This window comes from Tunturibacter empetritectus, from assembly GCF_040358985.1.
Taxonomy (GTDB): Bacteria; Acidobacteriota; Terriglobia; order Terriglobales; family Acidobacteriaceae; genus Edaphobacter; species Edaphobacter empetritectus.
The window spans coordinates 3,848,222-3,963,564 of sequence record NZ_CP132932.1 but is presented as its reverse complement, the minus strand read 5'-3'; the positions used below and the strand labels follow the sequence as shown (position 1 = coordinate 3,963,564).

Here is a 115,343-nt window from a genome sequence, read left to right as displayed (position 1 = left end):
CATCCCCTTCCCCCACTCCCTCAACGCCATCCTCGGCGTCATCGGAGCACCCGTCGCCTGGCTCATCGGCGTCCCCTGGCACGACGCCCACACCATCGGCAACCTCCTCGGCACCCGCACCATGATCAACGAGTTCGTCGCCTTCACCCAACTCGGCGCCATCAAATCCACCCTCGCCCCGCGTACCTTCTCCATCGCCACCTTCGCCCTCTGCGGCTTCGCCAACGTAGGCAGCATCGGCATGCAGATCGGCGGCATCGGCGCACTCGTCCCCAACCGCCGCAACGACCTCGCCCAGCTAGGCCTCCGCGCCATGCTCGCCGGAACCATGGCCAACCTCATGTCCGCCAGCATCGTCTCCATGCTTATCAAATAAACTTCGGACCAACCACCCTTTGCACTAAAATTCTCCGCAATCCTGCTTCTCTCCCAACGGATCGCGTTACGAAGAGAATGCAGTAACTGCGCGTCACAACGGGAGAGACAGGAGAGCTCAGCACGATGGCATTCCTCAGAAGCAGTAAAAACACTGCCGAGTACAAACAACAAGTTCAAACCGAAGAAATAAAGACCACTGGGCTGCTCAACCTGGTCGTCGTCCTCGCTGTGGTCTCCGTCGCCTACACGGACTGGATCGTCGTAGCCAACATCTCCCTCGGCTATCTTTACGTCCTTCCCATCGCCCTCAGCGCCTTCATCAACCCTCTTCCCATCACCATCGGACTCGCGGTCCTGGGTTCCATCTTGCAAGAGTTCTTCGGCCCCATCGGCGACAACACTCACGTCAGAATCGTCCGCTTCATCATTAGCCTTGCCGGCTTTCTCATCGTTGGGTTTCTTGTCAGCCTTATCGCAAAACAACGCGGCCGCCTTGCCGCCGAGGTGCGCCGCCAACGCGACGAATACGAAGACGATCTCCTCCTCGCCGCACAAGTCCAGCGCCAGGTGCTATCCAAAGCTCCTATCGTTCCGGGGCTCGAGCTCGCTGCCTTCATGCAGACCGCCCGGCTCCTCGGTGGCGACTATTACGACTTCTTCCAGATCTCCGACGAAATAGTCGATGTCGTCATAGCCGACGTCTCCGGCAAAGGCGCCGCCGCCTCTCTGCTCATGCCCTCTCTCGCCGTTGCCCTGCGTCTTCGTGCGCACGAGCTGAGCGGCCCAGCCGCAATCCTCAAAGATCTCGACGAGTGCCTCAAACAAATCACCCGTCCCGCTACCTTCGTCACCATGTTCTACGCCCGGTTCAATACGAAACTCCGCATACTGGAGTACGCCAGCGGAGGCCACAACCCACCTCTGCTCCTGCGAACCAGCAACTCCCAATCCATGCTTCTCGAGGAAGCCGGCCCCATCATGGGCATCCTGCCCGACACCCAGTTCTCGAACACGATCATCACCCTCGAACCCGGCGACATCCTCGCCCTCTACACCGACGGCGTCACCGAGCAGGAGAACGAAAGCGAAGAAGAGTTCTCGTTCGAGCGTCTTACAAAACTCATCCAGGACAAAAGTTCAGAGCCAGCCACCACCCTGGTAACCGACATCGCTGACGCCGTCTCCACCTTCGCCGGCCCCAAAGAGCAAACCGACGACCTAACCCTAGTCATCGCCAAACTCCTCTAGACCTGGCTGCCTTCCTCACGAGTACCGCTCTCTGTGCAATTGGTTTCATTCCCGGCATCGCCGTCAGCTCCTTCTCGAAACAAAGAATTCATCGACGTTGCGGAGGCTTCGCGATAGACTTTGACGACCGAAGCTATCTAGCACTACCGGCAGTTAATCGGCAACGACAAGTTTGGTTGGAGGGCGGAGCTTGGGCTGCGTCGCTAACCCGCCTCACCTTAAAGGACTTGATGCAAGAATTGACGACTTCCGGCTCCTCTGTAGGACGCCTGCACCATCTGGACGCCTTGAGAGGATTAGCCGCGACTGTGGTGGTCTTCAATCATGTCCGCGTAATCATGACGTGGGCTACTCTTCCATTTATCTTCGGTCCTCTCTTCGCTGGCGGGAAGTGCGTTGTGCTCTTCTTTGTCCTGAGTGGCTATGTCCTTTCGCTTCCTTTTTGGGTTGGAAAGCAGCTGCCGTATGGACGATATCTGACCCGCCGTCTATGCCGGATTTATCTGCCATATCTCGGCGTAGCTCTGTTGGCAGCGTACTTCGCCTCAAAGTTTGGCGGAGCCAAACTCCCTCTGACACAGACGTACTACGATACCTGGCATGAACCGATCACACGAAAACTCGTTCTGCATCAACTTGTGTTTGGCAGTGGTGGAGTAACTCCGCAGCCACTTAGCATGGGTTTTTGGTCTCTAAAATTTGAATTGGCCATTTCGTTCTTCTTTCCTTTACTGTGCTGGGCCTTACGTGGCCCAACACTGATCGGCTTAGCGGCTGCACTTGCTCTGGGCTTCGAAGGAGCACGGCTCCCCGGTGACTTTGGTGGGCTTGTGATGTACACAGGAGCCTTCATGATAGGCGCCCTGGCCGCGAAGGAGAGAGAACGGATCTACTTGTGGTTTCGTGGAATCGGCACACCCATGCGCTATCTGCTGCTTGGCCTGGTGGTCGTAGGATTTTATGCGGGCGAAAGTAAGAACTTCATCAACGTTCTGGCAGCCTGTGGCGTCATTGTTATCGCGGATTGCAGCCGCGTTCGCGGTTGGCTCTCCCGGTTTTTCTTCGTCTACCTTGGCAAGATCTCCTACAGCCTCTACCTGCTGCATGGAACGGCCCTGTTTCTCTGTTTCACTCTGCTCTACACCAAAGTTCCTTCGGCCATCGTGATCTCCGCATATCTTGTCAGCGCATTCACAGCGGCGCACTTCTACGCCAAATATGTAGAGGAAGGCTCGATTGCGCTTGGCCGAAGGCTAACTCGTGGTAAGCAGAGGAAGCTGAAGCCTGAAGATCTCACCCAACCAGCCGCAGATAATCCGGTTCATCCGCAATCGTCCGATACCGAAACTGCCGCACAATCTTAGGCCCCTTCAAAAAGAAGAGCCCTTGCATCTGATGGCCGTCTTCTTTGATCGCCCCGATCCCATGCTTGAAGATCGCACCCTTCAACCACCCAATCCACACCGAAGGTTGCAACAACGTCAGCGCCGGATGCATCCTCGGCAGCGCAAACACAGGCAGTTGATAAACCACCGCCTCCGGATCGCTCACCCGCTCCACATCCCCCAGACCGTAATACTCGAAGAACGGCTTCGCACGCTCCGGCGTCCCCAGATGCACAAACACCGGTCTCACCCCGCGCCGCGCCAACTCACCACGAAGATCTGCAACATCACTGATCGCCTGACGACAAAAAGAGCACCCAAAGTGTCGCAAAAAAACCAGCAACATAGGCGAAGCCTCCGCCAGCGCCAGCAGGCTCGCGCCCGACTCCGCATGAATCGAAGCCAGCACCCCCGCCACCTCGTCCGCAGAGCTCATACCCCTCCAACCATCAGCCTTGCCCGATCATTCCTTCGTTGGATCGAACGTTCATGCTGAAACTTCGCTCTTCTCATCGTCTCCAGAACACTACACCCAAGGCCCCGCCTCCCGCTTTCCTGTCAAGCAGTCTGAGTCCTAACACGAAAGAGTTAGCAGAGTCCCCCACAACTTCGAATAACGTTGGTCCTGTTCGCATACGTACTTCTCTCTCTGTGCAACTAACCTCTGAACTTCATGACTCGTAAACCTCTACCGCGCCTCACTCTCCTGTTGACTCTGCTTACCGTGGGCTGCGCGCAGCAGGTAGTGGCACCGCCTCCCCCTCCGCCGCCCCCACCAGTAGTGATATTGAAAGTCACAGCCGCCAAGAAGATCTTTCTTTCTAATGGAGGTGTTGACCACGGGTTCAACCAATTCATACCTGGAGGACCGAACGTCACCTACGATGAGCTGTATGCGTCCCTCAAGCAGTGGGGCTACTTCCAGTTAGTCGACTCTCCGAGCCAGGCCGATCTTATCTTTGACATCAGCTCAAGCACCATCGTCCATGAATCCATAATAAAACCCGGTGGGAACGTGAACATAGCCAGTGACACGACGGAGGCCTATATCCCGACCTTCACGCTGTCCATCTACTCCGCTTCGAAGAATGATCAGTTTTATTATTCGATCGTCATGCCTGCCAACCTCGGAAGCAACAAAGCAAAGACCGCGATTGCCTTCACGCAATCCATCGGTGTACTGACCGACAAGGTCAAGGCTCTGGTAGCCGTTCCTGCACCACCGCAAAATCCTTAGCGTCATCCTCCCGCCACCGTCTCTCACCACGTACCCGCCTCTCTCGACTAGTGTTTTTCCTGTCAAGCCCCCTGCACACCCAAAAAACAAAATAAATCCGCCCTCACCTCCACAAAACCACCGTCAATCCAGCCTTTCCGCACTCTCAACACGCAAAAAATAAATCCCCAAACCGTGGCGCATTTACCCACTCCAACTCGGTAGACTTATAACAGGTATGAATTTTTGCCGAAACCGGATCGAGCCAGCTTTGTGCAGGAGCCTCTAAGTCCTTTGACTGGACGAATTTAGCCGTAACCCTTTTGTTATGACGATTTTGCAGGGAGAGATAGCCAGCAAGTCTATGATTCTGAATAAGTTACACGCCGGTAATGAGGGGGGGTACCCCCCCTCGGAACTATAACCAGGAGTTGCAAGGACTGCAATGAGCGAGACCAGCCAGACGACCGACCTCTACACCAGGGCCCAGGCCGCCGCCGCCTGCATCCGCAGCAAGACCCCGCTCCAGCCCGCCATCGGCATCATCCTCGGCTCCGGTATCGGCAACTTCGCCACCCACGTCAAGTCCGCCACGCGCATCCCCTACGCCGACATCCCTCACTTCCCCCAATCCACCGTCCAGGGCCACTCCGGCCACCTCGTCCTCGGCCTGATCGCAGGCGTCCCCGTAGCCGTCATGCAGGGCCGCGTCCACGCCTACGAGGGCTACAGCATGGAGCAGGTCACCTTCCCCACCCGCGTCCTCGGCCTCCTCGGATGTAAAACTCTCATCGTCACCAACGCCGCCGGAGGCATCCGCACCACCCTCGCCCAGGGCTCCATCGTCGCCATCTCCGACCACATCAACCTCACCGGAACCAACGCCGCCCTCGGCCCCAACGAACCCCGCTTCACCGTCCTCGAAACCCCAGCCCAGCGCTTCTTCGATATGTCCACTGCCTACTCGCTCCGCCTCCGCACCCTCGCCATCGAAGAGGCTGCCCGCCAGGAGTTCCTCCTCACCGAAGGCGTCTACCTCGCTGTCCTCGGCCCCAGCTTCGAGACCCCCGCCGAGATCCGCGCCTTCCGCACCCTGGGAGCCGACCTCGTCGGCATGTCCACCGTCCACGAGGTCATCGTCGCCCGCCACATGGGCATCGAAGTCCTCGGTCTCTCCCTCGTCACCAACATGGCCGCCGGAGTCCCCGCCTATGGACGCGAGACCGCTGACACCATCGACCACGAGGACGTCATGGAGACAGGCAAGCGCGTAGAAAGACAGTTCACCAACCTCCTCAACGCCCTAATCCCCCAGATCGCCGTCGAATAGTGAGTAGCAGATAGGACTAGGAAACGCATGATCAAGTTCTATTTTGAAAGGGCGGGACTTTAGTCCCGCCACAAAATCGAACCGAGCAATGCGACTTTAGTCGCTGAGGGAATGCTATGTACTTAATCAGAGCTTGCCTTAGTCGTAATGACATCTGGTCCCGTCATTGCATAAGAGAGTTCTGTTAGGAACCAGATGCGAGTCGAACGGAAAAGCTTGTCATTCTGAGCGCAGCGAAGAACCCCCGCATTCGCCTTTGTTCTTGCTGTTGCACGTTTGGTTTCACTAACTAACTCTCAACCGCCTAAAGCGCTCCTACCAACTCGGAGTCATGCTCCCACACACTCACCCCAACCTCCAGCCCCTCATACATCTCCGCCACCACCCCCTGCGCCGCCTCTGACAGCACAAACCGGTCCGCCCGCTCGACAATCTCCTCCCCAAACCTGATCTTCGCCCGCAGCCCCCTCAACCCAAGAAACCGGAACATGTGCGGCGTAAACTTCATGTCCCCCCACCAGCACACATCCTCACCCACCGTCGCGCTTCCATTCACTACATGAGAATCAAGCGAATACCGCAGCGCCGAAACCCGCAGCGCAACCCCACCATTCAACACCGAGTGAAACAGCCCCCGCCGAAACGGCAGTACCTCTGCACCATCGGTCGTCGTCCCCTCCGGAAAGAACAGCACCGGCAAGCCGCTCCGATAAGCCTCCGCCATCGCCCGATTCACACCCGGATACGTCTTCGGCCCACCGCCCCGCTCCACATACACCGTCCCCGCCTGCGCCGTCAGCCAGCCCAGCAGCGGCCATCCACGCACCTCCGTCTTCGCCACCATCACGAACGGCTGCACCGAACTGTACAGCAAAATATCCAGGTAACTCAGGTGATTCGACACCACCGCCCCGCTCGACGGCACCGTCCCCTCCACCATGCACTCGAACCCCAGCACCCTCACAATCCGCCGGCACCACCCATGAATCCAGACCGCACCCTCAGCCCCCACCCTCGGGTGCCGGATCCAGCAATCCACCACCGCCGCCGCCAACAGTCCCACAAACAAGACGCCACGCAGCACCGAACGCAAAAATCGCCACACAGCGACCGCCACCCTCACCTCAGCACCCCTCAAGAAATCTCTTCGCCACCCTCGGATGCAGCGTCTGCAGATCCAACAGCGTCAGAAAATCGATCGTCTTGAAGTCTCGATCGATCGCCGGCTCACTGCAGATCTTCGCACCAATCGTCAGGTAAGCCCGCAGCAGCTTCGGAGCGCGAACCTCCGTCATCTCAACCTTCGCAGCCGGCAATCGAAACGAAGCGGCAGCAACCGTCAACAGTGAAGGCTCCACCATGCAGCCGCGCAGCGACTCATACACAGCATGGCCCATCTCCGCATCCTGCGACGTCAGCGAGCAGCACCCCATCATGTACCGCCCACCATTCACCAGCGCATACCGCGCAATCCCCCTCCACAGCAGATGCAGCACCTCCGACGACCGATGCTCCCGGTGGATGCACGCCCGGCCCAGTTCCACAATCTGTGCCCGCATCGCCTCATAAGGCTTGAAGCAGAACTCCTGTTCGCTGTAGTACCCAAAGTACTTTCCCGCCACATCCCCCATCTGCATCCGGTATGTCCCGACAATCGCGCCCGTGCTGCGCTCCTGCACAATCATGTGGTCGCACACATCATCAAAGTGATCTTTGTCGTACCCATCGGCATAGGCCGACTCCAACCCTTCATTCATCTCCAGGTTGAACACCAGAAAGCGCAGCCTGTACGCCGCGGCCCGCTCCCCCTCACTCAACGCCAGCCGCACTACATAATCTCCTGCCTCCAGTCGAATATCCTTCTTCGACGGCAGCTCCGGAGACACAGCCTTATTCGGAAGAAGTGCGATAGACCGAGACTCAGTGACTGTAAGCATCGACTCTCCTTGCAAGCCAGGATTGTGGTGCGTTCGATGTCAGTCTGCGTCCTCTTCTGTTACAGAATGTTCACGTCAAATGAACATTCGTTGAATCAAAAATGGTGCATCTCCCCCGCCACCTGCTCCCCTTCCCCAAAGGTGTTAGTTCTCAACGCAGCCACCGCCGCCCTGGCCTCCACAGCCGCCTGCTTCCGGTGCAGCGCATCGCTCGAAAACTCCATCGGCCTTTCTGCGAACCGCACCTTCGCGCTCACCCCATGCAGCCCAAGAAAGGTGAAGACATGCCCCAGCATATTCCGGTCGCCCCAGTAGCAGACGTCATCCGCAACGCTCACACCCGGTCCGTTGTCTTCCCCAAGTTCATAGCGAAGACAAGCTGCAGTAACCGGAGCACCACCATCAATCGCCTGCGCCAGCAGCCCGCTATGAAACTTCAACAGTCCGCTTCCATTGCTCGTCGTCCCCTCAGGAAAAAACACCACCGGCAATCCCGCGTCCACCGCCGCCTGCATCCCCGCCCGCGCTCTCATGGCCGACCCGCCATGCCCGCGCTCCACATAAACCGTTCCCGACATCGTCGTCATCCACCCCACCACCGGCCATTTTTTAATCTCCGCCTTCGACACAAACACGCAAGGGTGCACCGCCGCAAACACCACAATGTCCAGATAGCTCAAGTGATTCGAGATCACCGCCCCGCGCTCAGGAAAACTCCCCGCAACACTGATCTCAATCCCCAGCCCCCGCATCGCACTCGCACAAAAGCGATGCAGCCAAGCAGCCCGCGCCTCTCGTGTCGACGGCCGCGTCAGCGCCAACTCCGCACCGAACCTCACGAACATCCCCACCATCCAAACACTCCGCCAGGCAGCCCGAAAAAAGTTCACCAGATCCAATCCTCACTCGCATTGAAGCTGCACTTGTTGAACGAAGCCTCATCGCGCAGTCTATCCTGTCAGCAGTGCAGCCAAGCGAATCCAATCTCAAAGTCAACCGCGAAGTCCCCGTACCCGTCCATCACAACTGGCTCTATCGCCGCGTCGCCCTTCCTGTCCTCGCGCTTCTTCGCATGGGAGCATCGCCGGAAAAACTAGCCTGGAGCCTCGCCGTAGGCCTCCTCATCGGCATTAACCCCATCCTCGGCAGCACCACCGTCCTCTGCCTCGCTGTAGCTTTCGTCCTGCGCCTCAACATAGCCGCGTCACAGCTGGGCAACCACGTCGTCTATCCGCTCGAAATCGTCCTCGTCATCCCGTTCATCCGTCTCGCCAGCCGCGTCTTCCACACCGCCCCCATGCCTCTCTCGGCAAACGAGCTGCTTCACGCCGCACGCGAGCGTCCCCTCGCCCTCTCCCGCCAGCTCTGGTTATGGGAGTGGCACGCCTTCATCCTCTGGGCTATCTTCGCCGCAATCGCAATCCCAATCATCGCGCTCGCGCTCACCCCACTCCTGCGAAGACTCCTCAAGCGCGTCGAGCACCACCAGTACCCCCTGCTCTCAACCGCGACGAACTCAGAAGAGTAACTCGTCTAGTCCGCATACTTCGATGGCGGCAACGGCTCAGTGCTCTTCACCCACGCGGAATAGATCATGTCCCGCAACTCCGTAGCGCCAGCCGCCAGCCTCTCCTCAGCAAATGCCTTCCCCTCCGGTGTTCCCGCGCCAGCAAACGCACCAGTCTTCTCCAGCTGATACGTCCTCTCTACCAGTGAGTTCGTATGCCGCAGATAGGCCATGTAGTCGGTAAACACATCCCCCAGCACCACCGGCTTCTCCGCAATCAAAGGAGCAACCTCACCCGGCTTCACATTGGCAGACACAAAAGCAGACTCGAACAGCGCATGAATCTTGTGCTCGGTCGTATACCCATTCGGATTCGGCCCCGTCCACCCGTTGTACTGAATCGTCGTATGCAGCGGCTGCGACCCATCCGCGACATAGTGCCCCAGCCATCCCGCCAGAAACACAATCTCGCACTCTGAAGGTTTTGTATCTTTGTGGTCTTCCTTCAGCTTCCGATAATCCCGCATAGCGCTCTTCAACCGCTCCCACACTTCAGCGGTTACATAAGGCTGCAGCCCAACCTTCTCCGGCGTCAGCGCCAGATCCAGATGCGACTTCTGCGCAAACTCAAGCGCACGCACATAGTCATACCGTTTCCGCGGCAGCTCCCCAATCAGGTCCGCCCACTCCAGATCGATGTAGTGTTCCGGAAAACCCGCCGCATTCAACTCAGGCTCCAGCGGCGACTTCCACCGATCCGGCTCGGGCCCGTAGTATTCCAGCGCATCCAGCCCTTGCTTCGATCGCAAAAACTCCGGCACGTCCGACGGCAGCGCAGCCCCTGCCAATCGGTTGATCATCATGTGCCCCTCCCTGCCCCACGCCAAACTCTGCTGAACTGTCATCACCGGCAGCAAAGCCATTGCAGCCGCAATCCTCACCAAACCCATACCTCTCATCATGCAAAAAGTATACGTGCCTCGCATCAACCAAAAGTAAACCGACGAGCAACGCGAGGCCCACAGCACTCACATCACCAAAACAAGGTATACAAGTCACGAAGTGACCGCCCCGCGCGGAGCGGGCCCGGCCGGCCACATCTTCTAAACTCAAAAAATTAAACCGTAACCAAAGCCCCCATCACCGCCACACTCCCAAACACCCGCCGATACCGAGCAATCTCCTCTACCGGCCCAGTAGACTTCCGCGCATTATCCGACAGCTTCACCGCCGGCCGCCCCCCCACCGTCATCAGCTTGCACACCAGGCTAATCGGCTCCAGCCCAGTCTCTCCCCGCGGATGACATCCACGAAAATCATTCGTCAGCAACGTCCCCCAACCAGCGCTAAAACGTATCCGTCCATGAAAGTACTCATGCAGCCGCAGAATATCCTCCACATCCAACCCATCGGACGCGATCAGCCGTTTCTTCTTCGCATCCCTGCCCCGCTCCGTCAGCCACGCAACATACTCATCCCCAGCAACAAAAGGGTCCTTACTATCGCACCGCTGCCCCGTCCAGTCCGCCACCCAATCCGGAGCTCCAGCCAAGAACTGCGTCGTCCCAAACGTATCCGGCAGCATAATCAGCAACTCGCCGCCATAGCTCTTCTGCCAAAGCTCCAACACGCGATACTGCGACGCATGCAACTCCTCATCATCGTTCGCCAACGCCGCCATCGCCATCGGCAGCTCATGCGCGTTGGTCCCCATCGCCTCCAGGTCATGCTTGTAAGCAAGAAAAGTATTCGACGTACCCGACAGACTCGGCCCCAGCGCCATCCGCATCACCTCAACCACATACTCCTGCCACAAAAAACTATGCCGGCGCCGCGTCCCAAACTCCGAGATCCTTACCTCCGGCACCTGCCGCAACCGTTCCATCTTCTCCCAGAGCTTCGTCTTCGCCTGCGCATACAAAACATCCAGCTCCAGCTCGCTCAGCGTACTCAACGCCGCCCGAGTCTTCATCTCACTCACCAGCGCCAGCCCATAGACCTCCCACATCGTCACCTCGGTCCACAGCCCCTCAAACCGCACCACAATCTGGCCATCGTGCTCCGTCACCGTGTACTCCGACAGCCGAAAGTCCCTCTCCAGCCACTCCAGAAACGCCGGCTCAAAGATCGACCGCGTCCCATAGAACGTATTTCCCGCCAGCCAGATGATCTCCGACCGCCGAAACCGCAGCCCGCGCACATGCTCCATCTGGTCCACCAGCATAGCCATCGCGATATGGTCCGACAGCCGCACCGACACCGTCCTGTTTGTAACCTCCGAAGTCACATGGATCTTCGGAAAGTTCTTCCAGATAAACTGCAGCATCAGCAGCTTGTAGAAGTCCGTATCCAGCAGCGACCGCACAATCGGGTCCAGCTTCCAGTTATGGTTATGGGCCCGCTCCGCAAAGTTAACATTCATCCCAACAGTCTCGTCTCCAATTCACTTCAAAGCAACTCCCTCCCCTTGGCCCATCCGTTGAGTCCAAGTGGCCCTGTACATCGAATCGGCAAAGGGTTGATGATGATCTCGCAACTCCAGCAATCGCCCAGCCGCAGCGGAAAAACCGCACACCTTCGCAAAGGGAGCAACCACGTGAAGCCCGAACCCCAGGCAACCTCTTCCCCCCGCATCTTCGCCGAACCAGCCGAGCGCGAGTGTCCAGAGTGCCCCTACCTGCGCATCTTCAAATCCACCGTCTACGTCCGCAACCACGACAAAAGCCTTAAGTTCTACGTCGACCAGCTCGGCTTCAGCATCGTTGCAGACGCCCACTTCGACTTCGACGGCCGCTGGGTCGCCGTCGCTCCTCCCGACGGCTCCGCAGTCCTAGCCCTCATGGCGCCCAGGCCCGGCACAGAGAACTACAAACTCATCGGTCGCAACACCCAGATCGGCTTCATCTCCGAGGACATCAACACCACATACGAACTTTGGCGCAACCGCGGCGTCCGCTTCCATCACCCGCCCCAGCAGACCATCTTCGGCGCCACCGTAGCCGGCTTTTACGACATCGACGGCAACTCCTTCGAACTCCTCGCCTCCAGCCAGATCAGCCGCGAGATCGAGCGCCAGCGCAACAACGCCATCGAAAAGATTGAGGCCGAGCGCCGCGCCGCGCAGGAGTTCGAGATCGCCCGCCAGGTTCAGGCCCGCCTCTTCCCCCAAACCCTCCCCCCGCTCGAGACCCTCGACTACGCCGGCGTCTGCATCCAGGCCCGTCACGTCGGCGGCGACTACTACGACTTCCTCTCCCTCGGTCACGGACGCCTCGGTCTCGTCATCGGCGACATCGCCGGCAAAGGCATCGCCGGCGCTCTCCTCATGGCAAACCTCCAGGCCAATCTCCGCAGCCAGTTCACCCTCGCCCGCGACGAGCCCCACACCTTCCTCCAATCCGTCAACCGCCTCTTCTACCAGAACACCACCGACAGCGCCTACGCCACCGTCTTCTTCGCCGACTACGACGACACCGCCCGCCTCCTCCGCTACGCCAACTGCGGCCACCTCTGCGCCATCATCCTCCGCCACAACGGCGACGTCGAGCGTCTCCACTCCACCGCAACCGTCCTCGGTCTCTTCGAAGAGTGGCACTCCCCCATCGTCGAATGCCAGCTCGCCCCAGGAGACATCTTCACCCTCTATACCGACGGCGTCACCGAATCCTTCAACGACTCCGAAGAGGAGTTCGGCGAAGACCGCCTCATCGCCGCTCTCGGCCGGCACTCCAAACTCGCACCCCAGGCCCTCCTCTCTGCCATCATCGACGAGATCAAGACCTTCAGCACCCACGAGCAACACGACGACATCACCCTCATCGTCGCAAAGTGCACCCCTTCAAAACTCTCCTTCGCGCCGAACACAACTGGAGCCAGGCCGATCTAGCCGGAACGACTCGAAGTCTCCCGGCAATCAAAGCGATCGTCCTGCCCATGACATCTGTCACCTCACTTCAGTGACGTGAGCCACTAACAACCAGGCAACAAACCCGGCACACTGAAATCGTTCGAAGGAGCTCAGCCATGACCACATCCCGCACAACCTGCCGCCTCGTCATCCTCATGCTGATCCTGGCTGGCATCCTATTGTTGAAAAAGCCAGTCTTCGGCCAGGCCATCACCGCCGCGCCCACCCGCTTCTCCGTCGTCATCGAAGGCGTCGCCCCGGGCAAAGGCCCCGACGTCCTCCTTATCCCCGGCCTCGCCAGCTCCCGCGACGTCTACGCCGCCGAAGCAAAACTTCTCACCGCAACCTATCGCCTTCACCTTATACAGATCGCAGGCTTCGCTGGCGAACCCTCCGGCCCCAACGCAAACGGTCCTATCCTTACCCCCGTGGTCGAGCAGCTCCACCAGTACATCCTCATCAACCACCTCCAGCCAATCCCAGTCATCGGCCACTCCATGGGCGGCCTCTTAGCCCTCATGCTCGCCCAGGCCCATCCCGAAGACGTCAGCAAGCTCCTCATCGTTGACACCCTCCCCTTCTACGGACTCGTCTTCGATCCAGCCGCCACCGTAGAAAGCGTCGCACCCCAGGCCAAGGCTGCCCACGACCAGTTCGTCGCCATGCCCAACGACCAGTTCGCCGCATCCAGCCCCCTCTATACCAACCGGCTCGTCAAAGATCCCGAAGGCCAGCGCCTGGTCTCAGCCTCCTCCATCGCCTCCGACCGCACCGTCTTCGCCAACGCCATGCTCGAAGACCTCGGCACCGACCTCCGTCCTCAGCTAGCCACAATCAAAACTCCGATGACGCTTCTCTATCCCTATGAAACCGCGGAAGGCCCAGCCAACCAGGTCACCGCTCTCTACACCACCGCCTACGCCGCCAAGCCCAACCTGAAGATCCTCCGCATCGATGACTCCCGCCACTTCATCATGTACGACCAACCCGCCGCCTTCGACAAAGCCGTCCAGACCTTCCTCAAGCCCTGAAGAAGTCCCGCGCCGACCAAAGGGAGGACCCAGGCAGCCGACCCACCAAGACCGGTATACGCGTCACGAAGTGACCGCCCCACGCGCAGTGGGCCCGTCCGGCAGGACACAAGCCCCTCGTATGAAATTCACATGAAATCCCGCACTGTTACTAGCCAAAATTGATATCCTGTAGGAGCCATGCCTACAAAAAAAGAACTTCTAGCCCGCCCCATTCAGCATCTCGACCTCAAGCAGCACAACGTCGTTCCCCTGGTCGACGCGATGTCCCAGATGGCCTACTCCGCGCGTGACACCGCCCGCGCCGCCAACATCTACGACATGATGCTCCGCGACAGCGACTGCGGCGTCATCCTCTGCCTCGCCGGCTCCCTCATATCCGCCGGCCTTCAAAAGATATTTGTCGACCTCATCCGCAACAACATGGTCGATGCCATCGTCTCCACTGGCGCCAACATCGTCGATCAGGACTTCTTCGAGGCCCTCGGCTTCAACCACTACGTCGCCGGCGACGAGTACAAGTACGGTGCAGGCGATGCCGAGCTCCGCGAACTCATGATCGACCGCATCTACGACACCTTCATCGACGAAGAAGAGCTTCGCCAGTGCGACGAGATCACCCACCAGATCACCAACTCCCTCGAGCCCAGGCCGCACAGCTCCCGCGAGTTCATCCGCGAGATGGGCGCCTACCTCAGCAAAAACGGCAAGACCCCGCAAGCTGGCGGCCGCGACTCCATCGTCCTCGCCGCCTACGAGAAGAACGTCCCCATCTTCTGTCCCGCCTTCTCCGACTGCTCCGCAGGCTTCGGTCTCGTCGCACATCAGCACGCCCGTCAGGGCAAGCCTATGGTTTCCATCGACTCTGCAAAAGACTTCTACGAGATCACCCAACTGAAGATCGCCAACCCCACCACCGGCCTCCTCATGGTCGGCGGCGGCGTCCCCAAGAACTTCGCCCAGGACATCGTCGTAGCCGCCGACATCCTCGGTGTCGAAGCCTCCATGCACAAGTACGCCATCCAGATCACCGTAGCCGACGCCCGCGACGGCGCCCTCTCCGGCTCCACCCTCAAAGAAGCCTCCAGCTGGGGCAAAGTCGACCTCACCTACGAGCAGATGGTCTTCTCCGAAGCCACACTCGCTCTACCCTTGATTACCGGTTATGCCTTCCACAAGAACGCCCAGGCGTCCCGAAAAGGGAAAAAATGGACCACCATTCTTGACCAGGTTCCCGTAACCGCATAAACCCTATAAAACCCCATAAAGGCCGCCTTTTCCCGCGAAAAGACGGCCTTTTTTATGCCAATCTTCGGCTTAAGTGCTTTGCCTCCAATGTTGTCATCTCTGATAACCCACTGAGGTGTTATTCCCACTGCAACTATTTTTCTGGCATCCTCACCCTTAATTCAGAATATCTCCGCAGAACGCATCGGGTTCGGGAGGAGTATCTACCGGGATCTAATCCAAGCTGCGTTTTAACACGTACGTGCTATAAAGCTTCCAACGGTTACCGAATACAGTTACCAACTAGTGGCATTAGAGTTACCATAGGTCACCGGCAAAAATGCATATCTTTCCTCTACTTGGCTACCTCTCGCTCCTCACCACCTCCGCAGTCTTGCTCGTCGCTTTCCTGCGCGTCCAACGCACCAACCGCGACCTCACCGACCAACTGACGCAAGCTCGAGAGCAGCAGCACCAGCACACCCTTCAACTCACCCACCGCTCCGAGCTCGACACCCTCAAAGACGAGTTCATCTCCACCGTCTCGCATGAGCTCCGCACCCCACTCACCAGCATCCGCGGCGCCCTCGGCCTGCTCTCCTCCGGCATCATCGGCGACGTAGACGCCAAAGCCCTCAACCTCCTCCGCATCGCCGTCACCAACACCGACCGCCTCATCCGCCTCATCAACGACATCCTCGATCTCGAGCGCATGGAATCCGGCCGCGCTCCCCTGCAAATTCGCCGCTGCTCCCTGCGCGATCTCGCCCAGCAGGCCATCGACACCATGACACCCATGGCCGACGCCAACACCGTTCATCTCGCGCTCGAACCTTCCACCGTAGCCCAGGCCGCCTATCCCGAAGCCCTCTTCTTCGACGGCGACGCCGACCGCATCCTCCAAGTCCTCACCAATCTCCTCTCGAACGCAATCAAGTTCTCACCCGCAGCCTCCACAGTGCGCATCCACACCGAAGCCGCCTCCGACTCCATCCTCCTCAAGGTCGTCGACGAAGGCCGCGGCATCCCCTCCGACAAGCTCGACAGCATCTTCGACCGCTTCCAGCAGATCGAACCCTCCGACGCCCGCCAGAAGGGGGGCACCGGCCTCGGCCTCGCCATCTGCCGCAGCATCGTCCAGCAACACAGCGGCTCCATCTGGGCGCAACGCAACCTCGGCCCCGGCACCACGCTCTACATGATGCTGCCCCGCACCACCCGCGCCACCGACGTCGCCGTCCCCGCTCAGCTCCCCCCACGCGGCGAGGGCGCCATCCTGGTCTGCGACGACGACGCCGGCATCCGCACCGTAGTCGCCGAGCACCTCACCCGCCAGGGCTACACCGTCGTCGAAGCCAGCTCCGGCGAACAGGCCCTTATCCTCGCCGCCGAGCACCACGTCGAAGCCATCCTTCTCGATCTCTACATGCCCGGCCTCAGCGGATGGGAGACCCTACAGCGTCTCCGCAACAACCCCATCACCGCCAACATCCCTGTCGTCGTGCTCAGCGTTCTCTCCTCTACCCTCCGTCCCCAACTCACCGGCGACGCACAGGGCTGGGTCCAGAAACCCTTCAACGAAAATCTCCTCTTCGCCGAGCTAGGCCGCGTTCTGCACCAGGGCGAAGGCCCCGCCTACGTCCTCCTCGTCGAAGACGACGAAGACCTCGCCAGCGTCCTCACCGCCAGCTTCCAGGATGCAGCCGTCCACGTCGATCACGCCGCCACCCGCCAGCAGGCCATCCGCCAGTGCATCACGCGCCCGCCCGACCTCCTCATCCTCGACCTCACCCTCCCCGACGGCGACGGCTTCTCCCTCGTCGAGTGGCTCCGCCAGCAACCCACCCTGCGCACCATGCCGCTGGTCGTCTACTCCGGCCGCGAGATGTCCGAAGGAGAGATGGCCAAGCTCCGCCTCGGTCCCACCGAGTTCCTCACCAAGGCCAAAGTCCAGCCCCAGGAGGTCGAAGAGCTGGTCCTCTCCATGGTCCACCGCCTCCGCACCAAGTTCGCCGACCTCGCCACCGCAGGCCCCGCCGCCTAGCAACTAACACCCACACGCGAAGCCACGTAGACAACTCCACGAACTCTTGTCGCATGAGAGAATAGACTCGCTCATGCGACGCATTCTCATAATCGACGACGAAGATGACATTCGCGAGGTAGCCGCGCTGTCCCTCGAAGCAACCGCAGGCTGGCAGATCCTCACCGCAAGCTCTGGTGCCGAAGGCATCGACATCGCCTCTGCCGAACAGCCCGACGCCATCCTCATGGACGTCATGATGCCCGGCGTCGACGGCCCCACCACCTTCGCCAGAATGCAACAGACTCCAGCCATCGCCCACATCCCCGTGCTCCTGCTCACCGCCAAGGTCCAAGGTGTAGACCAGCGACGCTTTGCCGGACTAGGCCTTGCCGGAATCCTCTTCAAACCCTTCGATCCCCTCACCCTTGCCGATCAGATCTCCACGGCTCTCGGCTGGGCAAACTAACACTCTGTCGCTAAAGAAGCACTGCAAACTGCCCCGTCACGCCGCATGGAGCATTTTGTTGTCATCTGCACGGAGCATTTTGCCATTCGCACACAAGCTTTGCTGTCATCCTGAGCGCAGCGAAGGATCCCGACGAATCCTGACCCTGCCCTAACCGCTTGTCCCTTTCAAACCACATTACCTACGTATCAAGGCATGACATCCAGGCCATGACATTCGTTCCACCTATCCGCCAATCCGCAGTAAACTACCCGCATGCTTTGGCAGCCAACTGGGTTCGATCTTCCACCGGCACGCCGAGCTAAGCCACTTCACTATGAAGAAAGCTGATCAGATCGACAACGTCCTCGCCAGTCTCTGGAAGAAAAACCTTCCAACCCTGCGCGAACGTCTCGACCTGCTCGACCGCACTGCCTCCCTCGCAGCCTCCGGCACCCTCCCCGAAGAACCCCGTCTCGAGGCCTACAGCATCGCCCACAAGCTCACCGGCTCTCTCGGCATGTTCGGCTATCAGCAAGGCACCGACATCGCCCGCCAGATCGAGCACATCCTGAAAGCCCCCACCCCCGCCCAGCTCACCACCCTCCCCGCACTGGCAAAAGACCTCCGCACCTCTCTCTCCGAAGGCCTGTAATGGCCGGCACAAGATCTTTCTTCGCGACCAGCGGGAGCGCCACCCGAAGGGGTACACAAGTCACGAAGTGACCGCCCTCCGCGCAGGAGGCCCGTCCGGCAGGACACATCAGTTACAAGCCAGTGCCATCCACATCCCAGTAGCCGTCCCACTCGCACCCGTCACCGTAAAGTCCACAAAGTTCCCCGCCGCCACTGTCACATTGCCCTCCTGAATACACGACGCACCCGGAGCAACCGTACAAACCAGCGAAGTATTCGCCATACTCCCCGGCGTCCCCTGTCGCAGAATCACATTCACCGTGTTTATCGTCTCACGCGAAAACACACTCAACTGCGTCGCCGTACATCCCGCCGGAACCCAGGTCAAAACAGCGTCGGTCTCCGTCGAAGCGTCCACGGCACTATTCACCGAATGAAACAGCAGATTGAACGACACCGAGTGATACACCGAAGCAAACGGTATCCCACTCGTCCCCGCCCCGCCCCCCCCGCCCGTCCCATTCGCCCCCGCCGCGCCCTGCGGAATCGTGAAGTTCAACACCGCAGCACTTCCACTCCCGACATTGGTCACGCTCGCCTGCGTCCCCGCAGCACCCGTCGTCACCGTCCCCACGCTCACAGAAGCCGCAGCCCCAGCCGGTCCTGTGGCTCCCGCGCTTCCATTCTGCGCCAGCACAGCCCACACCGCCGGCGAAATATCTGGCTCCGAACCAACCGACCCGGTCGTCGCCAGATAAGTCGAACCCCCATAACTGACCACATCATTCGCGTGATAAGAAACCGCAGAACTCCACGGCCCGCGAAACGTCACGCCTACCGCCCCCGCCGGCCCAGCAGGACCGGCCACTCCCGGTGGACCCTGCACTCCCGTCTGACCCTGCGCCCCCGCTGGCCCAGTCGAACCCGCTGGCCCTGCGACACCCGCCGGTCCAGCAACTCCCTCTGCTGCCAGCACCGCCCACTGCGAAGGACTCAGCGAAGGGGTATTCCCAACATTCCCCGCCACCAGCGAAACATAAGTCGATCCATTGAAGCTCACAGCATCATGCAGCGCATAGTTCGTCGATGAGGCATAATTCCCCGTATAGTTTGCCACCGGAGGCCCCTGCGGCCCCGTAGCGCCCGTAGCCCCCTGAGTCCCTGCCGCTCCAGCAAACCCAGCCGGACCCTGCAATCCCTGCGGACCCGCCGGACCCTGCGCCCCGGTAGCTCCCGTAGCCCCAGTAGCGAACACCGACCACTGCGCCGGACTCAAGCTCGGAGTACTTCCAATATTCCCCGCCACCAGCGAGACATAAGCTGACCCGCCAAACAGCACCCCATCCCCCAGCCCATAGTTCACCGCAGACGAGTACGTCCCTCGAAACGCCATCCCCACCGGCCCCGCAGGCCCCTGCGGACCCATCGGCCCACTCAGCCCCTGCGCCCCTGTAACTCCCGTCAAACCCTGCGCCCCAGCCTGCCCCACAATCCCCTGCAGACCCTGTGGACCCGAAGGTCCATTCGGCCCCACCGAACCCGGCAATCCCTGCGCCCCCGCAATCCCCTGCGAACCCTGCGCTCCCGTAGGCCCCGCCGGTCCCTGCGCCGTCAACACTCCCCATTGCCCTGGACTCGCACTCGGCGCATTCCCGTGATTCCCATTCAGCAGCGAAGCATAGCTCGCTCCCTGCCACAGCACCACATCTCCCAGCGCATAGTTCGTCGTCGAAACATAAGCGCCCTGATAAACCAACCCCGGCAGCCCCGGAGCACCCGCCCCTCCCGTAGCCCCCGTAGGCCCAGCAGCCCCGGCCGGTCCAGTTGGTCCGGTCAACCCCTCCAACCCCGGCGCCCCCGCAGGACCCGCTGGCCCCTGAATCCCCACCGCCCCCAGCGCCAGCACACCCCACTGCCCCGGACTCATCCCCGGAGTATTTCCACGGTTCGCCGCAATCAGTGAAACATAGCTCGACCCCTGATAGGTCACCACAGCATTCAGCACGTAACTCGTAGTCGCGGCATAGGTCCCCACGTAAGCCAGCCCAGCCGTTCCCCCACCACCGGAACCAGTCCCCGCCTGCGCCAGCACCGCCCACTGCGCCGTAAGCCCCGGCGTATTACCCTTGTTCCCCCCGGTCAACGAAATAAAACTCGACCCCGAGTAAGTCACCACATCATCGAGCGCATAGGTCGAACCCGCAGCATACGCCCCCTGAAAGCTCAGCCCCGGCGAACCAACTGGCCCAGCCTGTCCAGTAGCTCCCGTAGCTCCCGTCGGTCCCGCAGGCCCGGCCGGCCCCGTTGCCCCGGTCGCCCCCGTCGCTCCACCCCAGGCCAGCGCTACATCGAGCACCGCGGCATGCCCCGTCAGGTCGTTCTCTTTGCTGTCGAACTGCACCACCGCCGTCCCCGCCGTCAGAGCCACCCCATTATTGGTCGTCGGAGCACTCACCCATCCCTGCACCAGCCCCGTCACATCCACCACCACATAAACCCCGGCCTGCCCCACCGGCACCGTCTTCACCGCACTCCCCAGCAACGGCAGCGTCGCATACGTCACGCTGTACTCCCCCCAGCTCCCGTTCACCGGCTGCACGCTCACCGAACCCGTCGTATCCATCCGATTGCAATAAAGCCGCAGCGTCGCCCGCGACACCTGAGAAGCTGTAGTCCCCGCCGGCAGCATCGAAAGATCAAACTGCAGCAGCGCCGTATATCCGCCGCCCACATTCAGATTCGAGATTGTCCCGCTATTCACCGCTGGCCGCGCACTGTTCACATGGGCGTCCGCCACCAGCGTCGCCTCCACCGCAGACGCCGGCAGAGCCGCCGCCCACAACCCCGCAACCCCTAGCCCGTGTAGCAGAATCCGTCGTACCTGACCCATCCAACCCCTCATGGACAGGCCCCGCGACGCACCCTTGCGCCAAACCAGACCAGCCATCGTTTCCACGATCAATACTCAACAGCGCACGTCGAAGCCGGCTAGAAAGCGGCCCAGCAGCGTTACAAAACAAACAACCCGGATCATTCCCGTTTTAGGCTAAGACCACCCAAAACACAAGCACCTTCAACTGCGACTTCCGTGTCAATCCCGGCTCTCCCCCGCAAACCCGCGCCATACATCTTCCACACACCCGCATCCCATATAGTGTCAATGGGTCAGATAGAGCCAAAGGGTCAAAGCAAAGGTCACAACAATCAACCAGCACACCAAGAAGGACAAGACGGTATGAGCAATCCAACTCAGACTCCCAACCAGCCCGGCCAGCTTCCCCTCCCGGCCAACCTGGTCAATCTCTCCCGCCTCATCACCGCCTACTACACCCTTCATCCCGACCCCGCCATCCCCGTCCAGCGCGTAGCCTTCGGGACCTCCGGCCACCGCGGCAGCGCCTTCAAAACCGCCTTCAACGAAGACCACATCGCCGCCATCACCCAGGCCATCGTCGACTATCGCCACAGTCCTGAGAACGCCCAAAAAGCCACCGGCCCCCTCTTCCTGGCGCAGGACACCCACGCCCTCTCCGAACCCGCCTTCGCCACCGCCCTCGAGGTCCTCGCCGCCAACAACATCGACGTCATGGTCGACACCGACCTCGCCTACACCCCCACCCCCGCTCTCTCCCACGCCGTCCTCACCTACAACGCGAAGCACAAAGATCATCAATCTGACGGCATCGTCATCACCCCCTCCCACAACCCACCAGAGGACGGCGGCTTCAAGTACAACCCACCCAACGGCGGCCCCGCCGACACCACCGCCACCAAGTGGATCGAGAACCGTGCCAACGACATCATCGCTGCAGGCCTCACCGCCGTAAAAAAAATCCCCTACACCCAGGCCCTCAACGCCCCCACCACCCACCGCCACGACTACATCACCTCCTACGTCGACGATCTCGCCAACGTCATCGACTTCGAAGTCCTCGCCGGCACCACCCTCAAGCTGGCCGTCGACCCGCTAGGAGGAGCCGGCGTCCACTACTGGCCCCGCATCGCCGATAAGTATCACCTGCCGTTACAAATCCTCAACCCCAACGTTGACGCCACCTTCCGCTTCATGACCACCGACTGGGACGGCCGTATCCGCATGGACTGCTCCTCCCCCTACGCGATGGCCAGCATGATCGCCAACAAGCAAAAGTACGACGTAGCCTTCGCCGCCGACACCGACCACGACCGCCACGGCATCGTCACCCGCACCACCGGCCTCCTCAATCCCAACCACTACCTTGCTGTGTGTATTCAATACCTCTTCACCCACCGTCCTCAGTGGTCCGCGCAGGTCGGCATCGGCAAGACCCTCGTCTCCTCCAGCATCATCGACCGCGTAGCCAAAGGCCTCAACCGCCCGATGCTCGAAGTTCCTGTAGGCTTCAAGTGGTTTGTAGACGGCCTCATCGACGGCACCCTCGGCTTCGTCGGCGAAGAGTCCGCCGGCTCTACCTTCCTCCGCCGTAATGGCCAGGTCTGGACCACCGACAAGGACGGCCTCATCCCCGGCCTCCTCGCCGCCGAGATGACCGCCCGCACCGGCAAAGACCCCGGCCAGCTCTACATCGAACTAACGGAAAGATACGGCAACCCCGTCTACGAGCGCATCGACGCCGCAGCCACCAAAGAACAAAAAGCCAAACTAGCCAAACTGTCGCCGCAACAAGTCACCGCAAAACAGCTGGCTGGCGAGCCCATCACCGCCATCCTCACTGAAGCTCCCGGCAACCACGCCGCAATAGGCGGACTCAAGGTGACGACTGAGAATGGTTGGTTCGCCGCACGCCCCTCCGGCACCGAAGACGTCTACAAGATCTACGCCGAATCCTTCAAAGGCCTCGACCACCTCAAACAAATACAAACCGAAGCTCAGGCCCTGGTCACCGCCGCCATCTCCTAAGTCGTTGTAGACCAACTAATCCGCGCAATAGAGCAACAAGCTGTAAAAAACAGTTGTTTATAAGACTCAAAGAGGTACGAAATCCAGCTTGTCCTTCGTCTAACCTCTGCTATAAAAAGAGCTGAGTAGACGGCTCACGGTGAAACATATGATATGAAACTGCGTCCATTCATACTCAAGCGTTAAAAACTGGAAGCGCAGTCTACACCCAGAAAATAGCGTACGAAGCAATGTTGAAGATTTTCTGGGAGACACAATTTGGTAGTTTTATCCGTTGACTCAGCAGCCTACGAAACCGCACCGGCTACTCTCGACCGCTCCAGCAACAATGTAAGAAATAGAGTCATCCCCCTCACGGCTCTCGCCTCAGCCACCTTCCTGCTCCACGGCTATCATCCCTACTCGCAGGATGGAGCCATCTACGTCGCAGGACTCGAGCGAACCATCAACCCCTCGCTCTTTCAAGCCGACGCTATATTCGTCGACGGCCACAGCAGGCTCTCCCTCTTCTCCCATCTCCTGGCCTGGATCTCCATCCACGCCCACCTTCCCTTCAATATCCTTTTGTTGTTCCTCTACAGCCTCTCCATCTTTGCCTTCCTCTTCGCCTCTCATCTCCTTGCCATGCGGCTCTTCCGTTCGGAGTACGCCCGATGGAGTGGCACCCTCCTCGCCGCCGTCTGCCTCACCATGCCCGCCGCAGCCACGTCTTTGCTGGTGGCAGATCCCTATCTCACCGCCCGCTCGCTCTCCACCCCGCTCACTCTGCTCGCCATCGTCGCCTGCCTCGATCGCTCCTGGACCCGCATGGCCGTCTTCACCCTTCTCGCCTGTGCACTTCATCCGCTCATGGGCATCTACCTGGTCGGCTTCCTCTGCACGCTGATGCTGCTCAACCAACGTCGTGCACTCGCCGCCACAGCTCTCTGCGGAGCCGCCTTCCTCCTCTGCGGCCTCATCGCCTGGATCACCTGGCACGACCCCATCTCCCCCTACTACCGCGAAGCCGCGCTCAGCCGTAGCTACTACTTCCTCTCCCGCTGGCAAGACGAGGAGATCCTCGGCCTCATCGCCCCGCTTCTCCTCATGGCCTTCGTCGCCATAAAGTCCGGCCTCCGCTCCAACACCGGCAAGCTCTGTCTGGCCTGCGTCTTCACCGGAGCCACAAGCTGCCTGGCCTCCCTCTGCTTCGTCCACCCCAGCCACCCCGGCCTGCTCATGCGCCTTCAGGTGCTGCGAAGCTTTCACACCATTTACGTCCTCGGCCTCGTCATGCTCGGCGGCTTCATCGGCCGGCACATCCTCCGGCGAAGGGTCCTGCCAGGAATCGCCGTTCTCATCATTGCCATCGCAGGAATGGCCTATGGCGATAACCAGTCCTATCCCGTCTCCTCGCACATCGAATGGCCCTGGGAGCGTCCATCCAGCCCCGAGGAGCAAGCCTTACTCTGGGTCCGCACCCACACGCCCCCGCAGGCCCTCTTCGCCTCCGACTCCACTACAACCCATAGCTCCGACGACGAACCCGGATTCCGCGCCATGGCGGAACGAAGCACCCTCAACGACAGCAAAGACGAGGGAGTCTCCTCTCTCTTTCCTGCACTGGCTGCCGTATGGGGTCCCTATCGCGACGCGCAACTAGGTCTGAATCACCTCACCGACGTCGAAAGGACGGAGCGGCTGCGCCCCTACGGAGTCACCTGGCTCCTCCTCTCCCCCCAGGCAGCTACCGCCTTCTCCTGCCCCTACCGCAACTCCGCCGTAGCCGTATGCCAACTCAACACGGTACCCGCAACCCTCGCAAAAAAATAATAGACCCGCTTCTCGGTTTGCCGGTGCACTCTTTTGCTGCACAACCCATATCGTCTTTTTAATCAAAAAGTCGAACTGAGCTTCGCGATCCAGGGCCGCTTAGGACTACTATTATGGCCTGCTTCGGAGGGCAGACCCTATGGCATTGGATATGGAAAAACTCAATGCATTTGTTGGGCGCTTTGTCGGCGATCTCGGAGCAACAGCACACGCAGGCATGGTGGTTATCGGGGAAAAACTCGGTCTCTACAAGGCACTCTCCAGTCAGCCGATGACCTCCGCCGAGCTTTCGGCCAAGACCTCAACCGATGAGCGTTATGTCCGTGAATGGCTCGCCTCGCAAGCCGCCGGCGGATACGTCACCTACGACGAGAAGGCAGGCAAGTTCAGCCTGTCTGAGGAACAGGCCTTCACCCTGGCGAACGAAGACAGCCCGGCCTATCTCCCCGGTGCCTTTGAACTTGCACTCGGCTCTCTTGCAGCGGTTCCACGAATCACCGAGTCGTTTCGCACAGGTGCCGGAATGGGTTGGCATGAGCACGACGAGGGTGTCTTTCACGGATGTGAAAAATTCTTCCGGCCTGGCTACGCAGCCAATCTCGTGAGCTCCTGGATTCCTTCGCTCGACGGCATCCAGCAAAAGCTCGAATCAGGGGCTCGGGTCGCCGACGTGGGCTGCGGAAAAGGTGCCTCCTCAATTTTGATGGCGCAGGCATTTCCTAACTCCCACTTCTTCGGATTCGATTATCACGACCAATCCATTGCTGGAGCTCGCGACTCTGCGAAGCGGCAAGGACTCGCTGACCGTCTTACGTTCGAAGTCGCCAAAGCCAAAGAGTACCCTGGAACGGACTACGACTTCGTCACGGTCTTCGACTCTCTGCACGACATGGGTGATCCCGTCGGAGCCGCAACCCATGTCCTGCAGTCTCTCCGCAGCGACGGCACCTGGATGATCGTTGAACCCTTCGCCAATGATGATTTAAAGGACAATCTAAATCCTGTAGGCCGGGTCTACTACTCGTTCTCAACCCTCTTGTGTACGCCTTGTTCCCGATCGCAGGAGGTCGGACTTTGCCTTGGCGCGCAATCCGGAGAAGCCCGCATCCGCGACGTCGTAACCAAAGCAGGCTTCCGTCGATTCCGGCGAGCTGCGGAGACCCCCTTCAACATAGTCTATGAAGCTCGTCCCTGATCGAAGTACCTGATTGACAATCAAAAAGTTTTGCACAACTTGCTAACCTCGCAGCCTCAAAAACCCAGCCACTTCTTGCGAACTCAATGCGTCTAACCTCGCATGTAAGTGAGAAGGAGTTTAACGAATGCAGATTCAGATCAGCAGCGATAAAAACATCTCCATGCATAAAAAACTCTCCAACCTGATCGATTCCGACCTTCATCGGATCCTCAACCGATTCAAAGACGAAATCACCCGCGTTGAAGTCCACCTCAGCGACGAAAACGGAGACAAGTCAGGAGCTCAAGACAAGCGCTGCCGCCTGGAAGTCCGTCCTAAACGCCATCAGTCGCTGGCCGTCACCAACGACTCCTCCGACATTCCCACCGCCGTCACCGGTGCCGCCGCCAAGATGCAACGGCTTCTGGTCAGCACCTTCGGCCGCATCGAAGACAAAAACCGCGGCCTCACCACCAGAACCAGCGGCGAGGGCCAGAACCTCGTCCTGAAACCAGAAGCCATCTAAAACCTCCCAAGGGGGGAGTCATCCCCCCAACGGGACCAGCGACACCAACAAATGTGCTGTCGCATTACTCTGCCGTCACCTGCTCCCGACGTCCAAACCTTCCCCCCTCAAACAAAAGTCTTCACCTCGACAGAAGCTGTACACAGTCTCATCGTTGCGGGTGCCCCATCCTTTCGCAGTCTCATCGCGATAGGGTGGGGTATTCGCGCAAAAGCGCGAACCGCAGTTCGTCTTCGCCTGCCTGTTCTCCCCAATCCAAAAAGCCGCATCATCTCGACCAAAGCTGTTCACACTCTCACCGCGAACAACGCAGCGGAAAGCCCCCGCATCTCGCCGTCAGCCCAACCCGTTGTGGGTGCCCCATCCTTTCGCAGTCTCATCGCGATAGGGTGGGGTATTCGCGCGAAAGCGCGAACCGCAGTTCGTCTTCGCCTGCACCTGTTCTCTCCAATCCAAAAAACTCCGTCATTTCGACCAAAGCTGTTCACACTCTCACCGCGAACAACGCAGCGGAAAGCCCCGCATCTCGCCGTTAGCCCTTCTCAAAAACCCAACCCGTTGCCGCCCAGCATTACGCAGAAAAACCGTCCCCAAAAAACTTGTCAACCCCCAAACCGCAGATCCCCCTTCACCACAAAGCTTTACGCGTGGCGCATTAGTTTCCATCCACAAGCTAAAATAGAAGCAGGAACAAAATCGCCACCGGCACACGCTCGGCATTTTTATGGAAGGCTGGAGCAAACTATTTAACCAAAAAACGAGGAATCTCCCCTAACCCGCTCATTCCAGATATTTTGCGCACAACCAATTTAGGATCAATATTTTACAGACACCACCCCACTGTAACCCATTGATTAGAAGCACGTTCCGTCCAAGATACCCCGTGGGGAGAGGGGTGTACCCGGACAAACCAGAACCCGTGGTACTCTTTCCGCCGAAGAGGCTCAAACCCCCATGGCCGTCACCCGCCGCACCTTCTGCTCCCAAGCCGCGACCCTCCTCCTCTCCCCGCATCTCCTCCACACCCAAACCCAGACCCAGACCCAACCCACCGCCCGCCCCGACGTAGCCGCTATCGACCACGACCGCATCCTCGCCCAGGCCAACCGCTACCTCACGCAGCCTCCTGTGCCCCTCACCACCCTTTCCTGCCCCCGTAGCCCCGGCACCCCCCACGACTTCTACTCCGAACCCGAAGATTTCTTCCCCGACCCCGCCAACCCCACCGCACCGTGGACGCAACAGACCCAACACACGAACCCGAGCCCAGACCTCAATCCCGACGCCTTCACCGCCCACCGCGACGCCCTGCTTAACCTCAGCCTCACCGTCCCCGCCCTCACCGCCGCCTACCTCCTCACCACCGACCTCCGCTACGCCCAGCAAGCCGCCGCCCACCTCCGCGCCTGGTTCCTCACCCCCGCAACCAGCATGACCCCCACCCTCCAAAACGCCCAAACCATCCCCCCCGCAAAAAATGGTCGCCTCGAAGGAGTCGTCGAGGCAGTCCACCTCGCAGAAGTAGTCCAATCGCTCCCCTTCCTACTCAACTCCGAAGCCCTAACCTCCGAAGAACTAGCCGGGCTGACCAGATGGTTCACCGCCTACTTAGACTGGCTCAACACCTCACGCACAGCCGGCCTCGCCCGCGACAACAAGAGCCATCACGGAACCTCATGGCTCCTCCAGGCCTCCGCCATCGCCCGCCTCACCGAGCCAGCCGACGATCGACCACTCACCACACTCCGCCACCAGTTCAGAACCTCCACCCTCCGCGCCCAGATCGTCTCCGACGGCACCTTCCCCCACGAACTCACCACCCCCAACCCCTACCGCAACACCCTCTTCAACCTCGACATGCTCGCCGCCATCTGCCTCCTCCTCTCCACCCGCTTCGAGAGCGCCTGGGAGTACGAGCTGCAGGACGGCCCCGGCATGCACACCGTCATCGCCCGCCTCTACCCCTACCTCCTCAACCGCGGCACCTGGCCCTACCGAGCCGACGCTACCTACTTCACCTCGCTCCCCCTCCGATCCCCAGGCCTCCTCTTCGCCGCCCGAGCCTACGACCGCCCCGAGTACGCCGCCCTCTGGAAGACCCTTCCCCCCGACCCACCCAACGCCGAACTCCAGCGCACCTTCCCCATCCGCCAGCCCCTCCTCTGGACCACCCGCCCAAAGCCTTGGCTCCCCTCTGGCACCCACGCAAAAAACTAAATCGGGTGCCTCGAACGAAACGCCTTCACAATCTCGAGGTATCTCCGCGCAATATCGGTGATCGCCTCAGGTCGCCCGTCCGCAATCATCTTCTTGTCCACCAGATCCGAGCCAACTCCAAGCGCAAACGCACCCGCCTCCAGGAACTCCGCCGCCGTCCCCAACACCACGCCGCCAGTAGGAATCATCTCGATATGCGGCAACGGCCCCTTAAGAGAAGTAAGGTACTTCGGCCCACCCATCGCACTCGCCGGAAACACCTTCACCACATCCGCCCCAGCCTGCCACGCCGTTACAATCTCCGTCGGAGTCAGCGCACCCGGCAGCACCGTAACCGAATACCGATGACACATCTCGATCGTCGCCACATTCAGCGCCGGACTCACCACAAACTGAGCCCCCTCGAGGATGCACATCCGAGCCGTCTCCGCATCCAGCACCGTCCCCGCCCCAATCAGGATCTCCGGCCGTTGCTCTGCCAGCCGACGCATCACCTCAATCGCCCCCGGCACCGTCATCGTCACCTCAAGCACGGTCACCCCACCCGCCGCAATCGCATCCGCCAGCGCCAGCGCCTGCTCCACCGAATCCGCCCGCAAAACCGGCACCAGTCCAATCTCCCGCAACTCCCGCAATACCGCAGTCTTCTCCATTGCTCTCCCTAATCTCAACTCTACCGCTGCACTCCAGCCGACCCACCCGCCATAACCCGCTCCACCTCACTCAGCGTCGCCATCGAACTATCCCCCGGCGTCGTCATCGCTAACGCCCCATGCGCCACGCCGCAATCAAGCGCCCACTGCAAGCCCTTCGCCTCCATCAACCCATAGATCAAACCTGCCGCAAATGAATCCCCACCACCCACACGGTCCAGCACCTCAAGATCATCGAATCGAATACTTTCGCAGACCCTTCCCCCCGCATACCCAAACGCCCCCCAGTCGTTTCTGTTCGCCGTCTTCGGCCTCCGCGTCGTCGTAGCAATCACCTTGATATTCCCGAACTCCTGGCACACCCGCGTGGCCATCTCCCCATAGCTCTCGTAACTATGCCATGGCGCACCATGCGAAGCGTCACACAAGACCGCCGCCAAATCCCCCACATGCCCAAACATCACATCCACAAAGGGAGCTAGCATCCGATTCACATCGCTCGCTCCCTGCCGCCCACCGGCACTCTTCCACAGTGACGGCCGATAGTTACAGTCATATGACACAACCACCCCGTGCCGCTGCGCCGCCACCATCGCCTCTCGAGCCACCGCAGGCGCCTCCGCCGACAGCGCACACATCACCCCACCCGTATGAAACCAGCGCACTCCCTCTCCGGCAAAAATCCCATCCCAATCGACCTGCCCCGGCTTCATCTGTGAGATCGGCGTATGCCCCCGATCCATCATCCCCATAGCGCCGCGCAATCCAAATCCACGCTCCAGAAAGTAGATTCCGTTGCGCGCCTCCCGCCCTATTCCGTCATACTCGACCCACTGCAGATGCGACAGATCAACACCGCCCTCCCGCATCAGATCTTCGAGCAATCGACCCACCGGATTATCCGCGAGCACCGTAACAACTGATGTTCGTCTCCCGAAACACCGGCGCAGCCCGCGCGCCACGTTGTACTCGCCACCGCCCTCCCACACGCGGAAGTGCCGCGCTCCCGCAATCCGCTCTTCGCCAGGATCAAACCGCAGCATCACCTCACCGAGACTCACCAGGTCCCACCTGCAAGCGTCCGCCGCATGAATCGTCAACCCAGCCGAGGCATCGCTCATCTCAAGTCCGCAATCGATACAGGGTCCATGTCGTCGTAAGCTTGATTCTCGCCACCCATCCCCCAACAAAAAGCATAGTTCTTCGTCCCAACTCCAGCGTGGATCGACCAGCCCGGCGATACCACTACCTCCTTATCCGCCACTACGAGGTGACTCGTAGCATCGGGCGGTCCCATCAAATGCAGTACACGGTGCGCAGGATCCACATCGAAGTAAAAATAAACCTCACTCCGTCTCTTATGTGTATGCGGAGGCATAGTATTCCAGTTACTTCCGGACTCCAGCAAAGTAAATCCCATCACTAACTGGCAGCTCTTAATTCCATCCTTGTAGATAGCTTTATAAATAGTCCGCTTGTTACAAGTCTCGGCAGATCCTAACTGCAATCCCTGCAAATCAGCAAACTTCACCATCACAGTCGGATACTCCGCATGAGCTGGATAACTCAAGAGATAAAAGTAAGCCGGATCCTTCGCGCTCTCACTCGAAAAAGTAACTGCCTTACTTCCACGACCTGCATAGAGACAGTCCAGCTTACCCATCTCAAAGCTCTTTCCATCTACCACCACCGAACCAGCCCCACCTACATTTAAAACCCCAAGCTCACGCCTCTCCAGAAAATACTCCGAGCGCAACTCCGGCTCAGTCTCAAGTGTCAGCTCCTCGCTAACAGGAACTGCCGAGCCAATCACCGTTCGATCGAGGTCCACATAGGCAAATTCGATCTCCCCCACTTCAAACATCCCCTCCAGCAGAAAGGTCTCCCGCAACTCCTCGGTGTTCATCAACCCGTAGCGCACCGCATCTGCCATCTGACAAAGCCGCATTCCCTATCTCCGATCCAATCCAGTATAAGAGCCCCCGCGCTATTAGCATCCGCGGGCCGACCTGGCTATTTCGCAGCGACGCTTCCTTCAACCGCCGGCTTCTCAACTTTGATGACAAAGATCGTGATCGTCTGCCCTGGCCCTTCAATCGCCTGGTGCGGCGTCCCCGCCGTAATGTGAAGAATATCTCCCCTATGCAGCACATGAGCTGTAGCACCCTCCAGGCGCGACCCACGCGTCTCCCCATTCTCGCCTTCCTTTGCATCGACCACCGTGCCACCCGTTAGTTCTGTCCCTTCTCCGTCCACCACAATCAGAAAGTCGGAGTAGTAGGCATGCACCTCGGCCCCACCGCTCTTCGCCCTCGCAGTAATCATCGTGTAGTGGCCCGGATACTTCTCGAGCGTCGCACCGGAGCTCCCGTTCGCACTCGCCTTCGCCTTCTCAAGCTGCTCGGCGCCGCGGGTCGCAACATCACTCGGCGTCAGCAGATCCACTAACCCAACCCGTGCCTGCGTAACCGCTCCAGGCGTCGTTGCCTGCGACCACCCCGCCGATACCGCCAATATCCCGGCCCCCAAAACAGCCGTCAGCCTCGTCAACCACCACATATAGTTTTCTCCTCAAACAATACCCAACCATACGGACCCCCCGCTTCGTCGTCAACCTCTCCTTCCGTTTGCTCCTCAACTCTGATCCCAGTACATTGGCCTAGATGCCCACCAAGCCCTTCAACATTCTCGAAAGCTTCCGCCTCGACAACAAAGTAGCCCTTGTCACCGGCTCCGCCAGCGGCCTCGGCGCAGCCATCGCCATCGCTCTCTCGCAAGCAGGAGCCACGGTAGCCTGCCACGGCAACCGCCGCGCCGCCACAGAGACCGCCGCAGCCATCGGCGAAAATGCCGCAGCCTTTCACGCCGATCTCGCCTCCCCTACTGGCGCCGAAGATCTATTCACCCAGGTCAAAGAAAGATTCGGCCGCGTCGATATCCTCATCAACAACGCAGGAACCATCCTCCGCGCCGCCGCCGAAGAGGTCACCCTCGAAGACTGGCAGCAGGTCCTTCAGGTCAATCTCACCAGCGTCTTCCAACTCTCCCAACTCGCCGCTCGCGACATGATCCCGCGCGGCGGCCTTGGCACAAACTGCGGAAAAATCGTCAACATCGCCTCCCTCCTCAGCTTTCAGGGCGGCATTCGCGTCCCTGCCTACGCCGCCAGCAAAGGCGGAGTCGCCCAACTCACCAAGGCCCTCGCCAACGAGTGGGCCCCCAAAGGCATCCAGGTCAACGCCATCGCACCCGGCTACTTCGCCACCACCAACACCGAAGCCCTCCAGGCCGACGAGACCCGCAACCGCCAGATCCTCGACCGCATCCCCGCCGCTCGCTGGGGCCAACCCGAAGACCTCGCAGGCGCTGCCCTCTACCTCAGCTCTCCCGCCAGCAACTACGTCACCGGGACCGTCCTCACCGTCGACGGCGGCTGGATGGGCAGATAAAAGATGGGCAGATAGAAGATAGGCAGACAGAATCTGCTCCCACTTTAGCCTGAACAAGCATCCAAGAAGCCAAGGAGTACATCATGCCGCAGAGCCCGCACGACCGCGCCGCCGAGTATCACAACAAAGCCGCCCACGCCCACCAGGCCGCAGCCACAGCGCACGGCAAAGGCGATCACCTCACCGCCCACGAGCTCTCCCAACAAGCCCACGAGCACTCCACGAAAGCCTTTGAGCATTCAAAGGAGGCGAATGATCGCACCGCATCCAGCAAGAACTAACCGCTCTGCATCCGCGCATGAACTATATCGACTTAGACAAGTTCGACAGCCTCTAAACTGAAACCATGCTTCGAGTCCCCTTCGACCAACTCCACGCGGCCCTCCTCCGCGCCATGCAGCAACTCGGCCTCACCCACGACCGCGCCGACTTCTGCGCCCGCCTCTTCGCAGAAACCACCCGCGACGGCATCTACACCCACGGCCTCAATCGATTCCCTCGCTTCGTCGAAACCATTCGCAACGGCAGCATCGACATACACGCCGAACCCACCAAATCCGCCGGCGTCGGAGCCATCGAGCGATGGGACGGCCATAGCGGCATCGGCAATCTCAACGCCCACGCCTCCATGCAGCGAGCCATCGCCCTCGCCCAACAACACGGCATAGGCGCAGTCGCTCTCGCCAACACCAACCACTGGATGCGCGGCGGAACCTACGGCTGGCAGGCCGCCGAGCAAGGCCTCTTCGCCCTTTGCTGGACCAACACCCTCGCCAACCTCCCTCCCTGGGGAGCCACCACGCCCGCCCTCGGCAACAATCCCCTCGTCATCGCCGTCCCCCGTCCCGGCGGCCACGTCGTACTGGACATGGCAATGTCGCAGTTCTCCTACGGCACACTCGCCGCCTACAGCAAACGAGAGCAACCTCTCCCCGTCGACGGCGGCTTCGACACCGCAGGCAATCTCACCCGCGATCCAGCAGCCATCGAGTCGTCCCAGCGCGCCCTCCCCGTCGGTTACTGGAAGGGCTCAGGACTCTCCCTCGTCCTCGACATGCTCGCCGCGATGCTCTCTGGCGGCCTCGCAACCCACCAGATTCCCAGCGATCCACTCCGCGAGTCCGGCCTCTCCCAGGTCTTCCTCGCCATTAGCCCAACCGCCATCGCCGATCCCGACGAACTCACCCGCATCGCCGAAGGCATCCTCGACTCCCTCCACCACGCAACCCCAGCCGACCCCAACAGACCCATCCGCTACCCAGGCGAACAGACCCTGCAGCTTCGAGAAGAGAACATGCGCCTCGGCGTCCCCGTCGACCCCGAAATCTGGCAGCAGCTAACCCTCTCCACAACTCAATGACCGCAAACCGCAAGAGCCAATCCGCCGCCCACGAACTATCCAACACCTGATAGCTTTACTGCATCCATTAAGTGCAGCCATAACTTCTATGTGACTCGTCCTTTCTCTTTTGCAGTCTCACTTTAGGAGCGATTTGAAAGACCCTGTGAAAGCTGAGAGTCCATGGCGCGATCGAATCAGCGCCCTCAAAAACATGCCCGCTGTCCTGCGCATCCTCTGGGAGTCAGGCCGCGCTGTCGTCACATGGGGGCTCTTCCTTCGACTGATCGTCGCCACCCTTCCCTTCGGCATCGCGAAGATCGCCGCATACATCCTCAACGACATCGCAGAAGTCATTCGCGGCCACGCCCTTGCCCCCAACTTCTGGAAGCTCGTCATCGCCGAGGTGGTCCTCAACGTCTCCCTCGGCCTCATCACTCGAGCCATCGACTACTCCGACTCCCTCCTCGCCAATCGCTATACCCAGTACGTTAGCGTACGCGTCATGGAGCAGGCCGCGCGTCTCGACCTCACCACCTATGAAGATCCCGTCTTCTACGACCGCCTCGAACGCGCCCGCGTGCAGGCCACCGACCGCCTCGCCATGATCCAGCAGCTAGGCCGTCTGGTCACGCAGATCATCACCACCCTCTCGTTCTCTGCCGCTCTCGCGCTCGCCTCTCCCTGGCTGGTCCTCCTCCTCGCACTTGGCGTCCTCCCCTCCTTCCTCGGCGAGACCCACTATGCCTTCCTCGGCTACGCAAAAAACTTCCGCCAGACCCCCGCCAAGCGTCAGATGGACTACCTCCGGCAGGTCGCCGGAAGCCGCGAAGGCGCGAAAGAAGTAAAGCTCTTCGGCTTGAACAAATTCTTCACAGATAGATTTCAAACACTCGCCAATCAGATCTACCTCGAAGACGTCACTCTCTCCAGATCGAAACTCATCGTCGGCGGTCTGCTCGGCGTCATCGGCACGCTCGGCTACTACGGAGCCTACGTCTACGTCATCTGGCGCACCCTGCACGGCGCCTACAACATCGGCCAGTTCGGATTTCTCACCACTGCCATCCAGCAAGCCAGCTCCAACCTCCAGCAGGTCTTCTCCACCGCCTCCGGCATCGCTGATCAAGCCCTCTTCCTCACCGACCTCATCGCCTTCTTCGACATGAAGCCAACCGTTATCTCCAACCCCGACGGGCATCCCGCCCCCGCGAAGATCCAACGCGGCTTCGAGTTCCGCAACGTCTCCTTCACCTATCCCGGCACCGACCGAACCGTCCTCAAAAACTTCAACCTCACCCTCTCCCCCGGAGAAAGAATCGCGCTCATCGGCGAAAACGGCCAGGGCAAGACCACCGTCGTCAAACTCATAACCCGTCTCTACGACCCCACCGAAGGGCAAATTCTCCTCGACGGCATCGACCTCCGCGAGTACAACCTCGAAGATCTCCACCGCAACATCGGAGTCATCTTTCAGGACTTCATGCGCTTCGAGATGACCGCCCGCGAAAACATCGCCGTGGGCCGCATTGATCAGCCCTATCAGGAGAGCGATATCGAACTCGCCGCCCACAAGAGCCTCGCCGACACCGTCGTCACGAAGCTCGCCGGCGGCTACGATCAGATGCTTGGCCGCCGCTTTGAAGGCGGCGTCGAACTCTCCGGTGGAGAGTGGCAGAAGATAGCCCTCGCCCGCGCCTATCTCCGCGATGCCCAGCTCCTCATCCTCGATGAGCCCACCGCAGCCCTCGACGCCCGCAGCGAACTCGAGGTCTTCGAGCGCTTCGCGGAACTGACCCTGGGAAAGATGGCCTTGCTCATCTCCCACCGCTTCTCCACCGTACGCATGGCCGACCGTATCGTCGTCCTCTCCGGCGGCCGGCTCCTCGAAGAAGGTAATCATCAACAACTCATAGAAAAAAATGGACTCTATGCGAGCATGTTTGAGATGCAGGCCGCAAGCTACAGGTAAGCTCACCCTCGCATCTCATCCAGTCAGCACCGGCAGAGTCGGCATCAGCAGATAATCGCAGTCAGCACCCGCCGCGGCGGGAGAATGGATTGAGAAAAGCTACATGGCACCATCTTCACAGAATCCTGTCACCACAGAACACGCTCTGCCGCTCACTGCTCCGGAGATGCCGACTGCGGGCCTCCCTGAAAAACCCTCCGTCTCTGACGAAGAGTTGAGAGCACGCGCCGATGCCATGAGCCGCCAGTGGGAGATGGTGCCGGCCAGCGTAAAATCCGACGGACTCTCAAAACGCCTCGAAAGCCTCAAACAACGCCTCACCGAAATCCTTCGCACCTGCAAAAAGACCGCCTCCATCCACGACCTCACCCCGGAGCTAGAACTCCTCGAGAGCACCCGCATGCTCGAGTCCGCGCTCGTCGCAGGAGACAACACCGCCGAAACCTTCGCCGCCCTCCCTCACGTCCGCGTAGACAAAGACAGCGATCTGCCGCGAGCCATCAATCTCACCGAAGGGTACCTCGTCGCAGCCCGCGGCATCTGGTCCGCTGAGTCCCTCACCGTCTACGTCCAGCAGGCCCAGCAACGCGACGCGCTTCTGCTCGAAGAGATCACAGTCCTCCCGCAAGCCCTCAAGCTCGCGCAGCTCGAATACATCCTTGACCGTGCCGAAGAAGCCTTCGCCGCCGGCCCCCTCCCGCCCATCGAGCAGTCGCCCTTCTCCGCAATCCTCCACAGCATGCGCCGCCTCAACCAGTTCGAGTGGCGCAACGTCCTCGAGCCTCTCATCGCCTTCGACTCCGTCCTGCGCGAAGACCCCGCAGCCGTCTTCGCTCGCATGGAGGACGAAACCCGCCACAACTACCACATGCGCGTAGCAGAGCTAGCCCACTACGCCGACGCCAGCGAGGTCCAAACCGCCCAGATCGCCCTCAACCTCGCACGCAACGCCGCTACAACCTCTGACCCCGATCCCCGCCTCGCTCTGCGCATCCGCCACATCGGTTACTACCTCTTCGCCGAAGGTCTCCCCGAACTTCACCGCCGCATCGGATACCACCCTCCCCCCATCGAACGAATCCGCGCCTTCCTCCGCCGCTTCAACGAAGACTTCTACATCCTGGGCATCTTCACGCTGTCCTGTCTCCTCATCGTCGCCATCATCGCCCCCCTGGTTCCGCATCACGCCTTCTGGCCGGTCATGGTAGCGCTCCTGCTCGCGCTTCTTCCCACAACCCAGGGCGGCGTCGACCTCATTAACAATACCGTCACCGCGCTCATGCACGCAGAGTCTCTCCCTAAGATCGATCTCTCCAAGAGCGTCCCCAGCGACGCCATCACCCTCGTCGTCGTCCCCACACTCCTGCTCAACGAGATCCAGGTTCGCGAGCTCTTCGACGAACTCGAAGCCCGCTACCTCTCCAACCAGGACCCAAACATCCACTTCGGCCTCCTCACCGATCTGCCCGACACCAAGGCCCGTCCCTTGGACGAAGACTCCAATCTCCTCGCCAAACTCGCAGCAGACTGCGTCGATCATCTCAACGCAAAATACCCTCGCACCAAGGGCGGAGCCTTCTTCCTCTTCCACCGCTACCGTGTCTTCAACTCCCGCCAGGGCGTCTGGATGGGATGGGAGCGCAAACGCGGCAAGCTCCTCGACCTCAACAAATTTCTCCTCAACGAGGAGGACAGCTTCCCTCTGAAAGCCGGGCCGCTCGAAATCCTGCAACACGTCCGGTACGTCATCACCCTCGACTCCGACACCCAACTCCCTCGCGGCACCGCGGCCCGCATGGTCGGCACCATGGCCCACCCGCTCAACCAGGCCATCGTCAACCCGCGCCTCCGCATCGTTACTCAAGGCTACGGCATCCTCCAGCCGCGCGTCGGTGTCAGCGTCGCCTCCGCCTCGCGCTCCCGCCTAGCCTCCCTCTACTCCGGCGAAACCGGCTTCGACATCTATACCCGCGCCGTATCCGACGTCTATCAGGATCTCTTCGGCGAAGGCATCTTCGCCGGCAAGGGCATCTACGAAGTCGCCATCCTCCACGAGGTCCTCGACCGCCGCTTCCCCCGCAACGCTCTCCTCTCGCACGACCTCATCGAAGGCTCTTACGCCCGCGCCGGTCTCGTCACCGACATCGAGATCATCGACGACTATCCCTCCCACTACTCCGCCCACACCCGCCGCAAGCACCGCTGGGTCCGCGGCGACTGGCAGATCGCGCGCTGGCTCTTCGCTCTCGTCCCCGACGAATCTGGCAAGTCCGTCCCCAACCCCATCAACACCGTCTCCCGCTGGAAGATCTTCGACAACCTCCGCCGCAGCCTCGTCGAACCCGTCACCTTCCTCCTCTTTCTCCTTGGCTGGTTTGTCCTCCCCGGCGGCGCACTCTACTGGACCATAGCCGGCTTGGTCCTTCTCCTCCTCCCAGTCCTTGTGCAACTTGGCTTCAACCTCGGCCGAGCTCTGCTCAAACTCAGCTTCGTCGGCGCACGCGAGGGTGTCCTCACCTTCGCCACCTCCTTCGGCTTCACCATGCTGAACCTCACCTTCCTCCCGCACCACATGTTCCTTGCCATCGACGCCATCGTCCGCTCTCTAAGCCGGACCTTGGTCTCCGGCAAACACATGCTCGAGTGGGAGACAGCCGCCCAGGCAGAATCCGGCAAGTCCCGAACCCCCCTCGACATCTACCTTCAGCTCTCCCCCGTCGCGGCCGTACTCATAGCCCTCGCCCTCGCCTTTCACAACATCTGGTCCCTCGTAGCCGCCTCTCCAGTCCTTCTTCTATGGGCCATCGCACCTCTGGTAGCCATCTGGCTCAACTCCCCGCCCCGCCGCGAAGAAGGCCCCCTCACCGCCGACGACACCAACTTCCTGCAGCAACAGGCGCTCTATATCTGGCGCTACTTTCACGACTTCGGCGACGAGAAAAATCACTGGCTCATCCCCGACAACGTCGAAGAGCAGAACACCCTCCAGATCAAAAAACTCTCCCCCACCAACCTCGGCATGCTCTTCAACGCCCGTCAGGCCGCGTACGAGTTCGGCTTCCTCACTCTGCCCGAGTTCGCCCAGGCCACGCTCGGAACCCTCACCACCTACGACCGCCTCGAAAAGCAACGCGGCCACATCTACAACTGGTACGACATCGAAACCCTCCGTCCCATCCTGCCCCACATCGTCTCTGCAGTCGACAGCGGCAATCTTGCCGCCTCCCTCTACACCCTGCGCACCGGTGCACTCGATCTCCTCAAGCGCCCCATCCTCGCGCCAGAAACCTTCGCCGGCCTGAAACAAATGCAGCAGCAACCCGTCAAGACCACCATCACTCTAGCGCCGGCCGAACCCCCGGCAACCGCGATCCGATCGCATCTCCGCTCCATCGCGCAACAATTCAAGACCGCGAGCGACGCTCCATCCAGTCAGGACAACAAGCAATGGTCGGCCAACGAGATCTCCAACTACCTCGCGGCGTTATCTCTCTTCGCCGAACGGTATACTCCCTGGCTTCTCCCCCGCTTCGAATCTCTCTTCGTCCCACCTCAACTCTACGGCTCCGAACACAAATCGATTCCAACCCTCCTCGACGCAGCCGAATATGTAACAGAATTAGAATCAAAACTCTCCGGCGCCTCACGCGACCTGCCAACAGACTCTCCCCTCGCCACCGCCGCCGCCGAGCTGTTAGCCCTCCTCCCAGCCACCCGGCAACGCCTCGCCCAACTCAAATCCGACATCACCTCCATCGCCAGCGAAGCAGAGCGCCACGCCGACGCCATGGAGTACGGCTTCCTCCTCGTCGAAGCCCGTCAGCTCCTCTCCATCGGCTACGACGGCAACACGCACGAGCTCTACTCCTCCTGCTACGACCTCCTTGCCTCCGAGGCCCGCATCGCCTCCTTCATCGCCGTAGCCAAAGGCGACATCCCCCAGCAATCATGGTTTCGCCTCGACCGCTCCCACGTCCTGGTCAACGGACGCGCCGCTCTCCTCTCCTGGACCGGAACCATGTTCGAGTACCTGATGCCGTCCCTCTGGATGCGCACCTTTCCCGACACCCTCATCGCTCGCTCCCTCGAGTCAGCCGTTCGCATTCAAAAGGATCACGTCCGCAACATCCCCTGGGGCATCTCCGAATCCGGCTTCGCCAAAAAAGATCCTCAAGGCCGCTACAGCTACCAGGCTTGGGGCATTCCCAAACTCGCACTGAAGTACGGCGCCGAAGATGGCCCCGTCATCTCGCCCTACTCCAGCTTCCTCGCCCTCCCTCTTCTTCGCAAAGACTCCATCGCGAATCTTCGTCGCATGGCAGCGATGGATTGGATGGGAGCCTATGGCTTCTACGAAGCAGCCGACTACACTGAAGGCCATCAACCCCAACTCGTGCGCTCCTGGATGGCCCACCACCAGGGCATGTGCCTTCTCGCCGTAACCAACCTGCTCAAGAACAACATCGTGCAGGACTGGTTCCACGGCACTCCTCGCGTCCGCGCCGCAGAGCTCCTCCTCCACGAAAAAGCCCTGAGCAAAGAGACACTCAAGGATCTGGAGAAGATCTCGAAGTTACAGGCAACCGAATAACAACCCACATCGCAACAAAAAGATGGGCAGTGGATTCAATCCCACCGCCCATCTTTCTTTGCTCCGCGCTACTGTTAGAAGTGGAACCCAAGCTCCGCCGTCAAGGCACGCGGCGTCACATAGTGCGTCCCGCTGAACGTCGAGAGAAAGTTGTAGAGCGCATACTTGTTCGTGATGTTCACACCCGTCAGACGTAGACTCCACTTGTTCTTATCGCCGTTGAACAGATTATCCTGCCCAATCGAAGCATCGAACAGACTGCGCTCAGCGATACGCGGCGGATGCTTATCGTCATTCTCCGTTCCAGGCGCAGGAATCGACACCAGCTTCGAAGTAAGCTCCGAAGCCAGGCACTGATTGCCCGGAATGCCAACATACGGAGTCGCCTTCACTCCATTGCACGTAAGCCCAGCCTGAAACTGCTGATCCGGCGTCAATCCACTCAGATCGATTCCCGGTTGCCCGTTGATCGTGATTGACGGACCTCCGTTCGCTGGATTACACAGGCTGTTCGGATCGGTCACGTTGTAGCACGGCACAGATCCCGCCGTCAGTCCACTATCGAACCGCCAGTTGAATCCAACCCACGGGCTATGCTTTCCCGGAATCTGATATTGTGCGTGCGTGTTTTCATTGAATCGTTCATCATGGTCGATCCGGAACGGAAACCCGCTGCCGCCCACCGTCGCTCCAGCCCCCGCAACCTGCGGAGGAAAGAACCGGGCTGCTACAGACGACATAACTACAAACGCTGAGAAGTTGTGAATGTTCGGAACGTCGGCCCGCAAAGCAAATCCTGGAATCTTCGAATTATGCCAGTCGATCGGAAAGGTGATCGGAGTATTCCCCAGCACGCTGAAGTCGAAAGCATTGTGGGTGTACTTCCAGATGTAGTCGCCGCTTACGACAAAGTTCTTGCCAAACGCCTGTTGCAGACCTGCATGAAACTCATTCTTAAATCCAGGCTGCAGTGTTCCCGAGACCCCAGGCGTACACGAAAGCAACGGCGAAAGAACCGCATTCTCACAGCCTTGACTGGACAGCACGAGATTTTCATTGAACGGCGACTCCAGCGTCCGTGCATATGAGAGACGCAACACCGTGTTCGTCTGCTTCACGGTATAAGCGATACCAACGCGAGGCTCAGCCTGACGAGCAACCGTCAAGCCGTTATAGAAATCACCACGGATACCAAGATTGAAGAGCCAGTTCCCTGCCTTGATCTGATCCTGGGCATACAGAGCCAACTCCTTCACATCCGTGTGCCCGATAAAGTTGAACTGCCCGCCGCCGCGAGTCAAATCGAATGGCAGCAGCACCGGGTTGAAGGGAGTGGTAGCAGATCCAAGCTGGCCGGCCAGAACGCCATCATTCGGAAACAGCCCCGCGGCCGCACACTGCGATGGATCACTGAACCCGTTCACAGGATTCGCCGCGCCATCGGTGCACGGCGAGTTGAAGGTATTCGAAACCACACCGAGCGTGTCGCTCTCTCGCAAAAACGTCTGCGAGTAATTGGCTCCGACCTTAATATTGTTATTCCCCCTCACATAAGAAATATCGGTGTGCACGCCGGCGTTCGTCAGCGAGCGAGTCTGCGCGATCGTCTGATTCTGCAGATTCGGCGGACCAAGATCAGCCAGAGGATTCCCGCTCGGATAGTAGTCATACTGATCCTTGCGAATATACGGACCAAAATTAAAGACCGAGTTCGCCCCAATCGTTCGCGTATACGTCGGCGCAATATCAAAGGTCCCAATCTTCGAACGTTGATCCGTATTTCCCACATTCGCGAAGACAGGATTCGCTCCCGCTCCTCCGATAATCACGTTCTGCACATTCAGATTGTCGAAGGAGTTCGGCGTCTGAAACCATGAACGGCTGTAGTTCAGGTTCAGGTGAACCGAGTCCACCGCCGAAAGCTGACGGTCGATACGGTCAAACACATTAACCTCATTGCCCTTGTCGTGAAAGACCGTGAACTCTGGAGGATCGAGGAAGCGGCCAGTATTCAGTCCATCCACCTCAACGAAGTTCCCCCACTTCTCCCCGCCATAGCTCAGATCGATCCCGCCAGTCGACGAACCGAAGCTTCCATACGAGGTGGTCACACTCCCGGTTGGCTTCTTCACTCCAAGTCCCGACCGCGTCGTCACCTGGATGACAAGGCTCGTCTTGCCCCCAAACTCCGCCGGCGGCGCGCCCGAGATCACCTCAATCGACTGAATCGAGTTCGAAGGAATCTGGTTCGAAAAAACCTTGCTCTGCTGATCCGTAATCGGCTGGCCATCAATCGAGAAGGAGTTCGAAGCATGGTCACCCAACCCATGAAACAGCCCATTCGAATCAGCAGCGACACCCGGCGACGACAGAGTCACCAGCGAGCTGAGCGAAGAAGACTGGCTCTCGAGCGGCAGCTTGTCGAACAGGCCGCGATCCACATCCGTATGGAACGTCGAATCGCTCTCCACCAGATCGCTCCCCGTCACATTCACAACCGTCGAAGTTGCGCCGATAGTCAGACTGGTCTTCACCACGATTGGCACAAACGACCTGACCTGAACATCCTGAGTCGAAGACGCAAACCCCGTCAACGAAACCACAACGTGATAAGGATTCAGCGGCAGGTTCGTAAACTGATAGTGCCCCGAGCTATCCGTCGTAGTCACGCGGCTATACCCGCTCACCGGATTCTCAATCGACACCGTGGCCCCCGGCACAATAGCACCCGTCGCGTCCGTTACCGTACCAACCACAGTGCCGGCATTTCCAGCAGACTGCGACCAAAAAACCGCACTACTGAAAACAAAGAAAACTACAAATAATGCGAAGATGACGCGTCGTTTCGACGTGTGCATACACAACCCCCTTGAGTTTAAACCTGATCTTTGACGTCGTTTCTAAGCGAGAACGAAGTCAACAGGCGGAGGTCGGGTATAGAGTGCGAACGTGAAAAAAGTCTTCGTCCGCGTCGACGGATCGAAGACCTCTACTGCAGATACGACGGAGGCAACCACCAGCGCAACCGGCGGCTGGGCAACTTCTACCGCAACGTGAGCCGTAACGCAGAGTGCGCAATCCGCATGCGAGATGTCGCCAACCGGGTGGGAGTGAACAGCCTGAATCGTCCCGGTCGCCAGAACCAGCAACACACAAAGCAGCGCGAAGAAGACTCTCCACGAACCCTGCGCATTCGGTTTTGGCCTCAGGCTGAACACAATAAATCTAATATAGCGCAGTATCTCAGCCACAAAAGCGCCGCAGAACCGAGCCTGAATCAACCCAAACCCCTCGGCTGCCCGCAGCACATTGAAAACTAAGGGCAATCCCTAATCTCACTACTGCGAATTTATTCTTGATAATCTTTCAGACCAGCTGAACTTCCACCTTCTTCGCCTCGCGATCCAGCAGCGTAATCCGAAAGCTACGAATCTGCCCCGCGCGAACCGGCTCCGCCTTCGCCTCAGCCGCACTCGGCCCATTCTTCCATCGCGACGCCAGCATCGACCCCAACGACGAAAGATCCACCGCCCCCGGCTTCGCCTCTTCCTTCGCCGCAGCCTCCGCCATCAGCCACGCGCGCACGCGAATCCCTTCACCCAACTCCACCGTCCCCTGCTCGCCCGCAACCTCAATCAACCGCCCCGTCACCACATCCCCTTCGTTGTGCTCAGCGATGTACTCCTCCAACCCCGTCGGCACCAACTGCTTCATACTCAGCCTGATCTGCCTCTTCTCCCTGTCGAAATCGAGCACCTTCGCCTTCACCACCTGCCCCGCTCGCAGCACATCCTGCGGCCGCTCCACCCGCTTCTCCGCGCTGATCTCGCTGACATGAATCATCCCCTCAACACCCTCCGTCAACTGCACAAACGCGCCGAACTTCGTAAAGCTCACCACCGGCCCCTCCACCTGCGAGCCCACCATAAACCTCTCCGCCGCATCCACCCACGGATCGCCCAGCGTCTGCTTCAGCCCCAGCGACATCCTTCGCTCCGGCACACTCACGCCGAGAATCATCACCTCCACCACATCGCCCGGCTTCACCAGGTCACCCGGCTTCCTCACCTTCTTCACCCACGACATCTCCGAGACGTGCACCATCCCCTCAACGCCTGGCTCCAACTCCACAAACGCACCAAAGTCCGTCACCCGCGTCACCGCACCCCGCACCCGCTCTCCCGCAACATACCTCCCCGCCACCGCATCCCAAGGATGCGCCATCAACTGCTTCATCCCCAGCGCGATCCTCTTCCCCGCTGCCTCCACCTTCAATACCTTCGCCTCAATCTGCTGCCCCACCGTCAACACATCCGCTGGCTTCTCCACCCGAGCCCACGCAATGTCGCTGATGTGCAACAACCCATCCACTCCACCGATGTCGACAAACGCGCCATAGTCCGTCAAACTGCGCACCGTCCCCGAAACCACGTCGCCCTCGTTGATCTCCCCAAACCGCCGCTCTTTGGTCGAACGATCTTCCTCCTCCGCCACCGTCCGCCGATCCACAACCAGATCCTCCGCCACATCCAGCTTGATGATCCGGCAGCGAATCTCCTGCCCCACCAGCTTCTCCATCTCCGCCGCATCGCGCGCCCCACTTCGCGACCCCGGCATAAACGCCCTCACCCCAACATCCACCGTCAGGCCGCCCTTCACCACGCCTGTCACCGTCCCCGCAATCACCGTCTTCTCCGCAAACGCCTGCTCCAGCGCGCTCCAGTCCTTCGGCAGCTCCACCCGCATCCGCGACAGCTCGTAGTACCCCTCTTCGTTGCGCCCCTTCACCGAAACCAGCAGCTTGCCGCCCGGCTCCACCGTCTCTCCCGCACTCTCAAACAGAGACAGCGGCAACACACCCTCCGTCTTGTACCCAATATCCACAAACACCGAATCAGCCGACACCGCAACCACCGTTCCCGCTATCTGCTTGCCACCCTCACCCGAGCGGCGCGAGTGCGTCTGTTCATACTCCGACAGAATCGCGTCGAAAGATTCGATAGACTCAACGGCTTCAATAGGTTCAACGGACGGATCGAACTTCGGAGTGCTCTGGGGAGTGTTCTGGTTTGACATGAAAAACTGAGGCCTCATTCCTACTGATTTTGGCTAGAATATCACCGCGCTGGTCCTCGCCTTCGCCAGTCGCAAACCCTCTAAGGAAGTCTGATGAGATTGTCCTCTTGAAAGTTCGAAAAACAGCTTTTGCTTCTAGGTAAGCCAAGGCTTTAGCCTCGGCAATCAGACCCGCCAACGACGCGGGGTTTAGCCCCTTGGGTTTGCTTTCGTAGCATCCGCCTCGCAGGCTTTTACCTATCAGGCATATGATGAGGGAGACATGAGGAATCCCTCTTCGTTTTTCAGCAGACCTCGTACAGTGCTTCTCTTGCTGTCTGCCATCCTCTACCTCTGTTTCACACCGTCCTCCCCTGCCCAGACTGCAGATCCGGCACCCGCCGTGCAGGGTCAAGAGAAGGGTAAAACTTTCTCCTACCGAGGCTACCGTTTCGATATCCAGGAGATCGAGGCTATCCCGGAGAAGCCGGCGCTGTTGGCCGCTATCCAGCAACAGACCGACCTGGTTGAGTCGACCCCGCTGACCGAACCGACCAAGCAGTTTCTTCGCGGCTTCACCGTGCACGTCTCCGTAGGAGAAGGCGAGCACGGCGGTGGAGGCCACTTCGGCCAGAAAGGTGTCTTCGTCTCGCTGCGTCCGCAACAGGATAACCGCCCCATCCTGCTGCACGAGTTCATGCACGCCTTTCAGAATGACCGCCTGCCCAAGGGCCGCCAGAATCCAGATGTTCTGAGGTTCTACGAGCGGGCGAAGACCGCGGACCTCTGGCCTCCTCAGGCCTACATGCTCAAAAATGTCGGTGAGTTCTTCGCCATGACTGCAAGTACCTATCTCTGCGGCCATGCCGACCGTCCTCCGTTCAATCGCGCCAACATCGAACAAAAGCAGCCGCGCTACGCAGAGTGGCTTGCAAGCAACGTCCGCTGAAGCCGTGGCACCGGCACCTGTTTCCGTCAGACACTCTGTCCTCATGCCCTCTCTCACGAACAGAACTCTCCTGCGAGCCTTTCTACTCACCGCAGTAGCTTTCTTCGCAGCGCATCCCGCGCGATGCAGCCTCACACTCGATGACTCCATCCTCATCGCCCCCTCACAACTCAGCAACGGCTCACCCTTCCTCATCACCGTCTCCCTGCCGAACCCGGCCCTCTCCGTCACCGGCAACTGGCAGTCTCACCAGATCTCCTTCTTCCCAAACTCCGATCGCCACACCTGGTACGCACTAGCCGGTGTCGATGTAGAACTCACCCCCGGCAACTACCCACTCACCATCGAGGCAGACCTCAAAGATAAAACCCATCAGACCCTGCACCAGCAACTCACCATCGAGACCGCACCCTACCTGCAGGTTCCCCTCACCGTCCCCGACAAGTTCGTTCAACCCGACCCCAAATCACTCCGCCAGATCGCCGCCGACAAGATCGTCAAAGACAAAGCCTTCGCCACCTCAGCCGCGAAGCCGCTATGGACCGGCAACTTCCTCCCACCCCTCCGCCTCGCGCCCCAGTCCGACTCCTTCGGCAATCAGCGCCTCTTCAACGGCAAGGTCGCCAGCGTCCACCGCGGCCTCGACTATCACGCCAAACTCCACACCCCCGTAGCCGCCATCAACTCCGGCCGCGTCGTTCTCGCACGTCCTCTCTACTTTGAAGGAGGCTGCGTCATCATCGACCATGGCCTCGGCCTCATGAGCGTCTACATGCATCTCTCAAAGATTGAAGTTTCCGCAGGCCGCCGCGTCCGCCGAGGCCAGATCATCGCCCTCAGCGGCGCCTCCGGACGCGCCACCGGCCCCCACCTTCACCTGGGCGTCCGTTGGCAAGGCAGCTATCTCGACCCCGCCAAACTCTACGAAATCCAGTTGCCCACCACTACGCCGCTCAGGGCACGCTAGCAGCTCAATGTCTGAAATGCCGGTAATTCCGCGAGGAACCGGCAGCCTAGCCCGTGAATCGCCCCCGCTATGCGGCCGCGCAGCACCGGGCTGCCTTGCAGGCTACGGGACAAGCTTCAAAGTAATCTCTCGGAGGATTGTCTTTGTCGTTTCTGATCCACACTGCGTGAGCTCACGATCTGTGCAAGTGCGAACTCTAAGTACGACAGGGTTGTGTATCGCCGCTGATACTATCCGGCCATCACGGGTGTCCACAACGAGTCTCACGTCAAAGGTCTCCGTGCCGGTCTCTGCGCTGAATCCTTCACTCTCTCTGGAGACCTGGACGAAGTTGTTCGGCTTAGCCGACGTTGGCGCTTGCATCCACTTCCCAGGTTGCTGAACGTGAAGTTCAGGGGGAGGTACGTGCTGGATAAGCAAAGTCTTAGTATGCCCGGCTGCGTCTGAGGATTCCACGGAAAGGGAAAAATCAACCACGTCTTGGCCGAGTAGGACACGCTGTCCGTCGGCCCAGGAATTGGGAGTGGTGCGCGAAACATAGGCCGTCTGTCCGGGCCGCGCCAGCTTCGCTCTGATGGCTAATAGAAGATCGCTATAGAAGGTCAGGGTATCGGTGATGGGCCCAATCAGGAGCGGTTGAACGTTCGCAAGGTTCGGCACCTTCAGGTATGTAGCGGCGTCATCCAGAGAAATGGTTTGCCGCATCGCCAGGCTTGCAGGTGTGAGCGTCTGCTGCGTATTCGAGGTGAGGTCCGACCAACCGATCTCCTCATAGAAGCGACCGTTTGTATCGCGCTTCACGCTGTCGGCGGCTCGAATGGTGTACTTCCAGCCATCGTTGTCACCCGTCATCAAATAATGGGAAACCATTCCATCTGCGTAGTGGCGCTGAAGGCCTCCAGCGTCTGGCGAAACCTGCTGGGCGGGAACCATAGTTGTTGCTGGAATTGACGCGGCAAAAATCATCAGCAGTACAAAGCTCAACGCGGTGTCCCTCAAACTTTACGAAATGTTATCAAGTGGAAAGGTAGCGCGAAACGCTCTTTCCGTCCTCAATCTCCTGACAAACGCAAGGCGAGCCGCAGGAAAACCTCGCTAGAAAAAGGCAAAATAACCTGTCAAGCCCCTAAACTACCCAAACCATTCATTCGGAAAGACATACGTGTGGCGTACAAGTTAGCCCCGGCGCGCTATACTAGAAATAGAGCAAAGAAAACCCCAGCCAAAAGCTGGGTTTTTCACTTTAAGCCGCATAACCCGTTTGTTTGCACGTATCTGGACGCAACCCTTTTGGAATGACATATTTACAGGTCTATATCAGCCGTAAAACCATGATAATAAGGAATTTACGCGCGGGCAATAGGGGGGGTACCCCCCATCTAGGGCAGCCGCTCAGCCGGACTCCTAACTTCTTCCAGATCAGTACCGAACAGACGCCGTAGTGGTCTTTGGATCGCTCGCAGTAACGCCCTGGCAGCCAGCAGAGCCGCTACCAGCAGGACCACCGCGATCGAAGCAGCAATCAACGGGTGATGCGTCGCAAACCACGTCAGCCCCACCGCCGCTACATCCTCGGTCGAGCTCAACGCGATATTCGATACCGGCTCCGGACTAGGCGTCACCGCAGCCCGCAGAGCCGTCTTCGATCCATGCGCCGCCAGCGCGACCGCAGCTCCAATCGCCGTAGCCAGCACCTGCATCTGCGGAGACAACTGCGAACTCGCGTGATACGCCACCAGCGCAGCGATAGGAATTCGCACCACCGTATGCAACGCGTTCCAGATCATATCGAAAGCAGGAATCTTGTCCGCCACAAACTCGATCGCGAACATAATCCCGCACACCACCAGCACCCAGGTGTGCCCCAGCGAGTCCAGACCAGGAGGCAGCGCCACCCAGTGCGTACGCGCAAGAATCCCAAGCGTCAGCACGGTGGCATAGATATTCAGGCCAGCCGCAAAGCTGGCAGCAATCACAAGCGCCGTAATATTGGCTGGGCTGAAGCTCATTTGGCTGAAAGTGTACAGCCTCGCGAATGCGGCTGTTCACTTTTATTCAGTCATCGACGAGCAATCAGTATCATTTGCCCGACGAGCATTCCGAATCGTTCGCCCGCTACTCTATCGGCGAACAGCCCGTTTGATCTGCGCATACTGCAGCAAGATGAAGCTGTCCGTCATCCCGGCGATGTAATCCGCCACCACGCGAGCCAGACCCTGGTTCTCCACCGACTCGAAGTGGTTCACCGGCAGCTCCTCCGGATCGTTGATCCAGTAGTCGAACAGCGCCGTCACCACCTCTTCCGCCTTGTCGTGCTCATGCTCGAGCTCCGGGCAGGTATAAAGTGCGTCATAGAGATACCGCTTCTCCTGCAGACGCTCCGCCTCCACCTTCGGCGAAAACAGCGCCAGCCGGCTCGGATGTCTCCGCACATCGGCCAGCGACTCAGCACCGATGGCCATCGTGTTCCGCGCCGTATTTTCAATCAGGTCGTCGGTCAGAACGTTCTGCATCAACTGCAGCGCCTCGTTGAACAGAAACTTCTCATCGACCCCGGCATGTTCGCGTTCCACTGTCTTGTAGCAACGCGCAACAATCTCCACATGCTCACAAATATGGCTCACCTCAAGCAGACCGGACTCGACCCCATCGTCAAGATCCGCCGTAAGATAGGCGATCTCGTCGGCGAGATCGATCAGCTGCGCCTCCAGCGGCGGTCGCTGATCCAGCAGCAGGCCGGTCAGATCCGGATGCTTCTCGATACTGTAGTCCCGCGAGTGCTTGATGATCCCCTCGCGAACTCCCAGCGTAAGGTTCAGCCCGCGATGCGCCGCGTAGCGCTGCTCGAAGTGGTCGACGATGCGCAGAGCGTGGATGTTGTGATCAAAGCCGCGTCCATGCCTCTTCAGGCACTGATCCAGCGCCCGCTCCCCGGCGTGCCCAAACGGCGGATGTCCAATGTCATGAACCAGCGCCAGCGTCTCGGCCAGATCCTCCTGCAGACCAAGCGCCGCAGCCGCCGCCCGCGCAATCTGCGCCACCTCGATGGTGTGGGTCAACCGGCTGCGAAAGTGGTCCGAGGCGCGGCTGGTAAAGACCTGCGTCTTCCCCGCCAGGCGCCGGAAGGCGCGGGCCTGCACAATCCGCTCCCGGTCCCGCTGAAACGGAGTCCGGGAAGGCCGAAACGGTGCCGGGTACACACGCGTCAGCAGCAGATCGCCCGGATCGGCGACGACCGCGCAACTGTGAAGATCGATTGCCATAGTCAGCTCTAGTGTAAACGGCAGAGGCTCCTCAAAATTACTCGAGGAGCCTCAAACCCTTACCGCTGTGTGACGATCTTGCTATTTGACCAAGACGTTTCCGACCTTCGCCAGCTTCACCCGCGCGTTCTCAAGCTTGTGCTGAACCTTCGCAACATCCGCAGGATCGGCATCCGCTGACAGCGAACGAGCATACTCGGTCATCGAGCGCTCCCACTGCGCCACCGCCATCTTCAGGTTCCCGGTCTTCTCATAGACCTCGCCAAGATGATCGTGAACCGTGGGATCGGTGTTGATCCGCTCGTTCGCCTTGCGCAGATTTTCTTCTGCCAGAGCATATTGACCGGATTTGTAGTAAGCCCAACCGAGAGAATCCAAGAACGCGCCATTCTGAGGATCGAGCTCAACCGCCTTGCGGATCAGCGTCAGCGCCTCCGGAAGTCGAACGCCGCGATCAGCCAGCATGTAACCAAGATAGTTGAGAACGGTCGCGTTCTGCGGATCAATCGCAAGCGCCTTGCGAAACTCCGCTTCGGCCAGATCGTACTGTTTCTGCCGGTCATAAAGCGCGCCGCGCAGAAACGCCACGTAGAGCCTCTCGTCAGGCTTTGTAGCGAGCGCGTCAGAGCTCGTAAGCTCTGCAGAAGCCTCCTGATAGCGCTTCAGCCGAGTGTAAATCTGCGCCAAAGCCAGATGAGAGTCACGCTCGTCCGGAGTTCCCTTCGTCGCCGCCAACTGCGCATTCGCCAGCGCAATCCCCTGATCGACTGCGCCTGTATCGGCGAGCTGACCAGCATACATCAGCTGAATCCCATGATCGTTCGGCATCAGCTTCGCGATCTCAGCGGCAGTCGCAGTAGCTTCCTTCCACTGATGAGCATCGCGATAGGCATCGATCTGGCCTTGATAGCCACTCTTGACGTAGTCACCGCCAAGCGACGCCATCTGCTTGTAAGCAGCAACTGCATCTGCAGTCTTGTTCTCCTCGCGATAGATGATCGCGAGCCGATCCAGGAAGATCGAGCGATTGGCCTTCTCTCCATCGGTGTACTTTCCATCCGGATGAGCAGAGTCAGCCACCAGCTTGGTCAACACACCAATCGCATCGTCGTAACGACCCAGCGAGTCGTAGATAAGAGCCTCATTGTAAGTAAGCTCCAGCGATTCAGGAGCCAGCGGCTTCGCCTTATCCAGCGTCTTCAGCGCTTCGTCGTAATGCCCTTGTCTCCGCTCAATCTCGGAGATATGGATCTGAGACTGAGCATCTTGCGGCTCAGCCGCAACAATGCCATTCAATACCTTCAGCGCCTCATCCAGTTGACCATCGCCAAGCAAGGCATTGGCAAGACCGCGCTCTGTATCCAGGTTATCGGGCTCAGCATCCAGAGCCCGATGATAAGCAGCGATCGCGTCCCTATTCCTCTTCAGTTGCTCGTAGCTCGCACCTAACGCGAACTCGACGCGCGGCGATCGATCGTCGACCGGAATGGCGCTGAGAACCTCGGCCGCGCGCTTCGGATCTCCCTGTTCGCTGTAGAGCCGCGCCATATTGAGCGCGACCTCCTCCGAATTGGCGTCTATCCCCTGAGCGGCCTTGAACTGAGCCTCTGCCTTCCCCGAGTCGTGATTCAGTCCATACAGCTGGCCCAGTAAAAGATGCGTCTCCACGTCATTCGGCTTCAGTTGTGCAAGCTTTTCGTACTCTGTAATCGCGAGTTGAAGCATCTGTCCGGACTGAGAGCTTTGCATGTCTCCAAGCGAACGCAGATAGACCTTTCCCAGCAAGGTATGGGCTTCAATATCATCAGGGTTCTTGGTCACCTGGTCCTGCGCAGCCGTCACTGCCTCACGAATGCGGCCGATCTTGAAGTAAAGGTCGGCCAGACCATCCTGCAGAAGGCGCGAGTTCGGGTCGGCATCCAAAGCCAGCTTGTATTGCTCCACCGCCTGGGTTGCATAGTCCGACCGCCCCGCGTTCACCGCCATATCTTCGTAAAGCCGCGCCAACCCATAGTGGTAGTACGAAGACGCGCGATCAGGTTGAACCGAAGCTGCTACCAAACCCTTCGCAGCGCCTGGAGCCTGAGCAATCATCGTGTGTGCAACAAAAAAAAGCGCCGCAGCGGGAATCAGCCGGAGATGGCGAAGAGAAGAGGCACGTAAAAGAAGTGTCATGTTGTAGTTTCCTGTGCCGACGGAATGGAAGTCGATGCTATGCTCCTGGACACTGGTTAGACGATGGCGCCTGCGGATTGGATGCAGGTGGCCCAGACCAGCCGTTTGCGCAGCATGGCCGTGATTATATCCGTCATTGGCGCAAATCCGGAAGATTATCCGTGCCGGAAGTGCCTGACGCCTGTAAATGCCATCGCCACGCCCAGCCGGTCCGCAGCCTCGATCACCTCGGCATCCCGCACCGACCCCCCAGGCTGAATCACCGCTGTAGCACCAGCTTGCGCTACAACTTCCAGGCCATCCGCGAAGGGGAAAAATGCGTCGGAGGCTGCAACAATGCCCTTTAGCGGCAGTACGGCTTTCATTGCGCCGAAGCGTGCCGCATCCACCCGGCTCATCTGGCCCGCCCCGATGCCTACCGTCTGGCCATGTCCCCCGCTGAAACGAGCGTAGACGATCGCGTTCGATTTGACGTGTTTGCATACTCCCCAGGCAAAGAGCAGAGCACGCAGCTCCTCCGCAGTGGGCGTTCGTTTGGACACGATCTGGAGCTCCCCCTCGCTGATCCGCAACCGGTCGGCATCCTGCACCAGCATCCCACCTGAAACCTGCTTCAAGACGCGTGGAATATCGACAGGCGAAATCTCGAGGAGCCTGAGATTCTTTTTCGTCCCAAAACGTTCCAGCGCCTCACTGGTGAACGAGGGCGCGACGATAGCCTCGACGAATAGCTTCGCAATCTCCTCAGCCGCTGCGGCATCCACCTCGCGGTTGATCCCAATCACTCCGCCAAAGGCCGACACCGGATCGGCCTCGAGTGCTCGCCGATAGGCCTCGGCGACCGTGGCTCCGGTCGAAGCACCACAAGGGTTGGTGTGTTTGATGATGACCACAGCCGGCTCATCGAACTCGCTTACCAACTCCCAGCAGGCGTCCAGATCCACAATGTTGTTGTAGCTGAGTTCCTTCCCCTGAAGCTGCCTGGCGTTCGCCACACCCTTTTCGCTGCCGTCTGTATAGAGCGCAGCCTTCTGGTGCGGATTCTCTCCATAGCGAAGCGATTTGAGAAGCGGATCATTGACCCGAACAGTTGAAGGCAACTGCTCCTGCAAAAAAATAGCCTTCCCGCTCGGAGTTTCGATGTTCTCCAGCGCCGTCGCTATACCTGCATCGTATGCTGCGGTGACCGCAAAGGCCGTCTTGGCGAGCCTCCAGCGTGTCGCGTGACTCAGACCGCCCGAGTTCGCCGCCATCTCATCCGCCAATCGAGAGTAGTCCGCAACAGAGGTCACAATCGCGACGTCCGCAAAGTTTTTCGCCGCCGACCGAACCATCGAAGGTCCACCGATATCGATATTTTCGATCACGTCCGCGAAAGCAACACCCGGACGATTCGCCGTGTTCCCGAATGCGTACAAGTTCACCACCACCATATCGATCGGTTCTATCTGGTGCTCAGCAACCGAAGCCATATGTTCCGCGTTATCACGAATATGCAGGATTCCGCCATGCACCTTCGGGTGAAGAGTCTTCACACGGCCATCGAGCATCTCGGGAAATCCGGTCAGGTCGCTAATATCGCGCACAGGGAGACCGGCCTCTCGCAGCGCGCGGGCGGTCCCCCCTGTTGAAACTAGGTCCACGCCGAACGATGCAAGAACTCGAGCAAAATCAACAAGTCCTGTCTTGTCGGTTACAGAGAGTAGAGCGCGGCGGATCTGCCGAAGATCGGTCGGAGCAGTTGAGGAGGCAACGTCGTGTTCAATCATCACCTGACTATTCTAAAGCCAGCAAGCGACAACACTTCGTCACAACAGAGCCGAACCAGTCAGCGAGCTTACGTGCGGAACCTGGTGCGTGACACACCAGCGCTTCAACCCATTCGCAACATTCTCGACGGCGCGCGGATCGGCGTAGCTTGCCGTCCCAACCTGCACGGCAGTCGCCCCCGCCATCATGAACTCCACCGCGTCCTCGGCCCGAACAACCCCTCCCATGCCAACGATAGGGATCGTCACATTCCTCGAAACCTCATGCACCATCCGCACTGCAATGGGCTTGATCGCGGGGCCGGAGAGTCCTCCGGTAATGTTGGCGATACGAGGCCGGCGCGTCTCCACATCAATCGCCAAAGAGACGAAGGTGTTGACCAGTGAGACCGCGTCAGCGCCACCGTCCGCTGCAACGCGCGCCATCAATCCAATATCAGTAACATTAGGTGAAAGCTTAACCATCAGAGGCCTGCGAGCCGCCGCCTTGCATCGGGCCACCAACTCCCAAAGCTGCGGCGGATCGGTCCCGAAGACCATTCCCCCATGGCTGGTATTGGGGCAACTCGCATTCAGCTCATACATCGCTACACCGGGGGCATCGTTCAAAGCTTGAATCACCTCGACGCAATCCTCAATGGTGAACCCGAAGACGTTCGCGATAATGACCGTGCCAGTGATCTTCCTCAGTTTGGGAAGTTTTTCGGCGATAAAAGCGCGAACCCCCATGTTCTGCAGCCCAATCGCATTCATCATCCCGGCGGCGGTCTCTATGATTCTCGGAGCCGGGTTGCCAGCCATCGGCTCGCGCGAGAGCCCTTTCGTGACGAACCCTCCGATGCGATCCAGAGAAACAATATCTTCAAACTCGATCCCATAACCGAACGTTCCGCTTGCCGCAATCACCGGCGAGCTAAACTCAACACCGGCGACGGTCACCCGCATGTCCGGACCTTTGGCTCGTGCAGTCGCGCTCACTGTCCCGATTCCATTCCCATACCTAACTAGTGTAGCGGTAACTTATTGCTCGCCATCGATCCAAAGAAATGGAGGTATCGGTGATATCGCAAGTTTGCATGGCGGGAAGACGCTAAAATGTGAGGTGATGATTGACCTTGCATTTGTGCGGGCTAATTTGGCCCTAGTAGAAGAAAAGTTGCGTAACCGGGAGATAGATCCCGCAATTGCACTCCGTAACTTTGTTGAAATCGACCGCGAGCGCCGCGAGGCTATCACTCGAGTGGAGACGCTGAAGGCCCAGCGAAACAAGCTAACGGAAGAGATTGCGAAGCTCAGACGTGAAGGCGCAGATACGACCGCACAGACCGAACAGACTCGCACCCTGAAGTCTGAAGCGGAGTCGCTCGAGTCCGCCGCAGCGGCCTCCGACGAGCGTTTGAAAGAGATACTGCAGGCCCTACCCAACTTATCCCAGGATGGCGTTCCCATTGGGCGATCCGCCGACGACAACCGACAAGAGAAGGTCTGGGGCGAGAAAACAACCTTCGATTTTATGGCGAAACCTCACTGGGATCTAGGCGAAACGCTAGGCATTCTCGACTTTGGCCGCGCTGCCAAAATCTCAGGCTCCCGTTTTGTTGTCCAATTCGGCCAGGGAGCCCGGCTTGAACGCGCCCTCGCCAACTTTATGATCGACCTTCATACAGGCGAGCACGGCTATACAGAAGTCCTGCCACCGTACATGGTCAACTCTAAGTCGCTCTTTGGCACGGGCCAACTGCCCAAGTTTGACGAAGATCTCTTCCATTGCGACGACAAAGGTACCTACCAGCCCGGGGTTTACCAGGAGAACGATCATTGGCTCATTCCCACCGCTGAGGTCCCGGTCACGAACCTATTTCGCGAAGAGACGCTCGACGAATCGCAGCTTCCAATATCTTTCTGCGCCTATACCCCTTGTTTCCGCTCCGAAGCAGGCTCCTACGGCAAAGATGTTCGTGGCATGATCCGCCAGCATCAGTTCCAGAAGGTCGAGTTGGTGAAGTTCGTACGTCCAGAAGACTCCAACTCCGAGCACGAACGACTCACACGCCATGCTGAGACAGTGCTTGAGCGCCTCGGCCTCCCTTACCGGCGAATGCTGCTCTGCACAGGCGATATGGGCTTTTCTGCTGCTAAGACCTATGACCTCGAGGTGTGGTTGCCCGGCCAGCAACTCTATCGCGAGATATCCTCGTGCTCGAACTTCGAGACCTTCCAAGCCCGCAGGGCGAATATTCGCTACCGCCCGGCCAAAGCAAAGAAGAGCGAGTTCCTTCATACCCTCAACGGCAGCGGACTCGCTGTAGGACGCACCTACCTTGCGATTCTGGAGAACTATCAGCAATCGGACGGCACCGTAAGAGTCCCGGACGTGTTGATACCCTATATGAACGGCGATACGGTGATCGGCAAGCAGCAAGGCTGGAGCTAAGACATGTTCAAACTGATTCGTAACTACATCTTCTGGGCCTACGAACGGGGTAGCTTTCACTATGACGTCATGGTGACTGCCATTCTCGTCTTCATGTTTGTCTCACCCCACTTGATCGACTTCAAAGACAAACCTGTTGAGACCGTCGCTCTCCACGCCAGCGAGGTGCTGGTGCGGGAAGCTGGAACCGCCGGCGGGAGCAGCCGCTTTATCTATCAGGTTCGAGCTGAGGATATGGGCGGCGCCAGTACGGACGCCGAGCGCCAGGCCGCCATTTTACGGTTGATCGAACCGATCTCAGGCGAGGTGTCGATCCAGCGGTACGAACCCGTTCGCGACGTACAGGGCAAGATCATCGCCTACAACGCGTGGGTTCTCCGTTAGCTTCTGGCGCAGAAAGCATCCAACTTTCGGGAGTACCTGACTTATGACCACATTTCGTCGTACTGTTGCATCACTTATCCTGTCATCCGTTGTTTCCGTCATCGCTCCAGCTTCTGCGGTTGCGCAGCCGAAGCCTGGACATCTGGATGAAGTTCTTCGGCAGATGGATGCGGCGAGCTTGAGGTTTCAGTCGGCCGAAGCCACTTTTCAGTGGGACCTTTACGAGAAGGTTGTGCAGCAGACGACGACACAGAAGGGCACCATTTATTTCAAGAAAGACGGGGCTAAGACCGTGATGGGGGCGAAGGTCACCTCTCCCTCCATCAAGATTCTGGAGTATCGGAACGGAGTTTTGACTCTGTTTGACCCTGGCACGGATCATGAGACGGTCATCACTCCTAAGGGCAACCAGGCTCAGATGGAGAGCTTTCTGACGCTTGGGTTTGGCGGTAGCGGCAGAGAGATGGCCAAGGCTTGGACGATCTCGGATCTGGGTGATGAAGTGGTGAGTGGGGTGCAAACGGCGAAGCTGGATCTTGTGCCAAAGGACCCCGCTGTCCGCAACAACTGCACGCATATGACGATCTGGGTAGACCCTGTCCGTGGCATTACTGTGAAACAGAGCTTCTACATGCCGTCGGAGGACTATCGAACGGCTGTCTACTCCGACATCAAGTACAACCAGAGCGTCGATACCAAGCCTTATCAGATCAAGACGGACAGCAAGACAACAACTGATTCCCATTGAGCTGTTACTGAAGCTTTCGTCCGAGGGATCAGGCTTGTCGGTCGGTTGGGCTATGTTCTGTCTAGCTTAGGCGTCGAGTAAAAACTGGCCGTCGCGCATGATCTGCTCTTCACCCTGGGCGTCGCCTAGCCAGATGCTGAATTCGAGGCCGACTACGTCGATGTGCGTGGAAGACTTCCAGGGCGCTCCGGTGTGGGCGCCGTAGGGGTCTCCGAAGGCGATGTGGATGCCGGGGAACTTTTCATCCTGAAGGATGTTGCCGATGACGCGGTCGACTCCGATGTTGGTGCCGATGGCGAACTCCCCTACGCGGTCGGAGTTTTCGTCGGTGTGGGTGTATGCCCAGAAATCGCGCTCGAGGGCTTTGTTTTCGCTTGAAACGCGGGTGATGCGGTTGCCTTCGATGTTGATGGTGAGGGGATGGGCGCGGAGGATGCCGTAGCGGGCGCAGAGGAAGTCGCCTACGACGCCATCGACGACGAAGACGCCATTGACTTCGCCGGGCGCGGTGAAGCACTCGCCACCGGGGAGGTTGCCCCACTTCTCGGTGCTGATGATGCCGGAGGTCTTAAACCAGCGATAGTCGGGGTTGAGCTGGGCGTGGATGTCGGTGCCGGCCGGGGTGGTGGCGCGAACGTAGGTGGCGGCGCGGACCTTGTCGAGGACTGCCTGCGAGAGGCGGTCGATAGCGAGGAAGTCGGCGCGCATCCCCTGGGTCATGATCTCGGGGGTGATATTGACCATGTGGGCATGGCGCATGCGGCGGCGATTGACGACGTCGGTCATCTGCATGCGGCTATGAAGCTCGTTGGGCTGGACTTCGACGGCGAAGATGCTGACCTGCGAGGACTCCATGTCTTCGAGGATGGCTGAGGGGAGATCGATGAGAGGACGTGGGGCGAGGGCTTCGAGGACGAAGGCGTTCCAGGTGCAGCCGATCTGGTCCAGCTCCGCGACGAGCGAGGCGGCGATGGTGAGGCAGCGCTCATCCGTGATAAGAGTGACCTTCTCGTTGGGCTGGATGCGGAGGCAGGTGGTGGCGGCGTTGCGAGCACCTGGGGTGAACTCAGGGGGGAAGGCGGTGGTGCGGAGGTCTGGTGCTGCCTGCGTTGCTTGATCAACCATGGGTTGGGCCTTCCGAATAAAACTTCTTTCTAAGATAGCTTGTTGTTACTGCTGAGTTACAGGAGAAAAAGGAGTTTAAAGGGGTACCTCCCCCCTCCCCCCGGGGGGTATCTTGGGCGTAAAGTCTTTTAATTCTTTGGCTTAGAGACGACCTGCACCTGCAAAATATTGCAGCCAAAGGAGTTACGCGCAAAATATTTATTATCAACGAGATAGCAATATCACCCCTTGTGCTTGTCTCTCTTTGTGTCCGCCTGTATCAAGTATAGCTATTTGAGGTTATCTAATGTGCCACGCGAATCTCCTTATCTGGCGCGGGGATTTGCGTTTAAGGGGCTTGACAGGATTCTTGGAGCGCCGAACGAACCTCAATCGGCTTTACTGTCGAGCATACGCAAGATCAGCTTTTGAAACCGGGGGTCCGACCGCAGCGGCTCCCACTTCGGCTCCGACAGGAGCGAGATCATGAAGGTCGAGCGCGCCTCGAACGCTTTATCCAGCCAGGCGAAGGCTTCCTCGCGGTCGTTCATCGACGCATAGATGATCGCCACAAAGTATGGGTCGATAAAACTATGCTTGCCTCGCTCTGCCAGCTCCTGCACGACTGCCAGCGCATCGTGCCGTCTGCCGGAGCTTCCCAGGGCATAGCCCCGTTCGGCCGTCAGCAACGGCGGTTCGAACCCATTCTTTTGCTTGAATGTCGTCAATACAGTGATTGCCTCGGCGTAGTTATGCTGTGCCACCAGCGTCTTGCCGATTCCCCAGTAGGGCACGGGCGAGCGAGGGTCCGCAGCAAGCGCCTGCCGGTAGTGCCGCAGCGCGGCGCTGTAGTCGCCCCGGTAGTAGTTGACGCAACCCAGCTCCGCGATCAGCGATGCCGAACCTGGATCGTAGGTCAACATGCGGGATAACAGCTCTTCGGCCGCCCGGGGCTTTCCTGCGCCCTCGATCAGGTGCGCGGTGCAGGAGAGCGTGCTCATCGCGGCCTCCTCGGCTCCTGCCGCGGTCATCTCCGCCTCTGCCGCTGCGGGCTTCCAGTCATACACCAGGTGAATGAGGCCAAGGCTTCCGTGAGCCTCTCCCAGCGAGGGATTGATCTTCAGCGCTCGCTCCGCGTAGAGCCGCGCCTGCGGAATATGGTCCCGAGGAGCCTCAAAGTAGAGCCCCAGCAACAGATGTTCGCCTGCTATCGCGGACCACGCGAGGTCGAACTGCGGGTCCAGCGATACGGCGCGCTCAAAGTGCGACAGTGCCTGGTGCAGGTCCCCCGGCTCTCCGCTGCGTGCCAGAGAGTCCCCCTCTAGAAATTCCTGGTAGGCCTGCGGGCTTGCGGTGACGCTTCGCAGACTGCGCCCTGGGTCCAACGCTGAGCTTTCCAGATGCAGCTTTCCGATCAGGTCGCGCTGGAGCTCCGCCTGCGCCGAGCGCAGGTCTTGATCTTCGACGATGTACTCGCGGTCGAGCAGCACTGTTCCATCGGCTAGATCGCTCAGCTCCGCGACGAGCGAGAGGTGGTCCGTGGTGCGCCGCAGTTCGCCCGTCATGACGGCTCCGACCTTGAGCGCCCTGCCTGCTTCGAGCGCCTTACCCGCTTCCAGAGGGTTCGCGGTTGGCTGTCGGTAACGAAAGGCCGCGGTGCGGGCGATCATCTTCAGCGAAGGAATCTGCGAGAGCTGCCGGATGAGGTCGTCGGTAAGGCCATCGCAGAGGTAGTCCAGTTTTGGGTCTCCAGTGCGGTTGACGATCGGCAAGATGGCGAGCGACAAGGTTGCCGGCTTGATCGCGCCCTGCTGCTTGCGTCCGCGAGAGGCACGTACGCCCAGGGCTACCCCGGCCAGCACCAGGAGGAGTCCACAGGCGGCGATCCAGAGCCTTCGCCGGGGCCCGACTTCCCTGGCGGCCGTAATCGCTTCAGGCGTCGGCGCGCGAGGATCTTCCTGACCTTGGTTCGCTGAGACGGACTGGCTGGCAGCAGCGGGTTGCCCGGGTAGCGCCGGACTGGCCGTCTGCCGAGTACGCAGGACCGCTGTGTAGCCGCCCTTTGGCACCTCGATGATGAGGGTCTCGTCTCGACCCTCGTCGTCGTAGTATTCGCGGAGCCTGGCTCGGAGACGGCTGGCCTCCACTCGCACGGTGGCATCGATCGAGGGGTCGTAGCTTGCATCGCGATCGAAGACATCCATCGCGATGGTGAACTCCTTGACCGTGACGGGCGGCTGCGAGAGGGCGGCGTCCATCAAGTAGCGCAAGAATCGCCGGCTCCGCTCCGCCCTGGTGAATACGCGTGAGGATAAAACGCGCTCCAAGGCCAGCTTGACTTCCGTATGGTCGACCGTCGCGTTGAACGCCAGCATCCAGAACCCCTGCAACCACCACAATCCATTGCGCGAGCACGTAAGTTACGAGAAGGAACTTCAGTGTAGCGCGGTTCTCGGAGCAGAGTCGACAAAGTTCGCGGCCAACGCCGTCAAGGAGATTCCATTGAAACACTCTGTTCTAATCCAGACCCACTTCGTTGCTGCCTTCGCGGCGGTCGCTCTCCTCTCTCCCGCAGTCCAGGCCCAGCTTCCGGTCGATGCCTCCAAGGCGACAGCCTGGGTGTCCGGTCTTGAAGGGCCGCGTGGTCTCGCCTTCGGTCCTGACGGCGAGCTCTACATTGCCGAGGCGGGCACCGGCGGTTCCAACTCGACTGTCGGTGTCTGCGCGCAGCCCGCTGCCCCCATCGGTCCTTACAAAGGTGGAACCACGGCCCGTATCTCCAAGGTCGATTCGCATGGGACTCGCTCGACGCTGGCGACCGGACTTCCTTCCGCACTCGACGGCACCGGTGCGGTAGAGGGTGTCGCCGATGTCGCCTTCCTCGACGGCAAACTGTATGCTGTGCTCGCGGGCGGCGGCTGCGCCCATGCCAATCCGGACCTGCCCAATGGCATCGTCAAGGTGGACTATCGAAGCGGCAAATGGAGTTATGTAACCGACCTCACGGCCTTCTATCAGGAGCATCCGGCGGCTTACGTTGCCAGCGACTTCGACACCGCAGGCGTGCCTTATGCCATGATCGCGCATAACGACAAGCTCTTTGTCGTCGAGGCCAACCACGGCGTGATCACGGCCACGACACCGGAGGGCGCTACCCATCAGGTACTCGACACCTCCCTGGCCTACGGACACGTTGTGCCCACCTCGATTGCCAGCAACGGCTTCAACCTTTATGTCGGCAGCCTCGGCGTCTTTCCCATCTCACCTACCGCTGCAAGCATCGTTACGCTCTCCAAGGAGCTGTTCTTCATCGACACGACGCCCGGCCTGGAGACCAAGCCGTCAGAGCTTGGCAAGTTCCGCATCGCGAACTCGCGCGCAGGCTTCACGACCATTGTCAGCCTGAAGTTCGGCCATGATGGGCTGCTCTACGCGCTTGAACTGTCCGATGCGCCAGGAGGTCCCGCTCCCGGCAACGGCAAGGTCGTTAGACTGGATGCCGACGGCAAGATCGTCGACGTGGTCACCGGCCTCAACGTACCTACCGGCATGGCGTTCGGTCCCGATCACGACCTGTACATCTCCAACTGGGGGGCAGGGGGCCCGGGTGCGATTCTCCGCATTAGAATTCCATAGGCGACGTTCAGAAGATTGCGTGCAGGCCCGGTGTCCGGAGTGATCGGACTCCGGGCTTTTTATCGATTGGACCGGAACGTCATAGGCCGGCGCGGGTTTCGGCGGCCATGTAGTCGACGACGGCGCGGAGGCTGCCGGTCTCGCGGAAGACTTTGAGTTGGCGGTCGGCTCCGGTGCCCTGGGCGAGCATGGTGTGGATGTAAGAGATCTCGCGGCGGCTGCCTAGTTCGTCGACGACGTCGTCGATGAAGGCGAGGTACTCGAGGATGAGGTCGCGGACGGGGACCTCGGTCTGTTTACCGAAGTCGATCATCTTGCCATCGATGCCGTAGCGGACGGCGCGGAACTTGTTCTCCATGAGGAGAGCGCGGGCGTACTGACGATAATCGACGTTGCGGGAGTGGAGATGCCAGAGCTTGCAGGCGGTGGCCTGGATGAGCGCTGCGATGGCGATGGACTCCTGGGCGCGGAGTGGGATGTCGCAGATGCGGACCTCAACGGTGTCGAAGAAGGGATGGGGGCGGACGTCCCACCAGATCTTTTTGGCGTTGTCGATGGAGTTGGTCTTGATGAGGAGGTTGACGTAGCTCTCGAACTCGGAGTAGCTGGCAAAGGCGTCGGGGAGATTGGTGCGGGGGAAGTTTTCGAAGACTTTGGCGCGGTAGCTCTTGTAGCCGGTTTCCATGCCAAGCCAGAAGGGGGAGTTGGTGGAGAGAGCGAGGATGTGGGGGAGAAAGTAGCGAAGCGAGTTCATTATGCGAATGGCGGCTTCGCGGTCTTCAATGCCGACGTGGACGTGGAGGCCGAAGATAAGGTTGGCGCGGGCGACGAGTTGGAGGTCTTCGACGACCTGGGCGTAGCGGGGGTCGGGGTAGATCTCCTGGACGCGCCAATCGGCGAAGGGGTGGGTGGCGCCGGCGATGAGGAGGAGGTTGTGCTCTTCAGCCAGGGCGATCATGTTGCGGCGGAGGTCGAAGAGGTCCTCTTGGGCGACCTGGATGTTGCTGCAGATGCGGGTGCCGACTTCGATGACGGACTGATGCATCTCGGCCTTGACGCGCTCTTCGAGGCGGAGTTTGCCTTTGGCCAGCATCTCGGTCGCGATGTGGGAGCGCAGGTCGCGGGTCTCGGGGTCGACTGTCTGGTACTCCTCTTCAATGCCTAGCGTGAAGGATGGCCGCATATGCTCTCCGTCTTTGGGGTGAACCAGAAGCGTACCACTTGAGGGTGTTTTGCCGGACGGGCGGAATCATCTTCCCTCGCGACCAACGGGAGCGCCAACCGAAGGGGTATACAAGTCACGAAGTGACCGCCCTCTGCGCAAGAGGCTCGTCCGGCAGGACAGTTCCTTAGATCTTTTCTTTCTTTGCTGCACTCTTGCCGGCAGGTTTTTTCGCGATCGCTTTTTTCTCTACAGACTTTTCTTTCGGATTCAGCATTGCGGCCCAGCGAAGTTCGGGTTTGGTTGGCTTCTGAGCTTTCTTTACGGCGAGCTTTGCTACTTTGTCGACGATCCAGTCGAAGCTCTCTTTGCCGACGGAGTGGAGGTCGGCGTCGGGTGCGGGATTCATGAAGTCGATGGCGTAGGGGATGCCGTCTTCTACGGCAAACTCTACGGTGTTGAGGTCGTAGCCGAGGGCCTTGCAGAGGGTGAGGGCGTCTTCTTCGACGCGCTTGAGGAGCTTTTTGTCGTACTCCGGGGGATCGAGCACATAGCGGTGCTCGTGGGGACGGCGCGGGTCGTAGGGCATGATGCGGACGTCGGTCTGGCCTACGACGTAGCAGCGGAAGTACTCCTTGAAGTTGACCGCGGCCTGCAGGGTCATGCAGAGGTCGCGGGTCTGGTCGTAGGCGTGGAAGAACTCGTCGCGGTTGTGGACATGGAAGACGTCGCGCCAGCCGCCGCCGTCGTGGGGTTTGAGGAAGGCGGGAAAACCCACGTAGTCGAAGATGCCGTCCCAGTCGAGGGGAAATTGCAGGTTGCGGAGGGAGCGCTCGTTGATCTGCGGCGGGAACTTTTTGTGGGGGAGGAGAACGGTTTTGGGGACGGCTACGCCTAGTTTGGAGGCGAGGGCGTAGTTGAAGAACTTGTCGTCGGCGGACCACCAGAAGGGGTTGTTGATGATCTGGGTGCCGGTGAGGGCCGCGTTCTTCAGGAAGGCGCGGTAGAAGGGCATGTCGTGCGAGATGCGGTCGATGATGACCGCGTAGCCTGACGGTGCGGCCATCTGCACGCCGCCGACACAGAGGAACTCGGCCTGAATGCTTTCGATCTCCATCGCGTTGATGCGATCGACCAAGGCGCCGGGAAAGGTATTTTCCATTCCAAACAGAACACCGATTTTTTTCACTGAATCCTCCTTGCGGGTTGTGGTATTTCGACAGCGTGTGTCCTGCCGGACGGGCTCCCTACGCGGGAAGCGGTCACTTCGTGACTTGTATACCGGTCTTGGTTGGTGAGGTGCTTGGGTCCTCCCGTTGGTCGGGTCGAGGCTTTGGGTTAGAGATAAGTTTGCAGCATTCTTTGCCACCAGGGCCAGTCGTGGCCTGTGTTGTCGCCCCATACATCGAGACGGACGGGGATGTTTTTATTGCGAAAGATCTGGGCCATGCGTTCGTTATCGTTCCAGCACTGGTCGTGGACGCCTGTGGCGAGGACGTAGGTATTACGGCGGTAACGGTCGAGATACCACGAGTCGGTGATGTTGGGGAGATAGTGCATTGGGATGTTGAAGTAGCAGTCGTCGTCGTAGTAGCCGCGGAGAAAGTTGGAGGGGTCGTAGGCTCCGCTCATGGAGAGCATGCCAGTGAAGATGTCGGGGTGGCGGAGGGCGATGTTCATGGCGTGATAGCCGCCGAAGCTGGTGCCGATGGTGCCGATGCCGGAGTACTGGTTCATCTGGCGGATGAGGGGAACGACCTCGTTGATGATGTAGTTGCCGTACTGCACCTGGCGGGCTATGCGCCAGCGGGGCGGGACGTCGCGGTTGTACCAGCTTTCGCCATCGACCGAGTCGACGCAGTAGAGCTGGAGATGACCATGTTCGAGCTTGTCCTGTAGAGTGCTGACCATCTGACGGTCTTCAAACTCGTAGAAGCGGCCGCAGGAGGTGGGGAAGACGACGGCGGGATAACCTGCGTGTCCAAAGACGAGCAGCTCCATATCGCGCCCGAGGGAGGGTGAGAACCATTTGTGGTATTCGCGTTTCATCGGGCTCCCTCTGCTAGAGTGTTTCTCCTGTCACTGTAAACTGGACAAATCCTGCGAGTGCCGTTTTTGTTGAGTAAAAACGGCGTCCAGATCTGTGGCTTCGGTGTACACCCACAGGAGAAATACTTTAGTCTGATGCAACCGTAGTTTATTTGGAGCAGCTTCTTTCGCATTGAAACAATCATCGCCATCTCATTCCATTCCTGCGCTTAAGCCTCTTGAGGGCGAGACAGCGTCCGTCAGTTTGCCCGAAGAGGCGATTACAGAGCATACCCCGAACGAACTGGAGTCTAATCCGAGATACATCGTCAGCGAATTTCATTCGGAGATTCTGCCGGACGACCGGGTGGTTTCGGTTTATCTGCCGCCACAGTATCTGGAGCAGGAGAAGCGGCGCTTCCCTGTCTTCTATTTGAACGATGGGCAGAATCTGTTCGACGGGAGAACGTCGTATCTTGCAGGGCGAACGTGGAGGGCGCATACGACGGCAGACGAGCTGACCCTGAACGGTGAGATTGAGCCGGTCATCCTGGTTGGTGTGGCGAATGCGGGCATTCGGCGGATGGCAGAGTACACGCCAACACGAGACTTCAAGCTCGGTGGGGGCGAGGGGCGGAGTTACGGGCGGTTGCTGGTTGAGGAGTTGAAGCCGCTGATCGATGGCTCCTACCGGACTTTGACTGATGCCAAGAATACGGGGCTGGGAGGGTCGTCGCTGGGCGGATTGATCTCGCTGTATCTAGGTTTTATGTATCCGGAGGTGTTCGGCAAGCTGGCGGTGATGTCGCCTTCGCTGTGGTGGGATCAGCGGAGCATCTTTAATGTGGTCGATCAGACACGGCCGAGGCCCGTGCTAAGCATCTGGCTGGACATCGGCACGGCAGAGGGGGTGCGACATGTGCGGGATACGGACCATTTGGAAAGGCAGTTGATCAAGCGGGGTTGGCAGACGGGAAAAGACCTTCTTTATGAGAAGGTTGATGGGGCGGTTCACGATGAAAACTCGTGGGCGGAGCGGTTTGGCGACGTGTTGCGGTTTCATTTTCCCCGGGAGTGAGGGAGTTTGCGGCTCTTGGCGCTTCTTCGTTGCGAAAAGAGGCATTTTCGGCCATACTTAGATGTTGGGTAATGTATCTTAGGTCCCTGTCCGATAGATCGGCAGCGTGGCTATGTCACCCAAACCAAAAATGTTCTGAAAGGCATTGCCCGTGTTGATGATTCGTTTGGCGCGCGTTGGAGCGCGTAAGCAGCCACATTACCGCATCGTTGTTATTGAGAAGGACCGCGCCCGCAACGGCCGTTCGGTCGAAGTAGTGGGAACGTACAATCCGCGCACCAACCCTGCAACAGTTGATTTGAAGCGCGACCGCATCGACTACTGGACTGGGAATGGAGCACAGTTGTCGGAGCGTGTGGGGAAGCTGATGGCTCAGAAGCCGGCAGAGACAGCAGTCGCGGTTGCCTAGGAGTTACTAGTCGATGCTATCTTTGGGCATGAAGTAATGGTTCCCAAAGATAGCTGACACAATAGGTTCTCTGAAGCATCTCCTGGCACCGTTTCACGTAGACTCCTTGGTATTGCACAGTCGAAATGCAGTGGCCTTGCAAAGCAGAGGGCCCGGGGTTTATAACCCTGGACTTGCTGCGACCGGTGTCTCGCTCGTTGTAGCACCTCCTGGAAGATCTCGCAGTAGACGAGACAAAGGGAAAGGGCTTGAGCGTTGCACCGTGACTCCCAGACCCAGAAGGTGTGTGATGAACCAGGCAACCCAGTTTCCTGCAGGGGACAACCCTGTAAAGAACATGACAGACCTTGTAGCAGAGATAGCCCGTGCCTTGGTAGACGACCAGGACAGCGTCTCGGTTGAGGCTATAGAAGACGGCGAATGTACAGCGATTCGTTTGCGGGTTGCTGCCAGCGACGTTGGTAAGGTGATCGGAAAGCAAGGCCGTACGGCGCGTTCCATGCGTACGATTCTCAGCGCAGCCAGCATGAAGCTGAAGCACCGCTTTTCGCTAGATATTGTGGAAGAGGACCACCCCACTGCACCGTAACGTTCCGAGTAGCTCGCAGGATCCGGGCTCTCGTATCTGCCCGGATTCTGACCTATGACGAAAGCCACTACAGCCTGGATTGTGTTGGCACATCTGCTTCGGCCGCAGGGTCGCAAGGGTGAGGTGCTGGCAGAGCTGTTTACCGACTTCCCCGAGCGCTTCGAAGAGCAGACGAGAGTTTTTCTTGCTGCCTCGGGGTTTGCAGGAGAGGAGTCAGAAGCGCGAGCTGCGGAGGTAGTGGCGTTCTGGCTGCCGGTGGGTAAGAACGAGGGACGCATCGTGCTGCAGTTTGCGGGCATCGACACAATCTCAGATGCGGAGGTGGTCGCGGGGCTGGATGTGATCGTCCCACGAGAGGAACGGCGTCCGCTGGATGACGATTCGGTTTACATCAGCGAATTGATCGGTTGCACAGTGTATGACGGAGCGATTGCGGTGGGTGTCGTTGAAGATGTTCAGTTTGCTACGACCGCGGATGGAGCACGCCGGCTTACCGACGCTGCGCCTCTGCTGGAGATCACTTCGCTTGCCGGGGATGAGATTCTTATCCCGTTTGTAAAGGCGTTTTTAGTGGCGGTGGATACCGCGGCGAAGCGCATCGAGATGAAGCTGCCTGACGGTTTGATTGAGGTCAATCGAAGCTCGGGCGACAAGAGTTAAGCAAACGCTTGTGGCAAAATCCAAAGCCAGAACTAGAAGTGGTAGGCCACTCCTAACGAGAGGATTGGATAGACGGGCACCCTCTTCAGGTCTTCGTTTATTTTTTTAATCTCCTGCGTGAGACTGGCCTGGGCTTCGGAGTTACTGGCGAAGCTGGTACACCCGTCGTTAGTGCAGGCGGTTCCGGTGAGATTGATATTGATGGTGGCCGCGCCGGTGTAGGCAGCCCCGAACTCCAGGGGGACGGAGAGGCGGCGGCTGGTGCGAGGAAGAATGTTGCCGAAGCCCACGAGAAGCAGAGGGGATAGATTGCGGGGATACGCGAGCGACATGTTGCCATGGACTGGATCGACGACGCTGTTGACGAAGTCCTGATCGCCCAGGGAGAAGTTCTGCCCCGCTGGCACTGTCGCGGTGGATGAGACGGTGTTTTTGGAGTAGAGAATACCGGGGCTAATGTGGAAGCTGTGCCCCAAGGGGAACCAGTCGAGGGTGCTCTGCGAGGACCTGAAGTGGAGATTCGCGTTGTAGTTCACGCCGTCAATGCCGAAGGGGTAGGCAAAGGCCAGGAAGTTGACTCCGGAACGGAGATTGAAATGGCGGAAGAGCGGTGTCGCCAGCTCTGCGCTGGCTCCTAATGTATTGGCCTTGATGCCGAAGGCTGCCGTACGGAACGGTCTTTGGGACGGAAGTTTTTTTGCTCTCAGGGGTGCAGGGGCGATACGGATGACGCCTTCTGCGCTGGAGGATTCGGCGGCTGGCTTATGCAGCCCTTCGGTCGATAGGCTCGCTGTTGCCGGGAGGGCCAGCGCGAGTTGCAAGGGTGCCCCAAGATTCGCGGGCGTCTGCTGCTGTGCTGTCATTGTGATGCTGAGAGATGCCGACAGGAACATTGGAAGAACAGCGAGTTTCGGATAAAGCATCGGGACGCTCTTTCGGCTCGCCAGAATGACCTGAAGGACCGAAGTCGAGGCGCAGGTCATCCTAATGAGATCCTGGAATGAGATCAGTCGCGAGTTTCACAACATCCGAGTGATATGGTGCAATCTGGGAGTCAAGAAACGAGCGGCTGTAACGCACTTATCGTCTATGCGCTTTGACATCATTACGATCTTTCCCGATTTCTTTGCCGGGCCCTTCGACTACGGGATTCTGAAGCGTGCCCGCACGACGGGTTTGGTGGAGATTGCGACGCATGATCTGCGCAGCTTCACGCACGATCGCCATCGGACAGTGGACGACCGGCCGTTTGGCGGCGGCGAGGGGATGGTACTGAAGGCGCAACCGATCTATGACGCGGTGCAGTCGCTGCACATCTCTCCGAAGGCGGAGCGGGACACGAGCAGAGAGACGGTGATTCTGCTGTCGGCACAGGGGCAGCCGTTCAGCCAATCGCTGGCGCAGGAGCTTTCGACGACGGAGCGAGTGGTCATTCTGTGCGGGAGATATGAGGGCGTGGATGAGCGTGTGAACCAACTGCTCTGCGACCGGGAGATTTCGATTGGCGATTATGTTTTGTCGGGCGGAGAGCTGGCGGCTGCTGTGATCGTCGATGCTGTGGTTCGGCTGCTGCCGGGGGCTTTGGGGAATCCTGACTCATCGCGATTTGAGAGCTTCGGCGCTGATGAGGTTGCGAACCTTCCTGATTCGGCGGATGGGCCTCCGCGGTCTACTTATGGGTCGGGTGGGTTGCTGGATTATCCACACTACACTCGACCAGCGGACTTCATGGGCCTGATGATCCCGGAGGCTCTGTCGGGAGGCAATCATGAGGTGATCCGGCAGTGGCGGAGGCGGATGGCGTTGAAGAAGACGTTGGAGAATCGTCCGGACTTGTTGGAGAGGATCGAGATCTCGGATGAGGACCGGGAGATTCTGGCAGAGCTTCGGGGATTTGATTGAGGATATGGCCTGCCGGCCGGGCCCACTGCGCGTGGAGCGGTCACTTCGTGACTTGTGTACCTTGTTCGTATGGAGTGGAGCGCGACGGTCCTCCCTTAGGTCGGAGGGGGATGATTCCAGAGGCGTTTTGCGATGATTTCGTGTACACTAAAGGTCGAGTCCAACATAGGAAAGTTGTGTCATGTCCATTCATCCGATTATGCAGAAGCTGGCCGCGAAGTTCGAGCGGACCGATTTACCCGCGTTCGCCCCTGGCGACACAGTTCGAGTTCAAGTAAAGATTCGTGAAGGCGAAAAAGAGCGTCTGCAGGCGTTTGAGGGCATGGTGATTGCCTGCCGTAAGGGCGCGCAGGGATCCTTTACCGTTCGCAAGATGAGCTTCGGCCAGGGCGTCGAGCGCATCTTCCCGTACAACTCTAAGGTCGTCGACAAGGTCGAGAAGGTTCGCTCGTACGAGGTTCGCCGTTCGAAGCTGTTCTATCTGCGCGGTCTTCGCGGCAAAGCTGCTCGTCTGCGCGAGGTTGAGCGCGCGGCCAAGTAACGATTCGGTTCCCTGTTTTCCACTGAGCTTTCACTGAGCCACGACTTCGGTCGTGGCTTCGCTTTGCGCGGTGGTTATACACTCGAACGTGAAGAGCATGGCCTCGATTCCCTCCACTCGCACTCTCCGAAAGGTGACGGCAGCCACCGCCAAACAGCGCATGCTGAAGCAGCTGGTGTGCAGCGATGCACCGGAACAGGCTCTGCGGTATTACGGCTTTCAGCGCATCGCCGGTGTCGATGAGGTGGGGCGTGGGGCGCTGTTTGGCCCGGTGGTGGCCGCGGCGGTGATTTTGCCGGAGTGCCTCGACGAGTTGGCAAATGCAGGGCTGAAGGACTCCAAACAGATGACACGGGAGGAGCGCGAGTCGCTTGATCAGCAGATACGCGAGATGGCTCTTGCGGTTTGCGTGGCGGAGGTCGATGCGGAGACGATCGACCGGGTGAATATCTACCAGGCGACGCGGATGGCAATGCTGGCGGCGGTTCAGGGACTGATGATGGCTCCGGATCATCTACTGATCGATGCGATGCGACTCGATCATCCTTGCCAACAAACGAAGCTTATCTATGGCGATGCGCTGAGCCTTTCGATTGCTGCGGCTTCAGTGATCGCGAAGGTGCATCGTGACGCGTTGATGCGTGAACTGGACGCGGTGCATCCAGGATATGGGCTGGCTTCGCACAAGGGATATGGGACGCCGGAGCATCGGCGGGCGTTGGCTGAGATTGGCCCTTGCGCTTTACACAGGAGGAGCTTCGCGCCGGTGCGAGGGGTCGATCCTGATGCGGAGCTGGAGGAAGCGGTATCGACCGAACTTCTTTTTGAGGACGCTGATCTGGATGCGGGGCTGGAGGGTGAGTGGGCTTGAAGTTGATGTGCGTAACGGCGCATCCAGACGATGAGTGCTATGCCTTTGGTGGGGCGCTGGCGTTAGCGGCGGATCGAGGAGTTGAGACGTACGTGGTCTGCCTGACGGATGGGCAAGCGGCTACAAACCGAGGCAACGCCTCGGACGGAGAGGCGCTGGGGAGTATGCGGCAGGAGGAGTTTCGCGCCTCTTGTGAGGTGCTGGGCGTTACGCATTGCGAGCTTATGGACTACATGGATGCGCAGTTGGAGTTTGTAGATCTGTCACAGGCCTCCGAAGAGCTGGTGGTGAGGATGCGAAGATTCAAGCCGGACGTTGTGATTACCTTTGGCGGAGACGGCGGACAGAATACTCACCCTGATCATATGATCACTTCGATGGTGACGACCGCGGCGTTTCACTGGTCGGGACAGCCGAACCGATATCCGGGGGCGGGAGATCTGCACAAAGCGCAACGGCTGTATTATGTGACGTCAAACTTTGTGATGCGTGACCGGCAACTAGCGATGATGATGCCTTGGAGTGTGGCCCTGGATATCCGGGCTGTGCGCGAGCGAAAGAACGAGGCATTTCGAAGACACGTGTCGCAGGCACCGTTGATGGAAAAGACGAAGGAGATCTTCGCCCGATATGGAGCTGAGGAGTTCTATGCACTTGCGGCTACCACTAAGCCTCAGATCTGCAAATTGCAAACGGATCTCTTCGAAGGTCTGAGCTAGTTCGGTCTCTGCACATTCGAAGACTCCAGCAGCCACGCTGTTGCAGTTCGATGGACAGTTGGGGTTAGCGTTATTTTTCTGTGTGTTCTAGCGAGGTTGTGATGAGTGAGACCGATGTTGAACGTGCGATGGACCCTATCGCGTTATTCGGCTTGTGGATGAGTGATGCAGAGGCTGCCGAGTTGAACGATGCGAATGCGGTAGCGTTGGCTACGGCTACACGAGAGGGGGTGCCCAGTGTGCGGATGGTGCTGATGAAGCGGGTGGATGAGCGGGGGTTCTGTTTCTATACGAATGCGGGGAGTCAGAAGGGTTCGGAGTTGGCAGAGAATCCGCGGGCGGCGATGTGCTTTCACTGGAAGTCGCTGCGACGGCAGGTGAGAATCTCGGGATCGGTGGCCGAGCTGCCGAGTGAGGATGCGGATGCGTACTTTCATAGCCGGTCGCGGCTAAGCCAGCTTGGTGCGGCGGCTTCCGAACAAAGTCGCGTGCTGGCTTCGCGGGAGGCGCTGGTGGAGCGGGTGAAGGAGTTGGAGCAGGAGTTTCCGGGGGAGATTCCGCGACCGGATTACTGGCGAGGGTACGTGTTGCGGCCGGAGCGGATTGAGTTCTGGAAGGACGGAGAGGGGCGGCTGCACGACCGATTTCTGTTTACGCTAAGTGGGGAGGGGTGGCAAAAGGAGCGACTGTTTCCTTAGATCGATGATGACAGATCAGATCCAGAGTTTTGGAAGAGCGCCTGAAGAACCGGTTAGCGGATCGGAGTGGGGAAAGCGGACCTTGCGCATGCTTACGAGTGTCTCAGGGCTGGGGGCGGTGCGGCAGATGTCCCAGTGCTCGTTCTCTGGGTAGGCGCCGATCACAAGGAAGTCGTCGGACGCCGAGATGCGGCAATGGCCGGTACCGGTGGGCAGAACGAGGACGTCGCCGGAGTGTACCGAGAGTGGTTCGCCGCCTTCTCCGCCAAGGACGAGGTCGGCGTGACCAGCTGCAAAGCCAAGGACCTCGTGTGCGGTAGAGTGGTAGTGGTGGAAGGGATAGACGCCGTTGCGCCACTGTGGCGGCCATCCGTTGGTGGTGAAGATACGTTCCATGGCAGAGGCAAGGTCTCCTGTTGATGGGAGAGCGTTGCGATAGAGCAGAACGGGCCATGGACTGTTCGGCATCCAGCCGTTGGGCTTGAGATGAAGCTGTTCGGGCGTTGCAGTCTGCGGACTTTCGTTTGCAGACGCTGAATTTTTAGTGGTGGCCAGACTGGCTACGAAACCCGTCGCGAATTGTCTGCGGTCGATTGGCGTCATGCTCAATGAGATGGCCTAGCGGTTAGCGGAGTTGGAACTCGGGGCTGCCCATGACGAGGGCGGTCAGCAGGTTGAGGGTGTCGGTGGAGTTAGCCGTTGGAATTTCGCCGATCTGTTTGTGGATGAGCTGGTTGGTTTGGCTGGAGACGGCGTTGCCGATGAGAGTGTCCTCAAGGACGTGGAGGGCTATGTCCTGGCCGGCTGTATCTGGTGGAGGCTGGTTCGCGGTGCCGTTGTGGATGTCGGCGGTGAGGAGGGCTTCAGAGAATTTGGCTCGGTTCGATTTTTCTGTCTCGGAGATCTGTGGAGCGGGTGAGCTAGCAGGTTGGGACATGAGGCCGAGTGCGAGGACGTGGGCTGAGTCGAACTTCTGGTTTGCGAACTTGTTGCCGGTGAGGGCGTAGGCGAAGTTGAGGCGGTCGACGAGAGCGGTGGAGTTCATCCACAGGTCGGCGGTGATGTAGTAGCCGGTGGGGGGAAGCGCGTAGTAGAGGGGCATGCCCATCGTCTTGAGGGTGTTGATCAGCGCGCCGGGGTTTACCGGGTCGGTGGCGGTGGTGCGGAAGGCGGAGGCGACGAACTCCATCGGTGTCTTGACCTTGTTGCGGAAGTACTTCTTCGAGTTGAACTCGGGGGATTGGACGAGGGTGCGGAGGATGGCTTTGATGTCGCCGTCGGTGGCGAGGTAGGTGGCGGCCATGCGGTCGACGAGGGCAGGTGGTGGGTCGTCGGCGACGAAGCGCTGGGCCAATTTGTAACTGACGAAGTGCGCGGTGTGCGGATCACCTGCAAGGATGGTGAGAGCTTCGATTCCCTCTTTCATGCCGGCTTGCGTCGCCGCTTGAGATGCATTTGGGAAGACGGGCTCTGAGGAGATGGTGCGGCGCAGCCACTGTTTGGGGCCGGGTTCGTGTTTTTTGTAGTCGTATTGGAAGGGGCCACCCTGGTTGGGGCGATCGACGGTCCAGCCGGTGAGGATGGCGGAGAGTGCGGTGACATCAGCCTGGGTGTAGCCGCCGTTGACTCCGACAGTGTGAAGCTCCATGACTTCCCTGCCGTAGTTCTCGTTGAGGCCGTGGTTGCCCCTCTTCGAGTTGGGGTTGGCGGGGTTGATGCCGTTGGCCAGGGAGTCGGGGCCTATCGATAACCAATTGTCGAGGTAGATCATCATCGCCGGGGTTTGCGCGGTCGCGAGAAGGAGATCGCGGAACTTGCCGAGGGCGTGTTTGCGGATGGCATCGCGCTCGTAGCTGGTGGTGTACCAGGCGTCGGAGTCTTTGCCGATGAAGATGTTGAAGTGGTTGAACCAGAAGTCGGACATGACCTCCTGCAGCTGGCGTTCGCTGAGGATGGCTCGGAGGACCTTGGCTTGGGCGAGTTCGTCGATGATGTAGTGGGGTGCGCCGATGTTGGCGGCCATGCCGTTGAAGATCTCGCGCTCGCGGGGGTTGAAGTCGGCCAGAAGAAGATTTTTCTGGTCTCCCGCCACGTACGTGGTGAAGGCGATGCGTTCGGGGATGGGGAGTTTGATGAGCGCGGCCATTCGCTGATTTTTGGGGAGGGCGAAGAGTTCTCCGGCGATGCGGGCGGCGGTTTCCTGGTCGGTTTTCTTCTGGGCGGCGGCTTCGGCGTCGGTGGGGGGTGTGACGAGTTTGCCGTCGGCGCTGGTCTTTTTGCTGTCGATGTCTTTGTTGAGCTTATAGACCTGGACCTGGTACATGGCGAGGAGGAGGGCGTCGGTAGGATAGGGGCGCTTGCCTTCCGCTGTCTGGGCGATGGTGAAGTGGTCGGGAAAGAGTTGGAGGGCCTGGTCGGGCTGGAGGCTGAGGGTGGTGTAGTCGGCGAGGCGGCGGTCGAGGGCGGCGTCGGGGATTGAGGCAGGGTTGAGTTGCTGCTCCAACCACTTTTCGGGGGTGAGGGCGATTACTTTTTCGAGGTCGCCGGGGCGGGGGCCGAAGGTGAAGCGGCTGAGGAGCTGCTGGGCCCGTTCCTGCTGGGTGAGCGGGATGAGTGGGGCGGGTTTGGCTGGCTTGGACTTTGCGGGTTTGGGTGTGGGTTTGGCTTGGGGGTGCGCTGGCGCGGCGACGGCTAGAGCAAGGAGAACTGGTAAGAACCTTCGCATAGACGCCTCTAGCTGCTTAGACCTTACTTCAAGGTTCAAAGTTGCGTTGAGCCTTGGGAGGAGACGGTACCCCCCTCCCCCACTGGGGTATTTTGGGCGTAAAGTCTTTTGATTCTTATACCTGCAGACACTACCTACCCCTAAAGTATTGCAAGTAAAGTAGTTATTCGCAAAATACTTGTTATCAATGAGTTAGAGGTTTGTCTTATTCCTTCCTGTCTCTTTTTGTGTCCCTATATCAAGTATAGCTACTGGAGTGTAACTAATACGCCACGCGAATCTGCAGGACTGGCGCGGGGATTTGCGGTTTTGGGGCTTGACAGGTTTTGATTGGGATTTGGAAATCGGGACAAGAGAACAAGCAGCGACTGGAGTGTTTGGGTCGGAAGGTTCGAACTATACGGGGTGGGTGGAAGGTGTCGGGATCCTTCCCTGTTCGGCTTCCCCTCATGGTCAGGATGACGGCAAAAACAACTACGAATCTTTTCCGTTCGACTTCGCTCAGGATCAGGTGACGACGAAGAACAAATAATGGCACCTTACGAATGCCACAAAGCCGACAACGATCGACGGGCTTGATCGTGCTGCGGCTGAACGGTATGGTGGGCGCATGAGTGTGGTTCGCGCGACGACGGGTGACGATGCGGGTGCGATCGCCCATGTGCATGTGGCGAGTTGGCAGACGACATACGCGGGGCTTGTGCCGGAGGCTTATCTTGCTGGTTTGAAGGAGACGGAGCGTGAGTCGCAGTGGCGAGAGTGGTTGACGCTTGATGTCGATGTGTTCGTTGCGGAGTTGGAGGGAGAGGTGGTCGGGTTCGTAAGCGGAGGGGCGATACGGGAGCCTGTGGAGGGGTTCGATGCGGAGCTGTTTGCGATCTATCTGCTGCGGGAGGCGCAGCGGCGTGGGATTGGGATGGCTCTTTTGAGGAGGCTGTCTGAGGCGTTGAAGGAGAGAGGGTTCAGGAGCATGATGGCCTGGGTGCTCGAGGATAATGCTTCCGGGGGCTTCTATTCGCAGGCGGGTGGGGTGCGGATTTGTTCCAAGGAGATCGAGATTGGTGGGGTGATGCTGCCTGTCGTGGCTTATGGGTGGGTTGATCTTGAGGCGATTGGGGCGGCTGTTAGTAGTGGATCATTTTGAATTTCAGGGCGACCATAGTTACCGAAACCCCGTTTTACAGGAATGCTCAACTGCTAGGATACGTCGCATGAGTTACGACCTGATGGTTTTTGAGCCAGAAGCTGCGCCAAAGAATCACGACGCCTTCATGGGATGGTACTTCACGCTGACGAAATGGAATGATGGACCTTACGACGATCCGGCACGGACGTCCGCTCGCTTACATGCTTGGGTACGAGAGATGCAGCGCACATTCCCGGACATGAACAGTCCAGAAGCAGAAATCCATCTGAAAGATGACGAGGGCGTGCTTGGGGACTACACCATCGGGCGGCAGTTCATCTATGCCGGATTCGCGTGGTCGAAGGCCGTCGCTGCTGCTGGCGAAGCGGAAAGATTAGCAAAATTGCATGGGGTGGGCTTATTCGACGTCAGCTCCGATAGAGAAGAGGTGTGGCTTCCGGTAAACGGAACACTAGAACTCGCTCACCAGAAGAGGGCCCGGTTTTTCAAACGATTGTCACGCCTACTCCGTGGCCGCTGAGCCAGTTCGACCCGTTCCGAAAGTCCGTTCGGCAAAGTCGGTCATTCACTCCAAACCGATCCACTCTCGAGTGTTTGACGGTGGTTTTTCGTGGTGAGTTTGTGGTGGGATGATGGTGGCTTGTGGTGCTACAGCAACAACAACGACGACCGCAGATTCTATTCCGCACCCTGAGCATAGTCGAACGGAAGAGGCTTGGAGAGGACGGCATACCCCAGGGGCTGAAGCCCCGCGGCTGGCCAGTTCGATAGAGACCAAGGCTAAAGCCTTGGGGTACCTAGAAGCGACGTCGACGGCAACGGCAACATCGGTTCCTCCACTACGCTGTGGAATGACAAACAAAAGAACAAGCAATCGCAACGACAAAAGCAAATACGGGGATTCTTCGCTGCGCTCAGAATGACGACATAGAACTACATTTGCAAAAGGCGACGGCGATTCTGGGCTAGACGGAGGTGGGGCGGGTGGGGATGGGGGTGGGCTTTTTGAGGCGCTTCATCGCGGTGTAGGCTACGCGGGCCAGGATGAGGAGGGTCAGGACTGCAGTGACCTTCCAGGGGGCGTTGTTGCCTTTTTTGACGAGCCACCAGAAGTGAACGACTCCGGCGATGGCTGCGAGGTAGACGAGGCGGTGGAGGCGCTGCCAGTTTTTGCCGCCCATGGCTCGCATGATGAAGGCTGGTGAGGTGCAGGCGAGGGCGAGGAGAAGGACCCAGGCGAAGAGGCCTACCTGGATGAAGCGGCGCTTGAGGACGTCTTCGACCATGCCGGGCCAGATGAGCTTCCACTGGGTGACTAATGCGCTGGGATGGCCGGCGCGGAGGCCCGTGAGGGCGGTGGTGATGTCGTATCCGGAGAAGAGGAAGATGTAGGTGGCGAGATGGAGCGTCGCGTAGAAGAAGGCGTAGAGGCCGATGAGGCGGCGGAAGCGGATGAGGAAGCCGAGGCTGGTGGCGAGGCGGCGGATGGGCGTGATGGCGAGGGAGGCGAAGAGGGTGTAGAGTGTCCAGTCGCCGGTGTAGTGGGTGATGTAGTTGACGGGGTCGGCGTTGAGGGCGAGGGCGCCTGAGGTGTAGAAGTGCAGAAGCCAGGCGAGGGGGGCGAGGCAGAGAAGGTGAAGGAGGACTTTGAGGAGGAGGATGGCGCGCTTGGACATTGGGCTGGGGTTAGTTTAGCTCGGCGTTCGATGGAACGTTTTTTGGAGGAGTTGAGTTACAGGGCTTGTTACGCTGTAAGTCATGAAGTTAATCGTTGCTAACAGCGAGATCTAAAGGAGTGAAGATGGGATTCTTCGCGGGAGTTTTTCTGTTCGTTGTAGTAGTCGGGCTGGTGGATCGCCGCCTTCCCTGGCCGTCCCCGAGAGAGCAGGAGGTTGGCAGATGATTGCTGGCCACTTTGGTTTTGCCGCAATGGTTAAATCTCGTGAGAGATCTACGCCTCTCTGGGGGTTGATGCTGGCGACGGTGTGGCTTGACGTCGTCTTCGTTCCGCTCTTCCTTGCTCATCGGGAGACGGTGCAGCCGATTCATGCGGGGTACGGCGGCTTGATTATTCATGCGGACTACACGCACTCGATTGTCGGCATGTTGACGTTGTCCGCTGCATTGGGGGCGTTGTTCCTGCCGAAGATGGGCAGGAGAGTCGCACTGGTCATCGCGCTGGTGAGTGCGTCTCACTGGGTGCTTGATCTGGTTGTCCATCGAGCTGACATGCCTGTGCTCCCCGGAAACTTCGGCAACCTTCCGGACTTCGGCTTCGGACTTTGGAATCATCCGCAAGCGGCGGCATGCGTAGAGTTCATTCTCGTTGCCGCGGGCGCGATGATGTACTGGCGCGCAGCGAGGGAGGTGTCGGCCAGAGCGGGCAGAGATGGAAGATTAGCGTCACTTTCAGCGGCACTGATCGCGGCATTCGGACTACTTGTGTTGTTTCTGGACTACACGAGTTAGAGGCCGGGAGGAGCGACAACACAGAATACTGGGGCAACGCCTTAAACGCTGAGCCCTCCGAGCACTTGTGATGAGTGGCTCAGAGGGCTGATCGAGAGAACGGGGCCGGAAGAGGTTGAAGCAAAGTAGTGCAGCGTCTTAAGAACGATTTAGAGAGGCCAATGGATTTTTACTTGAGCTAAATTTCGACGTTGATGGATTGCTCGTTGCGGACGAGGACAACCGCAGTCCCCTGCGGGGATGACAACAAGAGAGGCAACTGCCAAAAAATGCGGGGAGTTTTTAGTAGAATTTTTTGAGATCCATGCCGGCGTAGAGGCTGGCTACCTGGTCGCCGTAGCCGTTGAACATCTGCGTGGGGATGTTGCGGGGGAGGAGGCTGGTATCGAGACGGCGCTCGTGGGCCTGAGACCAGCGGGCGTTGTCGTAGTTTGGATTGACATTGGAATAGAAGCCGTACTCGCGGCCGTCGGCTACGTTCCAGGTAGTCGCAGGCTCTTTGTCGGTGAAGTGGAAGCGGACGATGGCCTTGGCGGATTTGTAGCCGTACTTCCAGGGGACGATGACGCGGACGGGAGCGCCGTTCTGGTTGGGCAGGACTTGGCCGTAGCAGCCGAAGGTGAGCAGGGTGAGGGGGTTCATGGCCTCGTCCATGCGGAGTCCTTCGCGATAGGGCCAGTCGTAGCCGGAGGGCTCGTCGGGCATGACTTTTTTGTTGTTGTAGGAGAAGAACTGAACGTACTTTGCACTGGGGAGGGGCTCGCAGAAGTTGATGAACTCGGAGAGGGAGTAGCCGTCCCAGGGAATGATCATGGACCAGGCTTCGACGCAGCGGAAGCGGTAGACGCGGGACTCGAGCGGACGATAGTGGAGGAGGTCGTCGATGTTGATGGTCTGGGGCTTTTTGACCATGCCGGTGATCTGGATGGGCCAAGGGCGGGTTTGCAGGCGGTAGGCTTCGTGGGAGGGGTCCGACTTGTCGGTGCCGTACTCGTAAAAATTGTTGTAGCTGGAGGCCTTGGCGAGGGGAGTCTGCGGGTCGTCGAGGGTGTACTTGCTGGGGATGGTTTTTAGCTGCTCGGCTGCGTGGACGGTGGTGGGCGGATTGATGAGGGAGGGGAGGGTGCGGGCGGCGAGGGCTGCGGCGCCGAGGGTGGCGGCGGAGGTGAGGAAGCGGCGGCGGGTCTGGTGGTGTTGCTCGAAGACGTGCTGCGGGGTGATCTCGGAGGATCGGATGGTGGCTTCGAAGCTGGGCGATTTGCGGAGCAACATTGCGTTGGTTCCCTCTTATTACAGGTTACTGCTATTAGGTAGGACTCGGCTTGGGGCTGGTGGTTACAGTTGCTGTTACCTGTACGGGTGGGGCTGGGCGGTGGATGGTGGGTTTCTGGCGTGATTTGGGGCGGGTGGGTGTGAGAGATTAGAAAGTAATGACTTCTAAACGGGTTGTCGCGGGTCTGGCTGCGGTTTCGGTGATGGGGCTAGTGGTGGCGGGCGGGGTTTTGAGCTGCCAGGAGCTGCGGGATGCGGCGCGGCTGGATAAGGCGAATTTGGCCGCGGAGCAGGTACGGTCGGCGATTGGGGTGCAGAAGATTGCGGCCAATGAGGGGTCGGCTGCGCTGTGGCAGAGCCTGGTGAAGCTGCGGACGCGGGCGAGTCTGATGATGATTGTGGCGCATCCGGACGATGAGGATGGCGGGATGCTGACGTATGAGGCGCGGGGGCAGGGCGCGCATGTGGCGATGCTGACGCTGACTCGGGGTGAGGGTGGGCAGAATCTGATGTCGGCGGACTTTGACGACGCGCTGGGGTTGGTGCGGACGCAGGAGCTGCTGGCGGCTGGGCGTTATATGGGGATCGACCAGATGTGGGGGACGCAGGTGGACTTCGGGTTCTCGAAGACGAAGGAGGAGGCGCTGGAGAACTGGGGGCACGATCGCGTGCTGTATGATGCGGTGCGTGCGGTGAGACTGTATCGGCCTCTGGTGGTGACGGCGGTGTTTATTGGTGGGATCACGGATGGGCATGGGCAGCACCAGGTGTCGGGTGAGATGGCGCAGGAGGTGTTCGATGCGGCGGGGGATCCGAAGGTGTTTTCGGATCAGGTTGCGGCGGGGTTGATGCCGTGGAGTCCGCTGAAGGTTTATGGGAGGGTGCCGTTTTTTTCGGTGACGTCGAAGGGGATGTATGACTATGCGACGGGAAAGTATGCTCCGGCGCGGTTCTATAACTATGTGACGAAGGAGTGGACGACGGAGTCTCCGAAGGCGAATGTGACAGTGGCAGAGGGAGACTATAGCCCGGTGCTGGGGATGACTTATTTGCAGTTTGCGCGGATGGGGCTGGGGCTGCAGAAGACGCAGAATGGCGGGATGGGTGTGCCAGCGGCGGGGAGGTTCGATGTGGGGTATCACCGGTATGGGGCTCGATTGCCTGCTGGGGTGAAGACTGGGGAGGAGGAGAAGGGATTTTTTGACGGCGTGGATGTAACGCTGGTGGGGATGAGTGCGCTGGCTCCTGGCGAGAGTACTTTTTTGAAGCAGGATCTGGCGAAGATCGATGGGTTGGTGGGGCAGGCGGTGGGGGTTTATAAGATTGCTGCGCCGGAGAAGACTGCTCCGTTTTTGCGCGATGGGTTGAAGGCGACCGATGAGTTGATTGCGAAGGTAGAGGCCAGTGGGCTGACTTATCGGGAGAAGTACGATCTGCTGCATGAGCTGCGGGTGAAGCGGATGCAGTTCAACGATGCGATTGTGCAGGCGCTTGGGATTAGTCTGCGGGCGCAGGTTGCGGGGAAGGCGGAGACGGGTCCGTTTGCGCGGTTCAGCGATGGCGCGGAGACGTTTGTGACGGCGGTGCCAGGGCAAAGCTTTGCGGTGAAGACGCTGGTGGTGAATGGAAGCAAGGTGCCGGTAGCGGTGAAGGGTGCGGGGCTGGAGTCGAGCGCGGGAGCTAATTATGAAGACTCGAGCGCGAAGGCTGCCTCGGGCACGAAGGCTGGTGAGAAGACGATTGTTAGCGGAGAGGCTTACGAAGATTTGTTTCAGGTGAAGCTGCCTGAGGATGCGAAGGTGACGCGGCCTCCGTTTACTCGTCCAGGGATTGAACAGGCTTATTACGATGTGGCGGATCCTGCGATGCGGAATGCTTCGCTTCCCTTGCCTGCTCTGACGGCGTGGGTGACGGTGGACTACGACGGCGTGGAGGTGAAGCTGGGACAGGAGGTGCAGACGCTGCATCGGGTGACGGGGTTGGGGACGGTGTACGAGCCGCTGGTGGTGGCTCCGGCGATCTCGGTTGCGGTGTCGCCTTCGGCGGGTGTGGTGCCGCTGACGGAGAAGACGCTGATGGTGACCGCGAAGGTGAAGAGCAATGTGAAGGGTGTGGCGACGGGGACGGTGAAGCTGGAGTTGCCTGCTGGATGGACGGCGTCGCCGGAGACGGCGGAGTTTTCGCTGGGGAAGGATGGGGATTCGGTGGATGTGCCGTTTGTGGTAACGCCGGGGAAGATGGCGGAGACGGCTTACACGATGACGGCGGTTGCGAGTTGTGCGGGAAAGGAATATCGCGAGGGGTACAAGACGGTTGGATATGCGGGTTTGTTGCCGGCGAATCTTTATCGTCCGGCGACGTATCGGGCGCGTGGAGCGGATGTGAAGATCGCTCCGGGATTGAAGGTTGGATATCTGCCTGGGACAGGAGATGAGGTGCAGGCTTCGCTTGAGAATCTTGGTGTGCATGCGACGACGCTGACGATGAGTGATGTTGCCGGTGGGAAGTTGAGTGGGTATGACGTGGTGGTGCTGGGGGTGAGGGCCTATGCGGCGCATCCTGGGCTGGCTGCGGCGAATGGGCAGCTGCTTCAGTATGCGAAGAACGGCGGCGTAGTGATTGTTCAGTACAACCTGGGGAACTTTGACTATGGTCCGTACTCGTTTTCACTGGGTGACGCGGAGAAGGTGGTGGATGAGAGGGCTCCGGTGCGGTTGCTGGTGCCGGAGAGTCCCGTGTTGAGCTGGCCGAACAGGATTACGGAGCGGGACTTCGATGGGTGGGTGGAGGAGCGCGGGCACGGATTTATGGAGACGTGGGATTCGCAGTATGTCGCTCCGCTGGAGACGCATGATCCGGATCAGGATGCACAGAAGGGTGGGCTGCTGGTGGCGAAGACGGGCAAGGGCGCTTATGTGTATGTGGCGCTGGCGCTGTACCGTGAGCTGCCGGAGGGAGTGCCGGGGGCGTATCGGCTGTTTGCGAATCTGTTGAGTTTGGGGAAGGATAAGGCGAAGTGAGCGTTTGGGTGGAGATCTCGAACAATCCGCTTTTTTTGCGGAATAGAAGGCAATGGCAACAGCAGAAACCAAGACAACCGCAGATCTCCTTCGGGGATGACAACAAGAAAGACAAATGCAAAATGCTTTGGCATCTGCGTAGATGCGTCAACTCGGGTGCGGCGAGACAGAAGCGGGCTGGTTGAGAGACACTGGACGACATGATGACTGGGGAGAGAGAAAGCCAACTGATTGAGGCTGCGGATCTGCTGCTGGATGCGCGCAGAACGGGCGTGCCGATCGAGGATCTGCCGGAGGCTTTGCAGCCGAAGGATATGATTGAGGCTTATGCGCTGCAGGATCGTATCGCAGAGGCCTACGGGGAGATTGGTGGGTGGAAGATCGGGGCTCCGAGTGCGGAGGCCGAACCGTTGTTTGCGCCGATGCCGCTGGCGTGGATGGCGCGGGATGGCGCGCTAGTCGGCGAGGTGCGGAGGTATCGCGGACTGGAGTCGGAGATTGCTTTTTTGATTGGCGAGGATCTGCCGCAGAGGGCAACGCCGTACTCCCGCGAGGAGGTGGTGGCTGCGATTGCGAGTTGCCATCCGGCGATCGAGGTAATTGAGAGTGGACTGCGCGATCCGTTGAAGGCGGCGCGGATGTCCATGCTGGGCGATCTGCAGATGCATGGCGGGTTTGTGTATGGGGTAGCGGTGGCTGACTGGGAGAAGATCGACTTCAAGGCCGAGCATGTGGTGATCGCAGTAGATGGAGCGGTGAGGGTGGAGCGGACGGGGTCGAATACTTCGGGGGACTTGATGCGTCTGCTGCCTTGGTTGGCGAACGAGGGCGCTGCGAGGACTGGTGGGTTGAAGGCCGGACAGTGGGTGACGACGGGAAGTTGGACTGGGGTGACTTCGGGCGATCCGGGTTCTGTTGCGGATGTGAAGTTTTCATCCGCGGGCGAGGTTCATCTGCGGTTTGAACCACTTCGTGGCGTGTAATCGCTTCGCGGGGTGCTCCCGCTGGTTGCAAGCTGAAGCTCGTGCCGACCAGCGGGAGGACCTAGAAAGTTGATCCCGACGAGACCGGTATACGCGTCACGAAGTGACCGCCGTCCGCGCAGGGCGCCCGTCCGGCAGGACCTGACTCAACTTCATGACGAGGCATTTGGCGGCGCCGCCGGCTTTGAGGAACTCGGTGAGCGTGACTTCTATGACGTCGAAGCCGCGAGATTCGAGTTGGCGGCGGAGATCGCTGCTGATGTTGTTCAGGATGATGGTGCGATCGACGTTGATGGCGTTGCAGGCGAAGCAGACGGCATCCGACTCGGCGACGATGATTCTTTTTTCGAGTGGGTAGAAGGCTTCGATCTTGTCAAGGGAGGCTCGATCGAAGGCCTCCGGAAAGTACATGACGTAGCCACCTTCGAGAGGCGCGAAGCAGGTGTCGAGGTGGTAGAAGCGTGGGTCGGTGAGGTGGAGAGAGGTGACCTCGATGTCCCAGATCTTGCGGAGCGCTTGATGGCTGGAGGGGACGGTGCGGGGGCCGTAGCCTACGAAGAGACGGGTGCCGTCTGTGGAGAAGAGGGCGTCACCTTCGCCTTCGAAGGGCGTGGCGCGTGGGGTGCCGATGACCTTGTAACCGGCCTGCTCGAACCAGCGACGGAAGTGCGGCTCTTCGCCCTGGCGCTCGGGATGGAAGAAGCTGCTGATGGCTACGGTACCGTTGCGCTCGAGGCCGGCGTTGGCGGTGAAGACCATGTCGGGTGAGCCGGGCTGGGGTTCGACGAGTTGGACGTTGGCGATGGTGCTGACGGCTTCATAGAGGCGCTGCCACTGCTCGGCTGCGCGGGTGCGCGAGGAGGCGTGGACGTTGCCAGCCATCCAGGGGTTGATGACGTAGTTGACGTCGTAGAGCTTGGGGGGGCACATCAGAAAGGTCGCGGCGGTGGAAGGGATCGTGGCCAGGATGGATGGGGTGGTGATTTCGATTGGCTGCGTGCTCATGTTGTAAGCATGGATGAGCGCGAAAGGCGCGTCAATGCTAATGATTATGCATTTGTAACGGATATTTATACATAAAGAGATTTGTCCTCCCGGACGGGCCCACTACGCGTGGGGCGACCACTTCGTGGTGGGTATACCCCTTCGGTTGGCCCTCCCGTTGGTCGGAGGAGATGTTGATTCCGACCAACGGGAGGACTTGTATTGCTGGATTTGGCAAGGAAAGGTATACGTGTCACGAAGTGACCGCCTCCTGCGTAGGGAGCCCGTCCGGCAGGACAGAGTATTTAGAGGTTGCCGCGCAGTTCCTGTTCTCTCTCGATAGCTTCAAAGAGAGCTTTGAAGTTGCCTTTACCGAAGCTTCGGCTGCCCTTGCGCTGGATGATCTCGTAGAAGACGGTGGGGCGGTCTTCGACGGGCTTGGTGAAGATCTGGAGCATGTAGCCCTCGTTGTCGCGATCGACGAGGATGCCTAGTTTTTCGAGATCTTCGATGGGCTCGTCGATCTTGCCGATGCGGGTTTGCAGCTCGGTGTAGTAGGAGTGGGGGACGGTGAGAAAGTCGACACCCTGCTGCTTCATGGCGGCTACGGTGCTGAGGATGTCATTGGTCGCGAGGGCCATGTGCTGGACGCCAGGACCCTGGTAGAAGTCGAGGTATTCCTCGATCTGGGACTTGCGGCGGCCTTCGGCTGGCTCGTTGATGGGGAACTTGACGTAGCCGTTGCCGTTGGCCATGACCTTGGACATGAGGGCGGAGTACTCGGTGGAGATGTCGTTGTCGTCGAAGTGCTGGTAGAGGCCGAAGCCCATGACGTCGCGATAGAAGTCGACCCACTGGTTCATGGAGTTCCAGCCGACGTTGCCGACGATGTGGTCGATGTGGAGGAGGCCTACGGGGCGGGCGATGGGGTCGTGAGGGACGGCTTGATAGCCGGGGAAGAAGGCTCCGGTGTAGTGAGTGCGCTCGACGAAGGTGTGGACGGTGTCGCCATAGGCAGCGATGCTGGCAGTGACGACGCGGCCATGGTCGTCTTTGAACTCGGTGGGTTCCTGGATGCTGCGGGCTCCGCGGCTGGTGGTCTCGAGCCAGGACTGGCGGGCGTCGTCGACCCAGAGGGCGATGGCGTGGACTCCGTCGCCGTGCTTGTCGACGTGGCGGGCGATGTCGGAGTCGGTGCGGAGGGCGGTGGTGAGGACGAAGCGGACTTTGCCCTGCTGGAGGACGTAGCTGGCGCGGTCGCGTTGGCCGGTCTCGGGGCCTGCGTAGGCGACGAGGGACATGCCGAAGGCTGCGCGGTAGAAGTAGGCGGCCTGGCGGGCGTTGCCGACGTAGAATTCGACGTGGTCGGTGCCCTTGAGGGGGAGGAAGTCGGGGGTAGATTCGGTTGTTGTCTGGGAGGTTGTCTGGGGCTTGGTTGGGGCGTGTGTTGCCATGAGTGGGTCTCCGGTTAGGCGAGCGTGGTGGCCCGCGGTGCAGGATGAGGATAGTTCAAGCGGGAGGGGGTTGGCTAGGGCGGGTCAGGCTCCGGTGTGGGCGGGGTGGATGGTGGCGCGGCACTCGCCTAGGCCGATGCGGGGATGACCGGGGGATTTGCAGGAGCCTCGGAGGATGATCTCGTCGCCGTCCTCGAGGAAGGTGCGGGTCTCGCCGGTGGGGAGGAGGAAGGGTTGGGCTCCGTTGCGGGCGAGCTCTAGGAGGCAGCCGGCGGAGTCTTCGGCTGGGCCGGAGATGGTGCCGGTGGCGAGGATGTCGCCTACCTGTAGGTTGCAGCCGTTGCTGGTGTGGTGGGCGATGAGCTGCGCTGGGGTCCAGTAGAGATCTCGTGGGTTGGATTCGCTGAGTAGGAATGGTTGGAGCTTATTGGCTTTCATTCTTTTAGTCAGGATAGATACTTCAAGTAATACATTCAGATTCCCGTATTTTTGGTCGGCGACGGCGTGGAGGTAAGGGAGAGGCTTCGGGTGGGTGGCAGGGCGAGGGACAGCGGGAACCCGGAAGGTCTCGAGAGCGGCTATGGGGGTGACCCAGGAGGAGATGGTGGTGGCGAAGTTTTTTGCGAGGAATGGGCCGAGGGGCTGGTACTCCCAGGACTGGATGTCGCGGGCGGACCAGTCGTTGAGGAGGCTGATGCCGAAGAGGTGGTCGGCGGCGCTGGAGATGGGGACGGGGACGCCTTGCGCGCTGGGCTGGCCGATGTAAAGCGCTAGTTCGAGTTCGTAGTCTAGTTTGTTGGTGGGAAGAAAGTTAGGTTGGAGATCTTCGGCGGACGGGCGGGTTTGGCCGATGGGCCGGACGATGGGTTCGCCGCTGACCAGGATGGAGGAGGCTCGGCCGTGGTAGCCGATGGGGATGTACTTGTAGTTGGGGAGGAGGGGCTGGTCGGGACGGAAGAGCTGGCCGACGCGGGTGGCGTGGTGGATGGAGGCGTAGAAGTCGGTGTAGTTGGGGATGTGGACGGGTTTTTGGAAGGTCGATCCGGCGATGGAGTGGAGCGCGGCTTCGGCTTTTTCTTTGTGCTCGGGCTTTGCGCTGGCATGGAGGAGGGTGGTGAGGGTTTTGCGGAGGAGAGCCCAGGATCGAGGGCCCTGGGACATGAGGAGGTTGAGGGTGGGGGACTGGCAGGCTTCGGTGAGGGTGGGGGGGAGGAGGCCGGAGGTGGAGCTAGCGTGGAGGTCGATGAGGTGAGTGCCTATGGCGACGCAGAGATGTTGCTGGTCTTCTATCGAAAAGGCGCCGTAGGGGAGATGGGTGAGGGGGAAGTCGGTGGTGGGGTGGTTGGCGTCGGGGAGCCAGCTTTTGTGAGCTGCGATGCTTTGTTTTGCCATGCAGCATGATAGCTTGTGTCCTGCCGGACGGGCGCCCTGCGCGGGCAGCGGTCACATCGTGACGCGTATACCGCTTTGCTTGGTGCTCCCGCTGGTCGCTCTCAAGGGCTGTGCGACCAACGGGAAGATTCACGGTGATCTCAGTGGCTGGGTTGTGCTGGCAGTTCCCTGCCTGGGGCTGCGGTTTTCTTGCCTGAGAACTTGCCGAGGAAAGTCTTCAGGATGACATAGAGGACCGGGATAAAGAAGAGGTTGAGGATGGTGGAGAGGATCATGCCGCCGACGATGGCAGTTCCGACCGAGTGACGGCCGTAGGCTCCGGCGCCGGAGGCGAAGTAGAGCGGAAGGACGCCGAGGATGAAGGCGATGGAGGTCATCAGGATGGGGCGGAGGCGAAGCTCTGCGGCCTCGATGGCGGCGTCGACGATCGAGCGGCCCTGCGCCAGGAGTTGCTCGGCGAACTCTACGATGAGAATCGAGTTTTTGGCTGAGAGCCCGATGAGCATGACGAGACCGATCTGGACGTAGACGTCGTCGACCAGGCCGCGGAGAGAGACGAGCGAGAGCGCGCCGAGGATGGCCATGGGGACGGCGAGAAGGATGATGAACGGCAGGGCGAAGGACTCGTACTGGGCCGAGAGGGTGAGGTAGACGACCAGCAGGCCAAGGCCAAAGATGATGATGGCCTTGCCGGCGGACTCGACTTCTTCGAGGGCGAGGCCGGTCCAGGAGTAGGTCATGCCCTGAAGTTTGTTCTTCTGGAAGAGCTTGACCATGGCGTCGTTGCCTTGACCGGAGCTGGTTCCGGGGGCGGGCGAGCCGTCGATCTCTGCGGAGCGGAAGAGGTTGTAGTGGTTGATGACCTGTGGGCCCGAGATCTGGGTGACGGTGGCCAGGTTGTCGAGCGGGATCATCTGGTTGGTATTGGAGCGAACGTAGTACTGGCGCAGGTCCTGCGCGTTGCGGCGGAACTGCTCGTCGGCCTGAACGTAGACGCGGTAGGAGCGGTTATTGAAGTTGAAGTCGTTGATGTAGCTGGAGCCCATGAAGGTGCCGAGGGCGGCGGTGATCTGGGCAAAGGGGACGCCGATGGTCTCGGCCTTCTGGCGGTCGATGACTACCTGAAGCTGGGGGTCGTTCGAGGTGAACTGGGTGTTCATGGCGATGAGACCGGAGCCGGGGGCACTGCCCTGCGCAACGAGGGTGTGGGCGACACGTGAGATGTCGTCGAAGGTGTTGCGACCGCCATCCTGCAGGATGAACTGGAATCCACCGACGGTGCCGAGACCTGCGACGGCGGGAGGCTCTGCGGCGAAGGCGATACCGCCGGGGACGCCGAAGAGCTTGGGTCCTACGTCGAGGACGATATTGTGGGCGGTAAACTTGGGTCCCATCTTGGTGCGGTCGTTGATGGGCTTAAGCGGTGCGAAGATGAGGCCAGAGTTTGGCGAGCTGCCGCCGGCGAGCGAGAAACCCATGACGGAGAAGGTGCCGAAGACGCCGTCGTTCTTGCGTACGAGATCAGCTACGCGGTCGGCGAACTCGCCGGTATAGCTGAGCGAGGCTCCCGGGGGCGTCTGCACGATGATGAGGAAGTAGGACTGATCTTCCTGCGGAATGAAGGCAGTGGGAACGTAGTTGTACATGAACGCCGTGGCCGCGAGGGCGCCAACGAAGAACAGAAGCATGACGTAGCGAATGCGGACGACGAAGGTGACGACCTTCGCGTAGGTGCGGATGACCCACTGGATGACGGCTTCGATGGGGTTGAGGAGAAGGCCCATGATGCCGGTCTTTTTTTGTTCTGGACGCAGGAGGATGGCGGCGAGGGCCGGCGAGAGGGTGAGGGCGTTGAAGGCTGAGATCGCGATGGAGAAAGCGATGGTAAGCGAGAACTGTTTATAGAGAATGCCGGTTGTGCCGGGAAAGAAGCTGACCGGGATGAAGACGGAGATAAGGACGAGCGAGGTGGCGATGACGGCGCTGGTGACCTCGGCCATGGCGATGCTGGTGGCCTTGTGGGGATCGGAGGAGGTCTGGGCCATGCCCGATCCGGTCTTCTCCTGGCCGAGAGTGTCGGGAGCGTATGGGTCAGGTTCGCTGAGCTCGTGACGCTCGGGTATGACGGAGTGGCCGGAGAGGTGACGCTGCACGTTTTCGATGACGACGATGGCGTCGTCGACGACCAGGCCTGTGGCGAGAGTGATGCCGAAAAGGGTAAGCGAGTTGATGCTGAAGCCGAAGACCTTGATGAAGGCGAAGGTGCCGATGAGCGAGACCGGGATGGTGACGGCGGGGATGATGGTGGCACGCCAGTCCTGCAGGAAGAGGAAGATGACGATGATGACGATGACGATCGCTTCGCCGATGGTGGTGACGACCTCGTTGACCGATTCGCCGATGACCAGGGTGGTGTCGACAGCGATGATGCCCTTCATGCCGGGGGGGAAGTTTTTCTGGAGCTCTGCGAGGACAGCGCGGCACTTCTTATCGACGTCGAGGGCGTTGGCGTTGGAGAGCTGCTGGACGCCGACGCCGATGGCATCTCCGCCGGAGTATTTGAGGGCTGTGCTGTAGGTTTCGGCGCCTAGCTCCGCGCGGCCGATATCTTTGAACAGAACAACGCCGCCGGCGGTGGGATTATTTTTGATGACGATGTTTTCAAACTGTTTCGGGTCGTCGAAGCGGCCGATGACTCGAACCGCCATCTGGAAGACCTGCTTGGGATCGGCAGGAGGCTGCCCAAGTTGTCCGGCGGGGACTTCCACGTTCTGCCCTGCGAGGGCATTGGTGACATCGAGTGCGGTGAGACCGCGGGCGGCGAGCCGGTTGGGATCAAGCCAGAGGCGCATGGCGTACTTGCGCTCGCCGAAGATGATGACGGCACCGACGCCGGGGACGCGCTTAAGCGCATCCGAGACGTAGACATCGAGGTAGTTGGAGATGAAGGCCGGGGAGAGCGAGTGGTCGGGCGAGATGAAGCCTGCGGCGAAGATGAAGTTCGAGCTTGCCTTGGTGATGCTGATGCCGGTGTTGTTGACGACGGCGGGGAGACGCCCCTGCACGGTAGCGACGCGGTTCTGCACGTCGACAGCGGCGATGTCAAGGTTGTAGCCGGTGTTGAAGGTGACGGTGATGGCGGAGGTGCCGTCGTTCGAGCTGGTGGAGCTTATGTAACGCATGCCCTCGACGCCGTTGATGGCCTGCTCGAGGATGATGGTGACGGCGGACTCGACGTCCTTGGAGTTGGCGCCGATGTAGTTGCTGGTGACGACGACCTGGGGCGGCGCGAGGTCCGGATAGAGCGAGATGGGCAGGCTCGGAATGCAGACCGCGCCCGCGAGCACGATGAGGAGCGCACAGACCGTGGCGAAGATTGGACGGCGAATGAAAAAATCTACAAACAAGGCTGACCTCTAACCGGAGCGGCTGGCCCCGGGGTGATGCGTGAACTGTGCGGAGCCTTGGATGGGACTCCGCAGACAGAGGGGAAGCAGTTGCTTAGCCGAGCGGCTTGACCGGCGCACCTTCCTGCAAAAACTGCAGGCCGGAGGTGATTACTTTTTCTCCCGTCTTGAGACCACCAAGAACGGGATAGGTGTTTCCGACGGTTTCGCCTACGGTGACGGGGACCTGATGGGCGATGTATCCGTCCCCTTTCGGCGTTGCGACGTAGACGAAGGTCTGGCCGCCGACGAGACTTACGGCGAGGACCGGGACTGTAGGCGCAGGCGCGGTGCTCCAGATGATGCGGGCCTTGACCAACTGCTGGTTGCGAAGGATGTCCGCGGTTCGCGGGACACTTGCCTTGGCGAGGATGCTTTGCAAGCCGTTGTCGACCTGAGGGGAGATGAAGTCGACCTTCGTCTTGACGAGGACGTTGCCTGCTGTGTCGAGGATCTCTACCGGCAGTCCGTTGCGAATGCTGCCGGCGCGCTCGGTGGGGATATAAATGTACGCCTCGAGGTCGGCGTTCTCATCGACCGTGGTGAGTACGGTGGTGGGGGAGACGTAATCACCGAGGTGAACGGGGATGTCGCCGACGATGCCGTTGAAGGGGGCGCGGATGTCGTAGTAGGCGAGTTGCTGCTTCTGGGTGTCGGTGAGCGCCTGGTTGGACTCGAAGTCGGCCTTGGAGTTTTCATAGGCCTGATTGGCCTGATCGTAGGCGTCACGCGAGACGACTCCCGCCTCGAAGAGCTTGCGCTGCCGCTCAACTTCGATCTTGTTGTAGTCGTAGAGGGCCTTCTTCTGCGCCTGAGTTCCCTGCTGCGACTGGACGGCGGCCATCTGCTTGAGAGGATCGACGCGCATGAGCACCTGACCAGCCTTCACGGCCTGTCCAGACTTTACGAAGATCTTGACCAGATTGCCGTCGACCTGCGGCTGCATGGTGGAGGAGCGGCGGCTCTTGATGGTGGCGACGTAGGTGTCGGCGGTAGGCACAGGCGACAACGATACGGGTGCTACCTTCACGGGCATGGCCTGGGGAGGCGGCTGGGGCGGCGGGGCGGACTTGCAACCTGCGACCAGGCATGCGGCCGCACAGACAAGCACTGGGAGGACGCGAGGGGTATTCAAAATCAAGGGCACAGAACTTCTCCTTCACAAGCGACGACTTCGAAGACAAGCCACCAAACGAGTTGCAATAAGCGGTGGGCAGGAAGAATTACGACGCAAGATTCTGCGGATCAACGTCTTACTGGTTACGACTCAGGATTTCCATTTTAGATGACAGCATTCCCGAGAAGGGTTCGGAATATGCACCGAAAGAGTTTTTGAGTAGCCCAATCTGCTCCTGGGGAGGGTGTCAGGCGTCCAAACTGCTCTTTTCCGCAAAGGAAAAGGGGTTGAAGCTTTGATGACGATCGAACGCATCGGCGTGTTCGGCTCGTTTGAGCCAGTTTATGACAAGATACGTGATCGGGGTAGCGAGGACCTCGTATCCGACCTTGAGGGCGTAGCCGGTAAGAATTATGTTGACGAGGATGCGGGCGGGATAGATTCCGCCGAAGGTGAGCGTGATGACGAGAACCGTGTCGACGGCCTGGCCGACGATGGTGGAGCCGATGGTGCGGGTCCAGAGTTTGCGTCCGTTGGTGAAGAGCTTGAGACGCGCCATGGTGTAGGAGTTGGCGAACTCGCCGGCCCAGAAGGCGATGAGGCTGGCGGCCAGAATGCGCGGGATGAAGCCGAAGACGGTGGAGAAGGCCTGCTGGTTATGCCAGCCTGGGGCGGAGGGCAGCGCGATGACGATGGCTCCGATGAAGTAGAGGAGGGCGGTGCCGAAGAAACCCAGCCAGATGGCTCGGCGGGAGGCGGCAAAGCCGTAGACCTCGGTGAAGACGTCCCCAAAGATATAGGTGATGGGAAAGAGGAGAACGGCTCCACTGACGGCGAAGGGGCCAATGGACCAGCGACCGATCGCGACTGGCCCGAGGAGACAGACCTTTTGGGCGATAAGGTTCGAGACGAGCAGGATGACCACGAAGGCGGTGGTGAGGGCGTCAAGATATTTGAAGCTGCGGGGAGTCGATGGCGCGGCACTCGGTTGGATCGTGTGGAGTTGCGTGGGCATCGTTACCAGTATGCCGTGTGGGAGTAAGGCGCGCCAGTTTTTGACAGAGCATGGGCTGCTTGTTAGCGTTAGAGGTGGTGAGGGTGCTGGGTACGCCTTCTGCCTGGTCAAGTCCCCGTCGTCTAGCCCGGCCCAGGACACCGCCCTTTCACGGCGATAACATGGGTTCGAATCCCATCGGGGACACCAAACAAAAGTCAGGCTTTTCGGCGTTATACCTTGATCGACAGCCTGTCGCCAATCCTCAAGCTGCGGGTGATAGGCTTCACTTAGTCACCATAGAGTCACTGGGAAATTCCCGTCGTTTCCGGACTTCACCTGGGCCCGTACGCGGTGAAGACGTAGTCTTTTGCCTTCACTGCCGTGTGGCACGCGAACCCGCACCTGGCGTCGTTGCCCTGCGGCGGCTTGTCACCTAAGTTGCCTAGCCTGAACTTGCCGGACGCGGGCTCATACTCGAAGACGCCGTAACCCCATCCGCCGCTGTCCGCGAACCTCTTGCTGTCCTTCACCATCAAGTCAACGTCATGCTGGGTGCCTGGGACTGTCGGCGCACCGGGCTGCCCGGCATCCACTTTCGCATTCCAATGGACCTTCGCCATCTTGGCACCATCCGGAAAAGGCTTGCCGTTACCGGGAATTCCTGCCTTATAGGCGTTGATCATCACGGGATTGCCGAGGATCGCAGCGACCGCACCTCCGTTGTGGCTGATGGCGATCACCGGCCAGCTTTCGTATCCTCTAAACTCAGAGAACGCTAGGCCATTCGGTATTTTGAGGGTGTACTTGTCCTGCGCGGAGACGACGGCTTGTGTCTGTGACGGGACTGGCGCGGTGGCGGGGGCAGTGTCGGGGCGGGGAAGTTTATGGATGAAACGTGCAAGCTTCCAGGTGTCGTTATCGGAGATGCTCGACTTCCAGGCAGGCATGCCAGTGAGGCGAACTCCGTTCTGTATGATCCAGAACAGTTCAGCGTCGTTCCAGTGCTGCACGTGGGCTGAACTCAGGTCCATAGCAGGCGGGGTCATGTTGCGGCCGAGGTTCCCGTCTCCGCGGGCATCTGCACCGTGGCATTGGGCGCAAGACCCAAGAAACACCTCCTGGCCCTGACTGACGACCTCGTCCGTCTCAGGCAGCGGGTTGTTCCTTTTGCCTGCCGCCAATGGGATGGTGACGTCTTTCGCCGCATTGGCCAGGCTCGTCTCTCCTTGGGAAGGAGTTTTGCCGGCTGCACAACCTTGAAGTAAGGCGCCCAGCATTGCACTGATCACGCCAAGCACCAGCTTGTGTTTTAGCATTGCGTTGCGATCGCCTCTGCGCCACCTACCAATCGACAACTGGCCGACAGGTTCTCTCATGAGTTCAGGCATGGTGAATTCTCCTTCACAAAGAAAGTTTTCTAGGCCCGATCCCGCGTGTGCCACTTCTTGAAGCTTCTGATGTTTCTGGAACCAGAACGGTGGCGGTCTATTTTTACTCAGGCTCTCCTATCTTGGGTAGCCGACCCTTCACCTGGTAGCTTGACTGTTCCTCAAAGTCGTTGGGTTGGCGGATGCGTCCCTGGGTTCAGTTTTGGAGCAGATGTGGGCGCTGGGGTCGCTCATAGAAGGAGGTGGAGTTGTTGTCCCCCAAGTGGAGGGAGCGGAACCCATCGTAAGGGTCAGCGTTGCACCGTGCTTGATTTGGGCGTGGCGGAACCAGGCGTTGGGGAGATCGACTCCGTTGAGGGTTGCCGATTGGACGTAGCGGTTAAGGCCGTTGGGGTCGAGGTTCCTGGCGATGATGCGGAGTTTTTTGCCGTTGGCGAGAGCGAGCGAGGCGTCGGGGATGCTGGGAGTGCTGATGAGGTAGACGTCCTGGCCGGCGACGGGAAAGAGGCCGAGCGTGGAGAAGATGAGCCAGCTGGACATGGCGCCGGAGTCGTCGTTGCCGGGGATGCCGGCGCGGGTGTCGGTGAAGGCTTTTTCAAGGAGGAGATGGACGATGTCGGCGGTCTTGTCGGGGCGGAGTGCGTAGTTGTAGAGGACGGGGATGAGGAAGCCGGGCTCGTTGGTGACGTCGAAGTGGCGGCGGAGGAAGATGTTGTCGAGGCGGTGGACGAAGGTCTCATTGCCGCCGGCCATCTCGATGAGGCGGCGCATGTCCTGGGGGGCATAGATGGAGTAGGTCCAGATGTCGCCCTCGTAGAAGAAGTCGGGCCAGGTGCCGCGGACGACGAGGTAGGGGTCGGCCCAGGTGCCGTCGGGGTTGCGAGGACGGAGGAAGCCGTGGAAGCCTTCGGCGGTCATGTCCTTGTCCCAGAGGTGCTCGAAGTTGTGGGTGCGGCTGGCGTAGAGCGCGGCTTCTTTTTGGTGGCCGAGGCCGCAGGCGACTTGTGAGATGGCGAAGTCGTCGTAGCTGTACTCGGCGATGCGTGAGCCGGAGCGCTCGTCGGCGAGGGTGATGTAGCCTTTTTCGTTGTAGTCCTTGAGGCCGCCGCGACCTTCTCTCTGCGCGTTGGCCGGTGGGACTTCGGCATCGTGAACCATGGCGGCGAAGGCGGTTTCGTAGTCGATGTTTTTGAGACCTTTTACGTAGGCGTCGGCAACTACTACATTGGCATTGGAGCCGCCCTGGGTGCGACCGTTGTCGTTGCCGCTGCGGGCGTCGGGCATGTAGCCGGTGTGACGGTAGATGTCGATGAGGGAGCGGATAATGTCGCGCTGGCGGCCGGGGGAGATGAGGGTGAGGAGCGGGCTGGAGCTGCGGTAGGTGTCCCAGATGGCGTAGTAGTCGTCGTAGTAGGGCTCGGTGGATTGCCAGTCGGGGTTTTCGCCGGTACGGTCGGTGGGCATCAGCATGATGTGATACATCGCGGTGTAGAGCTGGCGACGCTGGGAGTCGGTCTCGCCGGTGAGGCTGAGCTTGGCTAGCTCGGTGTTCCACAATGCTATCGCGGCGGAGTGGACGGCGGCGAAGTTCCAGGTGGGGATCTCTTGTTGGACGTTTTGTTTTGCCTGGTCGGCGCTGATGAAGGAGATGCCGACTTTTGCCTGGATGATTTGGTTGGCGTGGGTGGTGAAGTCGAAGGTGGCACCGATGGGGATGTCGTTGGTGACGGTCGCGTCCTGCGCGGAGGTGAGAGACGTGCCTGTCCATGTTTGTGTGGCGGTGGCTGGGGTGTCGAGGACCATGTAGTAGTAGACCTTGTACTCGCCGCCCTTGTTCCAGCCGCCGGTGAATCGGGCGATGCCTTGCGCTTCGTGATTGCTGGTGAGGTGGATCTCGGCGCCGAGGAAGCGCTGGGACTCGGAGCCGGGGCCGAGGTCGAGCGCGTGGGCTACGTTGATGGTGAGGTGGGATTGCTGTGATGCGGGGAACGTGTAGCGGTGAAAACCGACGCGCCGACTGCTGGTGAGCTCGGCTTTGACTTTGTAACGGGTGAGGCTCGCGGCGTAGTAGCCGACGTGGTTGACCTCGTCGGTACGGGGAGATTTGATGTCGTTGAGGTCGAGGGGGCCGGTGACGGGAGCGACGAGGATATTGCCGTATTTGCCTTGTGCGCCGCTGAGATGAAGGTGCGAGAAGCCGAGGATGACTCCGTTGCTGGAGTAGCCGAAACCGGAGCGGCGGCCGTCAAAGGTCTCCATGTCGGGACTGAGTTTGACGAGGCCGTAGGGGATGGTGGAGCCGACGAAGGTATTACCGCCCCAGTCGACGCCGATGAAGGGGTCTACGTTGCGGGTGTAGTCGGGTGTAGTTTTTTGCGCGGTGAGTGGGACTGCAAGCAGGAGTGCGGTAAGAAAGAAGTGAATCGAACGCCGGAGGATGGAGTGCACTGCTGCTTGCATAAAGATCGGTCCCTTGAATGTCTCAACTGCATGTGAAGACTTGTGATGCGAGTGGGACCTGTTCGCGGGCCCCACTCGTGTCCTGCTTGATGGTAGGGCGTTTAGAAGGAGTAGCGAAGGCTGGCCTGCATTGCTCGTTGACCGGTCTTGCTGGTGACTTTGCCGAAGGTGGCGTCGGTGTAGGTTGAGTCCGGTGCAGCCCAGTTGGGATGGTTGGGGAAGTTGAAGGCGTCGAAGCGGAAGGAGAGTGCTTGACCTTCAAAGGTGGCGAAGCGCTTTTGCAGACTTGCGTTGAAGCTTGCCTGACCGGGACCGTAGATCAGGTTGCGGTTGTGCTGCGGGGTGAACGTTCCGGCAGCCGGAAGTGAAAAAGCGCTTGCGTTGAACCACGAGTTATTGTCTTTGCCGACGGAGAATTTGCCATTGCCGCGAAGCGAGGCGCCAGGAGCGATCTGGAGGAACTGTCCCTGAAAGCCTGGGCCAACGCCGGCGATGTCCTGACTGGTTGCGACGTTGAGTGGCGTGCCGGTCTGGAACTGATAGGCCTGCGAGAGTTGCCAGCCGCCGAGAGCTTCGTTGGCGATACGGCTGCTGCTCCGGAAGGGGATATGGTAGACAGAGTTGAGGACGAGGACCTGACGCAGATCATAGTCCGCCGTGCCGCAGAGTCCTTTCGGATCGTCTGCGTTGGGCAGGATGTTTTTCTGGAATGAGCCGCAGTCGCGCGAGTGAGCGTAGGTGTACGCGACCCCGAAGCCGAGGCTGTGACTGAAGCGATGATTTACGTCGATCTGAAGGCCCTGGTAGAAGGCGGTGTCGCCTTGATAGACCTCGGTGATGGCAGCGTAACCGAGATAGGGACGATGGGCGTTGACACCACTGGTGCCGAAGGCCTGCGCGGTTCCGATCGGCGCCTGGTTTACGTCGGATTCAAACTGCTGATGTAAAGAGTGGCGGCCCACGTAGGAGACGTCGGCTACTGTATCAAAGCCGAGATCTCGCTCGACGGATACGCTCCAGATGTAGGCCTCAGGCTGTGGGGATTGCTGATTGATATCGCCGGAGAGAGTGGGGAAAGAGCCGGTGCCGATTGCGGTGCCAGCGGGGTTGTCGACGCTGCCGCCTGTGATCGAAACCACCTGCTGCAACGGTGCGAAGCCGCCGAGAAATACGTTGTCGGAGGTGCCCTGACGGCTGGTGTAGCGGCCAAAGCCAGTGCGAAGAACCGTCTTGTTGTTAAGCGAATACGCCACGCCGACGCGGGGCTGGAAGAGGAACTTCTGCACGTGGACGTACCCGCGCGGAAGGTTGTGGAAGAGGTTGTTGTACTGTCCAGTCACGGCGATGGGGACGTGAGCGTTTGCGCTGGCGGGAAAGCCATTGCCAAAGAGAACGGTTCCGTCGAGCGGGTTGCCGCTGCCAGCTATCGGATTACCCGTTGTTGGGTTCACCTTTACCGCAGTAGCAGAGTTGTAGAAGGCAGGGTCGAAGGTCCCGGCGTTGTTCCAGATGCTGTAGAAGGGGTGAATGCTGGTATATCGCAGGCCGAACTCGAGGTGCAGTTTCGGAGTAGCTTTCCAGGAGTCCTGTGCGAAGAACTCGAACATATTGGCGCGGCTAGGAGTCTCGTTGCGTGGACCGATCTCGGAGTAGGTGTTGAAGATGCCGAGGGCCGCGTCGGCGAGGTCGTAGCCGGTGCCGTTGGTGTTGGTGCTTGAGAAGTCGAACTTCCCGTTCTGGTTGTTGGTCTGTCCGGGAGTGGAGTTGGCGAAGGCGATCTGGTCGTCATCGTTTTCGCCGGCCCGCTCAAAGAGAACGCCGCCACGCAGGGTGTGGTTGCTGATGATGCGTGTGACGGTATCGGCGAAGTCGAAGATCTCGCCCTGAGAGTGAGAGGGGTAGGTGCTGCCATCGAGTGTGGTAATGCCAGTCGTATCAAATGCAATAGTGGGAATCTTGTTTGGGAGATCTTTGCCTGAAGGAAAGAGGTATGGATAGTTGATGCCGTATGCGGTGCGGTTGTAGGTGCCTGTCGACGTGTCGATGCTGAGGCGAGCGACATCGTGGCTGGCGGTGAAGAGAAATTCATTGGTGGTGCTGGGACCGAAGGTGTGCACATAGTCCAGCGAGCCGGTCTGGTTGGGACGGCTGTAGATGCGCGGAACGATGTCGTAGTTCGAGGTCGCGAAGGGGTTCACCTCATGATAGTAGAAGTGAATAAGGCGGAAGCGGATGTAGTCTTTCTCGGTTGGGAGGATGTCGAGATTGCCGCTGTCGATCTGTTGCTGGATGGGATAGTGCGCTGTCTCAAGCAGATTGGCTGCACCTATTTTAAAGCCTGGCGTCGGCGTAGGGAACGCATTGAGCAGACCTACGCCATTCGGGCTGAGACGATCTTTGGGTATGACGTTGCCGGGAAAACAGCCGGGGCCGCCTGCCTTCGGGTCGCATGGAAGGCCGGATGTAGGGTCCTTGATGTGCTGCGCGACGGAGCTGAAGTCGCCGTTTCGGAAGGCTGCGTTGGGGACGGTATCGGTTTCCGTGGAGAGTGACGGATTACGTACGAAGGCCTCGGAGTAGAGGAAAAAGACCTTGCGCTTGGGCAGAACGTGCGGGATGTAGAGAGGGCCGTCCAGGACAAAGCCGAACTGGTTGTAGGTGAAGGGCGCGACCTTGTTTGTTTTGAGGGCTTCGGGGTAGTTAGGGTTTGAGTTGTTGGCATTGGCGTTGCGGACCCATGTGTTGGCGTTGAGGACAGGGTTCTGAAAGTACTCGTAGGCGCTGCCGTGGAAGTGATCGGTGCCGCTCTTGGTGATAATGCGAATCTGGCCGCCAATGGATCGGCCGTACTCTGCAGGGTAGTTGGTTGAGAGGACCTGGACCTCTTCGACGGCGTCGAGGTCCGGTGTGCCGACGGAGTCGCCACTGGCGCGGATGCGGACGGCGACGGCGCCGTCGTAGGTGAGAAGATTGTCGCGCTCGCGAGCTCCGTTGATGTCGATGGCACCAAGGCCGGTGCTGAAGTTTGAGGAGGAGACGGTGCTGGTGATACTGGTGATGCCGGCCTTGGTGAGTGCGAGATAGATTGGGTTGCGGCCGTTGAGTGGAAGATTGTCGGCCTGGCTGCTGGTGATGACCCGTCCGAGGGTGGAGCTGTCGGCCTGCAAAGTAGTTTCGTTCGCGGTGATTTCGATCGACTCGTTATCTTTGCCGACGACGAGAGAGACGTTGACCGTTGCAGGGATCGCTGGGTCGAGGTTGTTGTTCGTTCTGGTAACGGTGTCAAAGCCCGGCGACACCACCTTGACGGTGTATTTGCCCGGTGCAAGGCCAGCGATGGTGTAGAAGCCGGATTTGTTGCTGATGGTCTGGTGTTCGGCGCCGGTCTGCTCGCTGATTACGGTGATTGCTGCTGCACCGACGGCTGCGCCGGAGGGATCGGTGACGACGCCGGCGATCGAGGAGTTGTCGGACTGCGCGAGCAGGGTCGCAGAGCTGATGGCCGCGATACCGATGAGCAGTGCAATAAACAGCAGACGGCAGAGACGGGGGAGATTGACTGCACACCTCGTCAACATTGAAGGAGTTGATTCGTTAGGAGCGGATGATGCAGGTTGCGTTACTGGCACACGTGCCTCCTGGCGAGAGCGTAAGAGTCTGTTGAATTGGAGCGTTAGGGAGCAGCCTTTCAGAGGGCGCGGGAGGGCGGAAGGCGAACAGTCTGCTAAATTCAGGGTCTTATTTCATTGAGGGCTCAAGCAGCGAGTCGACGCATCCGGGTGGCGCGGTGATTGGATTGCAGCGAGCGGCCAGGCCATGCGGGAGGCCTACGAAGAATCCAGTCCAACGCGAGGGCTCGGAGGATGGGTAGTCTGTGCTTAACATCTGTGCGCCGCTGGAGAGAGCGATGTCGGCTCGGGTGTGGTCGTTGGTGCGGGCAGCTTCCGTGCCGTCGTCGGTCCGGGTGCGGATGAGATATCCCTGGCGGGCCAGGACGTCGATCTCGGCCTTCGTCCCATCGTTTTCTTCGGTGAAGGCTGCGTCTGGTGAACCAGGTGCGGCGTTGGTGAAGATGAGGCGGCCACGAAGGGAGGCATGTCCCTGTATGTAAACCGGGCCCACGTTGCGTTGGTCCATAAGAAAGATAACCTTGCCGCGAGAGTCTGAGAGCGTTGGCCATCCACCGGTCTTCTTGCTGGAAGCCGATGAAGCAGGGCTGGTGGATTGAACGGCTTCGAGCAGCGTGTCGTAGCTGCCACGAACCTGATCTGGCGCGATCATCTCGTCGGAGGAGAAGACGGAACGGATCTCGGCGTCGAGCGCGTCGAAGGTCTCGGAGGTAAACGGCTCCGGCGTGTGCGCTTGTGGGGCTGATCCTTCGCGGCCCTGCTTGGTTTCGACCAGGATGAAGATGGGGAGATGCTGCGGATGCTGTTGCGACCAGCCGCGAATTGTCGTGAGGCAGGCGATGAAGGTGTGGCAGGAGCTGCGCTGGTCGACATCCATGACGTGCATCACTTTGAAGCCGGGCTTGTCCATCTCGTGTTGCGGATCGAAGTCGGGATCGGCTGGAAGTCCCGCTTCTGCGACTTTGCCGACGATGGCTGGATGCGAGTAGCGACCACCCTTCGAATCGGCGTAGATGTCGATCTCGAGCTGACGCACGCCGCCGGTCAGTTGATCGGCCAGGGGAGCATGAGCATAATCAAGCGCGCGCATCGCCTTCGGGTTCTGTTGCTCGATGAGCTTGCGTTCGCTGGGGGCGATGCCAGAGTGGTAGCTGTTATGACTGCCGATCACCTGAATCTGATTGATACGCAGCGTTTGATCCTGCTCAGAAACGGTATTTTTCTGTGCGAGGACGCTCAGTGGAAGCATGATCATCAGGGAAAGTGCCGCTCGAAAATTCGTCATCTTGTCTTACATCCTTCTGAGACGGTCTGAGAGGAGGTTGGCCGATGGTACGGAACCGGAGATAGCATTTGGCACTGGCCGCCGGTCCATTGATTCTGTTCTTCGTTGAGACTTTGATCTTCCTCTGCCTCCAGGTTCTTCGTCAGGGGGATCCACGGTGTAAAGGATGGAGTACACGCGGAGGTGGTAACTCTCATCTGACGGAAAATAAATTGCTTACAGGAAGGCACCAACGATAATTTGATGCTGTCGTAACTTTTGATATCTCATATATTTTGGGGATTCATAAAGGAGTAACAAAAAGCCAGCTCTGTCGATGTCTACTAAGGACAGTGGAAGACGTTTTGATAAGCACGGGTCGAGGGTCCGCCAAAGCGGAACGCCTGTCAGGAACGGCGGTTGCAGACCATCTTGTGCGGCTTGAAAAGGATCCGCGCTGGGGCGTCGCTAGGCGAGTCGCCGCAAGCAAAGGATTCGCCAAATCCAAGTTTTTGATCAGCTTCATCCTCTATATCTGCGAGAAGCACCTGCTCGATCAGACCTGCGAGATCACCGAGCAGTTGATCGGCGAACACGTCTTTCGACGTCCACAGGGATACAACCCCGGCGAAGACAATATTGTGCGCAACTACGCGCGTCTGCTGCGGCAAAGACTCGATGAGTACTTCAGCAGCGAAGGCATCGATGAGACGATCCGCATCGCTGTTCCGCGGGGCGGCTATGTGCCTATTTTTATTGAAGATGGGAAAGCCGTCGGCGAGAGCAGACCGCAACCTGTGCAGACGGGATTGATCGGAGTCGTCGGGGTCGACTCATCGCAACAACAATCGGAAGAGAGAGTCGATCGGGCGGTGAAGGACCAGGTGTTGCCAGGTCGGCAAGTCTGGCGGCTCAGAGCCTTATGTGCTGCGTTGTTTATGGCTCTCCTCTTCGTAGTGGCGCGTGACATCCATCTTGCGTCGCCGCCGCAGAGTGTTTCGGACCGGTTCTGGAGCGTCTTCTTCTCGCCGACACGGGACACACTGCTGGTACCGGCCGACAGCGGGCTGGTGATCTACCAGGATCTGACCAATAGAAGGATCCCCCTGGCAGAGTACGCAGCCGGAGAGTATCAGAAGCATACTTCCACCACCTCCGGTATAGATTCAGCGATGGTGAACGAACTGGGTGGACGGCGCTATACCAGTGTCGTGGATCTGGATGTTGTCTCAGCTATCTCTCAGCTTCCAGCAGTAGTGAAGAACCGGTTCAAAGTGCGATATGCGCGCGAGGTAACGCTGGATGATCTGAAACAGTCCAACGTCATCCTGCTAGGGTCCTTCGATTCCAATCCCTGGGTGGATCTCTTTCAAAGAGACCTGAACTTTCAGTTCGAACATCAGCCAAAGGTCAACGACGTCGTCATTCACAATCTTCACCCTCTGCCGGGTGAGAGGGAGTATTACGAGACGAACCAGAGCGACGCCGCACGCAGCACGTTCGGTCTGATTGTCGTTACTCCAAATCTGGATGGCACAGGCCACGTTCTTCTGATTGAGGGAATCAACATGGCTGGCACAGAGGCTGCAGCAGACTATCTTTTCAGCGATGCTTCGGCGCCGCTGTTGAGCAAGATCTTCGACTCTAAGGGCAATATACTGCCGTTTGAAGTTCTGCTGGAGACCAGTAACATTGGTGCGAATGCTCCACGTCCACGAATCATCTCCCAGCGGATTCTTCTGAGATAACCTTGTTGCCCATAACAGCCGCAGGTAGCGTGTCGACCCAAGTTGCGGTCGATCCAAGTATTTTCGGGGCGCTGGGTGTTCCCTGTGCAGGTCGTCAACTCTGCTCCGGGAGGATCAAGCAACGTTGGGCAGATATAGCCTCTTGCCGTTGAGATCGATATCTTTCCAGCGGAGTCCGAGAAGTTTCCCGTCGCATCCCGTGAAGGCCGCCAAGGCTATGTGTAAGGGATTTTCGTCGCTTGAGACGCACGAAATCGAAACGTGCGAAGTATCGAGCCCTAATACGCTTTACCATAGATTTTTGAGGGAGAGGTGCAATGAAAGTCGGTCTTCTAGCAGCCTTGTTGTGGTCTCAAGCGACCGCTTTTGCGGCCACTCATACAGTTTTCGTCGTGGACAAGGTTGTCCAAGGCGGCAAAGGAACGTTCTACGGGGTCAAAACGAAGGCCCTAGACGGCGACTATCATTCCTCACCCGCAGTCATCACAGAGTTCATTGAGAGATGCCCTGCCGTGTCCTTCACGCAGTCCAGACCTAAAGCCGACTACATCTTGGACACAGAGCCGGGTTCGTCAACGATCACCGACCAACAAGGGACCGTTCGCTACACCTCGTCAGCAAAGAATTTGAAGAACATGGCGAAAGACGTATGCGCCTTTGTGTCTACTCACTAAACCGTTGTGTCTTCTTTCCAGTCAAATAGCAGCAGTTGTTCGCTGCAAGTGTTCACATCATTTCTCAGAGAGCACGCAGACTCGCTTGACGAAGGGTCTCGGCAGCGGATTCGGGTGTGATGTCCCGCTGCGGAGAGCCTAGGAGTTCGTAGCCAACCATGAACTTTCGGATGGTGGCCGACCTGAGCAGAGGTGGGTAAAAGTGGGCGTGAAACTGCCACTCTGGATGTTCCTCCCCGTCGCATGGAGCAGGATGCAGACCCATGGAGTAGGGGAATGGGGTGTCAAAGACCTGATCGTAGGTTGCGGTGACTGCGTGCAGGATGGCCGCGAAGTCTGATCGCTCCGTGTCGGTGAATGCCTGCAGGGTGCTGACGTGGCGGCGCGGCAGGATCATCACTTCGAAAGGCCACACGGCCCAGAACGGAACGACTGCGAGGAAGCTCTCGTTCTGTGAGACGATACGCTCGCCCAGCGACTCTTCCAGTTTCTGATACTCGCATAAGAGAACAGCATTGTTTTTTGTGAGGTATTCGCGCTGGCCGGCAAGCTCTGAAACTACTTCATCGGGGATCGAACGGCTGGCCCACAGCTGTCCGTGCGGATGCGGATTGCTGGCCCCCATCATGGCTCCGCGGTTTTCAAAGATCTGCACGTAGTTCACGTCGTCGCGTGTGCCGAGCTCTGCGTACTGCTCGCTCCATACGTCGACGACGGCGCGAATTTCAGGTACTGACATCTTGGCCAGCGTGAGGTCGTGGCGCGGGGAGAAGCAGATGACACGGCATACTCCGCTCTCGCCTTCTGCGAGCAGCAGGCCTTTGCTGCCTTCATCGCTCGAGAACTGCGGGGTGTCCGGCTTCAACGCGGCGAAGTCGTTTTCGAAGACGTAGGTGCTGATGTATTTGTCGGTTCGCACTCCGCCTGCGCGTACGTTTCCCGGACAGAGATAGCAGGTTGGATCGTAGGTCAGTGCGACCTCTGTGGTCTTCGTCTCGGTTTGCCCTTGCCAGGGACGCTGCGTGCGATGGGGAGAGACTAGAACCCACTCGCGTTTGAGGGGATTGAATCGCCGGTGAGGGTTTTGCTGCGCTAGAGGAATCACTGGACACCGCCGGTTGCTGCCATGGCGAGCGCTCCGTCGGACGGCGCACTGATGAAACATTCTGCGGTGATTCCGGTCTTTGCGGCGTACTCGCGCTTCAAGGTTGCGACGAATTGCTCCGCGACCTCTGCGCGAATCATATTCACGGTGCATCCCCCAAATCCGCCGCCGGTGATGCGAGCGCCGAAACACCCTGGCTGCCGGGTGGCGATCTCAACCAGTGCATCGACCTCTTCGCAGCTTGCGGCAAAGTCGTCGCGCATGCTCCTGTGAGCCTCAACCATTATGCTTCCGAACTGCTTCATATCGTCGTGCAACAGCGCCTCCCGAGCATCCAATACGCGTTGATTTTCTGTGATGATGTGTTTGCATCGCGCGAAGCTGGCGGCGGACATCTTGCTTTTGCAGGCTTCGAGATCACTTAGTGTCGCATCTCGAAGCAGCTTTATGTGTCGCTCGTGTTGCAGGACGGCCTGGCCAGACTCGACCTCGTCGCGACGGTCTCCATATTCTCCGGTGGCCACGGCATGTTTCACCATGGAGTTGCAGATGACTACACGTACCTGGTCGGGCAAGGGAAGAAGCTCGAAGGTGAGGGAACGGGTGTCGAGCAGCATCGCTCGATGGGCTACGGCACCGGCCACGACGAACTGATCCATAATGCCGCTCTTTGCGCCAACGTACTCGTTTTCGGCTCGGCGGCAGAGGGTTGCGAGTTTGTCGAGGGGAAGGGTTGCGCCGGCGTGCGCTAAAAGCGCCAGCGCTGTCGCTACTTCGACGGAGGCAGAAGAGCTTAGTCCAGCTCCCAGAGGGACATCGCCTGCAAGAGTCATCTTGAAGCCACTGACCGCGATTTCCTGCTGCTGGAGAGACCAAAGAACGCCTGCGGGATAGTCAGACCAATGCCCTCTCGGGGCACACTCCAGTGAGGCAACTTCAAAGGAGACTTCTTCGTCGTAGTTTGCCGAGTAGAAGACGGCACGTTGGTCGTTCGTCCGACTGAGGATGGCGACGGTTCGAAAGTCTATCGCCATGGGCATGACTAGACCGCCCGTGTAGTCGGTGTGCTCGCCGATCAGATTGACTCGAGCCGGAGCGGCGAAGAGCTTGCCCTCAAGACCAAATCGCTGCTGATGGAGCTGCAGCAGTTGTTCGTTGTCCACCCTCATTCGCAGAACCCGCATTTCTGAAGTTGCTACAAGATCATGTCATAACCGTATACGTAAACGGAAGCCATTTGGTTACTCTTCGCGAAGGACTTCCAACGGTTTTCTGCCCAGGATGCGGTGGCTTGCTACCCAGCCGGTGGCGACGGTGAGCGCGGCAGTTCCGAGGAGCGCGCCGAAGGTCCAGAACCATTGGAAGTGGTACGCGACGGTGAGTTTTGTGAGCAGCACCCTGGCGATGATGTTTGCGAAGAGGATGCCTACCGCGCCGGCGACCAGCCCCAGGACCGCGAACTCGATGGAAAATACCGTGGCGATGCGTGCTCGCGTGGCTCCCAGGGTTTTGAGGACGACGACCTCGCGAATGCGGCGATAGCGGGTTCCGGCGATCGAACTGGCGAGAATGACGATGCCGGCGAAGATGGAGAACGCTGCGAGAAACTGGATGACGTACGTGATCTGGAGGACTACGGCTCGCACGGTTTCGAGGGCCTGGGCTACGTTGATGACCGTGACGGTGGGGTAGGAGTTGTAGAGTGCGCGCTGCAGTTCGCCGACGCGATTTGGGTCGGCGTGTACGCCGCCATACCAGATGACCGGCAGCCCAGCGAGGGCCGGTTGCGGAAGAATAAACTCGGCTCGCGAATAGGCGTGCTGGCCGTCTGATTTGGTGAGCGCTACAACTGTGGCGACGAACTGGGTGTCTTGTGCGGCGAAGGTGATGTGCGAGCCGACATGAACGCCCAGCCTGTCCGCTTGACGTTTTTCTACGGCGACGACTGGGCGCTTCTCGTCTGCGGACCACCAGCTCCCCTCCACCGTCTTGGTTCCGGGAGGCGAGGCTGCAGACCAGGTGAGGTTGATCGACCGCAGCATTCGCTTGGGGAAGTTCTTCAGCTTCGCTTCGTTTGCGGGGACACCGTCGATGTCGACGATGCGCGATGAGACGACGGGGAGGAGCTCCGGGGATGCGGTGACGCTGGGCTGTGTCTTTAGCAGCGTGCGAATTCCGTTGATCTCTTCGTTGGTGATATCGATGAGGAAGACGTTGGGAAGGTTGGGCGCGGCGGATACGTGAAGTTCCGAGACAACGGCTTGCTGGACGAGATAGACCGTCATGATCTGCATCACACCAAGCCCGAGAGCAGCCAGCAACGCGGCAGAGGGATTGCCTGGACGATAGAGATTTGCCAGTCCGTGACGAAGTGAGGACGGCAGATGAAGACGGGTCTTGGTGAGGAAGAAGCGGAGTCCAGCGAGGACGGCTACGGAGGCGAGTAACAGCACCGCGAGGACGGCTACCAGGCCAAAGGAAAAGACCTCGCCTACTACGAGTGAATCGCTCAGTGTGGTTGCGATGGCGGCTAGTCCGGCGAGAATGAGCACCGCTGCGGCGACCTGGGCTAGATTTTTGGTGATTTTACGCCAAGCTGCAGTAACGAACGGGTCGTCGTTATCTTCCACTGCCCGGCGAAGAATCAGGATGGGACGGACTCCGCGGATATCGAGCAATGGAGGCAGGGTGAAGAGAAGAGTCGTAAGCAGGCCGGCTGCGAGCCCCGTGATGACGGTGCGTAGCTGGAGATGAAGCTCAGTATCGACGTGGATGAGCCTGGCCAGCAGATGGGGAAAGCTGAGCTGTACAGCGACGCCCAAAGCTACACCCAACAAGCCTCCGGCGAGACCCAGCAGGAGCGTCTGCAAAAGATAGATCTTGATGATCTGGCCTGAGCGTGCGCCCAGGGACTTCATGATTGCGATGGTGTCGAGACGCTGCTGCAGGTGCGCCCGCATGGCCATAGCGACGCCAATGGCACCAAGGACAAGGGCCACGAGGCTCATCAGCGACAGAAGACTTGTGGCACGGTCAAGACCCTGCGTGAGCGCCGGGTTGGTCTCGCGGTAGTCGATAATTTGTGCCTCTGGAAGGAGCTTTTCCAGGCGGACTTTCAAGTCAGCGACAGCCTTGTCGGATATTGGTGCGCCGTTGCTGGGCGGAGGGACCTTGAAGAGATATCGCTGTCCGGCGTGGCTTCCGGGTGCGAGGAGTCCGCTTGCGTCCAGGCCCTCCCGCGAGATGAGCACGCGCGGACCGGCTGCGAAGTTGCCTGAGAGACGATCCGGCTCATTGACGACAACCGAGCCGATGCGAAAGAGCTGGGTGCCGATCTTGAGTTGATCTCCTATTTTGACGTTCAATCGAACGAGGAGGTCGTCGGCAACGGCAACGGTGTTTGCGTCGAGTACGGTCTTCAGTTGGGCGGAGGGGGCGAGTTCGACTTGTCCGTAGAATGGGTACTTTGCGGGATCGACCGACTTGAGCGAGACCAGTAGCGGGTCGAGTGTCTTCGCGGAGGACGCCATCGAAAGCAGCTCGGTGACGGGGGTGATCTCGACGCCGGTTGCTGCGATCTCGTCCAAGGCCTTCTGCTGGTCGGGCGTTGGCTGTTGGAACATCCTCGCGGACAGGTCGGCGGCCATGATGCTGCGGGCTCGATTGAGCAGGGTGCTGCGGAAGGAGGAGGAGAAGCCGCGTACTCCGGTGAGCGCGGCGACGCCGATGGCGACGGAGAGAATGACGAAGAAGAACTTTCCGCGGGAGGAGTGCATCTCGCGGGCGGCGATCTTTGCGGCGGAGCGATAGGAGAGGGTCGCCATCAGCCCTCGGTCAGGGCGGCTTCACGGGAGGTCTCGGCCGGGGTGGGATTGATCTCATCGGCGATGATCAGGCCATCGCGCAGAGTGATGCGGCGGTTCGCGTAGCTGGCAAGCACTGGATCGTGCGTCACGAGGACGAGGGTGGTGCCTTCGGTACGATTCAGATTGAGCAGAAGTTCGAGCACGTGAGCGCCGTTGGTGGTGTCGAGATTTCCGGTGGGCTCGTCGGCGAGGACGATGGGCGGGCGGAGGATGAAGGCACGGGCGAGAGCTACCCGCTGCTGCTCACCACCAGAGAGCTGGACGGGATAGTGGTCCATGCGGTCGCCAAGGCCGACGCTCGAGAGCAGGTCACGCGCGCGGGTGAGGCCACTTTCTTTGGTGTCGTCGTTAAGCTCGTGCGGCAGGAGGACGTTTTCGAGTGCAGTCAGCGTTGGAATCAGTTGATACGACTGGAAGACGAATCCGATGGTCTTTCCGCGAACCTGCGCGAGCTTGTCCTCCGGGAGATAGCTGATGGCGGTGCCGTTCAGGTGGACGTTGCCGGCGCTGGGGGTATCGAGACCGGCCAGAAGGCCGAGAAGTGTGGACTTTCCACTGCCGCTCGAACCCATGATAGCGGCGAACTGCCCGCGTGGAATGGTGAAGTCAAGTCCTTTGAGAATGTCTACGGTACGAGGACCATTGCGGATCGACTTGCGAAGACCTTCGACGGCGATCATGGGAGTGGATGATGTCAACTTCGGTGACTCTCCTTCTTCGGCAACGGTTTTGTTACTTTGTAGAGATGTGGAGAACAATGTAAAGATGCGGAGAACAGTATCTGTAGCTATTTTAGCGGTCTTGTCTCTCTTGGTAGCGGTGCTCTTGCCGAGTGGCTGCCGCGCCGACAAGACAGCGAAACCGTCCGAGGTGGCCGATTCGAGTCAGCCGATTGCCGAGAGCGCGGCTCCGGATGCGGCTTCCCTGCCCTCCCCGGTGGCCACGAGCGATAAGCGGCCGGTCATCGTCTGCTTCGGCGACAGCCTTACTGCTGGATACGGAACTGACCTCGGGCAGAGCTATCCTGACTATCTTCAGACGGATCTGAATACTGAAGGATATAACTACCGCGTCGTCAACGAGGGCATCAGCGGCAATACGACCAAGGACGGCGTGGACCGTCTCGACACGGTGCTTGCGCTAAAGCCGGTAGTGGTAGTGGTGGAGTTTGGCGGGAACGATGGGTTGCGCGGCCTTCGCATTGAAGACTCACGCACAAACCTGGATAAGATTGTTGCCACCCTGAAGGCCAGTGGCACGAAGGTCGTTCTCGCTGGAATTACTCTGCCGCCTGACTATGGCCCTGACTACATCAAGCAGTTCAACGACACGTACGCGATGCTCGCAGCAAAGCACCATGTGCCGATACTGCCCTTTGTGCTGAAGGGCGTCTTCGGCGTCGACGGAATGATGCAGGCTGATAGGACCCATGCGACGAGCGCGGGGAATCAGATCGTGGCAAAGAATATGCTCCCTCTGGTGAAGCCTCTGCTGAAAAAATAAAGGCTAGCCAAGGACGACGATGGGTTGCATGAGCGTGCCGGCGATACGGCGGGCGACTGCGAGCAAGTCTGTGGGAGTGGTGAATACCTTGATTAGTGCGGCCTGCGAAAAATCAGGCAGATTGACCTGCATTCCGTTTCGCAGGCGGCCGGCGAGTTGATCGTCCACTGTGACCGAGGGCATCTCGGGGAGCAGCGTTCGCGGGTGCGGCAGGAGCGCCTCAAGTTCGGCGGCCGAGGCTGTTTTGAGTTGGTCGATGGTGATTGCATGTTCGAGAGAGAATGCTCCGGCACGCGTTCTGCGCAGGCTGGAGAGATGCGCTCCACAGTTCGCCAACTGGCCAAGCTCGTGGGCTACGGAACGGACGTACCCGCCGGCGGAGACAGACATGACAAACGATGCGGTGTCGCCTACTAGAGAGGTGAGTTCAAAGTTGTGAATCGTAATGCGGGCCGGCTTGACCGCGACCTCCACACCGGCTCTGGCCAGCTTGTGGGCGGCGACGCCGTTGATCTTCTTCGCGGAAAAGATGGGGGGAACCTGATCTAACTCTCCGTGAAATCTTTGACTCAGTGCTTGTAGTTCCTCGAGCGTCTGACGCAGTGGGAGTGGCTCAGCCGCCGGCATTCCGTCTGCATCGAAGCTGTCGGTTGCGAAGCCGAAGCGGATGTGGCCCGTGTAGTGCTTGTCGGCCTGCCCGAAGAACTGCGCCAGACGCGTGTACTTGCCGAGAAGCAACGGCAGGACGCCAGTGGCCATGGGATCCAGCGTGCCCAGGTGGCCGATAGACTTTTCGCCGGTAGCTCGGCGTACGATGGCCACCACGTCATGCGAGGTAACGCCGGACGGTTTATCGAGTACAAGGAGACCATTCATGCAGTCTCCAGTTTAGCCGTTAGAGACCACTTCCCTGCCGCCGAACGAGAGAAAGGAACTCGTTTCGCGTCTGAAGCTGCGTTTTGAAGACGCCGAGCATAGCTGAGGTGACGGTGGAGGAGTGTTGCTTTTCGACTCCACGCATCATCATGCAGAGATGTTGCGCCTCGAGAATTACGGCTACGCCCTGCGGGTGGATTGCATCGGTGATGGCTTCGCCTATCTGACGGGTCAGCCGCTCCTGAACCTGCAGCCTTCGGGCGAAGACATCGACCAGGCGCGGAATCTTGCTAAGCCCGATGACCTTCCCATTGGGGACGTACGCGATGTGCGCCTTGCCGAAGAAGGGGAGAAGGTGATGCTCACACTGCGAGAAGAACTCGATGTCTTTTACGATGACCATCTCGTCATAGTCGACATCGAAGAGGGCCTCGTGGAGAACTTCCATGACGTTCATGGTGTAGCCACGTGTGAGAAACTCCATGGACTTTTCCATGCGTTCGGGAGTGCGCAGCAGGCCATCCCGCGTGGGATCTTCTCCGATGCGGAGGAGCAGTTCGCGATAGAGATCCTGGGTTGAAACGGTGTCGAGCAATGGTGGTTCAATTGTGGCCAGGGTGCGTGCCATAGGACGGGCCTCTCTTAGATCGTGCCTAGCGTTGGTGTCGCGTCGCCGGCGTAGTCGAACGAGTTGTTACTAGTCTCCTCAACGTGAACCCGCTCCAGATGGGCGGCGGGAAAGCGTTGAAAGATGCGATAGATCTCGATACTTAGATTCTCCGTGGTGGAGACGATATTCGCAAAGCAATTCATGGTGTTCAGGTTCATGTGATCGAATCGGGCGAGAAGATTTGTTTGCGCAAAGGCGTCAAGGTCCGCGAGATTGCAGACCATCCCGGTGGACGGATCGACCTGGCCGCTCATGGTTACCTGCACGGTGTAGTTGTGGCCGTGGCCGTGGGGATTGTTGCACTTCCCGAAGACGGCGCGATTCTTCGCAGCGTCGTACGTCTCAGTGTGGAGGCGATGCGACGCGCTGAAGTGGTAGCGACGATTGAGATGTGCCTTCATGGCTCTCCATAGTAGTCCGCGAAGAGGTCGGGCATCTCGTAGACGCGGACGCGGTGCAGCTTTGCGTGGGGAATCTTGTTGTCGAGACGCTGCCAGATCGCGATAGCAATGTTCTCAGTCGTGGGGATGGTGGTTTTGAACTCTGGGACTTCGAGGTTGAGGTGGCGGTGGTCGTATACACTGACGACCTCGCGCTCGAGGATGTCCTTCAACTCTTTTAAATCGACGACGAAGCCTGAGGTGGCGTCTACCGAGCCTGCGACTGTGACCTCGAGCGTGTAATTGTGACCGTGGCCGTTGCGATTGGCGCATTTGCCGAAGACGCGCTGATTCTCTTCAGGCGACCACGCTTCGTTCCAATAGAAGTGGGCGGAGGAGAACTCGGCTTTGCGGGTGAGAAAGATCATCGTTATTCCTGTGGTTAGACGTGTTTATGAGATGGCCGGATGCAAACCATGGTAACTAGGGGGCGGTATTGTAGTTACGTCCCTTCCAGAAGACGTTTTTCTTGAAGCGGTGACGGTTGACGCTGCGCAGAAGCAGGTAGATGAAGAATGGAACTCCAAGGATGGAGATTGCTATGTCGAGCGCTGGAAAGTTGGAGCGCGCAACACGGGAGTAAAAGCGCCATAGAGTCCTGACCCAGATGAGAAGGATAACGTTTCTCTGCCAGGGCTGCAGCCAGTACAGGCCAAACGCTGCA

Annotated in this window: 94 protein-coding genes and 1 tRNA gene (2 of these 95 running past the window's edge); 46 read left to right on the top strand and 49 right to left on the bottom strand. The window is 59.3% G+C overall.

The genetic code is table 11. The annotated features are described in order from the left end of the window. The 3 genes from RBB75_RS16525 to RBB75_RS16515 form a co-directional block, all read left to right on the top strand. Positions 1–376 carry the end of a NupC/NupG family nucleoside CNT transporter gene (locus RBB75_RS16525; protein WP_353068703.1) on the top strand. The gene continues 863 nt to the left of window position 1, outside the view, so 376 of the gene's 1,239 nt are visible here — the last part of the coding sequence; its start codon lies beyond the left edge, outside the window; its stop codon occupies positions 374–376. Positions 377–501: 125 nt separating this feature from the next. Next, on the top strand, positions 502–1,626 hold the full coding sequence (locus tag RBB75_RS16520; RefSeq protein ID WP_353068702.1) for a PP2C family protein-serine/threonine phosphatase: 1,125 nt from the start codon (positions 502–504) through the stop codon (positions 1,624–1,626). A 230-nt stretch (positions 1,627–1,856) separates the two neighbouring features. Then, positions 1,857–2,990 (top strand): acyltransferase family protein, encoded by a 1,134-nt coding sequence (locus RBB75_RS16515; RefSeq protein WP_179637779.1) that lies wholly within the window; start codon positions 1,857–1,859, stop codon positions 2,988–2,990. On the opposite strand, the gene RBB75_RS16510 is transcribed toward RBB75_RS16515, so the two are convergent. After that, positions 2,920–3,447, bottom strand: a complete 528-nt coding sequence (locus tag RBB75_RS16510; RefSeq protein WP_179637778.1) for a redoxin domain-containing protein — start codon at positions 3,445–3,447, stop codon at positions 2,920–2,922. The two genes, RBB75_RS16515 and RBB75_RS16510, sit on opposite strands and share 71 nt — an antisense overlap. A 351-nt stretch (positions 3,448–3,798) precedes the next feature. On the opposite strand from RBB75_RS16510, the gene RBB75_RS16505 reads away from it, so the two are divergent. Both RBB75_RS16505 and RBB75_RS16500 read left to right on the top strand, forming a co-directional pair. Beyond that, positions 3,799–4,248, top strand: a complete 450-nt coding sequence (locus RBB75_RS16505) for a hypothetical protein (protein WP_257030899.1) — start codon at positions 3,799–3,801, stop codon at positions 4,246–4,248. 424 nt (positions 4,249–4,672) lie between these two features. After that, on the top strand, positions 4,673–5,557 hold the full coding sequence (locus tag RBB75_RS16500; RefSeq protein WP_179637777.1) for a purine-nucleoside phosphorylase: 885 nt from the start codon (positions 4,673–4,675) through the stop codon (positions 5,555–5,557). Positions 5,558–5,861: 304 nt separating this feature from the next. Here RBB75_RS16500 and RBB75_RS16495 read toward each other — a convergent pair whose 3' ends face one another. From RBB75_RS16495 to RBB75_RS16485, 3 genes are all read right to left on the bottom strand, one after another. After that, entirely contained in the window at positions 5,862–6,695 is an 834-nt protein-coding gene (locus tag RBB75_RS16495; protein ID WP_353068701.1) for a lysophospholipid acyltransferase family protein, read from the bottom strand. After that, the gene (locus RBB75_RS16490) at positions 6,682–7,494 is read right to left on the bottom strand and encodes a GNAT family N-acetyltransferase (RefSeq protein WP_353068700.1); all 813 of its coding nucleotides are present in this window, start codon (positions 7,492–7,494) and stop codon (positions 6,682–6,684) included. Before RBB75_RS16490 ends, RBB75_RS16495 begins: the two co-directional genes overlap by 14 nt. 95 nt (positions 7,495–7,589) lie before the next feature. Further along, positions 7,590–8,384 carry a lysophospholipid acyltransferase family protein gene (locus tag RBB75_RS16485; protein ID WP_353068699.1) on the bottom strand — a complete coding sequence of 265 codons (795 nt, stop codon included), beginning with the start codon at positions 8,382–8,384 and terminating at the stop codon, positions 7,590–7,592. 74 nt (positions 8,385–8,458) lie between these two features. Between RBB75_RS16485 and RBB75_RS16480 the strand changes: the two genes are divergently transcribed. Then, entirely contained in the window at positions 8,459–9,022 is a 564-nt protein-coding gene (locus RBB75_RS16480; protein ID WP_353068698.1) for a DUF2062 domain-containing protein, read from the top strand. Positions 9,023–9,027: 5 nt separating this feature from the next. On the opposite strand, the gene RBB75_RS16475 is transcribed toward RBB75_RS16480, so the two are convergent. Next, the gene (locus RBB75_RS16475) at positions 9,028–9,951 is read right to left on the bottom strand and encodes a nuclease (RefSeq protein WP_353068697.1); all 924 of its coding nucleotides are present in this window, start codon (positions 9,949–9,951) and stop codon (positions 9,028–9,030) included. 167 nt (positions 9,952–10,118) lie between these two features. Beyond that, positions 10,119–11,423: a nicotinate phosphoribosyltransferase gene (gene pncB, locus RBB75_RS16470; protein WP_353068696.1), complete on the bottom strand. Its 1,305-nt coding sequence runs from the start codon at positions 11,421–11,423 to the stop codon at positions 10,119–10,121. A gap of 99 nt (positions 11,424–11,522) precedes the next feature. Between pncB and RBB75_RS16465 the strand changes: the two genes are divergently transcribed. The 6 genes from RBB75_RS16465 to RBB75_RS16440 all read left to right on the top strand — a co-directional run bounded on the left by RBB75_RS16465 (position 11,523) and on the right by RBB75_RS16440 (position 18,292). Next, positions 11,523–12,887: a PP2C family protein-serine/threonine phosphatase gene (locus RBB75_RS16465; RefSeq protein WP_353068695.1), complete on the top strand. Its 1,365-nt coding sequence runs from the start codon at positions 11,523–11,525 to the stop codon at positions 12,885–12,887. 137 nt (positions 12,888–13,024) lie between these two features. Then, the gene (locus RBB75_RS16460; protein ID WP_353068694.1) at positions 13,025–13,939 is read left to right on the top strand and encodes an alpha/beta fold hydrolase; all 915 of its coding nucleotides are present in this window, start codon (positions 13,025–13,027) and stop codon (positions 13,937–13,939) included. 180 nt (positions 13,940–14,119) lie between these two features. Then, positions 14,120–15,187: a 1,9-bis(guanidino)-5-aza-nonane synthase gene (locus RBB75_RS16455; protein WP_179637769.1), complete on the top strand. Its 1,068-nt coding sequence runs from the start codon at positions 14,120–14,122 to the stop codon at positions 15,185–15,187. 319 nt (positions 15,188–15,506) lie between these two features. Beyond that, positions 15,507–17,210, top strand: a complete 1,704-nt coding sequence (locus RBB75_RS16450) for a response regulator (protein WP_179637768.1) — start codon at positions 15,507–15,509, stop codon at positions 17,208–17,210. A gap of 73 nt (positions 17,211–17,283) precedes the next feature. Continuing rightward, positions 17,284–17,658 carry a response regulator gene (locus RBB75_RS16445; protein WP_179637767.1) on the top strand — a complete coding sequence of 125 codons (375 nt, stop codon included), beginning with the start codon at positions 17,284–17,286 and terminating at the stop codon, positions 17,656–17,658. Positions 17,659–17,974: 316 nt separating this feature from the next. Continuing rightward, positions 17,975–18,292, top strand: coding sequence for an Hpt domain-containing protein (locus RBB75_RS16440; RefSeq protein ID WP_179637766.1), 318 nt, complete (start codon positions 17,975–17,977; stop codon positions 18,290–18,292). A gap of 108 nt (positions 18,293–18,400) precedes the next feature. Here RBB75_RS16440 and RBB75_RS16435 read toward each other — a convergent pair whose 3' ends face one another. Further along, positions 18,401–21,163, bottom strand: a complete 2,763-nt coding sequence (locus tag RBB75_RS16435) for a DNRLRE domain-containing protein (RefSeq protein WP_353068693.1) — start codon at positions 21,161–21,163, stop codon at positions 18,401–18,403. Between the two features lie 345 nt (positions 21,164–21,508). Here RBB75_RS16435 and pgm point away from each other — a divergent pair, with 345 nt between their 5' ends. From pgm to RBB75_RS16410, 5 genes are all read left to right on the top strand, one after another. Further along, entirely contained in the window at positions 21,509–23,173 is a 1,665-nt protein-coding gene (gene pgm / locus RBB75_RS16430) for a phosphoglucomutase (alpha-D-glucose-1,6-bisphosphate-dependent) (protein ID WP_179637764.1), read from the top strand. Positions 23,174–23,431: 258 nt separating this feature from the next. Continuing rightward, the gene (locus tag RBB75_RS16425; RefSeq protein ID WP_179637763.1) at positions 23,432–24,985 is read left to right on the top strand and encodes a hypothetical protein; all 1,554 of its coding nucleotides are present in this window, start codon (positions 23,432–23,434) and stop codon (positions 24,983–24,985) included. A 139-nt stretch (positions 24,986–25,124) separates the two neighbouring features. After that, entirely contained in the window at positions 25,125–26,180 is a 1,056-nt protein-coding gene (locus RBB75_RS16420; protein ID WP_179637762.1) for a class I SAM-dependent methyltransferase, read from the top strand. A gap of 127 nt (positions 26,181–26,307) precedes the next feature. After that, positions 26,308–26,688: an HPF/RaiA family ribosome-associated protein gene (locus tag RBB75_RS16415; protein WP_179637761.1), complete on the top strand. Its 381-nt coding sequence runs from the start codon at positions 26,308–26,310 to the stop codon at positions 26,686–26,688. Between the two features lie 954 nt (positions 26,689–27,642). Continuing rightward, positions 27,643–28,905, top strand: a complete 1,263-nt coding sequence (locus tag RBB75_RS16410; RefSeq protein ID WP_353068692.1) for an alginate lyase family protein — start codon at positions 27,643–27,645, stop codon at positions 28,903–28,905. On the opposite strand, the gene RBB75_RS16405 is transcribed toward RBB75_RS16410, so the two are convergent. From RBB75_RS16405 to RBB75_RS16390, 4 genes are all read right to left on the bottom strand, one after another. Continuing rightward, positions 28,902–29,558, bottom strand: a complete 657-nt coding sequence (locus tag RBB75_RS16405; RefSeq protein ID WP_353068691.1) for a bifunctional 4-hydroxy-2-oxoglutarate aldolase/2-dehydro-3-deoxy-phosphogluconate aldolase — start codon at positions 29,556–29,558, stop codon at positions 28,902–28,904. The genes RBB75_RS16410 and RBB75_RS16405 overlap by 4 nt on opposite strands. 20 nt (positions 29,559–29,578) lie before the next feature. After that, entirely contained in the window at positions 29,579–30,679 is a 1,101-nt protein-coding gene (locus RBB75_RS16400; protein WP_179637758.1) for a sugar kinase, read from the bottom strand. Next, positions 30,676–31,491, bottom strand: a complete 816-nt coding sequence (gene kduI / locus RBB75_RS16395) for a 5-dehydro-4-deoxy-D-glucuronate isomerase (protein WP_353068690.1) — start codon at positions 31,489–31,491, stop codon at positions 30,676–30,678. Before kduI ends, RBB75_RS16400 begins: the two co-directional genes overlap by 4 nt. 80 nt (positions 31,492–31,571) lie before the next feature. After that, a complete protein-coding gene (locus RBB75_RS16390; RefSeq protein ID WP_353068689.1) occupies positions 31,572–32,117 on the bottom strand; it encodes a hypothetical protein in 546 nt (181 codons plus the stop codon). A 104-nt stretch (positions 32,118–32,221) separates the two neighbouring features. Here RBB75_RS16390 and RBB75_RS16385 point away from each other — a divergent pair, with 104 nt between their 5' ends. From RBB75_RS16385 to RBB75_RS16365, 5 genes are all read left to right on the top strand, one after another. Next, complete coding sequence (locus RBB75_RS16385; RefSeq protein ID WP_353068688.1) at positions 32,222–33,007, top strand: glucose 1-dehydrogenase; 786 nt, start codon at positions 32,222–32,224, stop codon at positions 33,005–33,007. 83 nt (positions 33,008–33,090) lie between these two features. Next, positions 33,091–33,288: a DUF1771 domain-containing protein gene (locus RBB75_RS16380; RefSeq protein ID WP_353068687.1), complete on the top strand. Its 198-nt coding sequence runs from the start codon at positions 33,091–33,093 to the stop codon at positions 33,286–33,288. 65 nt (positions 33,289–33,353) lie between these two features. Beyond that, complete coding sequence (yiaK, locus tag RBB75_RS16375; RefSeq protein WP_353068686.1) at positions 33,354–34,367, top strand: 3-dehydro-L-gulonate 2-dehydrogenase; 1,014 nt, start codon at positions 33,354–33,356, stop codon at positions 34,365–34,367. Positions 34,368–34,500: 133 nt separating this feature from the next. After that, positions 34,501–36,318 carry an ABC transporter ATP-binding protein gene (locus RBB75_RS16370; protein ID WP_353068685.1) on the top strand — a complete coding sequence of 606 codons (1,818 nt, stop codon included), beginning with the start codon at positions 34,501–34,503 and terminating at the stop codon, positions 36,316–36,318. Positions 36,319–36,421: 103 nt separating this feature from the next. Further along, positions 36,422–40,909: a glucoamylase family protein gene (locus RBB75_RS16365; protein WP_353068684.1), complete on the top strand. Its 4,488-nt coding sequence runs from the start codon at positions 36,422–36,424 to the stop codon at positions 40,907–40,909. A gap of 74 nt (positions 40,910–40,983) precedes the next feature. Here RBB75_RS16365 and RBB75_RS16360 read toward each other — a convergent pair whose 3' ends face one another. From RBB75_RS16360 to RBB75_RS16350, 3 genes are read right to left on the bottom strand one after another with little or no spacing between them, the layout of a single operon-like run. After that, positions 40,984–43,767, bottom strand: coding sequence for a carboxypeptidase regulatory-like domain-containing protein (locus RBB75_RS16360; RefSeq protein WP_434557139.1), 2,784 nt, complete (start codon positions 43,765–43,767; stop codon positions 40,984–40,986). A gap of 42 nt (positions 43,768–43,809) precedes the next feature. Next, positions 43,810–44,235 carry a hypothetical protein gene (locus tag RBB75_RS16355; protein WP_353068682.1) on the bottom strand — a complete coding sequence of 142 codons (426 nt, stop codon included), beginning with the start codon at positions 44,233–44,235 and terminating at the stop codon, positions 43,810–43,812. Positions 44,236–44,275: 40 nt separating this feature from the next. Next, entirely contained in the window at positions 44,276–45,985 is a 1,710-nt protein-coding gene (locus RBB75_RS16350) for a S1 RNA-binding domain-containing protein (RefSeq protein WP_353068681.1), read from the bottom strand. Between the two features lie 262 nt (positions 45,986–46,247). On the opposite strand from RBB75_RS16350, the gene RBB75_RS16345 reads away from it, so the two are divergent. Both RBB75_RS16345 and RBB75_RS16340 read left to right on the top strand, forming a co-directional pair. Continuing rightward, entirely contained in the window at positions 46,248–46,913 is a 666-nt protein-coding gene (locus RBB75_RS16345) for a hypothetical protein (protein WP_353068680.1), read from the top strand. A 43-nt stretch (positions 46,914–46,956) separates the two neighbouring features. Further along, complete coding sequence (locus RBB75_RS16340) at positions 46,957–47,880, top strand: M23 family metallopeptidase (RefSeq protein WP_353068679.1); 924 nt, start codon at positions 46,957–46,959, stop codon at positions 47,878–47,880. A gap of 102 nt (positions 47,881–47,982) precedes the next feature. Here the strand turns inward: RBB75_RS16340 and RBB75_RS16335 are convergent, their stop codons facing one another. From RBB75_RS16335 to RBB75_RS16310, 6 genes are all read right to left on the bottom strand, one after another. Then, entirely contained in the window at positions 47,983–48,750 is a 768-nt protein-coding gene (locus tag RBB75_RS16335; RefSeq protein ID WP_353068678.1) for a hypothetical protein, read from the bottom strand. A 509-nt stretch (positions 48,751–49,259) separates the two neighbouring features. After that, entirely contained in the window at positions 49,260–49,889 is a 630-nt protein-coding gene (locus tag RBB75_RS16330) for a DUF4126 domain-containing protein (protein WP_179637746.1), read from the bottom strand. A gap of 111 nt (positions 49,890–50,000) precedes the next feature. Continuing rightward, a complete protein-coding gene (gene dgt, locus RBB75_RS16325) occupies positions 50,001–51,143 on the bottom strand; it encodes a dGTP triphosphohydrolase (protein ID WP_179637745.1) in 1,143 nt (380 codons plus the stop codon). Positions 51,144–51,224: 81 nt separating this feature from the next. After that, positions 51,225–53,318 carry a tetratricopeptide repeat protein gene (locus RBB75_RS16320; protein ID WP_179637744.1) on the bottom strand — a complete coding sequence of 698 codons (2,094 nt, stop codon included), beginning with the start codon at positions 53,316–53,318 and terminating at the stop codon, positions 51,225–51,227. 155 nt (positions 53,319–53,473) lie between these two features. Then, entirely contained in the window at positions 53,474–55,087 is a 1,614-nt protein-coding gene (gene purH / locus RBB75_RS16315; RefSeq protein ID WP_179637743.1) for a bifunctional phosphoribosylaminoimidazolecarboxamide formyltransferase/IMP cyclohydrolase, read from the bottom strand. Positions 55,088–55,126: 39 nt separating this feature from the next. Further along, entirely contained in the window at positions 55,127–56,032 is a 906-nt protein-coding gene (locus RBB75_RS16310; protein WP_179638842.1) for a dihydroorotate dehydrogenase, read from the bottom strand. A 160-nt stretch (positions 56,033–56,192) separates the two neighbouring features. Here RBB75_RS16310 and serS point away from each other — a divergent pair, with 160 nt between their 5' ends. The 3 genes from serS to RBB75_RS16295 are packed head-to-tail and all read left to right on the top strand — an operon-like array spanning position 56,193 to position 58,653. Continuing rightward, positions 56,193–57,521: a serine--tRNA ligase gene (gene serS / locus RBB75_RS16305; RefSeq protein ID WP_179637742.1), complete on the top strand. Its 1,329-nt coding sequence runs from the start codon at positions 56,193–56,195 to the stop codon at positions 57,519–57,521. 3 nt (positions 57,522–57,524) lie between these two features. Then, the gene (locus RBB75_RS16300) at positions 57,525–57,905 is read left to right on the top strand and encodes a hypothetical protein (RefSeq protein WP_179637741.1); all 381 of its coding nucleotides are present in this window, start codon (positions 57,525–57,527) and stop codon (positions 57,903–57,905) included. A 43-nt stretch (positions 57,906–57,948) separates the two neighbouring features. Next, positions 57,949–58,653, top strand: coding sequence for a LolA family protein (locus RBB75_RS16295; protein ID WP_179637740.1), 705 nt, complete (start codon positions 57,949–57,951; stop codon positions 58,651–58,653). A 66-nt stretch (positions 58,654–58,719) separates the two neighbouring features. Here RBB75_RS16295 and RBB75_RS16290 read toward each other — a convergent pair whose 3' ends face one another. Together RBB75_RS16290 and RBB75_RS16285 are read right to left on the bottom strand one after the other, a co-directional pair. After that, positions 58,720–59,778: an aminopeptidase gene (locus tag RBB75_RS16290; RefSeq protein ID WP_353068677.1), complete on the bottom strand. Its 1,059-nt coding sequence runs from the start codon at positions 59,776–59,778 to the stop codon at positions 58,720–58,722. 368 nt (positions 59,779–60,146) lie between these two features. Continuing rightward, positions 60,147–62,147, bottom strand: coding sequence for a TPR end-of-group domain-containing protein (locus tag RBB75_RS16285; protein ID WP_353068676.1), 2,001 nt, complete (start codon positions 62,145–62,147; stop codon positions 60,147–60,149). A 112-nt stretch (positions 62,148–62,259) separates the two neighbouring features. Between RBB75_RS16285 and RBB75_RS16280 the strand changes: the two genes are divergently transcribed. Next, complete coding sequence (locus RBB75_RS16280) at positions 62,260–63,393, top strand: ScyD/ScyE family protein (RefSeq protein ID WP_179637737.1); 1,134 nt, start codon at positions 62,260–62,262, stop codon at positions 63,391–63,393. Positions 63,394–63,472: 79 nt separating this feature from the next. On the opposite strand, the gene RBB75_RS16275 is transcribed toward RBB75_RS16280, so the two are convergent. The 3 genes from RBB75_RS16275 to RBB75_RS16265 form a co-directional block, all read right to left on the bottom strand. Further along, positions 63,473–64,576 (bottom strand): carboxylate-amine ligase, encoded by a 1,104-nt coding sequence (locus RBB75_RS16275; RefSeq protein WP_179637736.1) that lies wholly within the window; start codon positions 64,574–64,576, stop codon positions 63,473–63,475. Between the two features lie 166 nt (positions 64,577–64,742). Continuing rightward, on the bottom strand, positions 64,743–65,744 hold the full coding sequence (locus RBB75_RS16270; protein ID WP_353068675.1) for an ATP-grasp domain-containing protein: 1,002 nt from the start codon (positions 65,742–65,744) through the stop codon (positions 64,743–64,745). Positions 65,745–65,893: 149 nt separating this feature from the next. Continuing rightward, positions 65,894–66,604, bottom strand: coding sequence for an esterase family protein (locus RBB75_RS16265; protein ID WP_353068674.1), 711 nt, complete (start codon positions 66,602–66,604; stop codon positions 65,894–65,896). A 172-nt stretch (positions 66,605–66,776) separates the two neighbouring features. On the opposite strand from RBB75_RS16265, the gene RBB75_RS16260 reads away from it, so the two are divergent. From RBB75_RS16260 to rimM, 4 genes are all read left to right on the top strand, one after another. Continuing rightward, positions 66,777–67,661 carry an alpha/beta hydrolase gene (locus RBB75_RS16260; protein WP_353068673.1) on the top strand — a complete coding sequence of 295 codons (885 nt, stop codon included), beginning with the start codon at positions 66,777–66,779 and terminating at the stop codon, positions 67,659–67,661. Between the two features lie 157 nt (positions 67,662–67,818). Then, positions 67,819–68,070, top strand: a complete 252-nt coding sequence (gene rpsP / locus RBB75_RS16255) for a 30S ribosomal protein S16 (RefSeq protein WP_179637732.1) — start codon at positions 67,819–67,821, stop codon at positions 68,068–68,070. Between the two features lie 289 nt (positions 68,071–68,359). Continuing rightward, complete coding sequence (locus tag RBB75_RS16250) at positions 68,360–68,659, top strand: KH domain-containing protein (protein WP_179637731.1); 300 nt, start codon at positions 68,360–68,362, stop codon at positions 68,657–68,659. A 54-nt stretch (positions 68,660–68,713) separates the two neighbouring features. After that, on the top strand, positions 68,714–69,319 hold the full coding sequence (rimM, locus tag RBB75_RS16245) for a ribosome maturation factor RimM (protein WP_353068672.1): 606 nt from the start codon (positions 68,714–68,716) through the stop codon (positions 69,317–69,319). 32 nt (positions 69,320–69,351) lie between these two features. On the opposite strand, the gene RBB75_RS16240 is transcribed toward rimM, so the two are convergent. After that, positions 69,352–70,302 (bottom strand): hypothetical protein, encoded by a 951-nt coding sequence (locus RBB75_RS16240; RefSeq protein WP_353068671.1) that lies wholly within the window; start codon positions 70,300–70,302, stop codon positions 69,352–69,354. Positions 70,303–70,408: 106 nt separating this feature from the next. Here RBB75_RS16240 and trmD point away from each other — a divergent pair, with 106 nt between their 5' ends. The 5 genes from trmD to pdxH all read left to right on the top strand — a co-directional run bounded on the left by trmD (position 70,409) and on the right by pdxH (position 74,050). Beyond that, the gene (trmD, locus tag RBB75_RS16235; protein WP_353068670.1) at positions 70,409–71,221 is read left to right on the top strand and encodes a tRNA (guanosine(37)-N1)-methyltransferase TrmD; all 813 of its coding nucleotides are present in this window, start codon (positions 70,409–70,411) and stop codon (positions 71,219–71,221) included. Between the two features lie 181 nt (positions 71,222–71,402). Then, on the top strand, positions 71,403–71,762 hold the full coding sequence (gene rplS, locus RBB75_RS16230; RefSeq protein WP_218884516.1) for a 50S ribosomal protein L19: 360 nt from the start codon (positions 71,403–71,405) through the stop codon (positions 71,760–71,762). Positions 71,763–71,859: 97 nt separating this feature from the next. After that, the gene (locus RBB75_RS16225) at positions 71,860–72,633 is read left to right on the top strand and encodes a ribonuclease HII (protein WP_179637727.1); all 774 of its coding nucleotides are present in this window, start codon (positions 71,860–71,862) and stop codon (positions 72,631–72,633) included. A gap of 5 nt (positions 72,634–72,638) precedes the next feature. After that, positions 72,639–73,352, top strand: coding sequence for a PIG-L deacetylase family protein (locus tag RBB75_RS16220; RefSeq protein ID WP_353070401.1), 714 nt, complete (start codon positions 72,639–72,641; stop codon positions 73,350–73,352). Positions 73,353–73,453: 101 nt separating this feature from the next. Next, the gene (gene pdxH / locus RBB75_RS16215; protein ID WP_179637725.1) at positions 73,454–74,050 is read left to right on the top strand and encodes a pyridoxamine 5'-phosphate oxidase; all 597 of its coding nucleotides are present in this window, start codon (positions 73,454–73,456) and stop codon (positions 74,048–74,050) included. 15 nt (positions 74,051–74,065) lie between these two features. Here pdxH and RBB75_RS16210 read toward each other — a convergent pair whose 3' ends face one another. Next, a complete protein-coding gene (locus tag RBB75_RS16210) occupies positions 74,066–74,653 on the bottom strand; it encodes a cupin (protein ID WP_353068669.1) in 588 nt (195 codons plus the stop codon). Between the two features lie 22 nt (positions 74,654–74,675). After that, positions 74,676–76,775, bottom strand: coding sequence for a DUF1800 domain-containing protein (locus RBB75_RS16205; RefSeq protein WP_353068668.1), 2,100 nt, complete (start codon positions 76,773–76,775; stop codon positions 74,676–74,678). Positions 76,776–77,385: 610 nt separating this feature from the next. Here RBB75_RS16205 and RBB75_RS16200 point away from each other — a divergent pair. Both RBB75_RS16200 and RBB75_RS16195 read left to right on the top strand, forming a co-directional pair. Continuing rightward, a complete protein-coding gene (locus tag RBB75_RS16200) occupies positions 77,386–77,919 on the top strand; it encodes a GNAT family N-acetyltransferase (RefSeq protein WP_353068667.1) in 534 nt (177 codons plus the stop codon). Between the two features lie 67 nt (positions 77,920–77,986). Further along, positions 77,987–78,442 carry a hypothetical protein gene (locus RBB75_RS16195; RefSeq protein WP_353068666.1) on the top strand — a complete coding sequence of 152 codons (456 nt, stop codon included), beginning with the start codon at positions 77,987–77,989 and terminating at the stop codon, positions 78,440–78,442. A 445-nt stretch (positions 78,443–78,887) separates the two neighbouring features. Here RBB75_RS16195 and RBB75_RS16190 read toward each other — a convergent pair whose 3' ends face one another. Then, positions 78,888–79,598, bottom strand: coding sequence for a sulfite oxidase heme-binding subunit YedZ (locus RBB75_RS16190; protein ID WP_353068665.1), 711 nt, complete (start codon positions 79,596–79,598; stop codon positions 78,888–78,890). Between the two features lie 223 nt (positions 79,599–79,821). Here RBB75_RS16190 and RBB75_RS16185 point away from each other — a divergent pair, with 223 nt between their 5' ends. Continuing rightward, positions 79,822–80,391 carry a permease gene (locus RBB75_RS16185; protein WP_353068664.1) on the top strand — a complete coding sequence of 190 codons (570 nt, stop codon included), beginning with the start codon at positions 79,822–79,824 and terminating at the stop codon, positions 80,389–80,391. Between the two features lie 282 nt (positions 80,392–80,673). Here the strand turns inward: RBB75_RS16185 and msrP are convergent, their stop codons facing one another. Then, a complete protein-coding gene (msrP, locus tag RBB75_RS16180) occupies positions 80,674–81,663 on the bottom strand; it encodes a protein-methionine-sulfoxide reductase catalytic subunit MsrP (protein ID WP_353068663.1) in 990 nt (329 codons plus the stop codon). A 158-nt stretch (positions 81,664–81,821) separates the two neighbouring features. Here msrP and RBB75_RS16175 point away from each other — a divergent pair, with 158 nt between their 5' ends. Both RBB75_RS16175 and RBB75_RS16170 read left to right on the top strand, forming a co-directional pair. Beyond that, positions 81,822–84,683 carry a PIG-L family deacetylase gene (locus tag RBB75_RS16175; RefSeq protein WP_353068662.1) on the top strand — a complete coding sequence of 954 codons (2,862 nt, stop codon included), beginning with the start codon at positions 81,822–81,824 and terminating at the stop codon, positions 84,681–84,683. A 200-nt stretch (positions 84,684–84,883) separates the two neighbouring features. Continuing rightward, on the top strand, positions 84,884–85,666 hold the full coding sequence (locus RBB75_RS16170; protein ID WP_353068661.1) for a 2-keto-4-pentenoate hydratase: 783 nt from the start codon (positions 84,884–84,886) through the stop codon (positions 85,664–85,666). 96 nt (positions 85,667–85,762) lie between these two features. Here the strand turns inward: RBB75_RS16170 and RBB75_RS16165 are convergent, their stop codons facing one another. From RBB75_RS16165 to RBB75_RS16140, 6 genes are all read right to left on the bottom strand, one after another. Continuing rightward, entirely contained in the window at positions 85,763–86,671 is a 909-nt protein-coding gene (locus RBB75_RS16165) for a dimethylarginine dimethylaminohydrolase family protein (RefSeq protein ID WP_353068660.1), read from the bottom strand. A gap of 284 nt (positions 86,672–86,955) precedes the next feature. After that, positions 86,956–88,104, bottom strand: coding sequence for a 4-hydroxyphenylpyruvate dioxygenase (hppD, locus tag RBB75_RS16160; RefSeq protein WP_353068659.1), 1,149 nt, complete (start codon positions 88,102–88,104; stop codon positions 86,956–86,958). Between the two features lie 84 nt (positions 88,105–88,188). Beyond that, complete coding sequence (fahA, locus tag RBB75_RS16155) at positions 88,189–89,496, bottom strand: fumarylacetoacetase (RefSeq protein WP_353068658.1); 1,308 nt, start codon at positions 89,494–89,496, stop codon at positions 88,189–88,191. A gap of 140 nt (positions 89,497–89,636) precedes the next feature. Beyond that, positions 89,637–92,903, bottom strand: coding sequence for an efflux RND transporter permease subunit (locus RBB75_RS16150; RefSeq protein ID WP_353068657.1), 3,267 nt, complete (start codon positions 92,901–92,903; stop codon positions 89,637–89,639). A 94-nt stretch (positions 92,904–92,997) separates the two neighbouring features. After that, a complete protein-coding gene (locus tag RBB75_RS16145; RefSeq protein WP_353068656.1) occupies positions 92,998–94,089 on the bottom strand; it encodes an efflux RND transporter periplasmic adaptor subunit in 1,092 nt (363 codons plus the stop codon). A gap of 217 nt (positions 94,090–94,306) precedes the next feature. Then, entirely contained in the window at positions 94,307–95,074 is a 768-nt protein-coding gene (locus RBB75_RS16140) for a queuosine precursor transporter (protein ID WP_353068655.1), read from the bottom strand. Between the two features lie 111 nt (positions 95,075–95,185). Between RBB75_RS16140 and RBB75_RS16135 the strand changes: the two genes are divergently transcribed. Then, positions 95,186–95,263 (top strand) — tRNA-Glu (locus tag RBB75_RS16135). Between the two features lie 125 nt (positions 95,264–95,388). Here the strand turns inward: RBB75_RS16135 and RBB75_RS16130 are convergent. The 4 genes from RBB75_RS16130 to RBB75_RS16115 all read right to left on the bottom strand — a co-directional run bounded on the left by RBB75_RS16130 (position 95,389) and on the right by RBB75_RS16115 (position 103,818). Then, positions 95,389–96,444, bottom strand: a complete 1,056-nt coding sequence (locus RBB75_RS16130; protein WP_353068654.1) for a cytochrome P460 family protein — start codon at positions 96,442–96,444, stop codon at positions 95,389–95,391. 138 nt (positions 96,445–96,582) lie between these two features. Further along, positions 96,583–98,904, bottom strand: a complete 2,322-nt coding sequence (locus RBB75_RS16125; RefSeq protein WP_353068653.1) for a GH92 family glycosyl hydrolase — start codon at positions 98,902–98,904, stop codon at positions 96,583–96,585. Positions 98,905–99,005: 101 nt separating this feature from the next. Continuing rightward, positions 99,006–102,533, bottom strand: a complete 3,528-nt coding sequence (locus tag RBB75_RS16120) for a carboxypeptidase-like regulatory domain-containing protein (RefSeq protein ID WP_353068652.1) — start codon at positions 102,531–102,533, stop codon at positions 99,006–99,008. A gap of 109 nt (positions 102,534–102,642) precedes the next feature. Further along, on the bottom strand, positions 102,643–103,818 hold the full coding sequence (locus RBB75_RS16115; protein WP_353068651.1) for a phosphatidylinositol-specific phospholipase C1-like protein: 1,176 nt from the start codon (positions 103,816–103,818) through the stop codon (positions 102,643–102,645). Positions 103,819–104,231: 413 nt separating this feature from the next. Here RBB75_RS16115 and RBB75_RS16110 point away from each other — a divergent pair, with 413 nt between their 5' ends. Both RBB75_RS16110 and RBB75_RS16105 read left to right on the top strand, forming a co-directional pair. Continuing rightward, positions 104,232–105,545, top strand: coding sequence for a hypothetical protein (locus RBB75_RS16110; protein WP_353068650.1), 1,314 nt, complete (start codon positions 104,232–104,234; stop codon positions 105,543–105,545). Positions 105,546–105,862: 317 nt separating this feature from the next. After that, positions 105,863–106,219: a hypothetical protein gene (locus RBB75_RS16105; RefSeq protein WP_353068649.1), complete on the top strand. Its 357-nt coding sequence runs from the start codon at positions 105,863–105,865 to the stop codon at positions 106,217–106,219. Positions 106,220–106,283: 64 nt separating this feature from the next. Here RBB75_RS16105 and RBB75_RS16100 read toward each other — a convergent pair whose 3' ends face one another. The 4 genes from RBB75_RS16100 to RBB75_RS16085 all read right to left on the bottom strand — a co-directional run bounded on the left by RBB75_RS16100 (position 106,284) and on the right by RBB75_RS16085 (position 111,870). Continuing rightward, positions 106,284–107,324, bottom strand: a complete 1,041-nt coding sequence (locus RBB75_RS16100) for a UDP-glucose--hexose-1-phosphate uridylyltransferase (RefSeq protein ID WP_353068648.1) — start codon at positions 107,322–107,324, stop codon at positions 106,284–106,286. Further along, positions 107,321–108,493 (bottom strand): galactokinase, encoded by a 1,173-nt coding sequence (gene galK, locus RBB75_RS16095; RefSeq protein ID WP_179638835.1) that lies wholly within the window; start codon positions 108,491–108,493, stop codon positions 107,321–107,323. Before galK ends, RBB75_RS16100 begins: the two co-directional genes overlap by 4 nt. Positions 108,494–108,565: 72 nt before the next feature. Beyond that, complete coding sequence (locus RBB75_RS16090; RefSeq protein WP_179637707.1) at positions 108,566–111,148, bottom strand: ABC transporter permease; 2,583 nt, start codon at positions 111,146–111,148, stop codon at positions 108,566–108,568. After that, positions 111,148–111,870 (bottom strand): ABC transporter ATP-binding protein, encoded by a 723-nt coding sequence (locus RBB75_RS16085; RefSeq protein ID WP_179638834.1) that lies wholly within the window; start codon positions 111,868–111,870, stop codon positions 111,148–111,150. Before RBB75_RS16085 ends, RBB75_RS16090 begins: the two co-directional genes overlap by 1 nt. A gap of 85 nt (positions 111,871–111,955) precedes the next feature. Here RBB75_RS16085 and RBB75_RS16080 point away from each other — a divergent pair, with 85 nt between their 5' ends. Then, complete coding sequence (locus tag RBB75_RS16080; RefSeq protein WP_179637706.1) at positions 111,956–112,693, top strand: arylesterase; 738 nt, start codon at positions 111,956–111,958, stop codon at positions 112,691–112,693. Positions 112,694–112,696: 3 nt separating this feature from the next. On the opposite strand, the gene truB is transcribed toward RBB75_RS16080, so the two are convergent. The 5 genes in view from truB to RBB75_RS16055 are tightly spaced (at most 55 nt apart) and all read right to left on the bottom strand, a layout consistent with a single transcriptional unit that may run on beyond the window. Next, positions 112,697–113,569 (bottom strand): tRNA pseudouridine(55) synthase TruB, encoded by an 873-nt coding sequence (truB, locus tag RBB75_RS16075; protein WP_179637705.1) that lies wholly within the window; start codon positions 113,567–113,569, stop codon positions 112,697–112,699. 19 nt (positions 113,570–113,588) lie between these two features. Next, entirely contained in the window at positions 113,589–114,197 is a 609-nt protein-coding gene (gene folE / locus RBB75_RS16070; RefSeq protein ID WP_179637704.1) for a GTP cyclohydrolase I FolE, read from the bottom strand. Positions 114,198–114,211: 14 nt separating this feature from the next. Continuing rightward, positions 114,212–114,640, bottom strand: a complete 429-nt coding sequence (locus RBB75_RS16065) for a 6-carboxytetrahydropterin synthase (RefSeq protein ID WP_179637703.1) — start codon at positions 114,638–114,640, stop codon at positions 114,212–114,214. Further along, positions 114,637–115,047, bottom strand: a complete 411-nt coding sequence (locus RBB75_RS16060) for a 6-pyruvoyl trahydropterin synthase family protein (RefSeq protein ID WP_179637702.1) — start codon at positions 115,045–115,047, stop codon at positions 114,637–114,639. Before RBB75_RS16060 ends, RBB75_RS16065 begins: the two co-directional genes overlap by 4 nt. 55 nt (positions 115,048–115,102) lie before the next feature. After that, positions 115,103–115,343: the 3' portion of a glycosyltransferase gene (locus RBB75_RS16055; protein ID WP_179637701.1), read on the bottom strand. Its footprint extends 851 nt past the window's final position; 241 of the gene's 1,092 nt are visible here — the last part of the coding sequence; the start codon falls outside the window, past its right edge; it ends in the stop codon at positions 115,103–115,105.

What these genes read in the sequence shown, in the direction of transcription:
- RBB75_RS16520 (WP_353068702.1), top strand. Translation starts at nt 502, where the DNA reads ATGGCATTCCTCAGAAGCAGTAAAAACACTGCCGAGTACAAACAACAA.
- RBB75_RS16515 (WP_179637779.1), top strand. Translation starts at nt 1,857, where the DNA reads ATGCAAGAATTGACGACTTCCGGCTCCTCTGTAGGACGCCTGCACCAT.
- RBB75_RS16510 (WP_179637778.1), bottom strand. Translation starts at nt 3,447, where the DNA reads ATGAGCTCTGCGGACGAGGTGGCGGGGGTGCTGGCTTCGATTCATGCG.
- RBB75_RS16500 (WP_179637777.1), top strand. Translation starts at nt 4,673, where the DNA reads ATGAGCGAGACCAGCCAGACGACCGACCTCTACACCAGGGCCCAGGCC.
- RBB75_RS16490 (WP_353068700.1), bottom strand. Translation starts at nt 7,494, where the DNA reads ATGCTTACAGTCACTGAGTCTCGGTCTATCGCACTTCTTCCGAATAAG.
- RBB75_RS16475 (WP_353068697.1), bottom strand. Translation starts at nt 9,951, where the DNA reads ATGGGTTTGGTGAGGATTGCGGCTGCAATGGCTTTGCTGCCGGTGATG.
- pncB (WP_353068696.1), bottom strand. Translation starts at nt 11,423, where the DNA reads ATGAATGTTAACTTTGCGGAGCGGGCCCATAACCATAACTGGAAGCTG.
- RBB75_RS16465 (WP_353068695.1), top strand. Translation starts at nt 11,523, where the DNA reads ATGATGATCTCGCAACTCCAGCAATCGCCCAGCCGCAGCGGAAAAACC.
- RBB75_RS16460 (WP_353068694.1), top strand. Translation starts at nt 13,025, where the DNA reads ATGACCACATCCCGCACAACCTGCCGCCTCGTCATCCTCATGCTGATC.
- RBB75_RS16455 (WP_179637769.1), top strand. Translation starts at nt 14,120, where the DNA reads ATGCCTACAAAAAAAGAACTTCTAGCCCGCCCCATTCAGCATCTCGAC.
- RBB75_RS16450 (WP_179637768.1), top strand. Translation starts at nt 15,507, where the DNA reads ATGCATATCTTTCCTCTACTTGGCTACCTCTCGCTCCTCACCACCTCC.
- RBB75_RS16445 (WP_179637767.1), top strand. Translation starts at nt 17,284, where the DNA reads ATGCGACGCATTCTCATAATCGACGACGAAGATGACATTCGCGAGGTA.
- RBB75_RS16440 (WP_179637766.1), top strand. Translation starts at nt 17,975, where the DNA reads ATGAAGAAAGCTGATCAGATCGACAACGTCCTCGCCAGTCTCTGGAAG.
- RBB75_RS16435 (WP_353068693.1), bottom strand. Translation starts at nt 21,163, where the DNA reads ATGGGTCAGGTACGACGGATTCTGCTACACGGGCTAGGGGTTGCGGGG.
- pgm (WP_179637764.1), top strand. Translation starts at nt 21,509, where the DNA reads ATGAGCAATCCAACTCAGACTCCCAACCAGCCCGGCCAGCTTCCCCTC.
- RBB75_RS16420 (WP_179637762.1), top strand. Translation starts at nt 25,125, where the DNA reads ATGGCATTGGATATGGAAAAACTCAATGCATTTGTTGGGCGCTTTGTC.
- RBB75_RS16415 (WP_179637761.1), top strand. Translation starts at nt 26,308, where the DNA reads ATGCAGATTCAGATCAGCAGCGATAAAAACATCTCCATGCATAAAAAA.
- RBB75_RS16410 (WP_353068692.1), top strand. Translation starts at nt 27,643, where the DNA reads ATGGCCGTCACCCGCCGCACCTTCTGCTCCCAAGCCGCGACCCTCCTC.
- RBB75_RS16405 (WP_353068691.1), bottom strand. Translation starts at nt 29,558, where the DNA reads ATGGAGAAGACTGCGGTATTGCGGGAGTTGCGGGAGATTGGACTGGTG.
- RBB75_RS16400 (WP_179637758.1), bottom strand. Translation starts at nt 30,679, where the DNA reads ATGAGCGATGCCTCGGCTGGGTTGACGATTCATGCGGCGGACGCTTGC.
- kduI (WP_353068690.1), bottom strand. Translation starts at nt 31,491, where the DNA reads ATGGCAGATGCGGTGCGCTACGGGTTGATGAACACCGAGGAGTTGCGG.
- RBB75_RS16390 (WP_353068689.1), bottom strand. Translation starts at nt 32,117, where the DNA reads ATGTGGTGGTTGACGAGGCTGACGGCTGTTTTGGGGGCCGGGATATTG.
- RBB75_RS16385 (WP_353068688.1), top strand. Translation starts at nt 32,222, where the DNA reads ATGCCCACCAAGCCCTTCAACATTCTCGAAAGCTTCCGCCTCGACAAC.
- RBB75_RS16380 (WP_353068687.1), top strand. Translation starts at nt 33,091, where the DNA reads ATGCCGCAGAGCCCGCACGACCGCGCCGCCGAGTATCACAACAAAGCC.
- yiaK (WP_353068686.1), top strand. Translation starts at nt 33,354, where the DNA reads ATGCTTCGAGTCCCCTTCGACCAACTCCACGCGGCCCTCCTCCGCGCC.
- RBB75_RS16365 (WP_353068684.1), top strand. Translation starts at nt 36,422, where the DNA reads ATGGCACCATCTTCACAGAATCCTGTCACCACAGAACACGCTCTGCCG.
- RBB75_RS16360 (WP_434557139.1), bottom strand. Translation starts at nt 43,767, where the DNA reads ATGCACACGTCGAAACGACGCGTCATCTTCGCATTATTTGTAGTTTTC.
- RBB75_RS16350 (WP_353068681.1), bottom strand. Translation starts at nt 45,985, where the DNA reads ATGTCAAACCAGAACACTCCCCAGAGCACTCCGAAGTTCGATCCGTCC.
- RBB75_RS16345 (WP_353068680.1), top strand. Translation starts at nt 46,248, where the DNA reads ATGAGGAATCCCTCTTCGTTTTTCAGCAGACCTCGTACAGTGCTTCTC.
- RBB75_RS16340 (WP_353068679.1), top strand. Translation starts at nt 46,957, where the DNA reads ATGCCCTCTCTCACGAACAGAACTCTCCTGCGAGCCTTTCTACTCACC.
- RBB75_RS16335 (WP_353068678.1), bottom strand. Translation starts at nt 48,750, where the DNA reads ATGGTTTCCCATTATTTGATGACGGGTGACAACGATGGCTGGAAGTAC.
- RBB75_RS16330 (WP_179637746.1), bottom strand. Translation starts at nt 49,889, where the DNA reads ATGAGCTTCAGCCCAGCCAATATTACGGCGCTTGTGATTGCTGCCAGC.
- dgt (WP_179637745.1), bottom strand. Translation starts at nt 51,143, where the DNA reads ATGGCAATCGATCTTCACAGTTGCGCGGTCGTCGCCGATCCGGGCGAT.
- RBB75_RS16320 (WP_179637744.1), bottom strand. Translation starts at nt 53,318, where the DNA reads ATGACACTTCTTTTACGTGCCTCTTCTCTTCGCCATCTCCGGCTGATT.
- purH (WP_179637743.1), bottom strand. Translation starts at nt 55,087, where the DNA reads ATGATTGAACACGACGTTGCCTCCTCAACTGCTCCGACCGATCTTCGG.
- RBB75_RS16310 (WP_179638842.1), bottom strand. Translation starts at nt 56,032, where the DNA reads ATGCGGGTGACCGTCGCCGGTGTTGAGTTTAGCTCGCCGGTGATTGCG.
- serS (WP_179637742.1), top strand. Translation starts at nt 56,193, where the DNA reads ATGATTGACCTTGCATTTGTGCGGGCTAATTTGGCCCTAGTAGAAGAA.
- RBB75_RS16300 (WP_179637741.1), top strand. Translation starts at nt 57,525, where the DNA reads ATGTTCAAACTGATTCGTAACTACATCTTCTGGGCCTACGAACGGGGT.
- RBB75_RS16295 (WP_179637740.1), top strand. Translation starts at nt 57,949, where the DNA reads ATGACCACATTTCGTCGTACTGTTGCATCACTTATCCTGTCATCCGTT.
- RBB75_RS16290 (WP_353068677.1), bottom strand. Translation starts at nt 59,778, where the DNA reads ATGGTTGATCAAGCAACGCAGGCAGCACCAGACCTCCGCACCACCGCC.
- RBB75_RS16275 (WP_179637736.1), bottom strand. Translation starts at nt 64,576, where the DNA reads ATGCGGCCATCCTTCACGCTAGGCATTGAAGAGGAGTACCAGACAGTC.
- RBB75_RS16265 (WP_353068674.1), bottom strand. Translation starts at nt 66,604, where the DNA reads ATGAAACGCGAATACCACAAATGGTTCTCACCCTCCCTCGGGCGCGAT.
- rpsP (WP_179637732.1), top strand. Translation starts at nt 67,819, where the DNA reads ATGATTCGTTTGGCGCGCGTTGGAGCGCGTAAGCAGCCACATTACCGC.
- RBB75_RS16250 (WP_179637731.1), top strand. Translation starts at nt 68,360, where the DNA reads ATGAACCAGGCAACCCAGTTTCCTGCAGGGGACAACCCTGTAAAGAAC.
- rimM (WP_353068672.1), top strand. Translation starts at nt 68,714, where the DNA reads ATGACGAAAGCCACTACAGCCTGGATTGTGTTGGCACATCTGCTTCGG.
- RBB75_RS16240 (WP_353068671.1), bottom strand. Translation starts at nt 70,302, where the DNA reads ATGACCTGCGCCTCGACTTCGGTCCTTCAGGTCATTCTGGCGAGCCGA.
- trmD (WP_353068670.1), top strand. Translation starts at nt 70,409, where the DNA reads ATGCGCTTTGACATCATTACGATCTTTCCCGATTTCTTTGCCGGGCCC.
- rplS (WP_218884516.1), top strand. Translation starts at nt 71,403, where the DNA reads ATGTCCATTCATCCGATTATGCAGAAGCTGGCCGCGAAGTTCGAGCGG.
- RBB75_RS16225 (WP_179637727.1), top strand. Translation starts at nt 71,860, where the DNA reads ATGGCCTCGATTCCCTCCACTCGCACTCTCCGAAAGGTGACGGCAGCC.
- RBB75_RS16220 (WP_353070401.1), top strand. Translation starts at nt 72,639, where the DNA reads ATGTGCGTAACGGCGCATCCAGACGATGAGTGCTATGCCTTTGGTGGG.
- pdxH (WP_179637725.1), top strand. Translation starts at nt 73,454, where the DNA reads ATGAGTGAGACCGATGTTGAACGTGCGATGGACCCTATCGCGTTATTC.
- RBB75_RS16210 (WP_353068669.1), bottom strand. Translation starts at nt 74,653, where the DNA reads ATGACGCCAATCGACCGCAGACAATTCGCGACGGGTTTCGTAGCCAGT.
- RBB75_RS16205 (WP_353068668.1), bottom strand. Translation starts at nt 76,775, where the DNA reads ATGCGAAGGTTCTTACCAGTTCTCCTTGCTCTAGCCGTCGCCGCGCCA.
- RBB75_RS16200 (WP_353068667.1), top strand. Translation starts at nt 77,386, where the DNA reads ATGAGTGTGGTTCGCGCGACGACGGGTGACGATGCGGGTGCGATCGCC.
- RBB75_RS16195 (WP_353068666.1), top strand. Translation starts at nt 77,987, where the DNA reads ATGAGTTACGACCTGATGGTTTTTGAGCCAGAAGCTGCGCCAAAGAAT.
- RBB75_RS16190 (WP_353068665.1), bottom strand. Translation starts at nt 79,598, where the DNA reads ATGTCCAAGCGCGCCATCCTCCTCCTCAAAGTCCTCCTTCACCTTCTC.
- RBB75_RS16185 (WP_353068664.1), top strand. Translation starts at nt 79,822, where the DNA reads ATGATTGCTGGCCACTTTGGTTTTGCCGCAATGGTTAAATCTCGTGAG.
- msrP (WP_353068663.1), bottom strand. Translation starts at nt 81,663, where the DNA reads ATGTTGCTCCGCAAATCGCCCAGCTTCGAAGCCACCATCCGATCCTCC.
- RBB75_RS16175 (WP_353068662.1), top strand. Translation starts at nt 81,822, where the DNA reads ATGACTTCTAAACGGGTTGTCGCGGGTCTGGCTGCGGTTTCGGTGATG.
- RBB75_RS16170 (WP_353068661.1), top strand. Translation starts at nt 84,884, where the DNA reads ATGATGACTGGGGAGAGAGAAAGCCAACTGATTGAGGCTGCGGATCTG.
- RBB75_RS16165 (WP_353068660.1), bottom strand. Translation starts at nt 86,671, where the DNA reads ATGAGCACGCAGCCAATCGAAATCACCACCCCATCCATCCTGGCCACG.
- hppD (WP_353068659.1), bottom strand. Translation starts at nt 88,104, where the DNA reads ATGGCAACACACGCCCCAACCAAGCCCCAGACAACCTCCCAGACAACA.
- fahA (WP_353068658.1), bottom strand. Translation starts at nt 89,496, where the DNA reads ATGGCAAAACAAAGCATCGCAGCTCACAAAAGCTGGCTCCCCGACGCC.
- RBB75_RS16140 (WP_353068655.1), bottom strand. Translation starts at nt 95,074, where the DNA reads ATGCCCACGCAACTCCACACGATCCAACCGAGTGCCGCGCCATCGACT.
- RBB75_RS16130 (WP_353068654.1), bottom strand. Translation starts at nt 96,444, where the DNA reads ATGCCTGAACTCATGAGAGAACCTGTCGGCCAGTTGTCGATTGGTAGG.
- RBB75_RS16125 (WP_353068653.1), bottom strand. Translation starts at nt 98,904, where the DNA reads ATGCAAGCAGCAGTGCACTCCATCCTCCGGCGTTCGATTCACTTCTTT.
- RBB75_RS16115 (WP_353068651.1), bottom strand. Translation starts at nt 103,818, where the DNA reads ATGACGAATTTTCGAGCGGCACTTTCCCTGATGATCATGCTTCCACTG.
- RBB75_RS16105 (WP_353068649.1), top strand. Translation starts at nt 105,863, where the DNA reads ATGAAAGTCGGTCTTCTAGCAGCCTTGTTGTGGTCTCAAGCGACCGCT.
- galK (WP_179638835.1), bottom strand. Translation starts at nt 108,493, where the DNA reads ATGAGGGTGGACAACGAACAACTGCTGCAGCTCCATCAGCAGCGATTT.
- RBB75_RS16090 (WP_179637707.1), bottom strand. Translation starts at nt 111,148, where the DNA reads ATGGCGACCCTCTCCTATCGCTCCGCCGCAAAGATCGCCGCCCGCGAG.
- RBB75_RS16085 (WP_179638834.1), bottom strand. Translation starts at nt 111,870, where the DNA reads ATGATCGCCGTCGAAGGTCTTCGCAAGTCGATCCGCAATGGTCCTCGT.
- RBB75_RS16080 (WP_179637706.1), top strand. Translation starts at nt 111,956, where the DNA reads ATGCGGAGAACAGTATCTGTAGCTATTTTAGCGGTCTTGTCTCTCTTG.
- truB (WP_179637705.1), bottom strand. Translation starts at nt 113,569, where the DNA reads ATGAATGGTCTCCTTGTACTCGATAAACCGTCCGGCGTTACCTCGCAT.
- folE (WP_179637704.1), bottom strand. Translation starts at nt 114,197, where the DNA reads ATGGCACGCACCCTGGCCACAATTGAACCACCATTGCTCGACACCGTT.
- RBB75_RS16065 (WP_179637703.1), bottom strand. Translation starts at nt 114,640, where the DNA reads ATGAAGGCACATCTCAATCGTCGCTACCACTTCAGCGCGTCGCATCGC.
- RBB75_RS16060 (WP_179637702.1), bottom strand. Translation starts at nt 115,047, where the DNA reads ATGATCTTTCTCACCCGCAAAGCCGAGTTCTCCTCCGCCCACTTCTAT.